The 115,343-nt window shown below is 59.3% G+C and carries 83 protein-coding genes, 5 tRNA genes and 1 other RNA gene (1 of these 89 running past the window's edge); 54 read left to right on the top strand and 35 right to left on the bottom strand.

The window, feature by feature from the left end:
• Positions 1-50, bottom strand: partial view of an NCS2 family permease gene (locus QZ822_RS03320; RefSeq protein WP_294642583.1) — the start only. 1,417 nt of this gene lie to the left of the window's left edge; the window shows 50 of its 1,467 coding nt (coding positions 1-50); it begins with the start codon at positions 48-50; its stop codon lies beyond the left edge, outside the window.
• Positions 51-397: 347 nt separating this feature from the next.
• On the opposite strand from QZ822_RS03320, the gene QZ822_RS03315 reads away from it, so the two are divergent.
• From QZ822_RS03315 to QZ822_RS03295, 5 genes are all read left to right on the top strand, one after another.
• Positions 398-2,368: a hypothetical protein gene (locus QZ822_RS03315; RefSeq protein WP_294642581.1), complete on the top strand. Its 1,971-nt coding sequence runs from the start codon at positions 398-400 to the stop codon at positions 2,366-2,368.
• A 6-nt stretch (positions 2,369-2,374) separates the two neighbouring features.
• A complete protein-coding gene (locus QZ822_RS03310; RefSeq protein ID WP_294642579.1) occupies positions 2,375-3,124 on the top strand; it encodes an ABC transporter ATP-binding protein in 750 nt (249 codons plus the stop codon).
• Positions 3,121-3,570: a hypothetical protein gene (locus QZ822_RS03305; RefSeq protein ID WP_278860145.1), complete on the top strand. Its 450-nt coding sequence runs from the start codon at positions 3,121-3,123 to the stop codon at positions 3,568-3,570. The genes QZ822_RS03310 and QZ822_RS03305 overlap by 4 nt, the downstream gene beginning before the upstream one ends.
• Before the next feature lie 164 nt (positions 3,571-3,734).
• Positions 3,735-4,109 (top strand): DUF2218 domain-containing protein, encoded by a 375-nt coding sequence (locus tag QZ822_RS03300; protein ID WP_294642573.1) that lies wholly within the window; start codon positions 3,735-3,737, stop codon positions 4,107-4,109.
• Positions 4,110-4,539: 430 nt separating this feature from the next.
• A complete protein-coding gene (locus tag QZ822_RS03295) occupies positions 4,540-5,943 on the top strand; it encodes an FAD-dependent oxidoreductase (protein WP_294639649.1) in 1,404 nt (467 codons plus the stop codon).
• Between the two features lie 356 nt (positions 5,944-6,299).
• On the opposite strand, the gene QZ822_RS03290 is transcribed toward QZ822_RS03295, so the two are convergent.
• Positions 6,300-6,881, bottom strand: a complete 582-nt coding sequence (locus tag QZ822_RS03290) for a hypothetical protein (RefSeq protein WP_294642571.1) — start codon at positions 6,879-6,881, stop codon at positions 6,300-6,302.
• A 1,011-nt stretch (positions 6,882-7,892) separates the two neighbouring features.
• On the opposite strand from QZ822_RS03290, the gene QZ822_RS03285 reads away from it, so the two are divergent.
• From QZ822_RS03285 to QZ822_RS03255, 7 genes are all read left to right on the top strand, one after another.
• A tRNA-Glu gene (locus QZ822_RS03285) sits at positions 7,893-7,965 on the top strand.
• Between the two features lie 68 nt (positions 7,966-8,033).
• Positions 8,034-8,107, top strand: a tRNA-Asp gene (locus QZ822_RS03280).
• 73 nt (positions 8,108-8,180) lie between these two features.
• Positions 8,181-8,253 (top strand) — tRNA-Phe (locus QZ822_RS03275).
• Between the two features lie 189 nt (positions 8,254-8,442).
• Positions 8,443-9,405 (top strand): ABC transporter ATP-binding protein, encoded by a 963-nt coding sequence (locus QZ822_RS03270; RefSeq protein WP_294642569.1) that lies wholly within the window; start codon positions 8,443-8,445, stop codon positions 9,403-9,405.
• The gene (locus QZ822_RS03265; protein ID WP_314988545.1) at positions 9,402-10,166 is read left to right on the top strand and encodes an ABC transporter permease; all 765 of its coding nucleotides are present in this window, start codon (positions 9,402-9,404) and stop codon (positions 10,164-10,166) included. The genes QZ822_RS03270 and QZ822_RS03265 overlap by 4 nt, the downstream gene beginning before the upstream one ends.
• A gap of 3 nt (positions 10,167-10,169) precedes the next feature.
• Entirely contained in the window at positions 10,170-10,868 is a 699-nt protein-coding gene (locus tag QZ822_RS03260; RefSeq protein WP_294642565.1) for an ABC transporter permease, read from the top strand.
• Positions 10,869-10,873: 5 nt separating this feature from the next.
• Positions 10,874-11,839, top strand: a complete 966-nt coding sequence (locus QZ822_RS03255; RefSeq protein WP_294642662.1) for an ABC transporter substrate-binding protein — start codon at positions 10,874-10,876, stop codon at positions 11,837-11,839.
• Between the two features lie 144 nt (positions 11,840-11,983).
• On the opposite strand, the gene QZ822_RS03250 is transcribed toward QZ822_RS03255, so the two are convergent.
• On the bottom strand, positions 11,984-13,804 hold the full coding sequence (locus QZ822_RS03250) for an alpha,alpha-phosphotrehalase (RefSeq protein WP_294642564.1): 1,821 nt from the start codon (positions 13,802-13,804) through the stop codon (positions 11,984-11,986).
• A gap of 415 nt (positions 13,805-14,219) precedes the next feature.
• Between QZ822_RS03250 and ilvD the strand changes: the two genes are divergently transcribed.
• Positions 14,220-16,064, top strand: a complete 1,845-nt coding sequence (gene ilvD, locus QZ822_RS03245; RefSeq protein WP_294642562.1) for a dihydroxy-acid dehydratase — start codon at positions 14,220-14,222, stop codon at positions 16,062-16,064.
• A 251-nt stretch (positions 16,065-16,315) separates the two neighbouring features.
• Positions 16,316-17,350, top strand: coding sequence for a 2-oxoglutarate dehydrogenase (locus tag QZ822_RS03240; protein ID WP_294642560.1), 1,035 nt, complete (start codon positions 16,316-16,318; stop codon positions 17,348-17,350).
• Between the two features lie 142 nt (positions 17,351-17,492).
• Here QZ822_RS03240 and QZ822_RS03235 read toward each other — a convergent pair whose 3' ends face one another.
• Positions 17,493-17,771, bottom strand: a complete 279-nt coding sequence (locus tag QZ822_RS03235) for a putative quinol monooxygenase (protein WP_044150828.1) — start codon at positions 17,769-17,771, stop codon at positions 17,493-17,495.
• Positions 17,772-18,053: 282 nt separating this feature from the next.
• On the opposite strand from QZ822_RS03235, the gene QZ822_RS03230 reads away from it, so the two are divergent.
• Both QZ822_RS03230 and QZ822_RS03225 read left to right on the top strand, forming a co-directional pair.
• Complete coding sequence (locus QZ822_RS03230) at positions 18,054-19,250, top strand: RNase H family protein (protein ID WP_294642559.1); 1,197 nt, start codon at positions 18,054-18,056, stop codon at positions 19,248-19,250.
• 234 nt (positions 19,251-19,484) lie between these two features.
• The gene (locus QZ822_RS03225; RefSeq protein WP_294642557.1) at positions 19,485-20,585 is read left to right on the top strand and encodes a YdcF family protein; all 1,101 of its coding nucleotides are present in this window, start codon (positions 19,485-19,487) and stop codon (positions 20,583-20,585) included.
• A gap of 93 nt (positions 20,586-20,678) precedes the next feature.
• Here QZ822_RS03225 and cls read toward each other — a convergent pair whose 3' ends face one another.
• Positions 20,679-22,157, bottom strand: a complete 1,479-nt coding sequence (cls, locus tag QZ822_RS03220; RefSeq protein ID WP_294642555.1) for a cardiolipin synthase — start codon at positions 22,155-22,157, stop codon at positions 20,679-20,681.
• 164 nt (positions 22,158-22,321) lie between these two features.
• Between cls and QZ822_RS03215 the strand changes: the two genes are divergently transcribed.
• The 11 genes from QZ822_RS03215 to QZ822_RS03165 all read left to right on the top strand — a co-directional run bounded on the left by QZ822_RS03215 (position 22,322) and on the right by QZ822_RS03165 (position 41,935).
• The gene (locus QZ822_RS03215) at positions 22,322-22,993 is read left to right on the top strand and encodes a TetR/AcrR family transcriptional regulator (RefSeq protein WP_294642553.1); all 672 of its coding nucleotides are present in this window, start codon (positions 22,322-22,324) and stop codon (positions 22,991-22,993) included.
• Positions 22,994-23,122: 129 nt separating this feature from the next.
• Complete coding sequence (locus QZ822_RS03210; RefSeq protein WP_294642551.1) at positions 23,123-24,850, top strand: MDR family MFS transporter; 1,728 nt, start codon at positions 23,123-23,125, stop codon at positions 24,848-24,850.
• 517 nt (positions 24,851-25,367) lie between these two features.
• Positions 25,368-26,363, top strand: coding sequence for an ABC transporter permease (locus QZ822_RS03205; protein WP_070629231.1), 996 nt, complete (start codon positions 25,368-25,370; stop codon positions 26,361-26,363).
• On the top strand, positions 26,360-27,361 hold the full coding sequence (locus QZ822_RS03200) for an ABC transporter permease (protein ID WP_294642550.1): 1,002 nt from the start codon (positions 26,360-26,362) through the stop codon (positions 27,359-27,361). The genes QZ822_RS03205 and QZ822_RS03200 overlap by 4 nt, the downstream gene beginning before the upstream one ends.
• Complete coding sequence (locus tag QZ822_RS03195) at positions 27,361-29,454, top strand: ABC transporter ATP-binding protein (RefSeq protein ID WP_294642547.1); 2,094 nt, start codon at positions 27,361-27,363, stop codon at positions 29,452-29,454. Before QZ822_RS03200 ends, QZ822_RS03195 begins: the two co-directional genes overlap by 1 nt.
• A 431-nt stretch (positions 29,455-29,885) precedes the next feature.
• Positions 29,886-31,586 (top strand): ABC transporter family substrate-binding protein, encoded by a 1,701-nt coding sequence (locus QZ822_RS03190; protein ID WP_070833343.1) that lies wholly within the window; start codon positions 29,886-29,888, stop codon positions 31,584-31,586.
• Between the two features lie 368 nt (positions 31,587-31,954).
• Complete coding sequence (locus tag QZ822_RS03185; RefSeq protein ID WP_294642545.1) at positions 31,955-33,688, top strand: ABC transporter family substrate-binding protein; 1,734 nt, start codon at positions 31,955-31,957, stop codon at positions 33,686-33,688.
• A gap of 404 nt (positions 33,689-34,092) precedes the next feature.
• Positions 34,093-35,793, top strand: coding sequence for an ABC transporter family substrate-binding protein (locus QZ822_RS03180; protein ID WP_294642543.1), 1,701 nt, complete (start codon positions 34,093-34,095; stop codon positions 35,791-35,793).
• A 442-nt stretch (positions 35,794-36,235) separates the two neighbouring features.
• Positions 36,236-37,945: an ABC transporter family substrate-binding protein gene (locus QZ822_RS03175; protein ID WP_294642541.1), complete on the top strand. Its 1,710-nt coding sequence runs from the start codon at positions 36,236-36,238 to the stop codon at positions 37,943-37,945.
• A 331-nt stretch (positions 37,946-38,276) separates the two neighbouring features.
• A complete protein-coding gene (locus QZ822_RS03170; RefSeq protein WP_294642539.1) occupies positions 38,277-39,977 on the top strand; it encodes an ABC transporter family substrate-binding protein in 1,701 nt (566 codons plus the stop codon).
• Between the two features lie 254 nt (positions 39,978-40,231).
• Positions 40,232-41,935, top strand: coding sequence for an ABC transporter family substrate-binding protein (locus QZ822_RS03165; protein WP_294642537.1), 1,704 nt, complete (start codon positions 40,232-40,234; stop codon positions 41,933-41,935).
• 188 nt (positions 41,936-42,123) lie between these two features.
• Here QZ822_RS03165 and QZ822_RS03160 read toward each other — a convergent pair whose 3' ends face one another.
• The 7 genes from QZ822_RS03160 to QZ822_RS03130 form a co-directional block, all read right to left on the bottom strand.
• A complete protein-coding gene (locus QZ822_RS03160) occupies positions 42,124-43,152 on the bottom strand; it encodes a dihydrodipicolinate synthase (protein ID WP_294642535.1) in 1,029 nt (342 codons plus the stop codon).
• Between the two features lie 225 nt (positions 43,153-43,377).
• Complete coding sequence (locus QZ822_RS03155; protein ID WP_294642533.1) at positions 43,378-45,456, bottom strand: glucose PTS transporter subunit IIA; 2,079 nt, start codon at positions 45,454-45,456, stop codon at positions 43,378-43,380.
• Positions 45,457-46,063: 607 nt separating this feature from the next.
• Positions 46,064-48,622 (bottom strand): HAD-IC family P-type ATPase, encoded by a 2,559-nt coding sequence (locus tag QZ822_RS03150; protein WP_294642531.1) that lies wholly within the window; start codon positions 48,620-48,622, stop codon positions 46,064-46,066.
• A gap of 258 nt (positions 48,623-48,880) precedes the next feature.
• Complete coding sequence (locus QZ822_RS03145; RefSeq protein ID WP_294642529.1) at positions 48,881-49,651, bottom strand: heme ABC transporter ATP-binding protein; 771 nt, start codon at positions 49,649-49,651, stop codon at positions 48,881-48,883.
• A complete protein-coding gene (locus QZ822_RS03140) occupies positions 49,648-50,727 on the bottom strand; it encodes an iron ABC transporter permease (protein WP_294642527.1) in 1,080 nt (359 codons plus the stop codon). The genes QZ822_RS03145 and QZ822_RS03140 overlap by 4 nt, the downstream gene beginning before the upstream one ends.
• Positions 50,727-51,890, bottom strand: a complete 1,164-nt coding sequence (locus QZ822_RS03135; protein WP_294642525.1) for a hemin ABC transporter substrate-binding protein — start codon at positions 51,888-51,890, stop codon at positions 50,727-50,729. Before QZ822_RS03135 ends, QZ822_RS03140 begins: the two co-directional genes overlap by 1 nt.
• A gap of 183 nt (positions 51,891-52,073) precedes the next feature.
• The gene (locus QZ822_RS03130) at positions 52,074-54,419 is read right to left on the bottom strand and encodes an HtaA domain-containing protein (protein ID WP_294642523.1); all 2,346 of its coding nucleotides are present in this window, start codon (positions 54,417-54,419) and stop codon (positions 52,074-52,076) included.
• Between the two features lie 236 nt (positions 54,420-54,655).
• Between QZ822_RS03130 and QZ822_RS03125 the strand changes: the two genes are divergently transcribed.
• Complete coding sequence (locus tag QZ822_RS03125) at positions 54,656-55,318, top strand: heme oxygenase (biliverdin-producing) (protein ID WP_294642521.1); 663 nt, start codon at positions 54,656-54,658, stop codon at positions 55,316-55,318.
• A 124-nt stretch (positions 55,319-55,442) separates the two neighbouring features.
• Here the strand turns inward: QZ822_RS03125 and purL are convergent, their stop codons facing one another.
• The 7 genes from purL to QZ822_RS03090 form a co-directional block, all read right to left on the bottom strand.
• On the bottom strand, positions 55,443-57,761 hold the full coding sequence (gene purL / locus QZ822_RS03120) for a phosphoribosylformylglycinamidine synthase subunit PurL (RefSeq protein WP_294642519.1): 2,319 nt from the start codon (positions 57,759-57,761) through the stop codon (positions 55,443-55,445).
• Positions 57,762-57,786: 25 nt separating this feature from the next.
• Complete coding sequence (gene purQ, locus QZ822_RS03115; protein ID WP_294642517.1) at positions 57,787-58,599, bottom strand: phosphoribosylformylglycinamidine synthase subunit PurQ; 813 nt, start codon at positions 58,597-58,599, stop codon at positions 57,787-57,789.
• A 5-nt stretch (positions 58,600-58,604) separates the two neighbouring features.
• Positions 58,605-58,856: a phosphoribosylformylglycinamidine synthase subunit PurS gene (gene purS / locus QZ822_RS03110; protein WP_005507194.1), complete on the bottom strand. Its 252-nt coding sequence runs from the start codon at positions 58,854-58,856 to the stop codon at positions 58,605-58,607.
• Positions 58,857-58,978: 122 nt separating this feature from the next.
• Positions 58,979-59,929 (bottom strand): 3-methyladenine DNA glycosylase, encoded by a 951-nt coding sequence (locus tag QZ822_RS03105; RefSeq protein WP_294642516.1) that lies wholly within the window; start codon positions 59,927-59,929, stop codon positions 58,979-58,981.
• Positions 59,930-60,048: 119 nt separating this feature from the next.
• Complete coding sequence (locus tag QZ822_RS03100) at positions 60,049-61,344, bottom strand: aspartate kinase (protein ID WP_294642514.1); 1,296 nt, start codon at positions 61,342-61,344, stop codon at positions 60,049-60,051.
• A gap of 192 nt (positions 61,345-61,536) precedes the next feature.
• A complete protein-coding gene (recR, locus tag QZ822_RS03095) occupies positions 61,537-62,679 on the bottom strand; it encodes a recombination mediator RecR (protein WP_294642512.1) in 1,143 nt (380 codons plus the stop codon).
• Positions 62,680-62,857: 178 nt separating this feature from the next.
• Positions 62,858-65,635 carry a DNA polymerase III subunit gamma and tau gene (locus QZ822_RS03090; RefSeq protein WP_294642510.1) on the bottom strand — a complete coding sequence of 926 codons (2,778 nt, stop codon included), beginning with the start codon at positions 65,633-65,635 and terminating at the stop codon, positions 62,858-62,860.
• Positions 65,636-65,851: 216 nt separating this feature from the next.
• Between QZ822_RS03090 and ffs the strand changes: the two genes are divergently transcribed.
• From ffs to QZ822_RS03075, 3 genes are all read left to right on the top strand, one after another.
• Positions 65,852-65,948: signal recognition particle sRNA small type (ffs, locus tag QZ822_RS03085), an RNA gene on the top strand.
• A 333-nt stretch (positions 65,949-66,281) separates the two neighbouring features.
• Positions 66,282-66,370: transfer RNA gene (locus tag QZ822_RS03080), tRNA-Ser, on the top strand.
• Between the two features lie 119 nt (positions 66,371-66,489).
• Complete coding sequence (locus QZ822_RS03075) at positions 66,490-66,813, top strand: type II toxin-antitoxin system VapB family antitoxin (protein ID WP_005507186.1); 324 nt, start codon at positions 66,490-66,492, stop codon at positions 66,811-66,813.
• A 102-nt stretch (positions 66,814-66,915) separates the two neighbouring features.
• Here the strand turns inward: QZ822_RS03075 and QZ822_RS03070 are convergent, their stop codons facing one another.
• Complete coding sequence (locus tag QZ822_RS03070) at positions 66,916-67,611, bottom strand: TetR/AcrR family transcriptional regulator (protein ID WP_070629194.1); 696 nt, start codon at positions 67,609-67,611, stop codon at positions 66,916-66,918.
• A gap of 123 nt (positions 67,612-67,734) precedes the next feature.
• Positions 67,735-68,817, bottom strand: a complete 1,083-nt coding sequence (locus tag QZ822_RS03065) for a hypothetical protein (protein WP_294642508.1) — start codon at positions 68,815-68,817, stop codon at positions 67,735-67,737.
• A 272-nt stretch (positions 68,818-69,089) separates the two neighbouring features.
• Here QZ822_RS03065 and QZ822_RS03060 point away from each other — a divergent pair, with 272 nt between their 5' ends.
• The 6 genes from QZ822_RS03060 to QZ822_RS03035 all read left to right on the top strand — a co-directional run bounded on the left by QZ822_RS03060 (position 69,090) and on the right by QZ822_RS03035 (position 76,127).
• On the top strand, positions 69,090-69,818 hold the full coding sequence (locus tag QZ822_RS03060; protein WP_070629189.1) for a queuosine precursor transporter: 729 nt from the start codon (positions 69,090-69,092) through the stop codon (positions 69,816-69,818).
• Positions 69,819-69,925: 107 nt separating this feature from the next.
• On the top strand, positions 69,926-71,380 hold the full coding sequence (locus QZ822_RS03055) for an amino acid permease (protein ID WP_294642505.1): 1,455 nt from the start codon (positions 69,926-69,928) through the stop codon (positions 71,378-71,380).
• Positions 71,381-71,615: 235 nt separating this feature from the next.
• On the top strand, positions 71,616-73,106 hold the full coding sequence (locus QZ822_RS03050; protein ID WP_294642503.1) for an amino acid permease: 1,491 nt from the start codon (positions 71,616-71,618) through the stop codon (positions 73,104-73,106).
• Positions 73,107-73,466: 360 nt separating this feature from the next.
• A complete protein-coding gene (locus QZ822_RS03045) occupies positions 73,467-73,979 on the top strand; it encodes a thioesterase family protein (RefSeq protein ID WP_294642501.1) in 513 nt (170 codons plus the stop codon).
• Between the two features lie 105 nt (positions 73,980-74,084).
• Entirely contained in the window at positions 74,085-75,218 is a 1,134-nt protein-coding gene (locus tag QZ822_RS03040; RefSeq protein ID WP_294642498.1) for a phosphoglycerol transferase, read from the top strand.
• A 201-nt stretch (positions 75,219-75,419) separates the two neighbouring features.
• A complete protein-coding gene (locus tag QZ822_RS03035; protein WP_294642496.1) occupies positions 75,420-76,127 on the top strand; it encodes a hypothetical protein in 708 nt (235 codons plus the stop codon).
• A gap of 133 nt (positions 76,128-76,260) precedes the next feature.
• Here QZ822_RS03035 and QZ822_RS03030 read toward each other — a convergent pair whose 3' ends face one another.
• From QZ822_RS03030 to QZ822_RS03010, 5 genes are all read right to left on the bottom strand, one after another.
• A complete protein-coding gene (locus tag QZ822_RS03030) occupies positions 76,261-76,770 on the bottom strand; it encodes an SRPBCC domain-containing protein (protein ID WP_005507177.1) in 510 nt (169 codons plus the stop codon).
• A 32-nt stretch (positions 76,771-76,802) separates the two neighbouring features.
• Complete coding sequence (gene tgt / locus QZ822_RS03025) at positions 76,803-78,113, bottom strand: tRNA guanosine(34) transglycosylase Tgt (protein ID WP_294642494.1); 1,311 nt, start codon at positions 78,111-78,113, stop codon at positions 76,803-76,805.
• Between the two features lie 124 nt (positions 78,114-78,237).
• On the bottom strand, positions 78,238-79,176 hold the full coding sequence (locus QZ822_RS03020; protein ID WP_294642492.1) for a Dyp-type peroxidase: 939 nt from the start codon (positions 79,174-79,176) through the stop codon (positions 78,238-78,240).
• Between the two features lie 132 nt (positions 79,177-79,308).
• The gene (locus tag QZ822_RS03015; protein WP_294642490.1) at positions 79,309-80,571 is read right to left on the bottom strand and encodes a glycoside hydrolase family 76 protein; all 1,263 of its coding nucleotides are present in this window, start codon (positions 80,569-80,571) and stop codon (positions 79,309-79,311) included.
• A 162-nt stretch (positions 80,572-80,733) separates the two neighbouring features.
• Positions 80,734-81,900 carry a pseudouridine synthase gene (locus tag QZ822_RS03010; protein ID WP_294642489.1) on the bottom strand — a complete coding sequence of 389 codons (1,167 nt, stop codon included), beginning with the start codon at positions 81,898-81,900 and terminating at the stop codon, positions 80,734-80,736.
• A gap of 570 nt (positions 81,901-82,470) precedes the next feature.
• On the opposite strand from QZ822_RS03010, the gene QZ822_RS03005 reads away from it, so the two are divergent.
• Positions 82,471-83,055, top strand: coding sequence for a TetR/AcrR family transcriptional regulator (locus tag QZ822_RS03005; protein WP_005507171.1), 585 nt, complete (start codon positions 82,471-82,473; stop codon positions 83,053-83,055).
• Positions 83,056-83,330: 275 nt separating this feature from the next.
• Here the strand turns inward: QZ822_RS03005 and QZ822_RS03000 are convergent, their stop codons facing one another.
• Positions 83,331-88,916, bottom strand: coding sequence for a DEAD/DEAH box helicase (locus QZ822_RS03000; protein ID WP_294642487.1), 5,586 nt, complete (start codon positions 88,914-88,916; stop codon positions 83,331-83,333).
• 147 nt (positions 88,917-89,063) lie between these two features.
• Between QZ822_RS03000 and QZ822_RS02995 the strand changes: the two genes are divergently transcribed.
• Positions 89,064-89,651, top strand: a complete 588-nt coding sequence (locus tag QZ822_RS02995) for a malonic semialdehyde reductase (protein WP_294642485.1) — start codon at positions 89,064-89,066, stop codon at positions 89,649-89,651.
• 142 nt (positions 89,652-89,793) lie between these two features.
• On the opposite strand, the gene QZ822_RS02990 is transcribed toward QZ822_RS02995, so the two are convergent.
• The 5 genes from QZ822_RS02990 to QZ822_RS02970 all read right to left on the bottom strand — a co-directional run bounded on the left by QZ822_RS02990 (position 89,794) and on the right by QZ822_RS02970 (position 94,602).
• Positions 89,794-90,729, bottom strand: coding sequence for a DUF4232 domain-containing protein (locus QZ822_RS02990; RefSeq protein ID WP_294642483.1), 936 nt, complete (start codon positions 90,727-90,729; stop codon positions 89,794-89,796).
• Between the two features lie 2 nt (positions 90,730-90,731).
• Entirely contained in the window at positions 90,732-91,052 is a 321-nt protein-coding gene (locus QZ822_RS02985) for a 2Fe-2S iron-sulfur cluster-binding protein (protein WP_005509285.1), read from the bottom strand.
• A gap of 279 nt (positions 91,053-91,331) precedes the next feature.
• Positions 91,332-92,585 carry a cell wall biosynthesis glycosyltransferase gene (locus QZ822_RS02980; RefSeq protein WP_294642482.1) on the bottom strand — a complete coding sequence of 418 codons (1,254 nt, stop codon included), beginning with the start codon at positions 92,583-92,585 and terminating at the stop codon, positions 91,332-91,334.
• Positions 92,585-94,156 carry a DNA repair protein gene (locus QZ822_RS02975; protein WP_294642479.1) on the bottom strand — a complete coding sequence of 524 codons (1,572 nt, stop codon included), beginning with the start codon at positions 94,154-94,156 and terminating at the stop codon, positions 92,585-92,587. The genes QZ822_RS02980 and QZ822_RS02975 overlap by 1 nt, the downstream gene beginning before the upstream one ends.
• 370 nt (positions 94,157-94,526) lie before the next feature.
• A tRNA-Arg gene (locus QZ822_RS02970) sits at positions 94,527-94,602 on the bottom strand.
• 499 nt (positions 94,603-95,101) lie between these two features.
• Between QZ822_RS02970 and QZ822_RS02965 the strand changes: the two genes are divergently transcribed.
• From QZ822_RS02965 to QZ822_RS02955, 3 genes are all read left to right on the top strand, one after another.
• Positions 95,102-96,952 (top strand): phosphoenolpyruvate carboxykinase (GTP), encoded by a 1,851-nt coding sequence (locus tag QZ822_RS02965; RefSeq protein ID WP_294642478.1) that lies wholly within the window; start codon positions 95,102-95,104, stop codon positions 96,950-96,952.
• A gap of 376 nt (positions 96,953-97,328) precedes the next feature.
• Positions 97,329-97,799, top strand: coding sequence for an Rrf2 family transcriptional regulator (locus QZ822_RS02960; RefSeq protein WP_294642476.1), 471 nt, complete (start codon positions 97,329-97,331; stop codon positions 97,797-97,799).
• Between the two features lie 614 nt (positions 97,800-98,413).
• The gene (locus QZ822_RS02955; protein WP_294642474.1) at positions 98,414-99,595 is read left to right on the top strand and encodes an FAD-binding oxidoreductase; all 1,182 of its coding nucleotides are present in this window, start codon (positions 98,414-98,416) and stop codon (positions 99,593-99,595) included.
• 155 nt (positions 99,596-99,750) lie between these two features.
• Here the strand turns inward: QZ822_RS02955 and QZ822_RS02950 are convergent, their stop codons facing one another.
• A complete protein-coding gene (locus tag QZ822_RS02950) occupies positions 99,751-101,157 on the bottom strand; it encodes a phosphomannomutase/phosphoglucomutase (RefSeq protein WP_294642472.1) in 1,407 nt (468 codons plus the stop codon).
• 137 nt (positions 101,158-101,294) lie between these two features.
• Here QZ822_RS02950 and manA point away from each other — a divergent pair, with 137 nt between their 5' ends.
• The 3 genes from manA (at position 101,295) to QZ822_RS02935 (ending at position 104,401) form a co-directional block, all read left to right on the top strand.
• Positions 101,295-102,482, top strand: coding sequence for a mannose-6-phosphate isomerase, class I (manA, locus tag QZ822_RS02945; RefSeq protein WP_294642470.1), 1,188 nt, complete (start codon positions 101,295-101,297; stop codon positions 102,480-102,482).
• A 284-nt stretch (positions 102,483-102,766) separates the two neighbouring features.
• Positions 102,767-103,036 carry an ACT domain-containing protein gene (locus QZ822_RS02940; protein ID WP_294641240.1) on the top strand — a complete coding sequence of 90 codons (270 nt, stop codon included), beginning with the start codon at positions 102,767-102,769 and terminating at the stop codon, positions 103,034-103,036.
• Between the two features lie 9 nt (positions 103,037-103,045).
• The gene (locus tag QZ822_RS02935) at positions 103,046-104,401 is read left to right on the top strand and encodes a PFL family protein (protein WP_294642468.1); all 1,356 of its coding nucleotides are present in this window, start codon (positions 103,046-103,048) and stop codon (positions 104,399-104,401) included.
• Between the two features lie 130 nt (positions 104,402-104,531).
• Here the strand turns inward: QZ822_RS02935 and QZ822_RS02930 are convergent, their stop codons facing one another.
• Together QZ822_RS02930 and tmk are read right to left on the bottom strand one after the other, a co-directional pair.
• The gene (locus QZ822_RS02930; protein WP_294642466.1) at positions 104,532-105,671 is read right to left on the bottom strand and encodes a DNA polymerase III subunit delta'; all 1,140 of its coding nucleotides are present in this window, start codon (positions 105,669-105,671) and stop codon (positions 104,532-104,534) included.
• A complete protein-coding gene (gene tmk / locus QZ822_RS02925) occupies positions 105,668-106,384 on the bottom strand; it encodes a dTMP kinase (RefSeq protein ID WP_294642464.1) in 717 nt (238 codons plus the stop codon). The genes QZ822_RS02930 and tmk overlap by 4 nt, the downstream gene beginning before the upstream one ends.
• Before the next feature lie 160 nt (positions 106,385-106,544).
• Between tmk and QZ822_RS02920 the strand changes: the two genes are divergently transcribed.
• From QZ822_RS02920 to rlmB, 9 genes are all read left to right on the top strand, one after another.
• A complete protein-coding gene (locus QZ822_RS02920) occupies positions 106,545-107,747 on the top strand; it encodes a PLP-dependent aspartate aminotransferase family protein (protein ID WP_294642462.1) in 1,203 nt (400 codons plus the stop codon).
• Positions 107,748-107,795: 48 nt separating this feature from the next.
• Positions 107,796-108,113 carry a DUF2516 family protein gene (locus QZ822_RS02915; RefSeq protein ID WP_049338204.1) on the top strand — a complete coding sequence of 106 codons (318 nt, stop codon included), beginning with the start codon at positions 107,796-107,798 and terminating at the stop codon, positions 108,111-108,113.
• Between the two features lie 219 nt (positions 108,114-108,332).
• Complete coding sequence (locus QZ822_RS02910) at positions 108,333-109,070, top strand: phosphoglyceromutase (RefSeq protein WP_294642459.1); 738 nt, start codon at positions 108,333-108,335, stop codon at positions 109,068-109,070.
• Positions 109,071-109,248: 178 nt separating this feature from the next.
• A complete protein-coding gene (locus QZ822_RS02905) occupies positions 109,249-110,391 on the top strand; it encodes a cell wall metabolism sensor histidine kinase WalK (protein ID WP_294642457.1) in 1,143 nt (380 codons plus the stop codon).
• Between the two features lie 41 nt (positions 110,392-110,432).
• Positions 110,433-111,116, top strand: coding sequence for a response regulator transcription factor (locus QZ822_RS02900; protein WP_005507150.1), 684 nt, complete (start codon positions 110,433-110,435; stop codon positions 111,114-111,116).
• A gap of 15 nt (positions 111,117-111,131) precedes the next feature.
• On the top strand, positions 111,132-111,875 hold the full coding sequence (ispD, locus tag QZ822_RS02895; RefSeq protein WP_294642455.1) for a 2-C-methyl-D-erythritol 4-phosphate cytidylyltransferase: 744 nt from the start codon (positions 111,132-111,134) through the stop codon (positions 111,873-111,875).
• Positions 111,876-111,963: 88 nt separating this feature from the next.
• The gene (gene ispF / locus QZ822_RS02890; RefSeq protein WP_294642453.1) at positions 111,964-112,446 is read left to right on the top strand and encodes a 2-C-methyl-D-erythritol 2,4-cyclodiphosphate synthase; all 483 of its coding nucleotides are present in this window, start codon (positions 111,964-111,966) and stop codon (positions 112,444-112,446) included.
• A gap of 82 nt (positions 112,447-112,528) precedes the next feature.
• Positions 112,529-113,947, top strand: coding sequence for a cysteine--tRNA ligase (gene cysS / locus QZ822_RS02885; RefSeq protein ID WP_294642451.1), 1,419 nt, complete (start codon positions 112,529-112,531; stop codon positions 113,945-113,947).
• Between the two features lie 94 nt (positions 113,948-114,041).
• Positions 114,042-115,028 carry a 23S rRNA (guanosine(2251)-2'-O)-methyltransferase RlmB gene (gene rlmB / locus QZ822_RS02880; protein ID WP_049340354.1) on the top strand — a complete coding sequence of 329 codons (987 nt, stop codon included), beginning with the start codon at positions 114,042-114,044 and terminating at the stop codon, positions 115,026-115,028.
• Positions 115,029-115,343 lie beyond the last annotated feature (315 nt).

Genomic DNA, 115,343 nt, shown 5'->3' with positions numbered 1-115,343 from the left:
TTGGCTTCTGCCTTGGGGTTCTGGGGAGCCGCGGTGTTCTCAGAAGACATTCGTGAAAATCCGTAGATACTCATAGTCGGGGCGGGCACCGGGGTTCCGAGCCCGCATAAAAAAGTGCCACTTCCCGGTGTGTTGGGGAGGTGACACTGTTGTTACCGAAATATTCTACGGTTAAAGTTTCTCTAAGCGTTAATCCAGGAAATTCCCAGCTTTCGTTCAGAAAGCCTGAAAAGGCACTGTAGAAACTATAAAATCCGCTGACTAGCAAAAAAATATATGTTTTGAATCTAAATAATTCGAAAATCTATACCATTTAGGTTGTGAAGGTGGTAGTCTTCTAGCACCAGGCCTGCGGTGGTGAAGTTTAGACCCACCCGCTACAGACGGGGATTCAACGATGAAAAATGCTCTGAGAGTGTGCGCAGTATTGTGTACGGTTCTGACCTTTCTGCTGGGTAGCGCCCTCATCTCTGTCCTGGAGACGCAGACCCCTCTGGGTACCAATGTGCAGGCACAGCTTTCTCTCCGTGCTTCGCAACAGTCTAAGTCTGAGCTGATTCAGAACTTTGATGCTCTGGTGGATCGCTACGCTGCCGATGGTGCCCAGCTACTTAAGGTGGTTGCTGACCCCGAAGATTTCTGGCACGGAAAATCCGTCTACGTGTTTGGGGCGAATTCACTGAGCTCTGACGGTGAAACTATCGATTGGTTCGACCCTGATAAGCACGGGAAAAAATATCCGTCACGAGCACTGGGGGATTCCTCGCTTGACGGCCAATATGCGTTAGCGGGTAGCCAAGAATTTGTGCGTGCTTTTGAAAACCTTGCCCGTGAACAAGGCATGGATGTTAAAGTTACCTCCGTTAACCCGGCGCGTGTTGTCTACGGGGCGGTTACTTCTTCGGGCTCTCTGACGAGCCTTATTTGCCTGGCTGTGCTCTTCTGTACCGCAATCATGGGGTGGTTGTCGGTCCGTTCGCGAACTCAGAATATTCTGCTTCTGAACGGATACTCCCCGCATCGTCTGCAGCGAAGGGATGCACAAGACCTCCTGCTCCTGGCGCTACCTCCTGCAGCGGTAACAGCATTGTGCATGGGATGCGTAGAGGGGTTCGTGTACGGCGTGGCGCATCTTCCTCAACTGATGGGGGTTACAGCGCTGATTTTTGCCGTGTTTACCGTTCTCATGCTGGTTGCTCTCCTGCTTATCAACCTCATGACTTGGCCGAGCATCAATGCTGTGGGACGCAGGGAACCGGCGTATCGACGTTTTACAGTTCCGAGTGCAATCGCTAAGTATGCTGTGGTGGTTTTAGTGGCGTGCACTATTCCGGGTCTGGTCTCAAGCGCTCAAGTGAGTTTGGGTAGGAGTGATTCGGCGGCTGGCTGGTCTCTTCTTTCTGACCAGTACACCTTACGGGTGAACGTGCCTGAAGCGACGATACGGGATGAACAGGCGCTCGCCTCCTACGACCAGGCCACAGTGCGTGCTTTAGGTTCTCTTGAATCACGGAACGGCGTCCTCCTGTCCTATGCGTTGGAAAACGTTAAGGGTTTGGAGGGTAGCGGATACGATGGCGCCCTTATGGTGAACCGCGCCTATGTGGACCTTCTTCAGCAGCGTCTTGGCTTGTCGTTCAAGAACGTTGAGGATAGTAGCTTCCCTGGATCTCAGTCTTTGCGTGCAGAGTATTCTTTCCACCAGAAAGACCGGGAAGATCGCGGATTTACTCTGCTCACTGTGGAGGATAAAACCAACTCGTCGGGGGTAAAGGTGCCTGCTTTGAGCTCTCAGGATTCACGGCTTCTGAACTATAAAAAGCCTGTTCTTGTGGTAACCGAATCGGCGACGCAGAATCTACAACCTTCCTTTATTTCTGCGGCCTTGACTACCGGTAACATCATGGTCTCTCAGCCTGCGTCTGTACGGGCTGCCTACAACGCTGAGGAAATTGGGCAGACCCTACTTTCTGTGGACCGCGCGGGAGAAGAACACCTTTACATCGCGCAGCTGGAACGTAACCAGTATGTTGCGCATATAGTGGGCCTAGCAATTCTCTGTGCGGCACTCGTTATTGGTACAGCAATTAATACGTACATTACCCTTGCGGCTCGTGCTCGTAATGATTTTGTTTTACGTACTGCTGGTCTGCCTCTTAGAACAATTTTTAGTGGGTACCTTCTGAAGGAAACCTGCATTGTGTGCCTTTGCTCTGCTGCGGCGTTGGTACTTCTTCTGGTGCAGGGAGCAGAGTACGCTTTTTCAGCGTTGGCGGCACCACTGTTGTACGGCACTATTCTGGCGCTGGTGCTGAGACTGAGTTTTAGCCGTATCTTCACCGCGACGGTTCACCGTCGTCACGTATAGGAGTGAATGATGAGGAATACTGTTTATCCCTCTAGTAATGGGGAACATCCTGAGGTAACTATCGCCTCCCGCAATATTGTGGTGTATGCGCAAGGGCAGCCCATTCTCCAGAGTCCCCACTTTGAGGCATATGCGGGGGAAGTGACTGGCATTGTAGGTCCGAGCGGATGCGGTAAAACGACGCTTCTGAATGTGTTGGGTCTGCTGATACCGCCTCATGAGGGTGAGGTGGTTATCGGGGGTCGCCATATGGAGCGCGCTCGTGAAAAGGAGCGTCTTGCGTTCTGGGCTGATGAAGCTTCCTTCGTTTTTCAGGATTACGGAATTATTGAGGAATGGAGCGTTATCGAGAATATTCTGCTTGACCGTAAGACCTTTGGCCGTGCTCGAATTACGGATGAGAGCCGCGAGCTTCTGAGCATCATTGGTCTTGAAGGGAAGGAGCGTACTTCGGCTGCCCTGCTGAGTGGTGGTGAGAAGCAGAGAGTGGGCATTGCTCGGGCAATCCACAAGGGTGTGCGCTACATTTTTGCGGATGAGCCGACGGCAAGTCTCGATGCTGAGAACCGGGCATTGGTTATTGAGCTTTTGAGCTCTGCTGCTCGTCGTGGAGCCACAGTTATCGTGGCGACTCATGACGCGGATATGATGGCCGCCTGCGATAGGCTATGCCGTCTTGAAAGCCCTACCAGAATTCCCGATTCGGGATTAGCGGATGTAAACGTAAATTCTCATCGGAAGGAGAACGAATCATGACGACCAGGAGTCCTCTAGCTCGTGATGAGTATGATCGTGTACCGGAAAATTCAGGAGGTGACACCCCTCGAAAAAACGGATTGCGGCATCTGCCGCGAAAAGTGGTGGGCGTTCTAGTATCTTGCGTGGTGTTCGTTGGTGCTCTTCTGGGCCTGTACTGGGGCGGAGCTTTTGAGCCATGGCTGAATGAGTATTCGACCACTACACCAGCTTGTGCAACAGCTTCTTCACCGGAGGATGTGCAGCAAGCTCTTGCGCGGACCGAAGAGCTTAATGCTATTCGTTCGGCTGCGAAGAATGTTGAATTCTCCCAGACGCTTCTGTGCGATGGGCAGAAGGCTGTTTTGACGATTACGTATACTGACCGGTCGGATTTTAAACATTTGGACGATGCGGTGACTTCGGCACAGTTGGGTGCTGCTGCTGAGATTAAGCTCAAGAGGTAGGCGTGTAAAGAACGGTGGTTGTTTATCGCCCCTGCGCGAACAACGATGACATATCAGGTTAGTGAACCCTAAGTTCCTGCTATATTCGAGGTGAAATAATGTGTCGCCGAATGCATGGTTCCGTGTGGTGAGCCTTTTTCGGCACCTATAAGAAGGAGTCCACCGTGGCTGAAACCCCGCAGGAAAACACCGCCATTCCCACCGAGAACTACCCTGCCGCAGAATCCCTGCCGGTACGCCGGCGCGCCATCGTAGCAACCGACCGCCCCGCCCGATACATCAAACAGCTCGGCTCCCACATGGGCCGCAAGCTCGGCACCGCAGAACTGCCCGACGGCCTGCGCCTCACCTTCAACCGCGACGGCATCTTCCGCGGCTACGGTGACCTGCGCGAAACTGAAGGCGCCCTCGTCATGGAGGTGCGCGCCGAAAGCGACGAGCAGGCAGCCCACTTGGCGGATGTGCTGAACCGTCACCTGGCCCGCTTCGGTGAGCGCGACGAACTGGTCGTGACCTTCGAGGCGGTACCCGCCTCCTAGCCCGCGCAGCTCGGTGCGGGTCGTATGTTCAGGCCTTATATACGTAGCCCCCGGTGCGGTGAGTTTTTCTCACCGCACCGGGGGCTTTTAGTCTGCGGTTGAGGTACCCAAGATCCACGCGGATGCGTGTTCTACACCCTGCCCCGCCCTCCTGCACCTTGGAGGGTGGGACAGTTTTATGCCCGTTTTTATGCCTGCTGCGTGCGGAGGCCCCGGGGCTGGATGCACCACCCCGCCCGAATCAGGTGACCTCGCCCGGATTACCGCCCGGATTAGGTGACAGAAAATTGTCCTATTTAGTGGGCGAAGACATATAAGCCCCCGAACACCCGTCAATCCCCGGTAAAATAGGCAGGAAGTGAACACTAAGCTCACCGCCTGTTCGCGCCGCACCGGGCGCCGGACGGTGAACTTCGAAAGGAAGATTTTCGTGTCTGAAGCAGCACGCCCCCTGCGCGTCGCCGTTATTGGTGCAGGTCCCGCCGGTATTTACACCGCCGACATCCTCACCAAGTCTGAAGAGGTCCGCACCGGCGCCGTCGAGGTCGCCATCGACATCTTCGACCGCTACCCCGCCCCCTTCGGCCTGATCCGCTACGGTGTGGCACCGGATCACCCCCGCATCAAGGGCATTATTACCGCACTGCACAAGGTCCTGGACCGCGGCGACATCCGTTTCTTCGGCAACGTCGAATACGGCAAGGACCTGACCCTCGCCGACCTGCGCGAACACTACGACGCCATCATCTTCGCAACCGGCGCGATTTTTGATGCACCCCTGAACATTAAGGGCATCGACCTGGACGGCTCCTACGGCGCAGCAGACTTCGTCTCCTGGTACGACGGCCACCCCGACTACCCCCGCACCTGGCCGCTCGAAGCTGAGCAGGTTGCAGTGCTCGGTAACGGCAACGTCGCTCTGGACGTCTCCCGCATCCTCTCCAAGCACGCTGACGACCTGCTCGTCACCGAAATCCCCGACAACGTCTACGAGGGTCTGAAGGCTTCCCCCGTGACCGACGTGCACGTCTTCGGTCGCCGCGGCCCCGCACAGATGAAGTTCACCCCGCTCGAGCTGCGCGAACTCGCACACTCCCGCGACGTGGACATCGTCCTGTACGAAGAGGACTTCCAGTTCGACGCTGCTTCCGAAGAAGCAATGGAGAAGAACGCACAGACCAAGGTCATGATGAAGACCCTGCGCGGCTGGCTGGAAGACCAGAAGACCAACGAGCAGACCGCATCCCGCCGCCTGCACCTACACTTCCTGCAGTCCCCGCACGAGATTCTCGGCGAAGACGGCAAGGTCGTGGGCCTGCGCATGGAACGCAACAAGCTCGACGGCAACGGCGGCATCATCGGCACCGGCGAGTACGTGGACTACCCCGTACAGGCTGTCTACCGCGCAATCGGCTACTTCGGTTCCGAACTGCCCGAAATCGGTTACGACGACAAGCGCGGCGTCATCACCAACGTTGAGGGTCGCGTCGTGGACGAGAACGGCGAGGTCGTTCCCGGCCTGTACGCATCCGGTTGGATCAAGCGCGGCCCCGTCGGCCTGATCGGCTCCACCAAGTCTGACGCGCTCGAAACCATCACCCACCTGCTCGAGGACCGCGAGAACCTCTACACCGCACCCGAGCCGGAGGCAGAGGCATTCAGTGCCTACCTGGACTCCAAGGGCATCAAGTACACCACCTGGGAAGGCTGGCACCGCCTGGACGACCACGAGAAGGCACTGGGCGCAGCATCCAAGGATGCTGCCGGTGAGCCTCGCGCCCGCGTGAAGGTTGTGGACCGCGACGAGATGATTAACATCTCCCGCGGCGAGTAATCTTCTAGCACGTAGAACATAGAAATCGACCCCGTACCGTGAGCCGGTGCGGGGTCGATTTTTGTCTATACATAAGGAGGCGGGGGCGGCAGGAAACAGGGGAGCCACGGGGAGGAAGCTCGAGAAGCGCTCGCCCGAAAGAGAGGTTAAAGAAAACCCACCCCGCACCATGAGGTCATGCGGGGTGGGTTGGGTAGGTGCCGAAGACACTCGAGGACATACCCTCCGGCTACCCGGACGCGCAGCGAGCCCATGCAGTGACTCCACGTGCGGCGCATCCCTTAACGGGGTCTAGAAAGCTAAAGAAACACCAAGATTAGCTCTCTAAACACGCGCATAGCCGTACGGTGTGTAGACTATGCACACTTTTTGAGGACGTCTTCAATGCCCAGAATGGCCTTGAGTACGGTTTCAGTTTCGGTACCCAGCTTCTTGCGGGCTTCACCAGAAATGACAGCCTTCACGATGTTCTTGAAGGTCTTCCACTGCTTGAAGGCGTTAACGAGTGCCTTAATAAGCTTGTAAATGGCGATGCCCAGCTGAATGACAAACTTTGCAATACTGATAACGCAAGCGATAACACCAACGGGGGAGAGTGCTGCGTGGGCACGTCCATCAGACTTGCGGACAGCGGCCTTAGCGCTTGCAATCTGACGGCCTGCGTCAGTGCCCTGGACGGTGGTCAGGTTGCCCAGTGCGCTCTCAATGCCGCTATTAACGCGGTTGGAGGATCCAGGCTTCGCATACTTCAAACGGGCAGGTACCTGCTCCAGACGGCGCAGAATCAGCTTGAGCTGCTGGTCGGCAGTCATTGCCTTCTGCGGGTGTGCCATCTGCTGTGCCTGCGCTGCGGGTGCAACTGCACAGCCGAGAGCGATGGTTGCGGTGCCTACGCCAAGCGCACGGAACGCCGTGCGACGGTTCATCGTTGCGGACACTGGATCCCCCTTCGGATCTCTATGCGGTTTATCGGTGCTGTAATGTGCGGTGACTTTACGTCTGGGGCTCCGGAAGTGGCCCCGTGCAAGGTCCGGAAGTGACCTCACGCCCTCTATAGTACGGTGCTCAAAGAGGGGGCTTCAAGCCATTTCAGGGGGTATTTTCAGCTGGCTTTCATCTGTCCTTGTCAATCGCTAGAGGTTTATCAAATCTTTATATTTCTGTGTCGTCATAATTCCATATTTACTTGCACGGAGAGAAAAATACGCATCTGACAAGCCGGTTTATTGTATTCCCTGGAGTGAATATTTTCATTTAGGTGCACTCTGTGGGGTATTTGCTGTATGGGGAAGATTTTTATGGGCCACATGGGGGCCGAGGCGGGTATCAGAGGCGAGTATCAGGCGAGCCCCACTGGAGGTCTAAGCTGTGCACCCTCTTGCAGTTTTTGCACTCCGGGTTGCGCTTGGGGTTGTGCCTGGCGTTGCGCTTGGGGTTGGGTTACGCCTGCTCGTGCACCTTATATAAGTGCCCCAGAAATTACTAAAAATTTTTTGGAGATATTTTGGAGACTTTTTGGGCTGCCGCGAGGTGGGCGAGGGGTGGAAGGCACCCCCCGGAACTTTTGTGAAGGGTTGTTTACGTGTCTTCGGACTCTCTTCCGGGCATCTTTGGAACAAAATTTTGGAAGATTCTGAAGAAAATTTGTAGAAATCAGAGTAGAAAATAGGGCTCCCTCGAAGCCTCTAGGGGCACCCAAAAGCCGCTAAAACCCCTCCAAAAGCCCCTGATTTGGGTTGTTGTGAAGAAATTTTAAAATTTTTTGAAGTTTTTCTGAATCCTTATTGACAAGCTTAAACACATATGTGCCAGGCTATAAATGGTCGAAAATGGGGGTCAAAATCGGGCAAAATCGAACAAAACGGTTTGCGCACCTCCTCAGACCTGTCATAGACTAGTGGAGGTTCGAACGACGGGATGAAGAAAACGGAACCTGTTCGATCGACTAGGCCCCCATCGTCTAGCGGCCTAGGACGCCGCCCTTTCACGGCGGTAGCACGGGTTCAAATCCCGTTGGGGGTACTTGCAAATCTCACGATTTGCAAAGCCAAGTTTGATGAGATAGAATCTATTTCTGTTGATTCCAACAAGGCCCCGTAGCGCAGTTGGTTAGCGCGCCGCCCTGTCACGGCGGAGGTCGCGGGTTCAAGTCCCGTCGGGGTCGCTCTGGCCGCGTAAGTTCAGATGATTGTTCATCCGAAGACGCGGTCATTGCGTATCTAAAAGTAAATACGCAAGGCTCTGTAGCTCAGTTGGTAGAGCGTACGACTGAAAATCGTAAGGTCACCGGATCGACGCCGGTCGGAGCCACGAAATCCGCCTCCAGGCTTCTACAGTGGGGCGGGTTTTGTTTTTAAAAAAACTTTGCGGTTGGCAGAGACTGCGACCCGTCAAAAAGGCGGCACCTTGGGAATAAAACCCCGAGGTGCCGCCTTTTTGTATACAGATTGTATACAGAGGCACCTGCCCTATAGTCACTGCAGAAAGCACCACCGACCCATGACCACCCAAAATTCAGCCGCGCAAAATTCAACTCACCCGCACCAAGAGGACTCGCCTCAGATTCCCTGGGCAAAAAATGCTGCCACCGGCGGTGCTCAGGTAGCAAGCAACCCCGCAGGCGGAATCCGATTCGAGAACATCACCAAGAGCTATTCGAGCCGAACCGGCGAACCCACCACGGTGCTGCAGAACCTGAACCTGCACATCCCCGCCGGGCAGATTACCGTGTTCGTCGGCCCCTCCGGATGCGGTAAAACCACTAGTCTGCGCATGATTAACCGCATGGTCGAGCCCAATAGCGGCACCATCACCATTGACGGCGTGAACGTGCACGAGAAGAACCCCTACGAGTTGCGCCGCGGCATCGGCTACGTCATGCAGCAGGGCGGGCTCATGCCGCACCGCACCGTCGCGCAGAATATTGCCACCGTGCCGCGCCTGCTCGGTGCCTCCCGCAAGGAGGCGCAGGCTCGCGCGCTCGAACTGCTTGAAGTGGTCGGCCTGGATTCTTCGTATGCTAAGCGCTACCCCGCCCAGCTCTCGGGTGGCCAGGTGCAGCGCGTTGGTGTGGCACGTGCTCTCGCCGCCGATGCACCCGTCCTGCTGATGGACGAGCCGTTCTCCGCGGTGGATCCGATGGTGCGTACCGACCTGCAGCGCGAGCTGCTGCGCCTGCAGGCTCGACTCGCCAAGACGATCGTGTTCGTCACCCACGACATTGATGAGGCGCTCCTGCTGGGAGATCGTATCGCCGTCTTCGCGGAGGGCGGTCGCCTCGCCCAGTTCGGCACTCCCGAAGAGATTCTGTACAGCCCTGCCGATGATTTTGTGCGCTCCTTCGTGAGCCGCTCCGTTGCCGGTCTGCTGGATGAACAGACGGTGCGCCAGGCACGTGCGCGTCGACTTTCCGCATCCCGAGAAGCACAGAATAGTGCGGTAGAAGGTGAGAAAAGCGAATGAGCCTTCTAGAAAATACTGTGCTCGCGGCACCACCTATCGTCATATCACCGCTCGCGGTAAGTGACATGCACTGGGAGTGGGTCGCCACCAATAGTCAGCGCATCCTCGAGCTGACCCTCAGCCACCTCTACCAGGGTGTCGTGCCCGTCGCGGTTGGTACCCTCGTCGCGCTGCCGGTCGCCTACTACGCGAGCCGCCGCCGTGACCGCGGTTCCGAACGCCGCGTCGGTGCGCGAACCCTCATGCACCTCTCCTCGCTGCTGTACACCATCCCCTCCATTGCGCTCTTCGTGCTGATGCCGCTCATCCTGGGAACCTCGATTATTTCCCCGCTGAACGTGCTTGTCGCCCTGAGCGTCTACTCCTTCTCTCTGATGGTGCGCTCCGGCGTGGATGCCTTCGACTCCGTACCCGATAGCGTGCACGAATCTGCACGCGCCCTCGGATATACGCCCCGACAAGCGCTGATGGAGCTCTACCTGCCCCTCGCTACGCCCGTCATTATGGCGGGAATCCGCGTGGCAACCGTGGCAAATATTGCGATGGTATCCGTGGGTGCCCTCATCGGCGTGCCCTCGCTCGGCACGCTCTTCACCGACGGACTCGCGCGCAATATCCCTTCGGAAATCCTGGCTGGCGTAATCCTTAGCCTGCTGCTCGCGTTGGTCCTCGACCTGCTCCTTATCCTTCTGACGAGGGCACTTACACCCTGGCAGGCGGCTACGGTTGCGAACCGCCACAGCCCCGAAAGGAAGGCATAACCCGTGAACGTCATAGAGCGAACCTTCGCCTACCTCATGGACGGCGCCAACTGGCAGGGAAACGGCGGAATCCTCGTGCGCCTGCTCGAACACCTGAGCGTCACCGCCCTCGCCACCGCCTGCGCGGCACTCATCGTCGTGCCCCTCGGCCTCTGGGCTGGACACCACCGACCCTCCGACGGCGCTAACCGCCGCCGCAGCAACCTGCTCATGAGCGCCGTAGCCGCCACCCGCGCGCTACCTGCGCTCGGTCTGCTCACCATCCTGGCGCTCTGGCTGGGCGTCTCAACCCTGCCCGCCCTCATCGTGCTCATTATTATTGCGGCGGCACCCCTGCTCGCCGGAGTTCTTGAAGGCCTCGCCGCCGTACCGGAAGACCTCGTGGACGCAGCCCGCGCCCAAGGCCTGACCGAATGGCAGATCCTGACCCGCCTCGAAATCCCACTCGCCGCCAATATGATGCTCGGCGGGCTCCGCTCCGCACTTGTGCAGGTCATCGCGACCGCGACCATCGTCGCCTACCTGAGCGGCGGAACCCTCGGCAGGTACCTCTTCGACGGGCTCGCCGTGCGCGACTACCCGCGCATGCTTGTCGCAACCCTGCTCGTAGCGCTTCTCGCCTTCGCCGTGGATGCGCTCATGGGCCTTGCGCAGCGTGTGCTCACCCCCGCGGGGCTCACCATCAACCGGAAGAAGGCATGAGCCCGATGAATCAGACACATCAAACCTTCACGCGCCGTACCGTCTCTCGTCGCACTGCCCTAACCGCCGCCGGAGCGCTCGGCATGGCGGGTGTTCTTAGCGCCTGCGGGCTCAGCGGCGATAAAGTCTTCAGCGGCGAACACGAAGGAATCATCGTTGGCTCAGCCGCCTTCGCCGAATCCCAAATCCTTGCCGAAATCTACGCTGGAGCCCTCGCCCGGGCGGGATTCAACGCCCGTACCCAGCTGAGCATCGGCGCCCGCGAGGCGTACCTGGGGGCACTCGCCTCCGGTGCGGTGGACGTTATCCCGGACTACTCCGGCAACCTGCTGCTCTACCTGGACCCGAAGGCAACCGCCTCGACCGCCGAGCAGATTCTGCGGGCGCTACCCGCCGCCCTCGGCACCCTCACCACGGGTGGCTCCGGGGCTGAAATCCGCGCCCTGAACGCCTCCGAGGCGGAGGATAAGGACTCGCTCGTCGTCACCGCGCAGACCGCCCAGAAATACGGTCTGCGAAGCCTTGAAGACCTCGCCTCCCGCTGCACGAATCTGAAGCTCGGCGCCGCCCCGGAGTTTGCCGAGCGCGCCTACGGCATCCCGGGTCTGAAAGAGAAGTACGGATGCGTTCCCGCCGAGTTCGTGCCCCTCTCGGATGGTGGCGGCGCGCTGACCGTCAAGGCACTGTTGGATGACACCGTGCAGGTGGTTGACCTCTACTCGACCACCCCCGCGATTGAGCAGAATCAGCTGGTGGTGCTGGAGGATCCGAAGAACATGATTCTGGCTCAGCAGGTGCTGCCCATTATCAATACGTCGCGAGTTCCCGACTCTGCGGCGGAGGTTTTGAATCGTGTCTCGGCGAAGCTCACTACCGCCGATTTGCGCACTCTCAATGACCGTGTTTCGGGTACCTCCAAGCAGGAGCCCGCGCAGGCGGCGGCTACCTGGCTGAACGAGCACGGCTTCTAAGATTCCGCCTGATATTCCATATAAATTCCGCTACAGGAATGTATATAAACAAAACTGACCTGGTAATATTCTAGAAATAGAATATTCCCAGGTCAGTTTATATCATCCCGCTCCACAGGCGAGGGGAGAGGCGCGGAACCGCTTTTAGCCCTCAATCAGCAGCGCAAGCGCCTCGTAGGGACGCAGGCTCAGCGTCACCGTCTCAGCCGAATCAGATTCAGCCGAACCCGCCGAGGCGGACTCCGCTGCAGAATTCTTGTAATTACACACCAGCACGCGACCGGAACGAACGAATTCCGCCGGCACCTCGACCTCGGTCGGCTCACCGTAGAAGTTCGTCAGCACCAGCATGCGCTGCGCCGGGTGGCTATCCTCGGCAGGAAGCTCGCGCAGGTACGCGAACACCCGCTCGTGCTCCAGCGCGTAGGGGGTGTAGGAGCCGTACGCAATCACCGGGTACTGCTTACGCAGCGCAATCAGGTTGCGGTAGTACGGCAGAATCACGCCGTCGCGTTCTTCATCCTCCACCGAAATGCCCGCGCCGGTTGCCGCATCGCGCACCGGGGCGGGAGCCAGCCACGGCGACTCCGAACCGAAACCGGCGGTCGCAGAATCCGCGGTCCACTGCATCGGCACACGCGAATTATCGCGAGCCTTCGACGCTACAATCTCCAGTGCCTGCTGCTCGCTCAGTCCGCGTTCACGCAGCATCGCGTAGGCGTTGTGCGCCTCCACATCCACGTACTGCTCAATCGAGGAGTAGACCGGGTCAATCATGCCGATTTCCTCGCCCTGGTACACGTACGGGGTGCCGCGCAGCAGGTGAATCACGGTCGCCAGCATGGTTGCCGACTCGGCGCGGTAACGCTCAACGTCGCCAAAACGGTTCAGTGCGCGCGGCTGATCGTGGTTATTCCAGAACAGTGCGTTCCAGCCGCCGCCAGCCTGCATGCCCAGCGCCCAGTCGTTCAGAATCTGCTTCAACTCGGCAAAGCGGAACGGGACCTTCGACCACTTCTCACCGTTCTCGTAGTCCACCTTCAGGTGGTGGAAGCTGAACACCATATCCAGCTCGTGGTTCGCAGGGTTGGAGTAGCCCACGCAGTTCTCGATGCTGGTCGAGGACATTTCGCCCACGGTCACGGTGTCATCATACTGACCGAAGGAGGCGCGGTTCAGCTGCTGAACGCGGGTGTGCACAATCGGGGTGTCGGTGTATTGCGCCTTGTCCACGGTGCCTTCGGGGGCGTCGAGTAGTTCCTCGCCCTTACCGATGACGTTAATGACGTCGAAACGGAAGCCGCGCACGCCCTTCTCGTACCAGAAGTTCACGACCTTAAACAGCTCGTCGCGCACAGTCGGGTTGTACCAGTTCACGTCAGCCTGGGTGCGGTCGTACAGGTGCATATAGAACAGGGGAGTGCCGTGCTCATCCGTGTACTCGCCAAAGCGGGACCAGCAGGAGCCGCCGAACTTCGACTCCCAGTTGGTCGGTTCGCGCAGCTGACCGTCCTCGGTGTATTTGCCGGGGCGAATGTAGAAGTAATCCCAGTACTCGTGCTCACCGGCGAGCGCACGCTGGAACCACTCGTGCTCGGTCGAAACATGATTGAGCACCATGTCGAACATGACGCCCACACCGTGCTTGGCAAGGGCGGCAATCATCTCTTCGACGTCCTTCATGGTGCCCAGGTCGGGGTTGATGGCGTAGTAGTCGGAGATGTCGTAGCCATTGTCGTTCTGCGGGGAGGCGAAGAACGGGTTGAACCACACCATGTCCACGCCCAGAGAAGCAATGTAGGGAACCTTCTCGATGACGCCGCGCAGATCGCCGTAGGCGCCACCCGCCGCGGAGTAGAAGGACTTGGGGTACACCTGGTAGATGACGGAGGACGCGAAATCCTTACCGCCTGCCGGGGTGGTTGCCGGCGTGAGGGTGAGCGATGCGGTGGGTGCCTGTGTCATAGAAACCTTCTGAAATGTAAGCAGGGTTCAGCGTGTATAAAAGCGTGTATAAATCAGTGTGTTGGAAATGAACCGCACCGGTGCTACGTGTGGTGCTACGTATGCGCAGCGAGGCCCGTACGCGGCAGGCACGGCGGCCCACCGCCTCCCGGTGCGTTCGCCGACTGAATATCGCCGCCCGCAACCTGGGCTCATTCCAGATTAGGGGGCATAATGGGGTGATGTCCCCCATCTACCCCAAAGGGGGCAATTCTGCCGCAGATCCGGCACAACCCCCGTGGCCTCAACCCTCCCACCGATAGGCGGTTGCAGGCTCGTGCGCGTTTCGATGCATGAAACCAAAGTGACCCTGAGCTGAAGAGCGTTGGACGCCGCGCGTAAAATCAGTACTTGCATCACTACGGAAGGTAAAACAATGCCAGAACTGCGTTCACGTACTTCAACTCACGGCCGTAACATGGCTGGTGCCCGCGCCCTGTGGCGTGCCACCGGCATGGGCGATGACGACTTCGGCAAGCCCATTATTGCTATCGCGAACTCCTTCACCCAGTTCGTGCCCGGCCACGTGCACCTGAAGGACATGGGTGAGCTGGTCGCCGGCGCGATTCGTGAGGCTGGCGGCGTCGCCAAGGAATTTAACACCATCGCTGTTGATGACGGTATCGCGATGGGTCACGACGGTATGCTCTACTCGCTGCCTTCCCGCGATCTGATTGCTGACTCGGTCGAGTACATGGTCAACGCGCACCGTGCCGACGCGCTGGTCTGCATCTCTAACTGTGACAAGATCACCCCCGGTATGCTTCTGGCCGCTATGCGCCTGAACATTCCCACGATTTTTGTGTCCGGCGGCCCGATGGAGTCCGGCGAGGGCATTGAGGGCGTTGTTGAGCACCGCCTCGACCTGATTGACGCCATGGTGATGGCTGTTAACGACAGTGTCAGCGATGAGGCTCTTGCCCAGGTCGAGAAGAACGCCTGCCCGACCTGTGGCTCGTGTGCGGGTATGTTCACTGCGAACTCCATGAACTGCCTGAACGAGGCCATCGGCCTGGCACTGCCGGGTAACGGCACCACCTTGGCTACCCAGGTGGCTCGTAAGGAGCTGTTCCTGGATGCTGGCCGCCGCATCGTGGAGCTGGCTAAGCGCTACTACGAGCAGGATGATGAGTCGGTTCTGCCTCGCTCCATTGCGACCAAGGAGGCGTTCGAGAACGCTATGGCGCTGGATGTGGCGATGGGCGGTTCGACCAACACCGTGCTGCACACCCTGGCGATTGCTCACGAGGCGGGCGCTGACTTTACCCTGAAGGATATTGACCGCATTTCGCGTCAGGTTCCCTGCCTGGCGAAGGTCGCCCCGAACTCCACCAAGTACCACATTGAGCACGTGCACCGTGCCGGTGGTATTCCTGCCCTGCTGGGTGAGCTGAACCGTGCCGGCCTGCTGCACAAGAACGTTCATTCTGTTCACGCTGACTCGCTGGACGAGTGGCTGGACGAGTGGGATATCCGCAGCGGCAAGGCTAGCGAGAAAGCGAAGGACCTGTTCCTCGCGGCTCCCGGCGGTGTGCGCACCACCCAGGCGTTCTCCACCGCGAACAAGTACGAGTCCCACGAGACTGACGCTGAGAACGGCTGCATCCGTGCCGTGGAGCACGCGTACACCAAGGATGGCGGTCTGGCGGTCCTGTACGGCAACATCGCCCAGAACGGCGCAATCATCAAGTCCGCCGGTATTGATGAGGAGCTGTTCCACTTCAAGGGTCGCGCTTTCGTGGTTGAGTCTCAGGACGAGGCTGTGTACGAGATCCTGTCGAAGAACGTGAAGGAAGGCGACGTTGTCGTCATCCAGTACGAGGGTCCGAAGGGCGGCCCGGGTATGCAGGAGATGCTGTACCCGACCTCCTACCTGAAGGGTCTGGGCCTCGGTAAGAAGTGTGCACTGATTACTGACGGTCGTTTCTCCGGCGGTACCTCTGGTATTTCGATTGGTCACGTCTCCCCGGAGGCGGCTGCTGGCGGCGCTATCGGTCTGGTGCAGACCGGTGACGAGATTGAGATTGACGTGAACAACCGCATCCTGCGTGTGAACGTTTCGGATGAGGAGCTGGCTGCTCGCCGCGAGGCGAAGGGTGCTGCACCGTGGCGTCCGTCGAAGCCGCGTGAGCGTCAGGTATCGAACGCCCTGAAGGTGTACGGCATGCTGGCTGCTTCGGCTGATAAGGGCGGCGTGCGCATCCTGCCCGAGGACGTATAAGCCCCTTACGTATCGTGTGAGAATTTAATATCTTGCCCTATGGGCTGGCGCCCCGTTCCGCGGTTTTTCTGCGGGCGGGGCGCTGTTCTTTGTCCGCGTCTTTGTCTACCGTCGTGGGATACTCGGTGCGGCGTATTGCCTTGTCAGTTGCGGTGCAGTAGGGTGTAAGAAGGTATTTAGGTACCCGATTCACCGACTCAGCACAACCACTCAAACACAACGCAATTCGCAACCCTCACGAGGACGCATTCATGGTTACCCTGCCCGCACGCGCACAGCGTGCTTTTACTCGTCGTGCCCTGACGGCTCTTGCCTGCATCGGTGCGCTCGCTTTGAGCTCTTGCTCTGCCCAGCCGCAGGCTGATGATTCTGAAACCGCCCCGATGAAGGTGGCGACTTCTTCCGCGGCTGTTGACGCGAAGACCCTGTTCCACGCGGCGGACGGCTCCTGGAAGCCGAATACTGTGCAGATCTCTGCCGGTCTGGATTCCCCTGCGACCTACGATTCGGTGGCGACTCCCACGGATGAGCCGAGCACCGACGCCGAATACGAGGCGGCATACGCCACGGCGAGCGGCTCCACGAACACCATTGATGCGGGTACCCGCTGCGGCTTGACCAGCCAGCTGGGTGGTTCCGCCGGTATCTACGTGTACGACGGTTCGGATTGCGCGAAGGCTCAGGAGGCGGTGCGCCTCTTCAACAGCCGCAAGAACCAGGACGGTTCGGCAAGCGTGGAGTGGTACCAGTGCGCTACGAAGGTGCAGGGCCGCGACTACATTACGGGTGCCTGCTTCACTCAGGGTGGTAGCGCTGAGAAGCCTCGCCTGGCGTTGATTCCGGCGCAGACCCGCATGCTCTCGGGTGTGCTGACTTTCGCTGAAGCGTACGGCGGTGGCACGTTCGGTCAGGGCGATTCGGCAAAGACCGTTGAGGCGCTGCGTTTCACCAGCCCGGACTCTAAGGTCGCGTGCTCGGTGACCCTGTCAGGTGTGGATTGCCAGGCGCTGGTGGGCGTGACCCTGGAGGGCTGGGATGCCGCATCCGGTAAGGCGCAGCAGCGTGTGCACATGGTGCAGGGCCAGGCACCCGAGGTGAGCCTGGTCGGTCAGACCTCCACCCCGGAGCCGGTGAATACCGAGGGCATTACTGCGCTGCCTGCCGGTCAGGTGGTGACCGCGTACGGTTACACCTGTAAGTCGGTGAATACCGGTAAGGTGCATTGCGTGAGCGCGACGAATGGTTTCACGCTTGATTCGGTGGAGGTTGGCGTCGAGCGCCGATAAGCTGAGAGCGCCGCTCAACCGCAAATGAAGGCGAGGCACGCCGCTAGTAGCCGCGCTCGCCTCCAAGGCTGATATACGAATATACGAAGGTGCCCGGCACCCCTCAAGCAGGGGTGCCGGGCACCTCGGTCTTTAACGTCGCTTAGCGGAAGTTGACGATGCGAACGTCCAGTTCGGAGGAGAGCAGCGGCTCCCATGCGGCGACTGCCTTCTGGAAGTGCTCGGTGCCCATGTGCTTTTCGAGCAGTTCCTGGGATTCCCAGCGCTCGATGAATGCGAAGTCGGTGTCGGAGACGGCGCCGAAATCGTAGCTGACGTTGCCTTCGTCCTGACGGCTTGCGGTCACGAGCGGTTCGATGGTCTTGAGGAATTCTTCGACGTGCTCGGGCTTGACGGATACTCCGGCGTAAACACCAATCATGGGGCTCTCCTTATCGGATGGTGCGGCGGGCTGCCGCGTCGTATATGACTCTTTTACGGTACACCTTCACCTTCGCCTCGGTGGGGTATGTGCGAGGTTTTCTCGAGCTGTGTTCCCTGCCTTGGCGGTGCGTGCGAGGAGTTGCGGTTATTCCATTCGCTGACTGTAAAAAAGGTGTTTTATATTTGCGTGCCCCTTTCTTTTCGACCTATAAAAGAATGAGGACGATACACCGCACGAATGGAAGGAGAAGCGGTATGGCACGCATGGGGGGTGACACTCATGGGATTTTCACCGGCGCACATCAAACGATGTACCCTGACCTGGGAGGCACCCGACTATAGCGCCTCGTACCCTGCCGGTTACACGGATCAGGGCGTTGCTGTGATTGCGGTGGCTCAGGAGCATCGTAAGGCGCAGGGTTTTTGTTATTCCGCCTTGTCAACGGTGGTTTTTATTTCAAAGCAGGACGGCACCCGCACCGTGGTGAATGAGGAGCAGATGCTCTCTACCCACGTCCATTCCCTCATGGAGTGCTGTGATGAGGTGCATCCGCGTCTGCTGGGTCGTGCCGTGCTTTCTGCGTGGGATGTGGTTCCTGAGCAGTACCGCCAGAACCTGGTGACGATTGCTGCTGACCGTAAGAATTTGAAGCATCTTTTCCGTGACTGTGACCAGTTGAAGGCGATCATGGAGTACCGCGCCTTTGAGAAGGTGCTGGACCCGTACGATAACCATTCTTTGGGGGAAGTGCATGTGAAGCTTGCCGGCACGCCCGCGTATGAGCGGGTGCAGGCTGAGGTGTGCGCTGCACGTACCGCTGTGGATGAGATGGTGGAGGAGGCGCTGACCCCTCGACCGCTGGATCAGCTGCAGGACTATAGCGTTTTCACGGATTGTTCGTTCCGTTCGACTCACAATAAGAAGTATCAGCGTGGCGGCCGTATGGGCATCGCCGGCGTAAGTGAGGACGGCTTCTATTTTCATGCCCACTATGATGGCGTGAATATTATGACCGGTGAGCTGTCTGCAATGTTGGCGGCTTATACGGTGTTCCATAGTGGGTCGCGTCGCCTGATTATTCATACGGATTCTTTGGGTGCGTTGACGTTTGTGTTGCGTTTGGCGCATAGCCGTTGGGCTTTTGAGGCGTGGGTTTCTGAGGGTATTCAGGATGAGCGCGTGGTGGCTCAGATGCGTGCTTTGACGGAGGCTATCCGCGAGAAGCGTGTGCTGGTGAAGCATGTTCCGGGTCATACGGGCCACGGTTTGCAGGAGAGTAGCGACTCTGTGTCGAAGATGCATCGCCATTTTCCGGGGCAGATTGTGGATAAGCGTCATCAGAGCGAGTTTAATCAGCGTTGCGAGTCGATTATTACTGCTTTGTCGGGTTGTGCGAAGGCTGTTCGTTTGCTTGCGCCGGAGTGGTTGCAGATTAAACCTTCTTCAATCCACACGGGAAACCGTTTATGGCGCTAAACTAGTCCAGGGTAGAAATGAACGCGCGATGCATTCGCCGCATACGAAGGTATGCGATGTCGGAGGTGTCGCGTGTTTCTTTTTGCCCTTTTCTGTGTGTGTGCTTGTTCTGTGTGTGCTTGTGTGCGGTGGGTCTGCAGCGATAGATGCACAGTGGCGGGGATAGAATTGTGTGAAGAATTTTTGATTCTCCCGATTTGTTTAGCCGGCACATACTATTTTTGGGACCCTTTTATGTCTTTTCTTCCTCCTCCCGACTCGTCTCCCTTTAATCCGCTGGTGGTGCTGTATGCGCTGACGGCTCTGTGCCTTCTCAGTTTTATTGGCCTCTACCTGCGGGAACGCCGTAGCGTGTTCGTGGGCTGGCTTCTGATTGCGACCGTGGGGCTGCTGGGTACGAGCCTGGCCGTGACGGCTATTGTGTCGGAGAACCAGATTTTGCTGGTGCTGGCGTTCCTTATTGTTATTATTCCGGCGTTTCTTTCGATTTTTACGCCTCTGGGCTTGACCGGTCTTTTCCTCTATAGCGGTATTCGCCTCATTGTTCGTGAGGGTTTTTCGCTTACTAATTCTTTGGCGTTGGCGGCCGGGGCGGCACTGATTGTGGGTCCGTTCTTTGCTCCCGGTCCCGCTGAGAATACGCCGCTGGGCGGTGTGTGGGGCACTATTTATTTCTATCTTTCGCTGGTGCTGACCTATTTCACGATTTACGCGGTGGGCTTTACCGTGGCGGCTGCGTTGAACCTGGTTAATTTCCGCAAGCAGGCTGACTATGTGGTGGTTCTCGGTTCGGGTCTGATGGGCGATCAGGTGACTCCTTTGTTGGCGGCGCGTATTAATCGCGGTATTGAAATCTACCGTAAGAACCCCGGCTCGAAGCTGATCATGTCTGGCGGTCAGGGCGCGGATGAAGAGGTGCCCGAGGGCGTGGCGATGACCCGTTACGCTATTGCCCGCGGTATTCCTGAGGCGGACATTATTGTGGAGGACCGTGCGGTGAACACCCGCGAGAACCTGCTCTTCTCTTACGCCCTGATGCCCGAGGTTGCCGAGGGAATGACCCCGAAGGTTGCTGTGGCAACAACCAGCTACCACCTGTTCCGTGCGTTGCTGCTGGCGCGTTCGCTGGGTCTGAAGTGCTGGGGTGCAGGCGCACCGACGAAGGTGTACTTTGCGGTGAACGCGTTTATTCGCGAGTTCATCGGCTACCTGAGCATGACTCGCCGCCGCCACATCATCACCCTGAGTGTGTGCACGGTTCTCTACATTGCGCTGGCTCTCTTTGTCTGGTGGATGTACTCCTTCGGCCTGGTGGGCCCGGGCGAACCGGTCTAGCCTGCGGCTCTTACTGGTAACCCCGCGCATCCTGCGATAGCGCCTCATACAATAAAACTGCCCACCCTGGGTTATCCGGGTGGGCAGTTTTATTTAGAGGAGCGATGACCACAGTCGGCAGAGGTTCTCCGCCATCTTGATGCGGCGCGGACGCTCCGCCCACTGGGTGTACAGCAGCTCGGTGCAGACCTGCTCGTACTCGGCGGACACTTCATCCAGCATCGCCACCATTTCACGGTCGATGACGAACGTTGACACTTCCATATTCAACGAGAAGGAACGCGGATCCATATTGGAGGAACCAATGAATGCGATCTCATCGTCCACCATCATGAACTTGGAGTGCAGAACGGTCGGGCTGGGGTACTGCAGAATACGCACGCCCGCCTGCAGCAGCTGCTCGTAGTAGGAGCGCTGCGCCATGTTCGGCAGGAACTGGTCGCCCTTCTCGCACACGATCACAGTAGTTTCAATGCCGGAGTACGCGGCGTTCGTGAGCGCCTGCAACAGGGTCTCTTCGGGTACGAAGTAGGGCGAGCAGATGGTGATGCGCCGCTCCGCATTGTAGATCAAGTAGTTGATGAGACGCAGGTTGTTTTCGGTTTCAAAACCGGGGCCGGAGGGAACAACCTGGGCGCGCATCCCATCCTCACGGTAGGGGATCGAGGTGTTAATTTCAGCCAGGATCAGCTGGTTCGTTTCGGAGTACCAGTCGGAGACGAAAACGGCGTTGAGCTCTTCAACAATGGGGCCGGTGCAGGAGAAAGTCAGGTCCTTCCACTCCAGGCCCTTCTTAATGTTTTCAGGTAGATCGTAGGAGCGGTGAATAGCGTTCTGCGAGCCGGAGAACGCAACGCGACCGTCCACGACGAGAACCTTACGGTGGTTACGCAGGTCGGGGCGCTGCCATTTGAGCTTCCACGGTTTGAGCGGCAGCATCAGGCGCCACTGCATACCCGAGTCGTTGAGCATCTTGACGAGCTTCTTATAGGACGGGTACTTGCGGGAACCGATGTGGTCGATGAGCACGCGCACCTGCACGCCGCGTTTGTGGGCGGCGAAGAGGGCGTCCCAGAGGACTGCGCTCGCCTCGTCGTAGGCGGTGATGTAGAACTCGAAGTGCACGTATTTGGTGGCGCGGTCGACTTCTTCGGCCATGGCGACCATTGCCTGGTGGTTGTCGGTGTGGAGGGTGAATTGGTTGCCGCCGACCAGGGGGAGCGAGCCGAGGGTGTAGTTGAGCTGGCTGGCTACCTTGGAGGGGTCGGAGAGATCGTCGGTGCGGGCGAGGAAAGGCCTGTTTTCGGTGACTTCGCGAATCATGTCGTTCATGGCGTGTTGGCGTGCGCGGCGGTAGGCGGGCAGGCGCGAGGAGCCGAAGACGAGGAATGCGATGAACCCGACGAAGGGGATGAAGAAGATTGCCATAAGCCAACCGAGAGCGACGACCGGCTTGCGGTTGTAGGGGAGCCAGAAGAGGGCTGTGAGTCGGATGAGGATATCGGCGATTCCGAGTGCGAGGCGCAGCCAGTCAGGCAGGAAGTCGAGATAGGTGGGGGCAAACGTATTCACTCCTCTATTATGCCGATGTTTCGTGTGCGGCTTGGGGGAGTAGGTTTGCGGCGCCGGATGCTGGTGTTCCGCTGGGTTGCTCTGCCGTTTAGCTGGTTTTGCTGTGAGCCTTAACGCTAAAAATGCACTTGAGCATTGTGTGCAGTGATGAAATAATTGCAGTTATGCAGAAAAAGGAACAGAGCCTTCGAGAACGCCGCCGCGAACAAACCTGGACGGCAATCCACGAAGCAGCCCTCAAACGCGTCCGCGAACACGGGATGCGCGGAACCACCGTTGAAGAAATCGCCCAGGAGGCAGGCGTCTCCCCGCGCACCTTCTTCAATTACTTCCCCTCCAAAGAGGACGCCGTCCTGGGTCTGCGCGAACCGGTGGTCAGTGAGGAAATCCTCGAAACGGACCGCGCCCACGAGGATGACAACACGATCATCCGTGTGACCCACCTTCTGTGGCAGGTCATTTTCCAGAGCTTCCACTACGCCAAGGGCAAGGATCCCCGAGCTCCCTATCAGGAGTTCCCCGAGTCCGCGAAACGAATGAAAATGCACTACATGAAGTGCGAGCAGGTACTGACCGAGTACCTCAACACCATCGACTGGGTGGCTTTCGACGCTGCCGGTCGCCGCGGCCCCTTCCCGCGCCGCACTCCGGCTGACCCGCTGACCGATCACTTCCGGGAGCGTTCCCGCGCGAAGGTGCAGCTGGCATCGGCGGTACTTCGCCAACTGGAATTCGCCCGCAACTTGGAAAACGAAGAGGAAGTCGCCCGCTCTATCCGCCAGACGGTGAAGACCTTCCAGTTCCTGCTTTTTGAGCAGAACCGACCCGCTATCTAGCGGCGATTCACAGTCGTGGGATATACCCGGCTATACACGGGGCTACAGAAACCCGTCTGCTGGAACCAGAACGTGGATCCCCGCGGGCACTCGCAACAGACACATATTGAACGTAACTAAGGATTATCGATGAGTACAGAGGAAAAGAACCTACCTCAGCCGCCAGCCGGCGAGGCTAAGCAGGAAAGTAAAAACCGCATCCGCGCCATGTTCCTAGGCCTGGTCATTGTGATGCTCATGTCCTCGCTGAACCAGACGATTCTGGCGCCGTCGCTGCCCACGATTGTGGGTGAGCTTCACGGCGTGGAGCACATGAGCTGGGTGATTACTATTTTCATCCTGCTTTCGACGATTACGATGCCAGTCTACGGCAAGCTATCGGACCAGTTCGGACGCAAGCCCTTCCTGATTTTTGCGATTGTCTCCTTCATGGCGGGTTCGATTGTTGGCGCGCTCGCGCAGAACATGAACTGGCTGATTTTCGCTCGTGCCCTGCAGGGTCTGGGCGGTGGCGGTCTGATGATTCTGTCGCAGGCTGTAATTGCTGATGTTATTCCTCCCCGCGACCGTGGCCGCTACATGGGTATTATCGGTGGCGTTTTTGCGTTCTCGTCGGTGGCTGGCCCGCTGATTGGTGGCTGGATTACTGAGGGCCCGGGTTGGCGTTGGGCGTTCTGGCTGAACCTGCCGCTGGCTATCCTATCGATTCTTGCGGTGATTTTCTTGCTGCCGCACCGCCCGTTCCGTGAGCGTGAGAAGCACAGCATCGACTACCTTGGCTCGCTGATTCTGATGGCGGGCACGAGTGCGCTGGTGCTTGCTACGATTTGGGGCGGTAACCAGTACGAGTGGACGTCGCCGCAGATTATTGGTCTGCTGGTCTTCTCTGTGGTTGCTGCGCTGGTGTTTATTCCGGTGGAGAACCGTGCGGCGGAGCCGGTTATGCCCATGTACCTGTTCAAGAACCGTAACTTCCTGCTGACCCTGGGTGCTTCGCTGGCGCTGGGTGTGGCGATGTTCGGTGCTGTGGAGTACATCCCGACCTATCTGCAGATGGCACTGGGTGTGAGCGCTACGGTGGCTGGTCTGCTGATGATTCCGATGATGGGCGTCATGCTAGTGGTGTCGATTGTGACGGGCCGCGTGGTCTCGAAGAGCGGTCGCTATAAGCGTTACGTGACGAGCGGTACCGCGATTGTGGCGCTGGGCCTGTTCCTGCTGTCGACCGTGAACGTTGATACCCCGACCTGGCTGTTCTGTACTTACCTTGCGGTGATGGGTGCCGGCCTGGGCATGTCCATGCAGTTCTTGACTCTGATTGTTCAGAATGCGTTCCCGGTGAGCGTGGTTGGTACCGCGACGGCGTCGAATAACTTCTTCCGTCAGGTGGGTGCTACCGTGGGTGCCTCGCTGGTGGGTGGCCTGTTCACCTCGCGTCTGACCTCGCTGATTTCTGAACGTATGCCGCAGCAGGCGCTGCAGTCTTCGGGTAGCCATGCGTCGTCGTCTCTGACTCCTGAGCTGGTGGCGTCTTTGCCGGAGCCGGTGCACGGCATCATCGTGAATGCGTATAACGATGCGCTGATTCCGCTGTTCCTGTACCTGGTTCCGCTGGGTCTGGTGTCTACGCTGCTTCTGTTCTTCATTCGTGAGGATGCGCTGGCGACGACCCTGGAGACTGAGCCGGCTGTTGATATTGCCCGCGCGGCGACCGGTGCGATTCCGGTGATTACTCCGGAGATGGCGGCTAAGGATGCGCAGGCTCTGAAGGGTATGCAGGGTTCTGCCCGCACTCGTATTGATGAGTCGTTGAACTCGGAGGGTTCAGCTGAATCGGAACCTAACACTAAAAGCTAAGGTCTTAGCACTAGATGCGGAGGCGTTGCCTTCCTATATAAGCGGCGCCCCGGTGCGAGTCGTGTGCTCGTGCCGGGGTGCCGTTTTTGGCTGTGTTGCCTTAAATAGCGCGTTTAAGAGGTGTGCCTTAGTCTCTGCTTTAGGGTCTTGAACTGTTGGCTTAGTCTTCTAAGTGGTGGGTTTACGTGGTGTTTTACCCTGTTAAAGCGCTTATCGAAAAGGTTATTACGTCCCTATCTGGGATTAATTGTTTCGGATGTAAAATTTTCGTAAAAATTGTTAATCCGCCCCTTTTCCCCGGTATTCCGGGGCATTTTTTTATTCAGCACTCTTTTAGCTTGCGTACAGGCTGTTCTAAGGGGTGAAAGTACCCAATGTGGGTTTGGTGGAAGTGTTACGGGCTATATAAGATAAAGTAACTATGCTCCTAGTGACAGCCATCACGAAGCAGTGCGCTAGGACAGCATGACACACATGCCTATGACACCGACATCTACACAAGGAGGGGAACCGTCCCATGTTTAGGTACATCCTCCAGCGATCGCTGACGTACCTCGTCATGGTCTTTATTACGACCACGATGGGTTACTTTGCAGCGGTTACTGCCCTGAAGCCTGCCCTCTTGGAGCAGGAAAAGGTTCCGAAGCCTAGCCCTGAGCAGGTGAACCGTAACTTCGCGTCCCTGGGTCTCGATCCCGAAATGAACCCCTGGGACCGCTACGTTCAGTGGCTGACCAATGTGGTCACCAAGTTCGATTGGGGCCGTAGCCCCAACGGCGCGTACATTAACCAGGAATTTGGCCAGCGCGTGTGGGTCTCTACCCGCCTGCTGCTGGTGGCTACCATTCTCTCGATTGTGATTGGTATTGCCCTGGGTGTGTACTCGGCAGCTCGCCAGTACAAGTTCTCTGACCGTGTTATCACCGGTTACTCCTACCTGGTCTACATCATCCCCGCTCCCGTTGCATACTTCGTGGTGCAGCAGGGCGCGACCACTATCAACAACATCGCCGTTGCTAATGGTGGAGAGAAGATTTTCTTCGTGACCGGTATTTCGACTCCGGGTCTGACCGGATTCTGGGAAATCACCATCGATATGGCGGCGCACTACATCGTGCCGACTTTCTGTATGACCATCTTCGGCTGGGCTGGTTACCAGATCGCACAGCGTCAGTACCTGCTCGATAACGTGAACGCTGACTTCGTGCGTACTGCTCGTGCTAAGGGTCTGACCCGCAACCAGGCGATTACTCGCCACGCACTGCGCGTCTCCTTCATCCCCGTGGCACAGTCCATTGCGTACCAGATTCCGCTGATTTTTGCGGGTGCATTCTTCGCTGAGACCGTCTTTGCATGGCCCGGTATCGGTAAGTGGTCGATTGACTCCATTTCCTCGCAGGACGTGAACGCTGCGACCGTGACCCTCGCGTACGGTTCTGCACTGTTCGCTGTCGGTGCGATCATCGCTGATATCGCTACCACCATCGTCGACCCCCGAGTGAGGATCTCATGAGCCAGGTAACTGCAACTTCCTCCGTACCGGTGGTACAGGAGAACGGTGACTTCAAGGTCATCAACAAGAGCGTTATTATTCTGCGCCGCTTCCTGCGTAACAAGGCTGCAGTCTTCGGCCTGTCCGTGTTCATCGGCATGGGTCTGTTCGGCCTGTTCGGTAAGTACCTGACCAAGTACAAGCCCAACGACATTGACTACATGGCGCTGGGTGAAGGTCCCTCGGCTGACCACTGGTTCGGTACCACCATTGCGGGTAACGACGTGTTTGCCATGATGGTTGAGGCCGTTTGGACCTCCCTCGAAATTGGTGTGGTCGTTGGTTTCATCACCGTGTTCATCTCCGCAGTCTACGGCTGTGTGATGGCGTACTTCGGCGGCTGGATCGACAAGATCATGCTGTTCATCCTCGAGACCCTGATCATGGTTCCCTCGCTGCTGATTCTGGCAATTCTGATCAACGGTCAGGTTGGTAAGCAGATTCAGAAGAGCGTTCCCACCTGGATTCTGCTCTCTGCAGTGCTGATTGCCTTCGGCTGGATGGGTAGCGCCCGTGTTATTCGTGCAATGGCGCAGTCCCTCATCAACCGCGACTTTGTGAAGGCTGCACGCTACATGGGTGTGCACCCCTTCAAGATTGTGATGCGCCACCTGGTCCCGAACATCGGCTCCCTGCTGGTTCTGAACTTCACCAGCGGCATCATGGGTGCTGTGCTCTCTGAGGTTGCCTACTCCTTCATCGGCATCGGTATTAAGTACCCCAACTACTCGCTGGGTTCGCTGATTTCGGATGCTTCGCAGCAGATTAACACCCTGCCGCACATGTTCTGGTTCCCGGTTCTGTTCTTCTTCCTGCTGGTTGGTCCGCTGGCCCTCATGAACGACGGTCTGCGTGACGCATTCGACCCGACCTCCATGTCCGTCGGTAAGATCAAGAAGTCCAAGAAGAGCGAGAAGGCAGAGGCACCTGCTGCCGCTGCAAAGGAGGCGAAGAACTAATGAGTACCTCTCCCGTTCTGAGCGTTAAGGACCTCAACGTCCGCTTCAACACTGAGAATGGCATCGTGCATGCTGTTCGCGGTGTGAACTTTGACCTGTACCCCGGTAAGACCCTGGGTATTGTGGGTGAGTCCGGTTCCGGTAAGTCCGTTGCCTCCATGGCAATCATGGGCCTGCACCCGACTACCGCCGACATCACCGGTTCGGTCAAGTACAACGGCACCGAGCTGCTGGGCTTGAGCGATAAGGAAATGTGCGCATACCGCGGCAAGGAGATCTCTATGATCTTCCAGGATCCGCTGTCCTCGCTGACCCCCGTGTACACCATTGGTGATCAGATTGCTGAGGTGCTCAAGGTCCACAACAAGGGCATGAGCAAGCAGGCTATCAAGGACCGTTCCATCGAACTGATGCGTATGGTGGGTATTCCCTCGCCGGCTGACCGCCTGCGTTCCTTCCCGCACGAGTTCTCCGGTGGTATGCGTCAGCGCATCATGATCGCTATGGCGATTGCGAATGACCCCCGCGTGCTCATCGCTGATGAGCCCACCACCGCACTGGATGTGACCATCCAGGCGCAGGTGCTGGAGGTTATGCAGAAGGCTCAGGATGAGACCGGCGCAGCGACCATCATGATTACCCACGACCTTGGTGTTGTGGCTGGTATGGCTGACGACATTCTGGTGATGTACGCCGGTAAGCCGGTGGAGATTGCGAAGGCAGAAGATCTGTACAAGCATCCCTCCCACCCGTACACCATCGGTCTGCTGGGTGCGGTCCCGCGTGTGGACCGTTCCGAGAAGATCTCCCTGGTTCCGATTGAGGGTACCCCTCCGAACCTGATCAACCCGGTGACCGCGTGCTCCTTCCGCCCGCGTTGCCCCATCGCTAAGAGCGGTGGCCAGTGCTGCCAGGACTCCAACGGCGAGCCCGAGCTGCAGCTGCTGGAAGGCGTTGGCGAGGGTCACTACTCCTCCTGCACCATCTCTCAGGAGCTGGTCGGCAAGACCGCTGACGAGCTGTACCCGGTTCCGGAACCCCCGGTATCGAAGTACGACGGTATTCCGCGTGAGGAGCGTGCCCCCGTTCTGGAGGTCCGCAACGTCAAGAAGCACTTCCCGCTCATGAAGGGTGCGCTGATTAAGCGCCGCGTGGGCACTGTGAAGGCTGTGAACGGCCTGTCCTTCGACATTCGCGAAGGCGAGTGCTTCTCTATCGTGGGCGAGTCCGGTTGTGGTAAGACCACCACCCTGCTGGAAATCATGGAGTTCAACAAGAACACCGACGGTGAGATTCTGATCAACGGAACCTCCACCAAGGACGGCAAGTCCGCAGGTGAGATTCTTGAGCTGCGTAAGAACCAGCAGATGGTGTTCCAGGACCCCACCGGTGCTCTGGATCCGCGCTTCACCGTTTACGAGGTGCTTGCGGAGCCCCTGGAAAACCAGGGCATGAACAAGGCAGACATCAAGAAGCGCGTCATCGAACTGATGCACATTGTGGGTCTGCAGCCTGACCACGTGAACCGCTTCCCGAACCAGTTCTCTGGCGGTCAGCGTCAGCGTATCGGTATTGCTCGTGCGCTGGCTGTGAACCCCAAGCTCGTGGTTCTGGATGAGCCGGTGTCCGCACTGGACGTGTCCGTGCAGGCTGGCGTGATTAACCTGCTGGAGGAGCTGCGTGCGAACCTGGGTCTGAGCTACCTGATGGTTGCTCACGACCTCGCGGTGATTCGCCACGCATCCGACCGCGTTGCAGTGATGTACCTGGGTCGTATCGTTGAGATTGGTGACGTCGACCAGGTGTTCGACAACCCGATTCACCCGTACACCCGTGCACTGCTCTCGGCGATTCCGGTTCCGGATCCCGAGGTTGAGGCAAAGCGCCACCGCATTATGCTTGAGGGCGACCTGCCCACTCCGGTGAACGCGCCTAAGGGCTGTGGCTTCTCGAGCCGCTGCCCGGTCTTCAAGCTCCTGCCTGAGGACAAGAAGCGTCGTTGCCTGGAGGAGATGCCGGAACTGACCCACGTTGAGGGTGAGGATCACGGTTATGCTTGCTACTTCCCGGAGGCTGAGGCCGCTACGGTGTAGCTCTAGAGTCGGCTGAATAAGTCGCATGTGTGCCGAGGGGCGAATATTCGTTGAATATTCGCCCCTCGGGTTTTTTTATGCCCGGTATCGGCGGGCTTGTACGTTGTTCGAGATTGTCACCTAGTGAGACGCTGGGAGCCGCAGAATGTGGCGCTAGGCACTGAAATGCTCCAGGAAACAGGCAAAACCGCCCTGACTAGGTATAACCTTTCTCACCATTCAAGATATGAATATTTATGGGCGGGCTTTCCTGCGGGCTGTAAGCCATAATTAAGCCATGGGCGCGCCGCTAGGGGCGTACCCGAAGGAACACATTCATAGACCGGCACTAATTCATCGCTCACCGCACCCTTTGGGCGGCGCATGAGCAGGGAATCCTTGACGCTTTCCTGCGGGATTATTGAGGGTCAAACGTATAAGAGGACACTCTCATGGAGAAGAATTTCATCCTGAACCGTCGTACCGTTCTCGGTGGCGCTGCAGCACTGGGTACCGTGGGCGTACTGGCTGCGTGCGGCTCGTCCAAGGACTCCAAGGCAACCACCCAGGGTGCAACCGTGGGCACCGATGCCAAGGAGCTTTATGACCTTGGTGAGGCAGCTGTATCTGAGCTGAAGGATGGCGGCACTCTGCGCCTGGCTATTCCCGGTATTGGTCCGGACTTCAACCTTTTCAGCGCGGACGGCAACTCCCTGTACACCCAGACTGCTATGAGCCCCGTGGCTTACGCAGGCCTGTGGCAGGGTGACCCCATGGGTAAGCGCACTCTGGCTCCCGATTTTGCGAAGAGCTTCGATGTCGCCGAGGAAAACGGTCTGCCCGTTGTCTCCATTGAGCTGAACCCCCAGGCTAAGTTCAACGACGGTACCCCCATCGACTACAAGGCTCTGCAGGCTACCTGGGAGGTCCTCAAGAGCACCGATGGCGGCTACAAGATTGGTACCAGCGGCATCTACAGCAGCATTGCTTCCGTGGAGCGCGACGGTGATGACTTCAAGGTGAAGGTAACTTTCTCCGCACCTTACTACCCGCTGGAGACCCTCTTCGCTGGCATTATGCACCCGGCTCTGCTGGACAAGGAACTCTTCAACACTGGTTTCGTGGACAAGCCGCACCCCGAGTACTGGGTTGGTCCCTTCACCATTGCCGAGGGTGGCTGGAACTCTACCGAAAAGACCCTGACCCTGACCCGCAATGAGAAGTGGTGGGGTGAGAAGCCCGTTCTGGAGCGTATCGTCTTCCGTCAGATGGATTCCGCTGCTGAGCGCGCAGCATTCAAGAACGATGAGCTTGATGCGATTGGTGCTACTACTGTTTCTGCATACAATGAGCTCAAGGAAGTTGCTAACACCGAGATTCGCCGAGGCGCTCGCCTGTTCTCCGGTGGCGTGACCATGAACCCCGCCCGCATGCAGGATGTTGCTCTGCGTCGTGCTGTGGTTGCTGGTCTGAACCGTGAGGCTCTCGCCAAGATTCGTTTCCAGGGCCTGGATTACAAAGAGAAGCTTCCCGGCTCGATGATTCACATGCCCTTCAACGAGTACTACCAGGACGTTTACCCGACTCCGAACAACGATGCTGCTGCAGCTGCCAAGATTCTGGAAGAGGCAGGTTACACCAAGAACGGCGAGTTCTACGAGAAGGACGGCAAGCAGGCTGCCTTCAAGTTCTCCATCTTCGGTGAGGACCCCACCTCCAAGGCTGTCGGTCAGACCCTGGTTCAGCAGCTGAAGTCTGCAGGCATTAATGCTGAGCTTGACTCCCGTGCTGTTAGCGAGTTTAACAAGACCATGGCATCCAAGGATTACGACGCAACCTCTTCCGGTTTCGCTCCGAGCTCCCCGGATGCTACCGAGGCTACCGAGCAGTTCTACATGCGCCGTAAGCCCGAGGAAGCCGGTTCCGATGAGATCAATGAGATGATTGCAAAGATGAAGCTCATTGCTGACAACAAGGAACGCAACCTGGCTTGCAACGAGATTGAGAAGAAGCACCTGGCTGAGTTCGCAGTGCTGATTCCGCTCATCAACGGCCCCGAGTACAAGTTCGTGAAGAAGGGTCTGCACAACTACGGTGTGTCCCTCTTCCAGGGCACCGGCATTCACTGGGAGAAGGTTGGTTGGGCTAAGTAAGTCCTCTTCCCTTCACCTACTAGGTGATTAGCCTAGAGCTATTGAAAGTGTCCACCCGGATGATCCGGGTGGACACTTTTTGCATTTCTGGAGGGGGTGCTTTGGGTGCTTTTATGTACCGATGCGGGGGAGCGGAAGTATAGCTATCCGATAAAATCCGAAAAATTCGCACAAAAACAGCGTATGCATAGTATTAATATTCAAAAAGCACGATAAATATTAAGAAATATTGTGAAAATGCTTGGTTTTTGTCTCGGGTAGGCGTTACAGTGGAGTTATACAAAGTTATGCAGTGTCATGCATAAATAATCATCACTTCGGGAATACGGGGAATACCCGCCCGCTCACAACAGAAGGAAACAACTCCCATGACCGCCAACACCGCATACGCCGCGAGTAGCTACGAAGCGACCAAGAACAGCTTCAGCCGCCGCGCCCTTATTGGCGGCACCGCGGCTCTGGGAGCTGTCGGTCTGCTTAGCGCCTGCGGCAGCGGCAGCGCAAGCTCCGAAAAGACCAAGGGTGCAGGCGCCGGTGCCAACATTGAAGACCTGTACAACATCAACGCTCAGGACGTAAGCAGCCTCAAGAAGGGCGGCACCCTGCGCCTGCCCGCCGGTGCCATCGGCCCGAACTTCAACTTCCACACCCAGAGCGGTAACACCACCGATAACGTCAACGTTATGAGCACCATTAGCCAGGCTGGCATGTGGAACCTCGACTTTGACGGTACCTACAAGCTGAACACCGACTTCGCTGTCTCCTTCGAGCACACCAAGAAGGACGACAAGATTCAGGTTGCCGTCAAGCTCAACCCCAAGGCTGTCTTCAACGATGGCACCCCCATCACCTACAAGGCGCTTCAGGCCACCTGGAACATCTTCAAGAGCCTGGATAATGGCTACAACATTGTCTCCAGCGGCATCTACGAATTCGTTGAATCCGTCGAAAAGGGCGAAGACGACTACAGTGCAACCGTCACCTTCTCCAAGCCCTTCTATCCGCTGCGGAGCCTCTTCTCTGAGATTCTGCACCCCGCCCTGGAAGACGTTGAGCTCTTCAATAATGGCTTCGTCGATGCGCCCCACCCCGAGTACTGGGCTGGCCCCTTCACTCTGGCGGATAAGGGTTGGGACTCCACCGCGAAGACCTTCAGTGTTGTACCCAATGAGAAGTGGTGGGGCACCAAGCCCCTGCTGGACAAGATTGTCTTTACCCAGATGGAGTCCAGTGCTGCGCGTGCCGCATTCAAGAACGACGAAATCGATGCGATTGGTGCAAGCACCTCCTCCACCTACACCGAGGTGAAGAACGTGGCAGGTACCGAACTGCGTAAGGGTACCCGCCTCTACGCCGGTGGTCTGGATATCAACCCCCGCCGCGTGAAGGATGCTGCCCTGCGTAAGGCAATCTTCGCCGGCACCAACCGTGAAGCACTCGCGAAGATTCAGTACCAGGGCCTGCCCTACGAGGAAACCATCCCCGGTTCGATGATTCACATGCCCTTCTCGCCTTACTACCAGGACTCCTACCCGACCCCGAATAATAGTGTTTCGGAGGCGCAGAAGATTCTGGAAGCCGCCGGCTACACCAAGAACGGCGACTACTACGAGAAGGACGGCGTAAAGGCTGGCTGCGCCGTTGTGGTCTTCGGTGACGACCCCACCACCAAGGGTAAGGCTCAGACCTTCACCCAGCAGATGAAGGATGTCGGTATCGAGATCCGGATTGATCAGCACGCCGATAGTGAGTTCGCGACCATTCTGGGCAACTGGGACTACGATATTTCCTTCAGTGGCTACTCGGTCTCTAGCCCGGATGCCACCGAGGGTACCAAGCAGTTCTACTACTCCGAGAACAGCGAGGGTATCGGCAGCAAGGAAATCGACGACCTGATCGACGCCATGACTCTCATTGAGGACGACAAGGAACGTAACCTTGCCTGCAACGAGATTGAGAAGAAGCACATGGCGGAGTTTGCTTTCCTGGGTACCATTACGAACGGTCCTGACTTCGTGATGGTCAAGAAGACCCTGGCTAACTACGGTCCGAGCCTCTACAAGACTACGGACTGGACTGCAGTGGGTTGGATGAATTCCTAAACGGTTCTGCCCTATGAGCGGGTCGAATGTGTGTGCGCACATTCGGCCCGCTTTGTTGTGCACGTTGGTTATTTTGGAGGCGGGGGAGGGGCTGCTGCGTGGAGGTGTAGGGCTCAGGTAGTGTGCTCTGGCGGTGTGGATATATGCTCGGGCGTAATAATTTAGAAATATTTATCGTGTTGCGCACTTGTAGCGATGCGTGTGGTGTACACTACTAAAAATATTAAATGTGGCTTAGAACATAGCTTTAGGTCACATTATTTTGCATGGCTTGACCTGCCCGCCCATCACCGCAGATGGCAGGTGCTCCTGTAGACAGAAACCCCGCCTCCAGAGCACGCGAGCCACCCACTCTACACTGCAAACACTGCATCAACGCAGTCCACACCCACAAGGAGCCCATCATGAGCCCCCACCCCATCCCCTCCCTCTCCGGATTCAACCCGATCATGAGCCGCCGCGTACTGTTCGGCGGCGCAACCGCCGTCGCTGCTGCCGGCGTACTGAGCGCTTGTGGCTCCTCATCCTCCAAGACCGAGCACAAGGCAAGCGAAACCCCGTTCTATGAAATCAACGAGCAGGACCCCTCGAAGCTCAAGCAGGGCGGTACCCTGAACCTGAGCACCTACTCCCTTGGCCCGGACTTCAACCGTTTCTCCCAGAACGGCTCCAGCACCTCCGTCTCTGAAACTATGGGCATTATCGCCGGTGCCGGCATCTGGCGCAGCACCTTCAAGGGCGAAGATGAGCTCGACCCCAACTACTGCCTCGGCTTCGAAGCTAAGGAAGTAGACGGCAAGATCACCGCCGAGGTTCGCCTGAACCCCAAGGCAGTCTTCAATGACGGCACCCCCATCGACATCGACGCTCTCAAGGCAACCTGGCAGATTCAGCGTGACCCCGAGGGTGCGTACAAGATTGGCGCTGCAGGTATCTACGAGTTCATCGAAAGCGTTGAAGCTATCGACGGCGACCGCTACCACGCACGCGTTGTCTTCAAGACCGCGCACAACCCCGTCAAGGGTCTGCTCTTCGGCGGAATCCTGCACCCGGCAATGCTTGACATAAACCTCTTCAATGAAGGTTTCGTGGACAACCCCCACCCCGAGCTCGGTTGCGGCCCCTTCACCCTGGCACCCAACGGCTGGAACTCCTCCGAGAAGACCTTCACTGCTGTGCCCAACGACAAGTGGTGGGGTGACAAGCCCAAGCTGGACCGCATCGTCGTGCGTGAAATGGCAGACGCTGCAGCTCGCGCGGCCTATAAGAACGGCGAACTGGACGCCGTGGAAGCACGTACCCTCAGCGCCTACAACGAGATGAAGGACGTCGCGAACTCCGAAATCCGTCGCGGTCGCCGCCTCTTCGCCGGCGGCATGAACCTGAACGCACAGCACATCACTGATACTGCCGTGCGTAAGGCAATCTTCCTGGGTATCGACCGTGGTGCTCTGGCAAAGATTCGCTTCCAGGGTCTGCCCTACGAAGAAGAAGTTCCCGGCTCGATGCTTCTGCTGAGTTCCTCCCAGTACTACCGTGACAACTACCCGGCACGTAGCCCGGAGGAAGCACGCAAGGTCCTGGAGAACGCAGGCTACACCAAGTCTGGCGACTTCTACGCGAAGGACGGCAAGACCATCACCCTGAAGCTGACTACCTTTGGTGATGACGCCACCACCAAGGGCCAGGCTCAGACCTTCATTCAGAGCATGAAGGAAATCGGCATTAACTTTGAGCTCGATTCGCGTGCACAGTCCGAATTCTCGAAGGTTGTTGGTAACCGCGAGTACGACGTGAGCATTTCGGGCTTCGGCGTGAGCTCCGAACCGACCAGTGCTGCCGAGTACTTCTACCACTCCAAGAACTGGGACGGCGTCGGCACCCCCGAAATTGACGCTATGGTCGACGAGATGGTTACCATCCTCGACGACGCTAAGCGCGCCGAGAAGTGCGACGAAATTGAGAAGAAGCACATGCGCGAGGTTTGCCTCTTCATTCCCTTCCTCAATGGTCCGGACTTCAAGGCATGCCGCCCGAAGCTCGCTAACTACGGTGCGTTCCTCTTCAAGAGCACCGACTGGTCTTCGGTTGGCTGGATGGCATAAGCCGCAGTTTTAAGCTCCCCGCCCCTATACGTTTTCGCAGTGTCGTATAGGGACGGGGAGCTTTTTCTTTTGGAAGGTGCAGGACGCTTTGGCTACCCATTGATGTGCTTTTAACCTGTAACGATTCTCAAAGCACCGGATGTGACGCGCTCGCCCGCCAATGCGACATAATATTTCATTTTTTAGTTTTCACACGCAGCTTCCGCGTGATGATGCGGGTTTAGGTGCTGAACCTGCGATTTTTAGACAGTGTATAGTTCTTCCAGGGTCTGGACTGTGGTCTGCACCGCTTCTTTTGGGGGTATACTGTGTTTCAATCACAAATAATGTGGGGGCTCTCACAGAGGCTGTTGGCAGGGGCTTTGTCGCCACTGTACAAATGGGTGCACAATATCGTGCACCGCACGATGCACGCCTAAGCCCTCCGGCACGAGGAGAACACATGACTCATCTACGTATTAACCGCCGTACCCTCCTGACTGGCACCGTTGCCCTGGGTACCGTCGGCCTGCTCGCTGCCTGCGGCGGCGGCTCTGACAAGAAGATTAGCGGCAAGGCCGCCTCGAGCACCGAGGAAATCGTCAAGAACCTCCAAATCAATAAGCAAGACCGCTCCTCCCTCAAACAGGGTGGCGATTTCCGTGCTAGCCTCTCCGCAGTCGGCCCGAACTTCAACATTCTGACCCAGAGCGGCTACACCACCGAAAACCTCACCGCATTTGGTGGCGCCTGCAACATCCCCTCCGCTATCGGCTTCACCTCCCTGAGCCCCGCCGGCGAATACAGCCTCAATGGCGACTATGTCTCCGATTACAAGGCTGAGACCGTTGATGGCGTTCAGACCATTACCTTCAAGCTCAACTCTAAGGCCGTCTTCAACGACGGCACCCCGGTTGACATTGAGGCAATCCGCGCCGCATGGACCGTCTACCGCAATCCTGAGGATGGCTACAACGTTATCGCCGCTCCCTTCTGGCAACAGGTAGCATCCATCGACCCCGTGGATGGCGACAAGACTCGCGTCAAGATTGTCATGTCCAAGCCCCTGTACCCTGCCGAAACCCTCGGCCTGCTCGGTGTGCACCCCGCACTGACCGACAAGGAGCTCTTCAACAACGGCTTCGTGAACAAGCCCATGGATCAGTACTGGTCCGGTCCCTTCAAGATTGGCGAGTGGAACTCTTCTGCTAAGACCCTCACCCTGGTTCCGAATGATAAGTGGTGGGGTGAGAAGCCCCTGCTGGATCGCATTATCTGGCGCGAAATGGGCGATGAGGCAGCTCGCGCGGCGTTCAAGAACGGTGAGATTGACAGCATCGGCTTTGCCGACCTGGCTACCTACAACGCTGTCAAGGGCCAGGCAGGCACCCAGATCCGCACCGGTCAGAGCGTCGGCGTGATTAACCTACAGTTCAACCCGACCCGCGTGACCGACACCGCCCTGCGCCGTGCAGTCTTCGCGGCGGTTAACCGCTCCCAGCTGGCTAAGGTCAAGTTCGGCCAGATCAACTGGGAAGAGCCCCTGACCGGCTCCCTGATCGCCATGCCCTTCCAGAAGGGCTACCAGGACGCTATGCCTACCAACCCCGGCCCCGAGGCTGCGGCAAAGATCCTGGAGGCAGCGGGCTACTCCAAGAACGGTGACTACTACGCCAAGGACGGCAAGACCGCAGGCTTCTCCATCACCTACTTCGGCTCGGATGCAACCTCCCTGGCTCAGTTCCAGAACCTCGAGCAGCAGCTCAAGGCGGCAGGTATTAAGCTTGAGCAGGACAATCAGCCGCAGTCCCAGTTCAACTCCGTGATGGGCTCTAAGCAGTACGACTGCGCCTTCTCCGGTTGGGGTATTGGTGCTGACCCCGCAGACAGTGTTCAGTACTTCTACACCAGCGAAATCAACGAGGGTGTGGGTGATCCTGAACTGGATAAGTTCATCGCGTCCATCTACGAGAAGGAATCTCACGATGAGCAGCTGAAGATGGCTGCTGAGGCTGAGAAGCAGCACATGGAGAAGGTTGCTATTTACTTCCCCTACGGTAACGGCCCCAGCTATGTAGCTGTGAAGGAGAAGCTGGCTAACTACGGTCCTTCCCTCTTCGCAACCAGCTACTCCGACCCCAAGCGCTGGGTCAATGTGGGTTGGCAGAACTAAAGCCACAGGTTAATTTTCTGGATTCCCATTCGGTAGTTTCTGAATTTTCGGAGGCGCTGGCATAAGACTCCGGAGGGCAAAGTCCCGCGGTATTCCGCCTCAGAGGTGGGGTGCTGCGGGACTTTTCTGTGTTTTTGACGGGTGATTTTGTAACGGGGTGGTTTCGAGAATTGGCTGAAATATTTTCCCTGAAACGGTGAACTGGGTCATAGTGGGTGGGAAATGTGTGTATACTATTGCCAATGCAAAATGTGCGTGCTGTCACAAAGGTGTGCGGGTTGTGTTCCCCCGCGTACAGCAAAGCAGCATCCCACCTAACTGAGGAAAACTAATGACCACTTTCACTCTCAACCGTCGTACCCTGCTCACCGGCACCGTCGCCCTGGGTACCGTCGGCCTGCTCGCAGCCTGCGGCGGTAACTCCGCCAAGAACGAGAACAGCGCTCTCTCCGCTGGCGACGACCTGTCCAAGGCAGTCTCCTACAACGAGAAGGACCGCTCCACCCTCAAGGACGGCGGCGAGCTGCGACTGAGCGCAGACGGCATCGGCCCGAACTTCAACATCCTCAACACTAACGGCTACACCGCAGGTAACCTGAACATTCAGGCGGCAATTAACTCCGCATTCACCGGCGGCTACTACGCTGACTTCCGCGGCGAAGGCCACATGAACGAGGACTACGTCACCGAATACAAGGCGCAGACTGTTGACGGCGTGCAGACCGTCACTTTCAAGATCAACCCGAAGGCAGTCTTCAACGATGGCACCCCCATCGACATCGCTGCTGTCCGTAGCTACCTGACCATCTACCGCGGCCTAGCAGAGGGTAAGGACTACCAGATCACCCCCGCGCCGCTGTGGGAACAGGTCGCAAGCGTCGAAGAGGTCGACGGCGACTCCCGCCACGTCAAGGTCACCATGTCCAAGCCCTGGTACCCCATCGAAGGTAGCTTCACCTCCTTCCTGCACCCGGCATTCGTCGACGTCGCATTCTTCAACGACGGCATGAACGGCAAGCCCCTGGACAAGTACTGGGCAGGCCCCTTCAAGGTCAGCGAATGGGATTCCTCCGGTAAGGTCCTCACCGTGGTCCGCAACGAGAAGTGGTGGGGCACCAAGCCTCTGCTCGAGCGCATCACCTGGCGTGAAATGAGCTCTCAGGCAGAGCAGGCAGCATTCAAGAACAACGAAATCGACTACGCTGACGCAAGCACCCTCAGCTCCTACAACGAGCTCTCCAGCCTCAGCAACATCGACATCCGCAAGGGTAGCGCACTGGCTGTCGGTAACTACGAAATCAACCCCGAAAAGATGCCCCTGCCCGTACGCCGCGCGTTCGTCGCAGCCCTGAACCGCGAGCAGCTGCTCAAGCTGCGCTACGAGAAGCTCGGCTGGAAGGAACCCCTGCCCGGATCCATGTGCATGCTTCCCATGCAGGAAGGCTACCAGGACAACTACCCGACCAAGCTCGGCAAGGACGTTGCCACCAAGATTCTCGAGGATGCAGGCTACACCAAGAATGGCGACTACTACGAGAAGGACGGCGTTAAGGCTTCCTACTCGGTGACCACCTTCGGTACCGACCCGGTCGTCAGCTCCACCGCACAGTTCCTCACCCAGCAGATGAAGGAAATCGGTATTGAGCTGAGCATCGACAATCACGGTGCATCCGAAATGGCAAGCATCATCTCCGCGAAGAACTTCACCATCAAGAGCGGCGGCTACGGCATCACCACCTCCCCGGTGGATGCAGCGAACTACTTCTACATCTCCGCGACCAACAACGGTCACGGTAAGGACCTGGACTCGCTGGCTGCAACCATGATGTCCACCGAGGATCCGAAGGAACAGCTCAAGATTATGAACGAGCTGGAGAAGCGCCACCTGGACGAAGTCGCAATCTACGTCCCGACCAACAACGGCCCGAACTTCAAGGCATGCCGTAAGGGTCTGGCGAACTACGGTCCCATGCTCTTCGGCCTGCCCTACTACAACCCGAACGTATGGATCAACGTCGGTTGGGAAAAGTAAAAATCTAAGCGCTGAGCACAGCTCACACGCCCCATAAGGGCAAAAGCGCTACCGCGGCGTGTTACAAAAGGATTAAAACCTTCTGTAGCACGCCGCTTTTCCATGCCCTAGAGAGCAGCAAGGATATACTTAAAAACAAATGTGGGCATTCTGCCCACCCCGGCAGAGACTGTCCTCCCGCCGGGTTGGAGTGCTGGCTACGCACCGTTCGCGTACCGACTTCACAACACTGCGAATACTCTAGGAGAAATTCCATGAAGAGCATGTCTGTCTCTCGCCGTACCCTCCTGACCGGCACCGTTGCCCTCGGCACCGTCGGTCTGCTGGCTGCCTGCGGTAGCTCGAAGGAAAAGGTTGGCGGTAGCGCCGCTAACAACGCTGAAGATATTCTGAAGAACCTTCAGGTCAACAAGCAGGACCGTTCCTCCCTCAAGCAGGGCGGTACCCTGACCCTCGCAGCTACTGCGCTGGGCCCCAACTTCAACCTGCAGACCCAGAGCGGCTACACTTCCAGCAACCTGGATGCGCTGGCACCCTGCAACATCCCCGCTGTCATGGGCTTCTACACCATGAGCCCCGACGGTGAAGGCACCCTCAACCCCGAGTTCTGCCTCGAGCACAAGACCGAAACCGTCAACGGCGTGCAGACCGCGACCTTCAAGATCAACCCCAAGGCTGCCTTCAACGACGGCACCCCCATGGACGTGAAGGCTGTGCAGGCTTGCTGGAAGGTCTACCGCGCAACCACCGACAACCCCTACCACATCACCGACAACACCATGTGGCAGCAGGTTGAAAGCATCGAGGCTGTTGACGGCGACAACTTCCACGTCAAGGTCACCATGAAGACCCCGTACTACCCCTCCGAGGGTCTGTGCGCCTTCGCAATCCACCCCGCCCTGGAAGACGTCAACCTCTTCAACGACGGCTTCGTTGACAAGCCCCTCGACCAGTACTGGGCTGGCCCCTTCAAGATTGGCGAGTGGAACTCCTCCCAGAAGGTGCTCACTCTGGTCAAGAACGACAAGTGGTGGGGCGAGAAGCCGATTCTGGACCGCATCATCTGGCGTCAGATGGACTCCGAAGCAATCCGTGCAAGCTTCAAGAACGGCGAACTGGACGCCTTCACCTTCGTTGGCGCAACCAGCTACAACGCTGTGAAGGGACAGGCAGGCACCGAGATTCGCCAGAGCCAGAACACCAACGTCAACATCATTCAGCTGAACCCCAAGCGCATCGAAGATCTGGCACTGCGCCGCGCAATCCTCGCAGCCGTGGACCGCGAGCAGATTGCTAAGGCATACTTCTCGCAGCTCGGCTGGACCGAGCCGCTGCCCGGCTCCATCATCGCAATGCCGTTCCAGAAGGGCTACCAGAACAACTACGCTGGTGACACCGGTGCACAGGCAGCTGGCAAGATTCTGGAGGCCGCAGGCTACTCTAAGTCCGGCGACTACTACGCTAAGGACGGCAAGGTTGCAGGCTTCGCCCTGACCTCCTTCGGTTCCGAGGCTGTCTACCAGGCGGTCTACCAGATTCTGGAGCAGCAGCTGAAGTCCGCAGGTATTCGCCTGAGCGCTGACAACCAGCCGCAGTCGAACTCCAACTCCGTGCTTGGCCAGAAGAGCTACGAAGCAATCTTCACCGGTTGGGGCGTTCTGCCCGACCTGGCTTCCTCGGCACCCTACTTCTTCACCACCGAGGTGTTCGGAGTCGGTGACCCCGAGGTCGATAAGCTCATCGAGAAGCTGCAGAACACCGAGAAGGAAGACGAGCGCATCAAGATCGCTAACGAGGCGGAGAAGCTCTACTACGAGAAGGTCGCAGTGTACCTGCCCTACGCAAACGGCCCGATGTACGCCGCTGCTAAGGCTAAGATCGCGAACTACGGTCCGTCCCTGTTCAAGCAGAGCTACACCAGCGCTGACTACTGGGTCAACGTTGGCTGGCAGGAGTAAAACAGGCGCGAGTAATACCGTTTTCGGTAATGCTCTAGTCGTCCTGTAGGACTCGAAATCCCGGGTACTCTCACGAGAGAGTGCCCGGGATTTTTCTGTTCCCCTTGTTCTGTGCCCTTTAGCGGGACACGTTAGCGGGATATGTAATTACAAAAACTGGGGGAGGGGAGTGCTCCTACGTTAGGTTGCTACCACTCGCCCAGGTACAGGGCGCGCTCCTGCAGGTACCTCAGCATCTTCGGGTTCTGCTGCAGATAGAAGATACGGTAAATGCCGCCTCCAGCAACGATGAAAGCCAGCGGGAAACCCAAAATCACGAGCACACGGCTCATATTGGCGGACAGGTCAAAAGGATCACCGCTGGTTGCCACCAGCACAATCCAGAGAGAATATCCCACGCAGGCGAGCAGAGTGCCCCACATGCCGCGCACGAGCCAACTCACCAGCGTCACCGCAATGACCCACGCCAGCGCCAACGTGAACTGGTGCCGCTCCGCCTGAGCCCATGGGAGCGCCCCCACGTAAATAATTGCGGGGATGCCCAGGTACCCGGGGATATTCAGCGAGGCAAGAATGTTCACACAAAAATAGCCCAAGAAAATAGCGCTCAACGATGAGGACAGGAACAGGTGCAGGGGAATCATGCCGTCGCTGCTATAGACGGCGGTCGGGCCCGCGTACACGGTTTCAAACATGAGGGTCAGTGGAGTCATCATGTACTCAATCCAGACGACCAGCGCAAAAGCACCGAAAATGCCCAGAGCCTGCATCAGCGCAATCAACCGTGAACGCGCATCGTGAGGAATGGTGAAGCTCTGACCTTTCGCCTTGACGCCGCAGACATGAACGACAGCCACCATCGCCGCGATGCACAGCACCCAGCGCACGAGGACCCCCGGCAACTCAGGAAGACCTCCATAAGCCCCCGTAGCGGGGTCACCCCAGGCTCCGGGGAGCAGCGTAATAGCGTGAGTACCCTCGGGGAGACTGGTGGAGGAAGCAAGCCGGTGCGGCTCGTAGATAACCCACCACAGAAGGCACGCTGGAATCAGCGCGGAGAGCTTACGCAACAGAACCGGAAACGGCGCGGACTCGTAGACGAGCGCCTCAAGATTGAGCCGGCGCATCAGCCGCCGAACAGGAGAAAGAGCGCGTAGCTCTTTTTGCTGCTCTTCCCACACCTCGGTATCCCATGTCCTAGTATCAGAAGACATCATCGTATTCCCTATCACTTGAGAACTTCCTTGTTGAGCGTATTCTTACACTAGCAGAAATACCCCCCCCGGCTAGTGCCTAAACCCCAGCAAACCCTGCCTAACAAACCCTGCCTAACAAACCCTGCCCAGCAAACCCTGCCCAAAGAATCAACACATCAGGAAGCAGGGTATAAAGGAAAGGGGCCCCACCGTAATGGTGGGGTCCCTTAGAGCCTATAAAGCGAACTACTTAGTGGTCACCTTCAGGACAGTGCTCAGGTTCTGGTGAGCAACGCCCGGCAGACCCTTCACCTCAGCGAACTTGCGGGTGTTGGTCACAATAACCGGGGTAATCAGCGGGTAACCCGCCTCCTTGATAACCTCAGGATCGAACTCAATCAGAGCGTCGCCAGCAGCAACAACATCGCCCTTAGCAACCTTCACGCTGAAGCCCTTACCGTCCAGGTTCACGGTATCCAGACCAACGTGAATCAGCAGCTCAATGCCGTTCTCCAGCTTCAGACCCACAGCGTGGCCCGAGGGGTAGGTTGCAGCAACCTTACCGGCTGCGGGAGCAACAACAGTGGTACCGGTCGGCTCAATAGCCACACCCTCGCCCAGCTTGCCAGCAGCGAAAATCGGGTCCGGAACATCAGACAGAGCAACAGCAGTACCCTCAAGAGGAGCGTGCAGCTCAATGACCTCACCGGAGGAAGCAGCGGGTGCAGCAGCAGCGGTCGCAGTAGCGGCAGCAGCCGGAGCCGCCTTAGCAGCAACAGCCTCAGCCTTGGCCTTGGGTGCAGCCTCAGCATCCTCAGCCTTACGCTCCGCAGCGTGCCTTACAGCGTCAGCCTTCGACTCGTAACCGAACAGCAGAACACCGGTCATAGCGCCGAAGAACGCAATAGCCAGACCAATCACGTACAGGTAGGAAGGCTGCATAGCCGGAATCGACAGCAGCGAAGTGAACGCGAACGCGTAGGACTTAACGCCCAGGAAGGAAATGGTAGCACCACCAATAACAGCGGGAACCAGAATAATCGGGATCACGCGCTTGTAACGCAGTACCACACCGTACATCGACGGCTCAGAAATACCACCGAGCAGACCGGACATCGACGCACCGATAGCGGTCTGACGCAGCTCACGGTCATGCTTCGCACGGATAGCCACACCGGTGACCAGACCGAACACAGCGAAGTTGTACGCACCCATCGGGGACTGAATGAAGTCAGTACCCATGGTCTGCAGGTTGTTAATCATGACAGCGTTCAGCGGCCAGTGCAGACCCAGCGGAACCATGAACAGGTACAGGCCAGCAATCAGAGCACCAACCAGAGCCGGAGCAACATCGTTAATCATCTTCAGGAAGTCAGAGATGCCCATAGCCACACCGATACCGATGGGGCCCACCAGGAACGCGGTCACCGGAACCAGAATCATGACCGAAATCATCGGCACGAACACCATCTGCAGCATCGAAGGAATAACCTTCTTCAGGAAGCGCTCAAGCGGAGCCAGCAAAGCAACAGCCAGCAGCGGGGGGAAGACCTGACCGGTGTAGCTGAATGCGTACAGCGGCAGATCCAGACCGAAGAACGGAACGTTCAGAATCTTAGTGGTCTTGTCAGCCAGAGCAGTCAGATCGGTGAAAGTACCGGTCATCAGTGCAGCGGGGATAGCCGCACCAACCCACATGTTCGCGCCCAGACGCTTAGCAGCGGTAGCACCCAGCATAATGGGCATGAAGTTCAGAACCGACAGCGAAGCAGCCTTCAGGATGTACCAGAAAGCGAACTGCTGCATCCACTGGTTGTTCAGAGCCTTAGCAGCCTCCGGGTCAGCCACACGAGCACCGTTAATGATGTCGATGTTCACGCTCTGACCGGTCAAGTCAGTGTACTGGCCGAAGAAACCCAACTGCTGCAGGAACACGATCAGGGTCAGAATCATCGAGGTGCCCAGCAGTGCCCACAGCAGAGGACGGAAGGAGTCAGACAGGACGTCGAAGACGTTGGTGATCCAGCCAGCCTTCTTGCCTCCAGCCTCAACCTTGGTGTCACCCTCAGCGTGGCCGGACATAGAAGGCAGAGCGTTGATCTCGTTGTACACAGCCTCAACGCGATCGCCCAGAACAACCTGAGTCTGGCCGGACTGCTCAATCACAGAGAGAACGCCGGGCAGGCCCTCAATCTTCTTGTTCTGCACTGCATCGTTAGACACAGGAGTGACACGAAGGCGGGTTGCACAGTGAGTAATGTGCGCGATGTTCTCGGGGCCACCCAGGCCGTCAAGAATCTTCTCGCCAAGTTCGCGGTTATTCACGATACTTCCTTAGATATGCGGTCAATGTCTATGCGGTTGTTGCCGGAGGCTGTGCCTACCTGACGTTGCGGTAGCCGAAAAAGCCCCGGAAAACACGTCCAGAAAACACAAAAGACCCGAGTCTCTCGACCACCGGAAGCACTACACTCGTGCCCACTATGGAGCTTCGGTACAGCAAATAGAGGGGATTCTCGGCAGATATATGCTACCGTCCCATACGGTGTTGAGTAACTCAGGTCTTGCCTGCCAAACCAGTAACAACCCTGAAGAAGGTTTCCCTTCTCAAATAGTTCCCTGTAACTCTAAGGGTTTTCCCAGGTTAAGAGCAAGGTGAGAGGCAAAAGCTATCAGAAGCTGTTAAATGTTTCACCCAGGTGATAGCTGAGAATAGCTGAGACACGCTCTCGGCGCTGACTGCGGGGAGCCTCCCGGCTGGAATCCAGCAGGGCTCAGGCAAAGCCTAGGCAGGGTCCCAGAGCCCTCCGGTACGCTCAGATACGCCCCGGACCGGGTGCTTTCGAAGACGGCGCTCTTGAAGACGCGGAAGGGCCCCGCATCCACAGGATACGGGGCCCACACGCTACCGAAGCAGCTACCTTCCGACTAACTACTTAGCCGGGAAGAAATTCAGCGGAGCAACCTCCAGCTCAGGGTAATTACGCTTCTGCCAACGGCGGTTACGATGCGCATTCACCTCAATCAGCGCGGCACCCAGAGCGCCGGCACCCAGAGCCGTCCACAGCAGATGCGGGAGCACAGTAACGAACTGGTGGTACTCCACCAGAATCGGCACGAACAGCGCCGCGAAGAACACCGCAAGCAACGCGCCAAACAGCAGAACACGAGCACGGTTGAACGGACGAGCCACCGCAGCCAGGTTCCACAGACCCATCATTACCAGAGTGATGAACGAAGCCGTCTGAATCTGGCGGATATCCTCAACACCCATGCCACGAGCCGTGAACGTCACCGCCAGCAGCATCGCAACCACAATAATCGAGTTCGGGACCGTGTAATTCAGCACGCGGCGCAAGAAGCCCGGCACGTAACGGCGCGAATTCGGCAGCAGAGTCAACGCGAAGGACGACGCACCCACAATCAAGAAGTCAGCGGTCGAGTACTGACGCGGCAAGAACGGGAAGGTCAAACCGAAGAGGCTGAACAGAACACCCAGCAGAATCGCGAAACCGGTCTTCGTCAAGAACAGGTTCGCCACCATCTCAATGTTCGTAATGACCTGACGGCCCTGCTCCAGCGCAGCCGGCAGAGACGAGAACTTACCGTCCAGCAGAACCAGGCGAGAAACAGCCTTCGTCGCAGGAGCCGCGTTGCCCATCGCAATACCCAAGCTTGCATGCTTGAGCGCCAGAGCGTCGTTAATGCCGTCACCGGTCATCGCCACCACATGGCCGCGCTCCTTCAGCGCAATCACCATGTTCTTCTTCTGCTCGGGCGACACACGACCGAAAATATTGTGGGTAGCCGCAGCCTCAGCAAGCTCCGGACCATCCTCGGGCAGAGTCGACGCATCAACCGCACCAGCGGAAGTATCCATGCCCGCAGTCTTCGCAGCCGCAGCCACAGTGAACGGATTATCGCCCGAGAAGACCTTCAACGTCACGCCCTGACGGTGGAAATACTCCACAATCTCAGGCGCATCCGCACGCACATTCTCACGGAAAATCACGAACAGAACCGGGGCAGCATCCGACGGAATCTTCTGAACCGGCTCATCCTTCTCATTACGGACCACCGCAGAAGCATGCGCCAAAACCATCGTGCGCAGACCCAGCGCCGCCAATTCAGCCGCACGCTCGCGCTCAGCGGTACCCTTGGCGAGAAGCGCCTCCGGAGCACCCAGAAGCCAGGCGCCCGAATCCTTAAACTCAATCGCGCTAAAACGCAGAGCCGAGGAGAACGGCACAATACCGCTCACCGACGCCGAGGAAGCATCCGGGAAACCGCCGGTCAGAGCCGCCGCAGTCGGGTTCGCGTTCTCATCGTGACCGAACCACGCCAGCGCCTCATTCCAGCCGGCAGGCAGAGAAGCACGCCAAGAAGTGTGCTCCGCCGAGTCAGCATCCGGGCCCTCAGCCTCAGCAACGGTGTCCAGCGGGCGCACCGAATCAAAAATCACGCCACCCTCAGTCAGGGTGCCGGTCTTATCGAAGCAGACCACATCCACACGAGCCAGAACCTCAACCGCAGGCTGCTCCTGCACCAGGATGTTGTGCTTACGACCCAGCGCCACAGCCGCCGCCGCAAACGCCAGAGTAGTCATCAGCGCCAGACCCTGCGGAATCATCGAAGCAACCGAGGACACCACAGCAATAGAAACCTGCTCCCACAGATGGTTCTGCTGCACGGTCTCCAGTCCACCAGCCGCCTGAATCTGACCCCACGACACCACAGGGATAATGACCGCAAGACCCACCGTAATCCAGCGGACCACACGGTTCAGCGCATCACGCAGCTCAGACTGAATACGCGAGAACTGACGCGCCTCATCAGAAATCTTGCTTGCACGAGAATTCGCACCCACGTGAGAGAGCAGGACGCGGCCGGTACCACCCAGCACACTCGACGCCGACAGCACCATATCGCCGGGGCGCTTAGCAATCGGGTCGTTCTCACCGGTCAGCAGGGACTCGTCCAGCTCCAAAGAATCGGAGGTGAGCACAATAGCGTCCGCGGGAACCTGATCGCCGCGCTTAAGGATGACAACGTCACCCTCAACCAGCTGCTCCATCGGAACCTCGATGGTCTTGCCGTCGCGCACAGCAGTAGCGGGGGAGCGGTCCAGCAGGGAGATGCGGTCCAGCTCCAGCTTTGCCTTGTACTCCTGCACAAAACCAATCACCACGTTAGCGATCACAGCCGCCAGGAAGAGCAAATCAGCCCAACGCTGGTACATGATCACTACAGCACCACAAGCACCCAACACAAAGTTAAAGACCGTGAAAAGGTGCGCACGCATAATGCTCCACAGCGTGCGGGAAGACTTATTGTTCTGGGTATTGACCCTACCTTCAGCAGTCAGGCGAGCAACATCATCGCTACTCAAACCGTGCTGGGCAATATCGAAAGATCCGCTATGCGGTGTTTCAGAATATTCGGGAATGTAGCCGGCAACGGCAGCCGTTGCCGTTTTCTGCTGAGGATCCATGCAGGGGTCTCTTTCTCGAATGGATGGAATGCTGAACTGAATAGAGTTCAGCATTGCGGACACTACCTTTCAGTGTATCTGTGCAAGCGGGGATAAAGATAATCTCCGCCCTGTAATGAACTGATATTTACAGCCATTCCAGAACGGAGATTTAATATATGCGAATATTGGCATATTTTGAGATGGAAAGTGTTTGCTGAATGGCTTGCTAACGCGCTGACAGAATCAGCGCGACAGCAGGATTAGCGTGCTAGCAGGTCAGCGCTTTGGCAGAATCAACAAACGATTCGTCACCGGATGCCTCAACACCTCAATCGGATGCTGATACACCTCAGACAACAACTCCGCCGAACACACCTGCTCAGGGGTGCCCGAAGCTACCACCTCGCCACTACGCAACAACACCATACGGTCAGAATACGCAGCCGCCACATCCAGGTCATGAAGCACCGTCAACACCGCCGCACCCTCAGCAGCCAACTCACGGCTCACCCGCAACGTCTGCTCCTGATGCGTAATGTCCAACGCCGCAGTCGGCTCATCCAAAAGAATCAGCGGAGTCTGCTGAGCAAACACACGCGCCAAATGCGCGCGGCCACTCTCACCACCGGACAGAGTCGTAATATCGCGATCCGACAAATGAGTCACCGAGGTACGCTCCATCATCGAAGCGACCACGGCATCATCCTCTTCCGCGCGCTCCGTGCCCTTCCACGGGGTGCGGCCCATCTGAACCACCTCATGCACCGTGTACGAAAACGCCACATTCAACTTCTGCAGCAGCATCGCACGCTGACGCGCCATCTGGCGGGCAGGAATCGAACCCAGAGGGGTGCCATCCAGCAGAATCTCACCGCTACTCGGGGCAATATCACCAGCAATCACACCCAATAGAGTCGACTTACCGGCACCATTGGGACCAATTAGCGACACAACCTCGCCCGCAGAAACCGACAGAGACACATCATTCAGAATCTGACGCCCACCAGCGTTAAAAGACACGCCAGAAAGGCTCAACAACTCACTCACGAAGCACCTCCGCCCTGGCCCAGGGAACGACGCAACAACACAAAGAACGTCGGGCCGCCCACCAAAGCCGTAAAAATACCAATCGGCAAATCAGCAAAAGGCACCAGCGTACGCGCACCCAAATCAGACAGCGCAATCAACAAGGCACCACCCAACGCCGAAGCCGGCAACAACACACGATTCGACGGACCCAAAATCATGCGCAACAGGTGCGGAATAATCAGGCCAATAAATGCAATAATGCCCGCATACGCCACCGCAGCACCGGTCAACAGAGCCGTCGCCGCAATAGACACCGCACGTAGGCGCTCCACGTTCACACCCGAATGCTGCGCCGCGCGCTCACCCAACGCCAGAACATCCAGCGAAGAAGCCATCACGAAACACGCCACCAAGCCGATGAGAATAACCGGCCACACGCTCGCCACGGCCTTCCACGTGGCGCCGTTCAGCGAACCCATCTGCCAGAACACAATCTGATCGCGGCTCGTCGTATCAGCGATAAACATGAGGAACGCGATAATCGCATTCGCCACTGCGGTCACCGCAATACCCGTCAAAATCATCGACAGGACCTTCGCACGCCCCGAAGAACGCGACAGGAAATACACCAGCGCAGTAGCCGCCAACGCGCCCACAAACGCGAACGCAGGAGTCGTGAAAATGCCGAAGAACTGCAGGTTCAACACAATCGACAAACACGCGCCAACCGCCGCACCCGAGGAAACGCCAATCACGCCCGGCTCAGCCAGCGGGTTGCCGAACACTGACTGCATCACCGCACCGGAAGTGCCCAACGCGGCACCCACCAGCACGCCCAACAGCACACGCGGGAAACGGATATTCCACAGGGTGCTATCTGCCAGCTGCATCGCAGGGTTCTCCGGGGCAAGACCCAGATGGCGGCCCACAGAAGCAACCACCTGATCAATCGGGATGTTGTACTGACCCAAACCTGCAGACAGCACCATCACGGCGCACAGCGCCACCGCCAAAAACGTAAAGGTCAGACCGGCACGACGCCGACGCGACGCACGGTAATCCTTCGCGCCCGCCGCACTCTTCACGGCTGCCACTACTGGGCTCCCGCAGGAGTCGAGTACGCAGCCTTAGCCAGCGACAAAAGCACCGCCGGAGTATTCGGGCCGTAGGACAGAATCTGACCGTCACCCATATCAATAATGCGCTTATTCTTACCGGCAGTCGTCTCACCCACACCCGGGCGAGCCAAGAAACCATCCAAACCGCCGGTGGACTTAATGCCGCCGCTCATGGTCAGAATGACGTCCGGGTTCAGCTTTACCAGCGCCTCGCTGGTCGCCGGAATAATGTTCGTCGCGTTCTGCTCAGACGCCACATCCTTGCCGCCAATAGCCTGAATCAAATCATCAGCGCCAGAGCCCTTACCGAGCACGAAGAACACGCCAGCGGTACCGCGCACGTACAGGAACGCGAACGACACCTGCTGTGCACCCTTCGGGGCAACGTCCTTGAGTACCTGCAGGGCATAATCCAGGTCCTTCTGCACGCGGGCTGCAACCTGCTCGCCCGCCTCCGGAACGCCCAGCGCCTGCGCCACAGCCTTGAGCTGCGGAATGATCTTATCCATACGACGTTCATGATCGAAGACCACAACGGTCACGCCCGCTGCGCGCAACTGGTCCACAATCTCAATCGGGCCGTTGCTCTTATCCCACAACACCAGATCAGGGGAGGTCGCCAGAATCGCCTCAGCGTTCAGATCGTGACCGTTCTGAGTCACCAGCGGAAGATGAGCCAGCGACTGCTCCGTCGAGGAGGTGACACGACCCACCAGTCGGCTACCCAGGCCCAGCGCAATCATCTGCTGAGCCAGGGTGCCGTACAGATCCAGTGCCAACACACGGTCGGCGGACTTAACGGTCACCTCAGTGCCGTTGAAATCCTTGAACGTCACCGGGAAAGCCGGAGTGGGGGTATCGACCATCGGCTGAATTTCGGGGGTATCCGCCGCGCTATTGGGGCCGCGCAGAGCCTTCTGATCAGGGGCAATAGAAGAACGCAACTGATCGGCAAGGTTCTCCAAAACGGTGCGGGTGCTCTGCTCATCCACCGCAGCCTGCGAAGTACTTGAAGAAGTAGCCGGGTTCTGAGTACCCACACCGCAAGAGCTCAGCAGAAAAGCGGAAGTGATAGAGAACGCCGCATACTTCATTGCATCGCGGCGGTTCAGAGCAGAAGAAGAAAGGGAAGAAAACATCGTAGTCTCGCAGAAAAAGGGGAGCTAGAAAAACTGGGGTAGGCGCCGAGGCAAAACCTGGCACCTGAAGCGGGGGTGCAGTGAAAATCTGCACCCCCGCACGGGCCGTGTCGGCTCACCGGTGAACCTCATGGTTGAGTCTCACGGGCGAGCCCACAGTGTGGGCATCCTCGTGAGGTGCCGTTATGCCTTCTTGCGGCGGCGAGTGTACACGACGGTACCCGCACCGGCTGCAACAGCGATGAAGCCTGCAACCAGGGTGCCCTCAACACCGGAGGCACCGGTGGAAGCCAGAGGCTTGCCGGTGACCGGGTCGCAACCCTCACCCTCGTAGACGGTTTCGGACACGGTCTTGGTGGTGGTCTTCGCGCCGTTAATCGCCGCGGAGAAGCTCAGCGGAGCCATGTCCTTACCGGCGTCGTAGAAGCCAGCGAACGCCTTCGCGCCTTCAGCGGTCAGGGTGGTTGCCGCGCCGTTGACGCTCACAGCGTCAGCGGAGCTCTGCAGACCGGAAAGATCCACCTTCAGCAGTGCCACCTCACCGTAGTTAGTTGCCTTGCCGGAGGGGTCATTGCTGTTCATGGTCGCGTAGAGAGTGCCGGAATTGCCGTTAATCTCAAGGCGCGGGTTCGCAATGGTGGTGTCCAGAATGCCGTGGTGACCGGTGAAACGAACCGAACCGCTGAAGGAGATAGAACCCTTACCACCCTTGAAGGTGCCGGTGCCGTTAGACCAGTTGAACGCATCCGAAGAGTAGGAGGTGCCGTTCAGCTCCCAGCTGCCGTTTGCGATGCCGCCGCGCACGTAGTTGCGGAAGGAATCACGCACGCCCCAGCCGAGGTTAGCGCTCTTGATGGTGCCGTCGGATGCGCCCTGCTCCTGCACCTCGCGGGTGCGGGTGACGGGTACGCAGACCGGCTGTGCCGGGTTGTTGCTGACCGAGCCGTTCGAGGAGGAGCCGCCGTTAGAAACGCTGCCGGAGGTGCCTGCCGAACCGTTAGAGCCGGAGTTGCCGGTGGAGTTCGAGGAACCGTTGTCGGAAGCGCCGTTCTCAGAACCCTTGTTATCGGAGGACTTGTTCTCGGAGACGCGAGGAACCTCAACGGTGTTCTCTGCGGTCTGCTCGCTGAGCTTTACGGAGAAGCTCAGCGGTGCCATGGCGTTGTCGGCACCGCGGTACTGGCCCGCGAAGAGCACGTCAGAACCTTCAGCGGTGAGCGCGACTGCTGCGTTCTGCGCCGAGAAGACGCCGTCCTTCACGCTCGCGCCGGAGAGGTCCACCTCGGCGATAGCCAGGCCGGTCTTAGAAACGGACTTGCCGTCGCGGGTCAGCGCGTCAACGTCAGCGACCAGGGTGCCCTTGCCGTTGACGACGACCAGGCGCATGTTCTTGATGGTGCTCTTGAGCTGACCGTTGTGGCCGGTGAACTCTGCGGTGCCCGCAAAGTTGATTTGACCGGTCTTGGTCTCGGGGTTGTACACGCCGGATGCCTGAGTGTACTTCAGGCCGCCTGCCGCGGTCTTCTCCATGCCCTCAACGTTCACGGAGCCGTGCGCGAAGCCGGTCAGGTACTTCAGGAAGGACTCGCGGATATCCCAGCTGAGGGTGCCGGACTCGACGACGTTGCCAGTGACCTTTTCTTCACGCTTGGGCTCGGTGGTTGCAGCGGGGGAGGAAGGCGCCGCGGAGGTGGGGGCTGCGCTCGGTGCGGCAGAAGTGGGCTCGGCGGGCTTGGGTGCCTCGGTGGTCGGTGCGGAGGAAGGCTCGGCAGGCTTGGGTGCCTCGGTGGTCGGCGCTGCAGTCGGCTCTGCGCTGGGCTCAGTGGAAGGTACGGGCGCGGGTGCTTCCTTGGTCACGATGGTTGCGGAGAAACCGAGCGCATCCAGCTCCTGACCAGCCTTGTAGAAGCCGGCGAAGGCGCCGGTTGCCTCTTCGGAGAGCTTGACGCGGGTGCCGTTTTCCTCGTCAACGCTGGGCAGGGTGATGGTGTTACCTTCAACCTTCAGACCGGAGGCGTTGAAGGTGCCGATGGTCATGTTCTTGGTTTCGACCAGGTCGTTCGGGGTGGTATTGCCGTTGTAGGGGCGCGACTGAACGTTGGCGCGCACGGTGCCCACGCCGTCCTTAATGGTGACGGAGAGGTCGGAGATGATGACTTCCAGCAGACCGTGGTGAGCGGTGTAGTGAATTGAGGAGCCGGTGAAGGTGACCGAGTATTCGCCGTTGGCTACGGTGCCTTCGGCGGAGGTGAAGCGGTAGGAGCCGTCTTCGTTGGTGGTGACGCCGGTCAGTTCCTGGGAGCCCTGGGAGAAGGCACCGTTGATGTAGGAGCGGAAGGACTTCTTCAGGCCCCAGTTGACGGTGACGTCCTGCAGGCTCTGCTCTGAGGCTGCGGCTACCTCACCGGCGCTGACGTGGGAGTTGGTTTCAGCCGCGAAAGCCGCGGGTACGCCAGCGATGCCGCTGAGGCCGATGGTTGCCGAAGCCAAGAACGCCCAAGTGCGCTTGGTGAGAGAGGGGGTAGACATTCGGTGTCTCCTTGGATTCTGTGATTGTGGTGTTCGTATCAAGTCTAGCCCTATTAGCCTATGTTTGTGTAACTTAATGCCTAGGGTGACTTGTGTATGAGGTTTACCTTAGCAAATTTTTTGTGAGAGCTATTGCCAAAACCGGTTTTTGGTGACAATATGTCATTAACAGTTTGGTGACACAGTGTCATCAAAACCTTTATTGTTCACCCACAAGCCGCTATAGGAGCTCACCAATGACTATTACCGCCCCCGCAACCACCCAGGAACGCTTCTCCGCACGCCTGAAGGAAAGCACCAAGCACGTCCACGACAACGCCGAACACTCCACCTTCATGGAAGACCTCATGGGCGGTTCCCTCAACACCGAGGCATACCTGCGCCTCATCAACCAGTACGTGCACATCTACGAAGCACTCGAAGCAGTCTCCGAACACTACCGCGCAGAACCCAACCCCATCACCGAGCCCTTCACCCACCCCGGCCTCGACCGCGCAGAATACATCCGCGCCGACATCCGCGCGCTCGGCCAGGACGGCGACATCGACGCGCCCCTGCCCGCAACCGCAGAATATGTAGAGCGCATCCGCGCCACCGTCAACTCCCCCGAACGCTACCTCGCACACCACTACCTGCGCTACCTAGGCGACCTCTCTGGCGGCCAGGCAGTCGCAGCACTCGTCAACCGCCACTACGGCATCCCCGCCGAAGCACTGAGCATGTACCGCTTCACCGAACTGCCCAAGCCCAAGGTCTTTAAGGACGGCTACCGCGAACTGCTCGACAATGCACCCCTGACCGACGAACAGCGCGAAGCCCTCATCGAAGAATGCATCGAAGGCTTCCGCATTAACGCCTCCCTGTTCGCGCAGCTGGGACGCAAGGTCGCCGAGGCATAAACACCGAACACCTCAACGCACAACGCCTAAACGCTCAACGCACAAGCCAGCGGGCATAACAAAAGGGGCGGATGCTTTCACAAGCATCCGCCCCTTTCGGCGTTAGTCTCAAACTAGTCGAAAACTAGCCCTTCGCAACCTCACCGAAGTAAGAAGCGAGAGTACCCTCGTGAGCTGCACGCAGCTCATCCAGGTTAATGGAAACCTCATCCTGGAAGTCCAGAGCGTTCGACGCAGCATCCACCACACCAATACGTGCGAAGGGGAACTGGCGAGCGGTGCACATATCCTTGAAGCGCACCTCCTCAGAACGCGGAACCGAAACCACAACGCGGCCCAGGGACTCCGAGAACAGCAGGGTGAACAGGTCCACGCCGTCACGCTCAGCAACCTCACCCAGACCAATGCGGGCACCGGTGTTGAAACGCAGGCAAGCCTCCGACAGAGCCGCAGCCAGACCACCAGCAGACACGTCGTGCGCGGCATCAATCATGCCGTCACGAGACATGTTCACCAGCATGTCACCCAGCTGACGCTCCAGAGCCAGATCAACCTTCGGCGGCTGACCGCCCAGGTGGCCCTTGAAACGAGCCCACTCGGAGCCGTCCAGCTCATCGCGAGTGGTACCCAGCAGGTAGATAGCCTGACCGTCATGCTCAGGAGCCCAACCCGAAGGGGTGCGGCGGGTGACGTCATCCATCACGCCCATCATCGCCACCACGGGGGTCGGGTTAATAGCCTTACCACCGGTCTGGTTGTACAGGGACACGTTACCGCCGGTCACCGGAACACCCAGCTCCATGCAGCCATCAGCCAGGCCGCGAACAGCCTCAGCGAACTGCCACATGACGTCCGGATCCTCGGGAGAACCGAAGTTCAGGCAGTCAGACACAGCCACGGGGCGTGCACCAACGGTCGCAACGTTACGGTACGCCTCAGCCAAGGACGCGCGAGCACCCTCGTACGGATCCAGGTAGGTGAAACGCGGGGAGGCGTCGGTCGCCAGAGCAACACCGAGGTTAGTGTTCTCGTCCACGCGCACCACGCCGCCGTCGTCCGGCATGGACAGGGCGGTGTTGCCCTGAACGTAGCGGTCGTACTGGTTAGTGATCCAGGACTTGGAGCACATGTTCGGGGACGCCATGAACGCCTTGATTGCCTCGCCCAGCTCCTTACCGCGCGGGCGGGAATCGTCAGCAGCCGAACCGGTGAAGTGGTTAGCCTGGACGTCATCCTGCCACTCGGGGCGTGCGTAAGGACGCTCGTAGGTCGGGCCGTCGTGCGCAACGGTGCGGGGGTCAACATCCACGATGACCTCGCCGTCCCACTCGATGACCAGGCGGCCAGAATTGGTGACCTCACCGAGGAAGGAGTACTCCACGCCCCACTTGGTCATGATCGCTTCGAAGCGCTCCACGTTCTCGGGGGAGACAACAGCCATCATGCGTTCCTGAGACTCAGACATCAGAATCTCGCCCGGGGTCAGGGTGGGGTCACGCAGCAGAACCTTGGTCAGGTCGACGTGCATGCCGCCCTCACCGTTAGAAGCCAGCTCGCTGGTTGCGCAGGAAATACCCGCAGCACCCAGGTCCTGAATACCCTCAACCACGGAGCCCTTGAACAGCTCCAGGCAGCACTCAATCAGAACCTTCTCAGCGAAGGGGTCGCCCACCTGAACGGCAGGACGCTTCGAGGGCTTGGTGTCATCGAAAGACTCGGACGCCAGCACCGACGCACCGCCGATGCCGTCGCCACCGGTGCGTGCACCGAAGAGGACAACCTTGTTGCCCACGCCCGATGCGTTCGCCAGGCGGATGTCCTCGTGGCGCATAATGCCCACAGCCAGTGCGTTGACCAGCGGGTTTGCCTGGTAGCAGGAATCGAACTCAACCTCGCCGCCGATGTTCGGCAGGCCCAGGGAGTTACCGTAACCACCAATACCGGCAACCACGCCGCCAATAACGCGGGCGGTGTCCGGGTGATCAATCGCGCCGAAACGCAGCGGATCCATCACAGCAATCGGGCGTGCACCCATGGAAATAATGTCACGCACAATACCGCCCACACCGGTCGCAGCACCCTGGTAGGGCTCCACGTACGAGGGGTGGTTGTGGGACTCAATCTTGAAGGTAACAGCCCAGCCGTCACCAATATCGGTCACACCGGCGTTCTCACCGATACCGACCATCAGGTCCTTCTTCATCTCATCGGTGACCTTTGCACCGAACTGCTTCAGATGAACCTTAGAAGACTTGTAGGAGCAGTGCTCGGACCACATGACCGAGTACATTGCCAGCTCAGCCGCGGTAGGACGGCGACCAAGAATCTCCTTAATGTCCTCGAACTCGTTCTCCTTCAGACCCAGTTCAGCCCAGGGGAGTTCGGTGTCCGGGGTTGCCGCCGCGTGCTCGACGGTGTCGAGGTTAAACTGCTTTTCGCTCATAACTTCTTAGAATCCTTGTCGTGCGTTAGCGGGCGTTAATCAGGTTGGCAAGAACCGAGGTGAACACGCCGAGACCATCGGCGCCACCGCGCAGAGAAACCTCACCAAAACCGGAAGAGGAAGGACCGAAGCCGGGCTCCACAGCGTGCTCCGGGTGCGGCATCAGGCCGACCACGTTACCGCGCTCATTGCTGATGCCAGCAATGTCGTTACGGGAACCATTCGGGTTGAAACCAACGTAGCGGAACACCACGCGGCCCTCAGCCTCCAGCGCCTCCAGGGTCTTCGCGTCAGCAACATACTGACCGTCCTGGTTCTTCAGAGGAACAACAATCTCCTGGCCTGCAGCGTAATTGCTCGTCCAGGAGGTGGAGTTATTCTCAATGCGCAGAGTCTGGTCACGGCAAATGAACTTGCGGTGATCGTTCTTAATCATCGAACCGGGCAGCAGGTGCGACTCAGTCAGAATCTGGAAACCATTGCAAATACCCAGAACAGGCAGGGGCGAAGAACCGGAGGTACCGGCAGCGTTAGCGGCATCAATCACCGAACGCATCACGGGAGCCTTCGCAGCAATAGCGCCGGCACGCAGGTAGTCACCGTAGGAGAAACCGCCGGGAATGATGACGGCATCAACGTTCTTCAGATCAGCGTCGTCGTGCCACAGCTCAACGACGGTACCGCCAGCCAGACGGACGGCACGCGCAGCGTCACGGTCATCCAGGGTGCCGGGGAAAGTCACCACGCCAACGCGTGCATCAGCGAAGGCGGGATTCGGGGAGTAAGTAGAAAAGTCGCCAACCAGGGGGACTTCAGTAGGTGCGAGGGACTCTGCCATAGGTCTTAGTCCTCCAGAACCGAAACGTTCACAACGTCTTCGATGACGGGGTTCGACAGCAGCTCTTCAGCAGCCTTGCGGGCAGCTGCGAGGTGCTCCTCAGTAGCCTCACCCTCGACGGTCAGCTCGAAGCGCTTACCCTGGCGAACATCAACGAAAGAATCAACGCCAATACGGGGCAGCTCGTGAGAAATAGCCTTACCCTGCGGGTCAAGAATTTCGGGCTTGAGCATAACATCAACAACAATACGGGCCATGTGTGGGCACTCCTTGGGTGCGTGGGTTCTGTATGAGCCGTATCTCATCTTACCGTACTAACGACCGTAACGGGGGTATGCGTTCGGTTGGTGGATACCCTAAGAGGCTCGAATCACGTCTTTTACGCCTCGAGGGGCGGAAGATAGCGCTCGCACACCTGCAGCAGGCGCTCACGTAGCTCAATGGAACGCTCCGACAGTTCACGCTGAATGCGCACATACTCAGCCTTACCCTCGGTCGTCTCCACCGGAATCGGCTCGTACCCCCAATCGCGAATATCGTAGGGGGCGGCGCGCATATCCAGTTCACGCGCATCCCACGCCAGGTCAAAACAATCCATGACCAGGGTCGAATCAACCAGCGGCAGCAACTTATACGCCCACTTGTACACGTCCATATTCGCGTGCAGGCACGCCGGCTGCTCCAGCACGCGCTGCGTCTCACGGGTCGGCTGCAGCTCGTTCAACGGCGCCGCCTGCGGCATGAAGAAACGGAACGCGTCAAAGTGCGAGCAACGGATGCGGTGCTCCTCCACCACACGGTCCGTACCGTCCGCGCCCAGGCGCAGTTCCAGGTAGTCGTGGCGGATATTGTTCTCCACCGACTTGTACGCCATCGCCCACTCGTGCATGCCGAAGCAACCGAACTGGCCCTTCTTTGCGGCGGTGTTGCGCAGAATCTCGTGGGTGAAGGCGAGGGCGGTAGCGCGGCGCTCCACAAAATCGGTGACGTCCACCGTGACGGCGGAGGCGGCCTCCGCCTGGGCGCGCGCCTGCTCGGGGGTGCAACCCGCCTCGAGGAGCTCCTGCTCGGTTGCGAGGCGATAAAAACGCCAGGAGGCGCGCTCGGGCGCATCCAGCAGAATGACGCCGGCGCCGGGGTGCCAGCGCTTGAACTGGCCGGGCTTGAGAGTGTAGTAGGTGAAGAGGAAGTCCTCCACGGGGTGCACTTCGTGGCGGGCGCGACGCTGCGCAAACGGGTCGGCGTAACGGCCCGCACGCGCCTCATGCGCCGCCTGAGCGGCACGCCATTCGCGGGCATCCATCACCTGGGAAAATACAACACTACTCATGCTTCTAGAGTAGAACACCCGCACGCCCACAAACACACTGACAAAAAAGGGGAGGGGCGGCGCCGGACCAAACCAGCACCGCCCCTCCCGAAGCGTACAGCCCACAAACGAGCTAAACCCTAGCGGCCAGTACCACCGTAAACAGTAGCCTCGCCCTCAGCGTCCAGACCGAACGCAGTGTGCACCGCGCGAACAGCCTCATCCAGCTTGCTCAGCTCAGTAATCACCGAAATACGGATCTCAGAAGTCGAAATCATGTCAATGTTCACGCCAGCGTTAGACAGGGCCTCAAAGAAAGTGAACGAAACACCCGTGTTAGTCTTCATGCCCGCGCCAACCAGCGACAGCTTACCAACCGACTCGTTGTAAATAACCTCCTGGAAACCCAGCTCATCCTTAGCGGCCTCCAGCGCCTCCAGCGCGGTCGGGCCCTGCGCCTGATCCAGAGTGAAGGAAATATCGGTCACGCCCGGGCGGTCAGTGGGAACGTTCTGGACAATCATGTCCAGGTTTACCTTCGCCTCGTTCAGCAGGCCGAACACCTTCGCTGCCGAACCGGGAACATCCGGAACACCAACAACGGTAATCTTTGCGCGGGTGCGATCGTGCGCAACACCAGAAATCAGGGGCTGTTCCAAGGGAATCTCCTTCAGATGGGTGGGGGTCAGTTCCGCGGACTCCTCCGGGATCACAATGGTGCCTTCAAGGTCCGAGAACGAAGAACGCACGTGAAGCTTCAAGTTAAAGCGACGAGCATACTCGACGCTACGCAGGTGCAGAATCTTTGCACCGTTCGCCGCCATCTCCAGCATCTCCTCGCTGGTGATGGTATCCAGCTTGTGCGCGGTCGGCACGATGCGCGGGTCGGCGGTGAACACGCCGTCCACGTCCGAGTAAATCTCGCACACATCGGCGTTCAGCGCGGCGGCCAGCGCAACGGCGGTCGTATCGGAGCCGCCGCGGCCCAGGGTCGTAATGTCGCCGCTCTGACGGTTCATGCCCTGGAAACCGGCCACAATCGCGATGTTGCCGGCCTCAATCGACTCACGGATGCGATCGGGGCGAACCTCCACGAGGCGCGCCGAACCGTGCACGCCGTCGGTAATCATGCCAGCCTGCGAACCGGTGAAGGACTGCGCCTTAGCGCCCAGGTCGTTAATGGCCATCGACAGGACGGCGGTCGAAATGCGTTCACCGGCGGTCAGCAGCATGTCCAGCTCACGCGAGGGAACGACATTGCTGGTGACCTCTGCGGCAAGGTCGAGCAGCTCATCGGTGGTGTCACCCATAGCGGACACCACGACGACCACATCGTTACCTGCCTTCTGAGTGTCCACGACGCGGCGGGCAACGCGCTTGACGCCCTCCGCATCCGCTACGGAGGAACCGCCGAACTTTTGGACGATCAGGCTCATAGATATCTCCAGGTCAGTTACTTTGTGTGCTACCGGCAGACGCCGGCTCCTCATTTATAGTAGACGGCGTTCAGTGCAAGCGGCGAACTGCACCCCCGTATGTATTGACTCGTGGAATATTACCGAATGTTACGCGGGTCGTGGCGGGCCCGGGAGCGCGAACCCTACCGCGCACGTACTAGTGGTGGAAGGCTAGGTCCACGGGTTCACGTAAGTCACGCCCGGCAACGGCGGAACGTCCGGCTTCGGGGTGCGTAACGGGGCGTTCTGAATAGTGCGGATCTTCTCCTCGTAGTCGGGGGCGCGGAATACCTCCGGCGCATCTTCTGCCTGCTCGGTTACGGGTGCTTCAGTCGGTTCGGAGGTAGCGCTCGCCGGAGCCTCCTCACCGGAGTCTTCGCCCAGGTCAGGGGTGGATTCTGCTTCTGTGGCTTCAGGCGTAGAGCCCGCACCAGAATCGGTGGGGGAGGCTTCCTCGCCTGATTTCTCAGCCTCCTGCAGAACCCGCTCGATCAGCTGCTCATCCACCGTGCCCTGCACACCCTCAGCGGCGGGCGCCGCCGGGGCGGAAACGGCAGAATCCTCAGAATCCAGGTCATCAAACATGCTCGAATTCCAGCGGCGGCGGCTCTGCTTCGCCTCCTCGGCACGCACCGCGGCGGCCTGCTCGCGCTCCTGTTCTTCCTCGCGGTTAGCCCGCTCAAAATCCTCGGCGGCGGTGTGAACCGCGGCGGTGCCCTCGCTAATGACGCGGCGGCCCTCCAACGCGCGGCCCAGGGTAATCTCGTCCGCGTACTCTAGATCGCCACCGACCGGAAGACCCGACGCGAGACGCGACAGACGCACACCCAGCGGCACGAGCATACGCGAGAGGTAGGTTGCGGTAGCCTCGCCCTCAAGGTTCGGGTCCATCGCCAGAATAATCTCCTGGATACGCTCATCCGCCAGGCGGGACACCAACTCACGAATACGCAGCTGCTCCGGACCCACACCCGCCAGCGGGTTAATGGCACCGCCAAGCACGTGGTAGCGGCCGGTGAAAGAACGGGTACGCTCAATCGCCACCACGTCCTTCGATTCTTCGACCACACACAGCACGGACGGGTCGCGGCGCTCATCACGGCAGATCGTGCACAGCTTCGTCTCGGAGACGTTACCGCACTCCTCACAGAAACTGACACTGGTCTTCACCGTGGAAATGGCGTTGGCTAGGCGCGCCATATCGGCAGCATCCGCATTCAGAATGTGAAAAGCGATGCGCTGAGCCGACTTGGGGCCCACACCCGGCAGGCGGCCGAGCTCGTCAATGAGGTTTTGAACTGCTCCCTCGTACATGGCTTCTCCTTCAGATGCGGTGCGTTGTGCTGGTGCGTTGGTGCGCTGTTCTTGGGCGACGTTATGAGTATGCACCCAAACCCTGACAGTTTAGGGGCGTTTCGCGTAGCGAGTATGCGGCTGGAATGAGTGCGCCCGCCATCGGTGCGATGGCGGGCGCGGCACCTACAACCCCGGATTAGGGCTGGTGCAGGGGGCGTTCGTCAATGACGGTGCCACCAATAATTTTTTCGATAGCGCGCAGACCGATGAAGGTGCTGTTTTCGACCTTCTCATCATCCTCAGAGACGTAGTCCTCATCGGACGCGGCACGTGCCGGGTGAGCCGGTGCCGCCGGCGCGCTAGGAGCCGGCGCTGCGGTTGCGTTAGAAGCCTGCGATGCGGGCTTCCCATCACTTGCCGGAGCGTTATCAGCCGGTGCCGCCTGCGGTGCCTCTGCCAACGGACCCGCCGCCGCAACCGGAGTAACGCGGGAACCAGCAGGCTCAACCGGAGCAGCGAGCGGGCCAGCCGGTGCTACAGGCTCAGCGGGGATTGCGGCCGCAGCGGGTGCCTCAACCGGTTCAGCGTAGGCGGGCTCATCCTCAAAAGGGGGCTCCTCCTCATACGGAGGTTCCTCCGCGTGAGGGGGCTCCTGTGGGAACGGGGGCTCCTGTGCATGCTGGGGTTCAGGAGCGCTCTCCTGTTGCGGAACTCCACTACCGGAGGCAGCAAAGGAATCACGCTCACCAAAACCACCCGCCGGAGCAACCAGAACCTGCTGAGCTGCCGGAACCTGCGGAGCAACCGGGGGCTCAGGGGCAAGCGGACCAGCCGGTGCCTGCGGCGCAGCCGGTGCGGCCGGGGCAACCTGCTGAGGTGCCTCCTCGGGGGCGCTCTGCGGAATCGGGGCAACCTCCCACGCGCCCAGGGGCGCATCCACGCTCGTAGACTCGGGGGTGTTTGCGCCGGTCAGCGGCTGACCGTGGCGACGCCACGCATCCTCACCGCCGCGCGGACCATCAGCCAGAGGCGCCGGCTGAGTGGGCTGCGGGGGAGTCTGCTGAACGGGCTGCTGAGGCGCCTGCGGGGCAACAGCCGCCGGAACTGCAGGCTGAGCTGCGGGAGCACTGGGCGCAGCAGGCTGAGCTGCGGGCTTGACCTGCTCACCGGGCTTCGCCACCTGAGCGTGAATGGTCACCTGACGGCGCAGGAACTCACTCACGCGGGCGGTCAGCTCGGGCACAAAACCCTTGACCGCGCGCAAAGTAGCAATGTCGGCGCTCACGTACAGGGTTGCGCCGTCCATGCGGGCGGGGCGAACCTTCATCAGCTGCTCCGCCGCACCGGGAACGCTCATTCGGTTAAGAATGGCGCGCCAATTACCCTGAACCGCCGCCAGCGGATCGTTCGGGTCAAGCTTCAGCGGCGCGGAGGGGGTACCCGCCGCAGCTGCTGCAGCAGAAGCCGGGGCATTCGGCGCCTCCGGGGTATTACCCGCTAGGGGAGCACCAGCCGCAGGTGCAGGCGCCTGCGCGGTCGGTGCCAGAGGTGCGGCACTAAGGGGCGCGCCCGCCAGCGGGGGAGCACCCGCGCTGGCATGCTGAGAGCTGCTCTGCTGAGGGGCTACCTGCTGCGCGGGCTGAGCTGCCTCCTGAACCGGGGCGCTAGGAGTCTGCGCATTAGGTGCCTGGGTCTTAGGAGTCAGGCCAGCCGCCGCCATACCCGCCGCACGAGCAGCAGACATGCCACCCTGCGCCGGAACCGAACCAGCGGAACCCGAGGAACCAGCAGTACCAGAAGCCACGCGACGCTCCAAAACCTGCAGGCGAGAAGCCAACGCCGCAACCTCAGCGCCACCGGCAGAACCCTCCACCGCAGGCAGAAGCAGACGAGCACACAGCAACTCCAGCTGAAGCTGCGGATTCGCCGCACCCGTCATACCATTCAGAGTCTCATTCGCCGTACCCGCAGCAACCGTCAGCTCACGCTCACCCAAAGCCTGAGCCTGCTGAGCCAGACGCTCCAACTGATCCTGCGGAACACCCTGCAAAATCTGGCCGGCAGCCTGCGGAACAGCCTTCACCACGATCAAATCACGCAGACGCTCCAGCAAATCCTCCACAAAACGGCGAGGATCCTGACCGGTCGCCACCACACGCGACACCGCACCAAAGAGAGTCGGCGCATCCTTCGCGCCCAATGCCTCAATAACCTCATCCAGAAGCTGCGCGTGGGTATAACCCAGTAGCGCCACCGCACGGTCATACTCAATACCGTTCTGCGACGACGCACCAGCCATCAGCTGATCAAGAATCGACAGCGAATCACGCACCGAACCGCCGCCAGCACGAATCACCAGCTGCAGCACGCCAGGCTCAACGGCCACCTGCTCCTGATCGCACAGGCCCTGCAGGAACGGCAGAAGAACCTCCGGCGGAACCAGACGGAACGGGTAATGGTGAGTACGCGAACGAATCGTACCCAGCACCTTATTCGGCTCAGTCGTCGCGAAGATAAACTTCACGTGCTCCGGCGGCTCCTCCACAATCTTCAGCAGCGCATTGAAACCCTCACGGGTCACCATATGCGCCTCATCAATAATGAAGATCTTGTAACGGTCACGCACCGGCGCCAAAGTTGCGCGTTCACGCAGGTCACGGGCATGATCCACACCGCCGTGGCTCGCCGCATCCATCTCAATCACGTCAAGAGAACCGCCACCATCACGTGACAGCTCACGGCACGAATCGCACACACCACACGGAGTAGGAGTCGGACCCTGCGCACAGTTCAAGCAGCGCGCCAAAATACGCGCCGACGTGGTCTTACCGCAACCACGCGGACCCGAAAACAGGTACGCGTGATTCACACGGTTCTTCTCCAAGGCGACCATAAGAGGTTCGGTCACGTGCTCCTGCCCGATAACCTCAGCAAAGGTCTCGGGGCGATAACGACGATAAAGGGCAGTGCTCACGGCAACCTCTTCAACTCGGGGGTGCGGATAGGACAATCCCTACCATTTTAGACGCTCCACCCCCGGCACGAGTGGTCACCAGTCACCGGCGAACACGCCCCACCACGACACCCACCCCAACACCCTCTACGGATGCCCACCCAGGTAGCCTGTACGCCCACAGAAATACCGCGGACGCACCGAATTCCCAAGAACCCAAAAATCCGGTACACTGGTTCTTGCCTCTTACGTGGCGTTATCTTGGAAAACTCCCCCAGGACCGGAAGGTAGCAAGGGTATTCGAGCTATGACGGGTGCGTAGGAGGTCTTTTTTACCCAAAATTAGGTACATGGGTAGTTCGCACCCGTCATGTCCGTCTCACTATCGTTCGACGGCTTCAACCCAGGATTCCGCCTCTCTAGAGCTCGGCGGCTTCGACGCAGGATTTATTGCCTCGCGCGCTCGGAATCCTGCGCCTCAGTTCGCTCGCTCGGAATCCTGGGTTTCAGCGGTTGCGTAGGAGGTTTTTTCGTGTCTGCCCAAAAACAGGGGCACAAGCATCCATAAATGTGCTTTCTGTTACTTTTCCCGTCCAGGGCTTGCATGCTTAGCGAAAGCGTAGTAAAGTTTTATTCGTTGCCTACGCAATGCGTAGAAAACATAGCTGGAGGATTCGCCTAGCGGCCTATGGCGCACGCCTGGAACGCGTGTTGGGTTAACAGCCCTCGGGGGTTCAAATCCCCCATCCTCCGCCACCGATCCCCGGTCTTAGATTCTAAGACCGGGGATTTTTTATACCCTTGGTACTATTTCTTCAGAACCCCCACGGTTCCACGCGCCGCCGAGGCGCCCCATACCTGCAGAAAGCACCACCATGATTTTCAAAAAAGTAGGCGACAGCCGCCCCTACCCGCAGCACGGCATGACCCACGCCGACTGGGGAGGAATCCCGCCGCAGCAGGTGCGCCTCGACACCCTCATCACCACCCAGAAGACCCTCAACCTCGAGACCCTGCTCGCGGAAGACTCCACCTTCTACGGCGACCTCTTCCCGCACGTCGTCAAATGGGGTGGCGAACTCTACCTCGAAGACGGCGTGCACCGCGCGCTCCGAAACGCCCTGCACCGCCGCGCCGTCATGTACGCCCGCGTGCTGGACCTGGACTCCATCTCCCCGGCGCTACTGCCCGGCGCATAAACGCCTACTCGAATACAAAAATGCCGCAGACCGACGCACTGAAGCATCGGGTCTGCGGCATTTTACGTATAACTGCTCAGTCCGCCGTGACGAGGGGGCGGATTAGGAAGCTGCCTTCAAGGTCGCATCCTGCACCGGGGACTGCTCCGGCAGAGATTCCTGCGAATCTAGGCGCACCGGGTTACCCTCGGCATCAAAACGCGCACCCAAGCCCATCTGAATAAAACGGATGGTATTCAGGATCTGGCGCTCGCGGGTCTCCTCGTCCGGCGCGTCCTCGGCGCGGCCAGCGCTCGAAGAGAGCGAACCGTGCACGAGCATCGCCAGTTCGCGAATGTCGTTCTTGGGAATGTAGTTCTCAGCAATCGCGGCAGAGAGAATATGCGCCAGCACCATCTGCAGCTCGTGCACGTGCTTGCCGAGCTTTGCGTAGGACTCGGGGGAGAGCATGGAGCGCATTGCCGGGCCCGGGGGCAGGTGGCGGCGCGCCAGGTCGTTGATCTGCAGGCGAATGTAGACCGCGAGCTGGTCAATCGGGTTTTCGATGCCCTCCAGGCCGACGCGCAGCTCGTTGAGGAAACGTTCGGTCTCGTCTAGGGCGTAGGCGACCAGCAGTTCACCCATGTCGGCAAAGTAGTTGTAGACCGCGGTGCGGCCGATGCCGGCGTTCTTGGCGACGTCGGTCATGGTCAGGCCGGAGAGGCCGCGGTTGTAGAGGATTTCGCCGAAGGAGTTGAGGATGGCGCGCTTGGTGTTTTCGCGCTGGGCGGCGTTGGTTGCTGCAGAAATACGAGGCATAGTGACACTCTACCCTAAATCGTCAGCAAATGACGAATTTATCGAATGTGTCACCAAGAAATTTGCGTAATCCATGCGAATTTTCACGTTTATGACAAAACGACCTGTGACAAAACGCAGCTCCTACAGGAACCCCAAACGCGTTGCCGCCGCCAAATCAGCACCCACCAACGACGCAATCGGATACCCCGTATGGCCACGCCCCGGAGTCACCTGCAGCAGAGTTCGCGCCCCCAACCCCTCGTAGAACGCACTACCCTCCTGCACCGCAATACGCGCCGACCAGCTCCCCTCAGAACTCGTCGCCATGCGACGACGACCCGACGGCGAACGCCCATCCAGCACACCCACATGCCAGCTCATCAGCAGACGCTCATGCGAAGAAGGATTCAGCGCAGCCTGCTCACGCACCCGCACGGGCACGCCGTCAGCGCCGCCGCCACCGATGAAGGTGGCGCCGCCTCCACGGATCCACTCAATATCGTGCGAAAGCAACTCGTAGCTGAGGAACTCGGCACCACCCGAATAGCCCGCAAGCCAGATACGGCTCGTATCCACCCCGTACGCCAGGGCAATCTCCTCAATGAGGGCGCGGACCATCCTGCCGTTCGAACGGGCGCGAACCCACCAGTTATAGGTCAGCGGAGGGGCATAGGCGCCGGTATCGGCAAGGCGCGGCTCCCGCAGGCTACCCGGTGAAAGCACCGGCACGGATAGCATGTTGAACTCAGCCGCCACCTGCGCCAACTCGGCACGCAACGGGGAGGTGCGGCGCAGCAGACGACTACCGGCACGCGAGAGATGATCACCATCAAAATAGAACAGCACACCGGGCGCGGACTCAGACTCGGTCAGAAGGTGCAGGTTATCGACCCGGTAGTAGATATTGCGGCCGCGATGCGTAAACGATCGGTAACCGAGTAGCTCAGACGAAGCCAAAAGCATCGGCTCCAGAAGAGAAATACCGGTTCGTACCGCATGTGCCGCATAGGTCAGCAGCGGATGCAACCGCGGGATATGTGCGCTGAGCCTACGCTGATTGCGGTGCCGCCGCCTCCGCGCTCGCCGTATAGAGCCACGAACCGAGCGGCGCACCGAGGCACGCAGCGCACGCCCCGCCTCCAGCAGGGATGCCACCTGCCCGGTATGGTGAGCGCCGCTGCGGTAAACTCCGCTGCGGTGAACTCTGCGGCTCAGTCTCTTCATATTTCCATTGTAGGTGCGGGGGTTCTGCCCCTGCCGGGATGAGATGGTGCCGCAGGCATCCCACACCGGGTAACCGGGCGCATGCCGCGTCCATACTCTTGAAAGAGGCGCAGAAACCTGCCGCCGTCACGGCATATAGGTACTATTAGATAGGCTCGGGTGGCAGACGAGCCGGTGAGTAGCGCCCTGCATAGCGCGCTCACCCACCATGCGTGAGGGCTCGTACCTCGCGTGAAGAAACACATCGCATGAAGAAAGACTTGGGGAAAGTAATGGCTAAACCCGTTAGCGAATCTAAGGCTCAGACGAGCACCGTTAAGGTGCCCTGGGCTGGTCGCCGCGGCTACTTTGATCTGCTGCTGGGCGCGTCCTGCGTCATCCTGATCATTTCGAATATTGGTGCAACCAAGGGTGTGGAGTTCGGTCCGCTGCCCTTCGAACTGCCCCTTATCGGTAACACCATCGTCACCGATGGTGGTTTCTTCCTTTTCCCTCTCGCCTACGTTATTGGTGACCTTCTCTCTGAGGTGTACGGCTTCAAGCGTGCCCGCCGCGCGATTGTAGCCTCCTTCGCCTCGGCTGCTTTTGCCGCCCTGTGCTTCCTGCTGATTGTGCACCTGCCGCCGGCAAGCTTCTACACCGGCCAGGATTCGTTCGCACAGGTTCTCGGCCCGGTCTGGCAGATTTTTGCGGGCTCCCTGCTCGGCTACCTCTTCGGTCAGACCCTGAACGCCTGGGTCATGGTGGCGATGAAGAAGGCAAGCAAGGGCCGTTTCCTGTGGCTGCGCATGATTGTCTCCACCCTGGTTGGCGAGCTGCTCGACACCCTCATCTTCTGCTCAATCGCCGCACCGGTGCTCGGTATCGACACCCCGGAAGCGTTCATCAACTACGTACTGATTGGCTATATCTACAAGTGCCTGGTCGAGGTGCTCCTCATGCCGATCAGCTACCCGATTATTGGTTGGTTCAAGCGTCACGAACTGGAGTACGTGGCATAAGCTAACCTCCTTACAGCTGATGTGCAGAGCCGCCCGGCCTAATGCCTGGGCGGCATTGCCTTTTCAGATTTGTTCAATACACAGCATGTCTAAGAAAGAGATACGTTATGTCTAAACTGCAGGGGAACACCCCCGAGCAGTCGGAGAAGAACGACTCGTTGAATCGTTCCCTCTCCCACGGCCAGTTGACCATGATTGCAATGGGCTTGGCGCTGGGTACGGGCCTGTTCCTGGGCTCCTCCTCCGCCATTAAAATCGCGGGCCCCGGCGCAATTCTCTCTTACGCTATTGGTTCGATGATTGCGGCAACCATTGCTGCGTGCGCGGGCGAAATGTCCGTGCGTCACCCCGTCCAGGGCGGTTTCGGCACCATTGCCAGCCGATACCTGAACCCCTTTAGCGGCTACCTGACTCGCTGGGCGTATTGGGCGTGCACCGTGCCGCTGGCCGGTGCTGAGCTGGTGGCGGTTGGCCACTACATGGCGTACTGGTTCCCGGACGTTCCCCTGGCTGTGTTCGTTGCCCTCTTCGGTGCGATTATTCTGGTGCTGAACCTGGTGAGCGTGAAGTCCTTCGGCGCCCTGGAGTTCCTGCTCTCGTCGATTAAGGTTTCTGCCGTCATCGTGTTCATGGTGATTGGTGTGCTACTGGTGTTCGTGGGTCTGCCCGGCCACGCTGCGGCGGGTACCGCAAACCTCGTGAACGACGGCGGCTTCCTGCCGAACGGCCCGGCATCTATCTGGATTTCGATGGCTGTTGTCATGTTCTCCTTCGGCGGTGTGGAAATGATTTCTCTCTCCGCAGCGGAGGCGAAGGACCCGGCACGCTCGGTGGCAACCAGCGTGAAGGCAATGATTTGGCGCCTGTCCACCTTCTACGTGGTGTCCATGGCGATTATTCTGTGCCTGGTGCCCTGGCAGACCGCCGCACAGAACTCGGAGCTGACCGAGTCGCCGTTCGTGCTCGTCTTCTCTGAGCTGGGCATCCCCTTCGCCGCGGACATCATGAACTTCGTGGTGCTGGTGGCTGCGCTCTCGGGTGCGAACGCCTCCCTGTACGCTGCGACCCGCCTGCTGCACGCGCTGGGCTCTGACCGTATGGCTCCCGCAGTGGCTGCCCGCACCTCCTCGCGCGGTGTGCCGGTCGTGGCTCTGCTGATCTCCTTCACCGGCGTTGTCGTGGCGACCGTGATGGCTGTTGCAAAGATCGGCGACATCTTCGCCCTGCTCATGGCGCTGGTGACCCTGTGCATCCTGGTCGTGTGGATCATGATTCTGCTGACCTACCAGGCGTACAAGAAGAACCAGAAGAACGCATCCTCCTTCACCGTGCTGGGTGGCCGCGTCACCGCAGGCCTTGCCCTGGCGGGTGTTCTGGCGACCCTGGCGGCAATGTTCATGCTGCCCGGCTCGGGTGTTCAGGAATCCATCATGGTCGGCATCGTCTTCTTCGTGCTGATTTCTATTGGCTACGCCATCTCCTCGAAGGTTAAGGGCGGTTATGAGCGCCCCGATTTGGACGCTATGCACGCCGACGAGGACACCAACGCGGCACAGCACTAAATAGCGTGAAAGCCTCGCGAGGCTAAAACAAGTAAAGGCACCGGATGGGGGAGTGACCCTGCCCGGTGCCTTTCGCTTTCTGCAGGTTCCGGCGGCGCCGTTCTGAACGGCTCGGACGTGCCCGTAGAATAGTTAACTATTCGCACCTGTCACCGAGGATATGAGGCCGCGGGAGCCGGGTGCGAGCACACATTGCACATCACGCCCCTAAGGCGTACTGACGGAAGGCACCTTCGTGTCCCACAACGACGATACCCGCAGCCAGGCTGCAGCGGGGACCGCCGGGCAGCGCACCCTGAAGCGTTCTCTGTCTCACGGACAGATGACCATGATCGTGATGGGTTCCGCGCTCGGTACGGGCCTCTTCTTGGGCTCGGGCACCGCTATTGCGATGGCTGGTCCTGCGGTCATTCTCACTTACGCTATTGGTTCTGCGCTCGCTTCGGTGATTGGCGCGGCAACCGGTGAAATGGCGGTTCGCTACCCTGTCCGCGGCGGTTTCGGCACTATTGCTACCCGCTACCTGGGCCCGTTCGCGGGCTTTTTGACTCGCATCGCCTACTGGACGGCGACTGTGCTGATTGCCGGCGTTGAGCTGGTGTCGGTGGCGACCTACCTGAATTATTGGTGGCCGCAGCTTCCGCTGTGGACGGGTATCGCCGCGTTTGGTGTGGCGCTGATTGTGCTGAACCTGACGAGCGTGAAGTCCTTCGGCATGCTGGAGTTCTTCCTCTCCTCCATTAAGGTCATTTCGATTGTTGCCTTCCTGCTGGTGGGCCTGTGCCTGATTTTCTTCGGTCTGCCCGGCCACGCTGCGGTGGGTACCGCGAACCTCTTCAACGATGGCGGTTTCATGCCGAACGGCCCGCAGTCGGTGTGGCTGTCGCTGGCTGTTGTGATGTTCTCCTTCGGCGGTATTGAGATGATTTCGATTTCTGCCGCGGAGGCGAAGGACCCCTCCCGCTCGGTGCGTTCCTCGGCTAAGGCGATGATGGTTCGTTTGGCGACCTTCTACGTGCTGGCGGTCCTGATTGTTGTGGCTATTATTCCGTGGCGTTCGGCGTCGGGTCTGGGCGACGCGGTGGATGCTTCCCCGTTCGTTCTGGTCTTTGAGCAGTTGGGCGTGCACGGCGTGGCGCACTTCGTGAACTTTGTGGTGCTGATTGCGGCGCTGTCGAGTGCGAACGCGAACCTGTACGCGGGTGCGCGTCTGATGCACTCGCTGGCGGTTGACGGTATGGCGCCTATCCAGTTGGCTCAGGTGAACCGCGCTGGCGTTCCGGCTCGTGCGGTATGGCTGTCGACGAGCGGCATGGTGATTGCTATTCTGCTGGCGCTGTACAGCCCGAAGGAAGCGTTCCTCTCCATGATTTTCGTGATTATGGTGTGCGCGCTGACCGTGTGGGTTCTGATTCTGTTCGCCTACATTGTGTACAAGCGTGTTGAGCCTGCGACCGATGGTTTCCGCCTGTGGGGTGGCCAGTTCACTGCCGCGGTCGGTGTTCTGCTGCTTTTCGCGGTGTGGGTTGCGCTCTTCATGGTGCGTGGTTCCATGATTCCGGCTGTGGTGGGTGTGGGCTACTTTGTGGTCCTGAGCCTGCTGTACTTTGCTCGTATCCGCCACACTCACGTGATTGATGAGCAGACCTTTGTGGAGGCTCAGCAGGCAACCGGCGAGTACGACGCCGATCACGCTCTGGAGACCGCGGCGAAGCTGGGTCGTTAGGAACTGCGGTTCTGTGTTCGGGGGTTTTACCCCTGAAATCCTGAGTAGTGTAGTTCGCGGCTAGTGCGGGTAATAAACGAAAAATACGGAAAATTTCTGGAATTCCTCGTAATAAAACCGTAAAAATGCCGTGGGCTCTCAGGGCAGGTCTATCATAGACAGTGAACCGTATGATCTTGTATGCGTTCAAATGTCTGTGTGTTGGATGAGGCTCGAAAGCATCGTAGCTTTCGAGCCTCATCGCTTTAACTATCAAATATATTTCTAGCCCCCGAATCATTATCAGCTGATTCATTTGCTGTACCTTGCGGATTCGTACGAATAGCCGCCTCACAGCGGTGGGGGAGTAGAGTTAAAACCATGCAAAGCCACGAAAAGAACCGCGAAAACACCCCCGCCTCCGAGGCTGGTACCACCGACGAACTGCTGGTGCACGTTCCCGCCCGCTGGGGCGACATGGACGCCTACGGCCACGTCAACAACGTTGCCATCCTCTCCCTCATGGAAGAAGCCCGCGTGGCGCTCTTCGGCCCGCCTCCCTCCTCCGGTCAGAAGCCTACCGTGGCACCGCAGCCTCCGATTCCGCTGTTCGAGCTGGTCGCCGAGGGCGTGCAGGCACTCATCGCCGAGCACGGCATCCGCTACCTGGCTCAGCTGCCCTACACCGGCGAGCCCGTACCCGTGCGTGCGCGCGTGGAGAAGGTCAGCGCGGCATCCGTGCGGATTGGCTACTCGATTCTCTCCCCGGTGGACGGCCGCGAATGCGTGCGTGCCTTCACCGTGCTGGCGTTCTGGGATTCCGTGGCGGGGCGGCTGACCCGACTCAGCCCCGAGCAGCGTGACCTGCTGAGCTCCTACCTGCCGCAGAAGTAGGGGCTGGCGCTCTGCTGTAATAAACCGGTCTTGAACGGGGTTAAGCGTATGCTTTAAATACCTTCTGCAAAGGGTGCAAAAGGTTCATTCCCGGGAGAGATAACAATGTCGTTTCACCACACTCAGGCAGGCCCTGCCGGTTGGGGTCGCCGCACGATGCGCGCCACCGGATGCGCCGCCGCCCTGCTCCTTGCCCTGACTGGCTGCTTTGGCGGTTCTCAGAGCGAAAACTCCTCGTCGAACCCCAGCGCCTCCGGCACGGCTAACCACTCGAAGTACCCGCTACCGTCCTCGACGGCATCGCCGACGAAGAGCGCTGAGCCGGCAAAGAGTACCGAGCCGACGGTCACCGAAACCCAGGTGCCCGCCCCCGCAGAGAGCACCGAGGCGAAGGCGTCCGAATCCTCCGCACCCGCTGAGGCGAAGGAAACCCCCACCGCGGCAGCGACTCCTACCGGTGACACTCCTCGCGCGCCCGAAAAGGTGGAGGCTGAACGCGCCTCCGCCGGCGAGCGCTGCGGACACATCGGGCGCAAGGGCTACCTGAAGGGTGGCGCGGAAATCATCGTGTTGCGCGGTACCGTGGACTGCGCCCACGCACTGGATGTGCTGACCGAGTACGTCACCACCCCGCGTGCCGACGACAACCTGACCCAGCACCAGATCGCGAAGGTTCAGGACGCCACCTGCTACTGGAACCCGCAGTACGAGATGGCTGAGAACCGTCGCGAGGATCGCGGCGCCCCCGAATGCACCATCGGCGAGGATGTCGCCTTCGTGGCTCGCCTGCAGAACCCGGACGCTCCCGAGATCCCGTTCCTCATGGAGCCCTCCTACTACGATTCCGGCGCCGGCTACTACCGTTTCAAGAGCGATGACGAGCGCACCCTCTGCGAGTTGAACCCTGCGGACGGAACCCTGGTGTGCGAGCGCCGCACCGGTGAGCAGACCGGCAACGGTAACGGTGCGGTCGGTCGTACTTTTGCCGGTCCGGTGGAGGTGACTCGCATGAACTTCAAGACCGGCGCCAGCGAGGTGAATACCGTGAACGAGTCTTCGGCTCTGCACGCGGAAACCACCACAGCAAACACGAAGATGATGCACACCTGGGATGTGGTGACTGTGCCCGCTGCCGACGGTAATCAGCTGACCTGTTTCGGTGAGATTGAGACTGGCTCGATTAGCTGTCATGACGGAAACGGTCACACTATTCTGGTGCGTGGCAGGCACGAAGACTAAGCGTTGGTGCTTGTCGCTATAGCTTGTGAATAACTCAGGAGGGGCTCCCCGCCATGCCGGGGAGCCCCTCCTGTTGTGCTCTCTCGCCGTGTCTCATAGGTAAGCACCCTGCGGGCTCCTCAGATGCCATATAGCTAGCTCACAGGTAGCGTCTTTAGAATACTGGGTAGGAACCCGAACCGATGACGCAGAAAGGTCACTATGCATCCGGCACAGAAGCACTCTACCCAGGCTTCTTCTACTACTCTCCGCACCGCTAAGCGCTATTCCCCCGTGGCGCTCGGCGCCACGCTCCTGCTTGCCCTGTCGGCATGCTCCGGAGGCGCTACCACCGCCTCTCCGAGCGCTACCGTAGTCCCTAGCCCCAGCGCTACGAGCGCGAAGGCAACCGCCAGCCCCACCCGCACCGCAACGGTCACTGAAAGCACCCCGACTGCCGGTACCGTGCACACCCCCACCGCGGCGGCTACCGTGAGCCCCGGAACCATCACCACCGCAAGCCCCACGGCGACCGCGCAGGCGAGCGCGGCGTCGAGCCCTTCCGCATCGGCTAAGGCGAATACTTCAGCGAGTGCAGTGGCGAAGGCGTCGAGCACCGCGAGCCTGTCCAGCTCGGATGTTCAGTCTGCGGGCGGTAGCTGCGGCAGCATGGACGCTACCGGCTACCTGAAGCACAACGCTACGGTTCAGGTGGCTTCCGGTGCGGTGGATTGCCTGTTTGCGCGTGAGCTGATCCGCCAGTTTGTGGTGCAGAACCCCGCCGAAGTGACCGATAAGGCGAATGGTGAGCGTACCGTCATGTCGGCGCGCTGCTACTGGAAGCCGGGCGACGGTGCGGATCGTGCGACCCCTGAGTGCGTGTCCCTGGATGGTGGCAGCACCGTCATTACCGTGAAGCTGACCAACTAGTTTACGACTCACACCCGGCAGGGCACACCCCGCAAGGCACGGGTGTTAAAAACAAGCGCCGCGTTGACGAATGATTCGTCAACGCGGCGCTTGCGTGTCTCGAAGCTAGCTCAGGCAGCTGGCGCGGCGGGTTTTAGAGCTCTCCGCGCGCGCGGGCGGCGAGCACGTCATCCAGGCGGGCGAAGGTCGAACGCCAGGTGGTGCGCACCTCCTCGTGGACCGAGGCGGGCATGGGACCAATCTCAATGACGATGCGGGTACCGGAACCCACGCCGTCGGCGGTAATCACGGTTTCGGGGAAGAAACGGTGACGCTGGTACACCAGCACGCTACCGGGGTTGCCCAGGTGGTCGGGCAGCTGCTCGGCGTATTCGAGCTCCTTGAACGGTTCAATGCTCAAAAAGCGGCTCTGCAGAATGCAGGACACCGAGGGGTCAACCTCGTTAATCATGGACAGGCGCTGCATGCCGCCGACGACGGGCTCCACGACAACGTCGGTGGGGCGCACGTGCCAGCCGGCGGGGCCGTACCAGCGGACCAGCAGTTCGGGGTCCAGGTAGGCGCCGAAGACGTCCTCGACCGGGGCTGCGATCTCGTGGTCGAAGACGAGAAGCTCCTCATCGGGAACATGAGTGATGCTCATAGGGTTCTCCTTAAACGGGTTGAAGAGCGGGTTTAGGGCTTCTTGCCGGAGTAGTAGTTGCCGAGGAACTCGTCACGGTACTCGAAGTAGGTGCCGTCCTTGATGGCTTCGCGTGCGTCGTCCACCATGCGCACGATGAAGCGCTCATTGTGGATGGAGGCGAGGGTCGCCGCCAGACGCTCGTCCGCCTTGAAGAGGTGACGCAGGTAGGCGCGGGTGTAGTGGGTGCAGGTGTAGCAGTCGCAGCCCTCGTAGATGGGCGAGAAGTCCGCCTTGAAGCGCGCGTTGGTGATGTTGTAGCGGCCGGTGGGGGAGTAGACGGCGGCGTTGCGTGCCACGCGGGTGGGGGAGACGCAGTCGAAGGTGTCTACACCGTTTTCGATGCCGACGAAGATGTCGTCGGGCTCGGAGATGCCGAGCAGGTGGCGGGGCTTGGATTCGGGCAGCTCTTCGGCGCACCAGCGCACGATGGTGCCGAGGTTTTCCTTCTCGAGCGCACCACCGATGCCGAAGCCGTCGAAGGGCATAGAACCGAGGTCCTGGCATGCCTTGCGGCGCAGGTCCTCGTACTGTGCACCCTGAATGACGCCGAACAGCGCCTGGTAGGGCTTGCCCACGCGCTCAGCGGTCAGGCGCTGGTGCTCAGCGATGCAGCGCAGCGCCCACAGGCGGGTGCGTTCGAGCGCCTCCTCCTGGTAGCCGCGGGAGTTGTAGAGGGTGGTCAGCTCGTCGAAGGCGAACATGACGTCGGCACCGATCTGGTGCTGAACCTGCATGGACACCTCGGGGGTGAAGCGGTGAATCGAGCCGTCAATATGCGACTTGAAGTTCACGCCGTCGTCGTCAATGTGGGCGAGGCGTTCCTTGCCCTTCGCCACGTCGTCGTCGCCGAGGGGGCGGCCGTCGGCGCCCTTAGCGTCCGCGACGGTACCCATGTCGATCACCTTTTTGAAGCCGGAGCCCAGGCTCATGACCTGGAAGCCGCCGGAGTCGGTGAAGGTGGGGCCGTCCCAGTTCATGAACGCACCCAGGCCGCCTGCCGCGTCCAGAATTTCGGGGCCGGGCTGCAGGTACAGGTGGTAGGCGTTGGAGAGCAGAGCCTGAGCGCCGAGCTCCTTCATGGATTCGGGCAGGACCGCCTTGACGGTTGCCTTGGTGCCCACGGGGGTGAAGGCGGGGGTCTCGATCTGTCCGTGCGGGGTGGTGATGACACCGGTGCGTCCGCGGAACTGTCCGCCGTTGGCTTCTACACGTTCAGCGCTGGGGGAGGCGGTGTCCGCCAGGCGGCTGGTGATGGTGAAGCCAAAGTCCTCGGTGGGGAAAGAATTATCTAGAACGCTCATTCTTCTCTCGATTGTTTGCTTTCCGTCTGAATGTCTACACCCTAGCCTACCGGAAAACCCCGCCTCTCTTGCCAGAGGCGGGGTTCACGAGAATTTAGCTGAGGGCAGCTGGGTTTAGCTCGCCTTAGCCGGCGAAGTCGCCGAGCATATCCACGGTCGGCACGAAGAAGAGGGTACCGGTCACCGCGGTGCTGAAATCCAGCAGACGGTCGTAGCTGGCGCCGTCCACGCCGGTGAACATATTCATGAGCATCTTCTGAACGGTCGAGAAGGTGCTGGCGTAGCAGATGAAGTAGGTGCCCAGCTCGTTGTTACCCACGGTGCCGAAGGGCATGTTGTCGCGAATAACCTTGAAGTCATCGCCGATATTGGCGATAGCGGAGTGCGAGTTGGCGGGCTTCTCGTCCTCGCCCATCTCGATGTCGTCGTGCTTGGAACGGCCAATGACCTTCTCCTGCTCGGAGACGGGCAGGGCGTTCCACGCGGTCATGTCGTGGATGTACTTCTGCACAAACTGGTAGCTGCCGCCCCTGTACATGGGGTCGCTGTCACCGATGACGCCAAAGTATTCGCGTGCCGCGGGGGTCTGCGGGTTCTCGGTGCCGTCCACAAAACCGATGATGGAGCGGCCGTCCCAGTAGCGGAAGCCGTGCACCTCATCCAGTACCTCGGCAACATCGCGCAGAGCCGCGGTAATAGCGGACGCCATATCGTAGGCGACGGACGGCTGGGTCGCGCGGATGTGGAAGTGCAAATCGCCGGGAGTGGACACCGCGGTGTGCTTATGGCCCCTAATCTCCTCGAACTCCACGAGCTCCTGAGGCAGCGGCTTGGGTAAATCCAGGGTCAGCCACGCGCTGTGGCTGATACCCAGCACAATGCTGGCGTTCTCGGGCGAGTAGCGGTTCGCGGCGGTGTGGTTGAGGTTAATGACGAGCCCGCAGAGGTTCTGGAACCCCTCGATGAGTGCATCGTGAGCAATGTCTTCCTTGAACTTCCACACCATGAAAATGGTGTTAGCGTTCGGGCTGGCAGTGACCTGTTGTGATTCTGAAGCAAGCATAAAATTCACCGTACGCCCGTGTGCACGCCCCCGCAATGAATCCAGCCCTAACCTTCTGCGCTGCTGGGAGAAGATTAGGGCTGAGGGCAAAGAACAGCAGGGTTTTAGAAACCGTACTTTAGAAACTGTGCTTTAGAAGCCGTGGGAGGCGAGGTCACGGGCATGCGCCAGACGCGCCGCCGTCTCAAAAATAGTCCACGCCTGCACCTGAGCGGACAGCTCCACCGGCGCGCCGGGCTTCACAACCTTGCTCATCGGCTCGGTGAACCGCGGGGAGAACTGCACGAGCGCCTTACCGCGAATCTCATTCGGGTCAATGCCGTACTCATTCATCGGCAGGTCGGGGTCAAACTCGCGGCGACCCTCCCACAGGGCGCGTGCGGTCGAGTACACCAGGGTCGAGGCGAGCGCTCGCGCCTCATCACTGAGCAGCGGCGAGGATGCCGCCATGCCCAGGTAGCGCACGAGAATGCCGGTGAACAGGCCGCCGTCGCCGTCACCGTGAGAGATGAGGATGCGGCGGCGAGCACCGGAGAGGAACTCCACCTCTTCGGTCATGTGCTTGACGATACCGACGATGAGGCGCTCGGCGCGCTCGGCGGGATCCACCTCGCAGGGCACACCGGATGCGGCGAGGCTCAGCAGGGCGCCCAGGGCGGTTCCCTGGTTGTAGGTGAATTCGCCGCGCTCGTACTCGTACTCGTCGCCGCGCACGTTCACACCGTCAATATAGAGCGAACGTTCTGCATCCCAGAGGGTTTCGTTCATCCAATCCATGAGCGCGGCGGCAGTCTTCGGGTCGCCCGCCCGCACATACGCCAGAGCAGTCGGCGCGGTCGCCGCAGCATTCACAAAATCACGCTTGGACTTGCGCCAACTCATGCCACCCACCGGGGAGAAACCCTTCGCCAACTGCTCAAAGAGAGCCGCGCCAGCATCCTGGGCGGCAACATCATTCGCGCCGGTCAGCTCAATGCAGAAGGAGTTCATGCGGCCCACCGCGAGGGTCAGCCACGCCATATCGTCAAAGTAGTCGTTCGCGAAGCGGCCGTAATTACGCACGTTAATGCCGCGCAATAGTGCGCGGGCGCGGTGTAGCTGTTCCTGGGCGGCAGTAATATCGCCCTCGCGCAGGTGACGCTGACCGGCATCAATCACACAGTCCAGCAGGTGCGCCTGCCACCAGTAGTGCCAAGCGTTCAGGCGCTGGCTCAGCGGGCGCGGGTCGGGCACTTGCACCGAACCAATGAGGGCGCCGGGAACGCCAAGAATACGGTGCACGAAGGTGTCGGTGACGCTGGCGGCTGCGGCAGCGGCATGTGAGGAGGTGCGCTCGGCGTACTCGCTAATCGACTCCAGAGACTGCGCGTTGTGGGAAGACGGCTGGGAATTCATGGACCCTCTGTAGTTGCGGTGAAGTATTACGTCTGAATTATCCCACTTTTTGCCCTCTGAGCGCCCGGATGCTGTGGGCGGGCTCTCGGGTGTGATTCCTTTTCGAGAGACCGCCGAGAAGATGCACCGCAGGGAACGGGGTGAACGCCATTCAAAAACCAGTTAGGAGGCGGCAGTCAGCGAACGCCCGCTGTACAAATCCACTCGCTCGCCGGTGATGGGATGCTCAAAATGCAGACTGTACGCCAGCAACTGCAGCGGGTACTCCGGGCGGTCTGGCGCGTCGGGTAGCACCTGCGGGTAGAGCACATCGCCCAGAATGGGGGAGCTGAGCATATTCAGATGCGCCCGCAGCTGGTGCGTTTTGCCGGTGTGAGGCGCCAAATCATAGAGCGCCCATTCTCTATTCGGTTCCGCGCGCCACCCCTCAACCGCCTGCGCACTCGGAGTGAAAGTCCGCAGAATCTTCACGGTCGTCAGCGTATTCGGCTCCACACCCTGCGCCGCGCACTCTTGCTCAGAAAGCTGCTGAACCTGCAGCTGATCACGAATCTTCTGAATATGCGAACGCACCTGCAACCCTTGCGCACTCAACGCCTGCTCGGCGGCGGCAGCATCGGCGGGAACCGGCGCCACGGCACGGTAGGTCTTTGACACCTGACGGTGCTGAAACATCATCTGGAAGGGGCGGCGTGCCTCAACGGTCTTGGCAAAAAGCAGCACACCCGCGGTCGGGCGGTCCAGGCGGTGAATCGGAATCAGCAGCGGGTTCTGCTCACGCACCCGCAGCTTGGTCAGCGCGGTCTGCGCAATATAGGAACCGCGCGGGGTGGTCGGCAGAAAATGCGGCTTATCAATCGCCAGCACGTGCTCATCCTCGTAGAGCACCGGCATGTCGGAGGGTAGCTGCGGCTCATCCGCAAGCTCACGGAAATACCAGATGCGCTCACCCGGCATATAGGGGCTATCGCCGGTCAGGATCGTGCCGTCGTCCAGACGCACCTCACCGGTATTAAAGCGGGCGTGAATAATCTGCGGGTCGTTCGGGTAGAAGCGCGCAATCAGGTAATCCGCAATGGTTGCCGGAGCCGTATTGTTCGGTGCGGTGTTGTTCGGTGCAGTGTTGCTCGGGGCGAGCTCGGCGGGGAGCTCCTCCACGCGCGGCAGGATCAGCTGAATTGGGTCGATACCGTTCTTCTGAGCCAGCGGAGGGGCCAGCAGACGGCGATGCGTGCGGCGTGCAGGCTTTGCCTGATAGGCGGGCTGTATTCCCTGCTGTGTATCGGGGCGTGCGATAGGCTGCGGGCGTGCGGTGTTCTGTGCGGGCATGGCTCTACTCTACCGCCTGGGCGGGGTAGGTTCGGAGGCAAGCTGGAGGCGTACTGAGTGAGTTGGGCTGAGCTACGTGCCGGTGGAAATATTACCGTGGGCTTGGGTGTGGGGTTGCGGAAGACAGTTTTGTCTGACACTCATGAATGTTTGTGTGAATATGTGGAACAGAAAACGAAAACTTCACAAATTTTTGAAATTATTGGACATTTAATTTAAAAAAACTACATTAATTTTACAAAAAACAGCGTTTAAGTGCGGTATTTTCGAAAATGCTGTCAAATCATAAATCAATAACCCTCAATTTAGCCCCTTTGGTTTTTCTAAGTATAAAAGATGTAAAGCAATTAAAGACATGCTAACCTGGGCACCCTACGTCATAAACGCCTTAATAAAGGCTGAAAGTAGCCTTAAAGCGGTACGATTAAGACACAGAAGTTCGATATTTCGAACGAAGGGGTCGAAATGGGACAGAAACAGCGCAAGGATGCAGAGGTTAAAGGAACACCCCCAAATACAGCGGTGCAATCGGACAATTCCAAAGCACCGGAAAATGCGATAGGAGAGGTTATGGAACATTCACAAAAGAATGCGGAGCCTCGCACCGGTGCCCTGCGTATGGAGCCGCACGAACGCGAAGAGCAAATTCTGAAAATCGCTGCAGAACATTTCGCTCGCCGCGGCGTGCTCGGTGCCTCCATGAGCGCTATCGCCCGCGATGCAGGCATTACCCGCGCCCTGCTCTACCACTACTTCCCCGGCAAGGACTCCCTGGCGGCCGCTGTCACCCGACGCGAAGCCAACGCAGTCCTTGAGGCCCTGGGCGAGCATCACGAAAACCCCGAAGAGGCGTTGCGCAATGCGCTACGCACGTACTTCCTCGTTGTAGCCGGCGTTCCCACCCCCGGTGGGGAGGACTTCCCGAACAACCCTACCGACTACCTCGAATGGATGCTTGAACGCACCGGCATGCCGATTAATGACCGCACTCGCGTCATCCTCGGAGGCTGGTTGCAGCTCGTCGACTACTTCGCCATGCACGTCGTGCAGCTCAACCCCCGCGATCAGCGCACCGTTCGCTCCCGCGGGCTCGGGCTCGAAGAAGCTATCGACCTGTGCCTGGGTGCCGTGGACACCCTCACCGGCGGCTACTAGCCGCCTCAAGAGGTGACAGGTCAACGTAGGACTTCCCGCTCCGATGTTTGGTTATGTGCTCCACGGCAAAGATGACGTGGACATCCGGGCGGTTATTCCTCCGCCACGCCGCCTGCGACGTGGTGGACTCCGGGAACACCACCCGGTTCGTGAGTAGGGAAACATAATGCCCCGCACCCCCCTTCCGTGAGGGTGCGGGGTATTATGATGCTCAAGTTGAGGTTAAAGGAATTGATTTAATCTGAGGTTGAGCTTGAGGCTCTTTCTGGAGAGGGCTAAATGGAACGGCGCAGCGACAGTCCGCGAACCGTCGCGTAGAACCCCTGCGCCTGCAGTGCCGCACGCAGAGCCTCCACCGGATGCTCCACAACCTCGCCGCCGGAGGCGCTCAAAGTATGGGTGCCCAAAAGCTCCACATCGTTGACCTTCTCCACCGAAATCTTCTCCGCACCACCGGCGGACACTAGGCGCGCCAGGGCGGGGGCCGCCGCCTCCAGAAGTACCGGGTCGGTTGTGAACGCCAGCAGGGTCTTCGCGCCGCGCTCCACGTACAGCACCGGGGCGCCATCCACCAGTACCACGCAGGCGCCCGCCTTGCGTGCCGGACGGTGCTTCACAGTCCCCTCGCCTTCGTGTGCAAAGGAGGGAATCGCGGGCCAGCTCAGCGCCGCACCGTACGGGTTCGCCGGGTCGGTCGCCGCCAACAGGGTCACCGTGAACGTACCGTACACCCGCTCCGTATCGGTACGCTGCGGGGCGTAGGCGCTCGCACCAAAACCCTGCGGACCTGCGGGAACACTGAGGCTATCGGCGGTAGAACGCAGCAGGTCCACCGTCGCCGGGGCGGCAAACTGCGCCGCACCCAAACCCTCAATAAAGTAGCCGCGACGCACCAGCGCACGATCCTCAGCCGCCGAATAAATCCGGTACAGCTGCGAGAACCCGCCGGCAGAATCCTCCACCTGCAGGCACCCGCGAGTTAGCACACCGTAGCGGTCCAGCAGCAGGTCGGCGCGTGCGAGTGCCGCAACCGTCGCCTCCACGGGCTCCTGCAGGAGCGTGTCCACGCGCGAGAAGCGGCCGCTGTCCTGCGGGGCAACGGTGGGAGCGGCGGCATGGAGCCCGCCGCGGAGGGAACTGTTGCGCAGGGAACGCAGACCGCGCCCGGCGGCAGGCGCAGAGTAGCCGCTGGAACTATAGCTATCAGTGCCGTAACCGCCCGCCATGCCGTTACCCACGGAGGCGCGCGCCGCCGCAATACGACCCGCACCGCGGCGACCCACCCGCGACGGACGCGCAGGGGCCGCCGGAGTCGGATGCGCACTGCGGACGCCCGCCAGCATCGCCCGAACCGGCGCGAAACTATCGTTCGTCACCGCACCAGCCCACACCAAGCGCCACAGCGCCGCCGAAACCTCCGCCGTATCCGGGAAAGTCACCACCTGACCGGCAGGTGCCGCAGCGCTCATCAGCTGCGCCACCCGCTCACGCAGCGCCGGCACGAACAGGCCGCCGTGAGCCAGCGCCTCATGGATGGCGTGCTCCAGCGTGCCCGGAGCCTGCAGCGCCTCCCAAAGCTCGGGGTTCTCCGCGCGCAACAGCTGCTCCGGGTAGTCCTCACCCAGAGTCAGCGAGGAACTCTCGCTCAAATGCAGGCGAATCCAGCCGTCAGACTTCTGCGCGCTACCGCCGCCGAGCTGACCGGCGCCGGTGAAGAACACCCTGCCGCTCGCCATAAGCTCGTCCAGCATGTGCGGCTGGTAGCCGGGCACGCGCGCCGGAAGCATCAGCGTCTCCAGCGCGGAAGCCGGTACGCGCACACCTGCCAGCTGGTCGATGGCGGTGAGCAGATCCTCCGTGGCGGAGGCGGAATCTTGTCCCGTATGTTCTGCGCCGTGCTCAGCTAACGGGTTGGGTGCCGCTGTGCTGAGGGGTGCCACCCTCTCGCCCATCACCGTGGCGGCGCGGCGGGAGGGCATGAACGCACCGTAGGCGCTCGCCTCCGGCAGGGTCTGTGCAACCCGCACAGATAAAGAACGAACGTTCTGCCACGAGGGTAGGAATACACCATAGACCTGCGCCGATACCGGCTCAATCTCCTCACGCAACGCCGCCAGAGAACGGGCACGAATCGTACGCAAAACCTGCGCATCCACCCACTCAACACCGGCAGGCCCCAAGGCACGTAGCACCTCGGGCAAGAACTCGCCGGAGCTCAGGCGGCGCTGCTGCTGAAGACGCTGCAACACCGGAGTCAGTACGCCCACACCCACCGGGGTCAGACGCGAAAAATGCTCCGCCGCCTGCTGCGCCGTGAAGGGAATATGGGTGCGCGCATAGCGAGAAACCAGATCCTCTAAAGGCTCCGCGACCGGCTCCAAAAGGGCGGTAGGAAGCGCCACGGAGGGCATAATGCCCAGCCCATCGCGCAGGCGCGCGGCATCCTCAACCACCGCATAGTACAGCTGCGGCTCGGCGGAACCGTCGGCAGCTCCCATGAACGAGAACGCGCGGCGCGAGCGCACCAGCTCTTCCGCCAGCTCACGCGCCTCAGTCGTGCTGGCGTGCGCGCCGTACTCCTCGCTGGACTCTTCGCCGTAGTTTTCAGAATCCTCGGACTCGCCGAAATCTTGAGAACCGTGTGCCGCAGATTCAGTCCGCGGGTTGTCAGCCCGCAAGCGCAGGCTCAACTCCCGCGCGCTCAACGGGCCCAACTGGCGCAAAAGATCCGCCACGCCCTCCACGCCGCAGGCGCGGTAACGCTCACCCGTGCGCTGCAGACGCTGCTGAGTCTGCACCAGCACCGCCGGGTCCAGCAGGTCGCGCAGACCGCTCGAACCCAGCAACTCAGCCAGCAGAGCCGGGTCCAGCGACAGTGCGGCGGCGCGACGTTCGGCGGCGGGCGCATCGCCGTCGTAGAGGTGCTCGGCAACGTACTCAAAGAGCAGAGTGCGCGCAAAAGGCGAAGGGTTGTTCGTCTCAACCTCCAGCATGGACACCGCCCGAGACTGCAACGAACGGTGCACCTGAACCAGCGCTGGAACATCGTACACATCCTGCAGACACTCGCGTGCCGTCTCCAAAAGCACCGGAAAATCAGGGTACTTACGCGCCACATCCAGCAGCTGCGCCGCACGCTGACGCTGCTGCCACAGCGGGGTGCGCTTACCCGGATTACGGCGCGGCAACAGCAGGGCACGCGCCGCATTCTCACGGAACCGAGACGCAAAAAGCGCCGAATCGCCCACGCGTTCGGTGACAATCGCCTCCAGCTCGTCCGGGTCGAAAAGGAAAAGATCAGCGCCGGGTGGCACATCCTCCATGGCGGGCAGACGCAGAATCAAGCCGTCATCACTCGCCATGACGGAGGCATCCACCCCGTACCGCTCCTCAATGCGGGCGCGCACCGCCAGCGCCCAGGGTGCGTGCACCCCGTAGCCGAGCGGCGAGTGCAGGACCACGCGCCAATCGCCCAGTTCGTCGCGGTGCCGCTCCACAATCATGCGAGTGTCGGAGGGGACCGCCCCGGTGGATTCGCGCTGCTCACGCAGGTAGGCGAGCAGGTTATCGACCGCCCAGGTGTCCAGGCCTAGCTGTTCGAGTTGCTGGCGGGCGGCGGCGCTATCGGTGGCGTCCAGGCTGGAGAGGGCGCGCGTGAACGCACCCGTCTGCACGCCCAGGGCGTAGGGGCGGCCCATGCGGTCGCCGTGCCAGAAGGGCAGGCGCGCGGGCTGACCGGGTGCGGGGGAGACCCGCACCGCGTCGTGCGTAATTTCTTCGATGCGCCAACTGCTCGCGCCGAGGGTGATGACCTCGCCGGCGCGGGATTCGTACACCATTTCCTCGTCGAGCTCACCCACCCGCTTGGGTCCGCGCTCTTCATCGCCGCTGACCAGGTAGACGGGGAAGAGCCCGCGGTCGGGAATCGTGCCGCCACTGGTGACGGCGAGGCGTTGCGCACCCGGGCGGCCCTCAATACTGCCGGAGGGGGCTTCCTCGGTGGGGGTGCGATCCCAGATGATGCGCGGGCGCAATTCAGCGAATTCATCGGAGGGGTAGCGTCCGGCGAGCATTTCGAGTACGGAGTCGAAGAGGGCGCGCGGCAGTTCGGCGTAGGGTGCACTGCGGCGTAGCGCCTCGTACCAGGAGTCCACGCTGATGGGGCCCAACGCGCAGGCGGCGACGGTCTGCTGCGCGAGTACGTCCAGGGGGTTGGTGGGGATGGCAAGAGGCTCGAGGGTTCCGCTGCGCATACCGGCGAGGGTGACGGTTGCGCCGAGCAGGTCGCCGCGGTGCTTGGGGTAGAAAAATCCGCGCGAAATTTCGCCCACGCGGTGTCCGGCGCGGCCCACGCGCTGCAGTGCGGAGGCGACCGAGGGAGGCGCCGCCACCTGGATTACGAGGTCCACGTGACCCATGTCGATGCCCAACTCCAGGGAGCTGGTGGCGACCACGCAGCGCAGGGTTCCGCCCTTGAGTGCCTCCTCGATGAGGGTGCGCTGTTCCTTGGACACGGAGCCGTGGTGCGCGCGGGCGAGCGGTGGCACCTCGGCGATGTCGCAGATGCCTGCCGCGTAGTCTTCGGGGTCGATTCCCTGCTTTGCGAGGACGCGGCGCAGGTGAATATCGTTGAGCGCCGCGGTGAGCTTTTCTGCTAGTCCGCGCGAGTTAACGAAAACAATCGTAGAACGGTTGTTCTCAATATGGTCGACGATGCGCTCCTGCACGCGCGGCCAGATGGAGGTCTCGGGGCGCTCGCTATCGGGGGTGTCTCGCAGCGCCTTTTCGTGCAGTGCCCCTTCTCGCAATGCCTCTTCCTGGATGGTGAGCGTATTTTTGGGCGCGGCGGTATCGCCCTGTCGCGCCGGGTTTGCCTGCCTAATTTCTAACCCAGGTTCTTGCCCGGCTTCTTGTCGGGTTTCTAGTTCGGTTTCCTGTCCGGGGAATACGCCAATGGCATCTTCGAGGGTATAGGGCGTGTTCGCCGGGATATTTGCGGCACTAGAGATAGGCTGCGCCGCGCCCCACTGCGAGCCGGCAGAAACCGAGCCCCCGCTGCCCGGCACCTCCGAGGGTGCGTATTCTGAGGGCGCGTAGAGCCCCTGCCCGTAGTCGTTGGCGCCTCCGAGCGCCGCCATGTCGGGCACCGGCACGCTCAGGCGCAGGTCCCATTCTTTGGCGACCAGACGGCTCATGATGGTTACCGGCTGAATGCCGCCGAGGAACCGGGCGACCGCCTCCGGGTTTTCGACGGTTGCGGAGAGTCCAATGCGCTGCGCGGGCTTCTCGAGGAGTGCGTCGAGGCGTTCGAGGGAGACTGCCAGGTGTGCGCCGCGTTTGGTGGCGGCGAGGTTGTGAATCTCGTCCACAATCACGGTGGTGACGCCGGCGAGGGTGTTGCGGGCGGCGCTGGTGAGCATGAGGTAGAGGGATTCGGGGGTGGTGATGAGAATGTCGGGTGGGTTGCTGATGAGTTGGCGGCGTTCGCGGGCGGGGGTGTCGCCGCTGCGCACGCCGACGGTGATGCTCGGCTCGCCCGTCTCGTTTCCACTTAGGCGGGTGATTCCGGCGAGGGGCGCGCGCAGGTTGCGTTCGACGTCCGCACCGAGCGCTTTGAGGGGGGAAATATAAAGGATGCGCGTGCCGCCCGCGGTGCCGGCTTCGTGTTCGCGGTGCAGGGCGTCGAGTGCCCAGAGGAAGGCGGCGAGGGTTTTGCCGGAGCCGGTGGGGGCGATGATGAGGGTGTTGTTGCCGTTGCGGATGCTCTCCCAGGCGCCTTCTTGGGCGGAGGTGGGTGCGCTGAAGGTGGCGCGGAACCAGTCGCGTACGGGGGCGGAGAAGTGGGAGAGTGCGTCGGTCATGTATCTATTATGGCGGGGTTTATGGTGTGCGCCTCTTGAATTGTTGGGGGTTGGGGGAGGAAGATGTGCTTGACAGTGTCTCTACAGAGTATGTAATATTTTACCTGTAAAGTAATCGACTGAGAAACAACCCAAAGGAGCCTCACCATGACCCGCCTGAACGACGAACAGCTCATCAACCTCTTCCATGAGCCGCGCACCGTCTCCTCCTTCACCGAGGAGCCCGTCACCGACGAGCAGCTGCGCCGCATCCAGGAGCTGACCTTCTATGGCCCCACCGCCTTCAACAACCAGCCCCTGCGCATCACCTGGGTCAAGAGCCCCGAGGCACGCGAGCGCCTCGTCGCACACCTGGTAGACGGCAACAAGGCTAAGACCCAGGCGGCACCGGTGACCGCAATCCTCTCCGCAGACGCGAACTGGGTGGAGCACGCCGACACCTTCAATCCCAACGCTGCCGGCTTCATCAAGGGCTTCTACACCACCGAGGAGCTTGCTACCCCCGCCGCTGAGCTGAGCGCTCACCTGCAGGCAGGTTACTTCATTACCGCAATCCGCGCCCTCGGCCTGGACGCTGGCCCCATGACCGGCGCAGACTTCGCCGGCATCAAGAAGGAATTCTTCGCGGACAACGCAGAGATCCCCTTCCTGATCGTCAACCTCGGCCACGGCGAGGCTCCCGCATACCCGCGCGGTGCACGCTTCAGCCACGATGAGGTTGCTCGCTCCCTCTAAGAGCGCGCAGCTATGGTATGACTAAAGCTAAACCCTAGATTCAGACTTATAGACAGCTCAAGGGCGGTTCCCCATCACGGGGAACCGCCCTTGAACTATATGTGCGTTATACGCGCCGGTTTCTTAACCCTGAAATGCCGCGTTAGCGGGCACCAAACTGACCCACCGACAGCTGCGGAACAGACGAGGAACACGCGGTCGTATCCAGCGGAACAATCACGCCACCGGAACCGGAGGGAAGACCCACCAGGAAGCCCTGAACCGGGCGGCTACCACATGCGTCACCGAAGCGTGCCGGGTACACCGAACGCAGTACCGCGGTGGTGCTATCGCCGGGGTTGAGGGTCACGCCCGCAGAGTTCATGTACTCATCAGAGGTGGAAGCCTCACGACCGACCCAGGTGCCCGAAGGACCCGCATGCACCACGCGTGGGTAGCCGCGCAGGGTGCAGGAAGAATCCGAAGAATTCTGGAAGTACAGGGTGTAGTTTCGGGCGCCGGGGGAGCCATCTCCAATGGACACCGAAATGTTCAGGTCGTCCAGATCGCACTGGCCGGGGCCTTCAGCAGTGTTGTTGGAGGAGTTCGAAGAACGATCCGAGGAATTCGACGAGCTCGACGAACGTGAAGACTCCGAAGAATGGGAGGATCCGTTCGACGAATGAGAACCCGACTGTGAAGACGAGTTTGAGCTCTTCTGGGAATCCTGCTGAGAATCTGCAGAGTCGTCTGACTTGTTCTGCTCGGAACCCTCGTGGGAGGACCCAGAAGAGTGAGAGTCCGAGTTCTGCTTCGACTCGCGAGTCTCGGTGTGGGAAGAAGACTCGGAGTGCTCAGAGGAAGAGCCGTGGTTCTCCGCATCGGGAGAGTTCACCACGGTAATAGAGCCCGGGGTCACCGAAGAGGTAGCCCCGTCAGAAGCTACTCGAATCGTGCCGGGCTTGACCGAAGCCGAAGCACTCGGCTGCGCCGAGGTGCCTTCAGCTTCCTGACCGGCCTGGGACGCGCCGCATCCGCTGAGCGCTAGCACGCCGCAGAGGAGGGTGGTTGATGCGAGTACCTGAGCCGATTTAAACATGATTACATCGCCGCCTGCATTTGGATTTCTGCTCCGTCCATACCGGGGGCGTACTCGACCTGGCAGCACAGGCGGGAGTACTCGTTGGCGACATCGTCGACCATGTCGAGCAGGTCCTGCTCAGCTTCGGTGCGTTCACCGGAAGCTTCGAAGTGCTCGGGGTCGATGAAGCCGTGGCAGGTAGCGCAGGATGCGTTACCGCCACAGGTTGCGAGGACCGGCACACCGTTAGCCTGGAGGGTTTCCAGGAGGGTGTGGTGGTCTTCCCACTGAATGTCGTAGTTTACGCCTGCTTCGTCAGTGACCTTAATCGTTACGCCCATGCGTTCTCCTTCTTCTGTAGTGATGCGTTTCTATTGTAGAGGTAGGGGCTGTTATTCACCGTACTTTGTGGTGTATCCCCAACCCTACCGTCACGCATATCACGGGAACGCATATTAATTTTTATGCTGAATAGCATGTCTGTATTGCCCCCAGTCTACCTCTTAAATCCCTGACAATGCGGGATATAGTCGTATATGAATACTGCCCCCAGATGCAAAGACATGCTGGGGGCAGTATAAAGAACCGGCACGCAGACGCGCTTTAACGGTGACGAAGACCTACTCTGATTCCTTCTCCGCAGCCTTCTCGGCGTCCTGCTTTTCTGCGCTGTGGTTATCGGAATTCTGGACTCTTCCTCCGGGGCCTCGCACAATACCGCGCACGCTATCGCGCGGATCGGCGTAGCGCAGGTCGATACCAAAGGTATTGCGGATCTGACGTGCCGAGTTCAGATGCCAGCGCTGCGAATCTGAGGGGGTCACGGAGGTGACCGCCTTCTGACCCGGAGCCAGCTTCTCGTGGCGAATATCGTAGTGCTTACCGCCCATGGTGATGGTGAAGCCGTGCTCCTGCAGCAGCTGCACGAACGCATCCACATCGTGCGGGATCTTGCGGCCGCGCTGCCTCTTCGTGCCGCTCATCCTCGGCTGCGATTCGAAGGGGTTGCGGCTGGGCGCGGTGCCGCGACTAATACGAATGACCTGCTGGTCGGAGTGCGAGAACTCCACCTGGTAGCCGTTGAGTGAGTACACGGTGCGGCTACTGCCGGGAATCGGGCGGCGGTCCTCAGCCTCATCAAGGATGCGGGCAATGTACTCGCCGGTCAGTCCGAGCGATTTGAGCTGAGCCTGAGCCTCGGGGGAGAGCTGGTAGCCTCCGGCGAGAGCCTGCAGCGGGCGTAGCGCGAGCACTTCGGCGGTCAGGGGGTTGAGCACCACCTGGTAGCCTTCCTCTTCATGCGTGTAGAGGGTGACTTCGCGGCCGTAGCGGTTCTCTTGCGCGCTTTCTTGAACCACGGTGCTTGCGGGGGATTCGATGATGTCCAGCAGCAGCTCGTAGGTGAGCCCGTGGCGCATCATGTAATCCATCACGCCGGGGAGCACACCGTAGATGCGGCGGCGCGGCGGCACGTCACCGTAGAATTCCTTCTCGATGCGCGCGGCAATACGCTGGTTCTCCAGCGGCACCTCGGTCAGCGGAATGAGGCGCTGGTTGGAGGGGCGAATCTTGGCGCGTGCGGCGGCGGGCTTGGGTGCCTGACGGTATGCATCCACGAGCGCCTGCTGCTGCTCCACGAATTCCTGGGCAATGAGCGGCAGGAGGGTGAAGTAGAGCTCTGCCGCTTCGGGCTTGAGCGCCCCGTTCTCATCGAGTAGGGAGGCGCCGTCCTTGGAGAGCAGATCCCAGGGCTTATCGTATGCAGTGCTCTCTTCGGAGCCCTGCTCATCGCGGTAACTATAGGCGGCGAGGGAGGCAAGCTCCTGCAGGCGAACGTACACCTCAAGAGGAACGGTAATCTGCTTAGCGGACATTATTTCTCCTCCTCGGTGGTGTTTTCTGCCTGGGCTACTTGATGTTCTGCCTGCTTCGCCAGGGTATTACTGAGCTCTTCCAGCTGTGCCTTGCGCAGGTTCTCCGCGTGCAGAACATGGAAATCCGGGGTCTTCGCCAGAGCCAGAACGGTCCGCTCATCGGGTGAAATCGCAATTTCCAGACCCTGCGCCGCGTAGATGCGGGTCCAGCCTTCAGCCATGCGCACGCTTTCGGGGCTGCTCAGCGCCTGAAGCATCAGATCGAAAACGAACGGCGGGTTCTTCTTCAAGAAGGTGCGGGCGCGCTCGCTGAATTCGAGTTCCAGGGCGTTGAGCGAGTTATATTTGCCCTGAGCCAGGGAGGTTTGTGCCGCCTCGTTGTAGTCGGCATCGTATTCGTCGATGACGGTGATGACTTCTGCGGAGGCGGTGTTCACGTCAACGCGGTAGTCGTCGTGCGTGAAGCGAATCGTCCAGTCGTTGATGCGTTCGGCTTCACCTTCGCGCAGGATGGTGCGCACGAGTTCTTCGCTGATGTTTTCGCGTTCGAGGCGGGCGCGCAGGCTCGGGCGCAGTCGGTAGCTGCGTTCGCGGTCCTCGGCGGTAATGGCGCGAGGTGCGGCGGCTACCGGTTCTGCTGCGGGCGCGCTCGGGGTGGACGCGGCAGGCATCGGTGCACCGGGTTTCGGCGCGGCAGGCTTTGGAGCGGTCGGCTCGGCTACGGGCGCGCTCGGCAACGACTGGCTGAGCACGGGCAACTCGTCAACAGGTGCCTGCTCGGTAGCTGCTGCCGACTGCGCGGCTTCTTCGGCTACCTGCTGCCGGACACGCAGACCCTCCAGGTACTCTTCGATGCGCGGCGGGCGGTAGGTCAGCGTGGACTTGCGGAACATGCCGGGGGAGGGAGCACCGGGAGTAGGCGCTACCGGTTTCGGCGCAGCGGGCTTGGGTACTGCAGGTTTCGGTGCAGCGGGAGCAACCGTGGCGGGCGTCGGAACCGTCTCTCCTGTAGTCGCCTCTGCGGGTGCCTCCACGGGCGCTTCTTCCGGCACGCTGGGAGCCGGAGTAGGAGCCGGGGCGGGTGCCTGCGCCGCGCGGGCGGCAAAGAGCGCGGGGGAAGGCGCAGGCTTCGGGGCTGCAGGCTTGGGCGCAACAGAAGCGCTAACTTCAGCATCCTCAATTACTGCAGATTCTGTGGGGTTAGGTTCAACCTCAACATCAGCCGTAGAGTCTGCGGTAACTTTGGTTGTCTGCTCCTCATCGCTGAGCTCATCGTCGCCACGACGCAGAGCGGCAACGAGTTCCTGCCGGGAGGTATAGGGAATGATTTCCTCGGGAGAGTCGATATATCGGGGGAAGTTCTCGTAGAGAATCTTCGCCGCGGCTTCAAAGAGCTTCTCCGTGGTGGCGTTGGCGGCGGGTGCGCAGGGGCAGAGTAGTTCCTGGTGTTGCGCGTCATAGAGGGACCAGTGGGCGCATCGTTCGGTGGGCGGGAAGTAATCGAGTGTTCCCAGATCGGCTATATCGATGAGTGCACCTATCAGGGACTGCGGAATGGATAGCTGTGCCATAGTGCTCCTTCGCGTTGTCTGCTCTCCAGCCTATGTGTGGAGGGTTCTCTTTCCATCCTAGGCGTTTTTTGGCGGGTGTGCCCCGGAGCACGTCATCTGGGAGCGTAAATCTGTGGATTCACAGGTTGAGGCGCACTTTTAGCTCAGTTTTTGGGTGCGGATGCGGCGGCGGCTGGTGGAGCGTCCTTGCTGCACCTCTATATAGGTATCTCTGCATGCCGCGCAGCTTCTACACGTCTGTAGTTTCTGTATGCTGTGTTTCTGCATGCGGCGTTTCTGCATACCGCGCCGTCTGCCGAGTGAGTGGCGCCTTCTGCACACAACTTCTGGGTACACAAAAAATCCCCGGTTCCGAAGAACCGGGGATCGTTGGTGCGCCCGAAGGGATTCGAACCCCCAACCTTCTGATCCGTAGTCAGATGCTCTATCCGTTGAGCTACAGGCGCATGTTCCTCGCTTCGGATTTCTTCAACCCGTCGCGGCAACAGGTACTACTATACGGATGTCCCCAGGGGCACGCAAGCCGAAAAACTCGAAATTTGCCTAAAATCCCCTCCGAAAGACTCGATAATGCCCTGATTTGCCGCATGATTTCGGGGTTTTTGGTGTCGAAAAATTTTTTCAAAATATTTTCTCAGCACCCTAAAATCGGCGCCGCAGATCCCTGAAATCCACGGAGAATCCCGCCATAAGTCCTAAAAATTCTTTGCAGAAATCTTCTCGCGCTCTAGGAATGTGATGCGCAGAACTTAAGAAATGGTGTCATAGAAAGCTCTGCAGACCATTAATGCGTTATTCTGTAAGCATCACGAGGAAGTGGAGACTGTCCAAGCGTGCATATTCACGATTATTTGCACGCTTGTAGTGTTTAACTGCTTCTTTGTTACCTCAGACCTATCCGGATCAACGTAGTATCCGGGCCACCGATTGAAGGGGAAAACGTCAATGGCTGACACCTCAACTCGTACTCTCTCTGCTGAGCTCGAAAAGGAGCTGCAGAGTGCACCCACTACCCACCAGGGCCTTCTGGATTGGGTTCGCGAAGTTGCGGCCCTGACCCAGCCCGCACACATCTACTGGGTCGATGGCTCCCAGGAAGAATACGACCGCCTGGCACAGGAACTGGTTGACGCCGGTACCTTTGTTCGCCTCAGCGATCACGAATTCCCGAACTCTTACGCAGCTTTCTCCGATCCCGATGACGTTGCACGTGTCGAGGAGCGCACCTTCATCTGCTCCGAGACTGAAGAAGGCGCAGGCCCGACTAACAACTGGCGCGACCCCGTCGAAATGAAGCAGACCCTGACCGGCCTGTTCGAGGGCTCCATGCGCGGCCGCACCATGTACGTTATTCCCTTCGTCATGGGCTCCCTGAAGGCTAAGAACCCCAAGATTGCTGTTGAGCTCAGCGACTCCGCATACGTTGTCTGCTCCATGCGCATCATGGCAACCATTGGTAAGGACGTTCTTGCCAAGCTGAACGAGACCAACGGCTTCTTCGTTAAGGCCCTGCACTCTGTCGGCGCACCCCTGGAGCCCGGTCAGGAAGACGTTCCCTGGCCTTGCAACCCCGAGAAGTACATCGTCCAGTTCCCCGAGACCCGCGAAATCTGGTCCTTCGGCTCCGGCTACGGCGGTAACGCACTGCTCGGTAAGAAGTGCTACGCACTGCGTATCGCATCCGTTATCGGTCGCGATGAGGGCTGGATGGCAGAGCACATGCTCATCCTGAAGGTCACCAACCCCGAGGGCAAGGTTCGCTACATCTCCGCAGCGTTCCCCTCCGCATGTGGCAAGACCAACTTCGCAATGATGGAACCCACCATTGACGGCTGGAAGGCTGAGATGGTCGGCGACGACATCGCATGGATCGAGTTCGACGAGAACCACCAGGCACGCGTGGTCAACCCGGAGGCTGGCCTGTTCGGCGTGGCACCGGGCACCGGTTACTCCACCAACCCGAACGCTATGAAGGCTATCGCCAAGGGCAACACCATCTTCACCAACGTTGCACTGACCGACGACGGCTCCGTCTGGTGGGAGGGCAAGACCGACGAGGCTCCCGCGCACCTGATTGACTGGACCGGTAAGGACTGGACCCCCGAGTCCGGCCGCCCGGCAGCTCACCCGAACTCCCGCTTCTGCACCCCCGCATCCCAGGTCGACATGCTCGCTCCCGAGTACTACGACCCCGAGGGCGTGCCGCTGAGCGCTATCGTTCTGGGCGGTCGCCGCAAGACCACCATCCCCCTGGTTTCTGAGTCCGAGAGCTGGGAGCAGGGCGTGTTCCGCGCAGTTACCCTCTCCTCTGAGACCACTGCGGCCGCTAAGGGCGCTGTTGGCGTGATTCGCCGCGACCCGATGGCTATGCTGCCCTTCATCGGTTACAACGCTGGTGACTACTTCAAGCACTGGCTGGACCTGGGTAAGAAGCACGGCGCAGAGAACATGCCGAAGGTCTACTACGTCAACTGGTTCCGCCGCACCCCCGACGGCGGCTTCGCATGGCCCGGCTTCGGCGAGAACTCTCGCGTTGTGAAGTGGATCTTCGACCGCCTTGACGGCAAGGCTGGCGGCCAGGAGACCTTCCTGGGCACCGTTCCCACCAAGGAAGACCTGGACCTGACCGGTCTGGAAATCTCCGAGGAAGAGCTGAAGGCTGCTCTGGCTGTCTCGAAGGAAGAATGGGCTGCTGAGCTGCCCGGCATCGACGAGTGGCTGGAGAAGTTCGGCGACAAGCTGCCTGCTGAGGTTCGCGAACAGCGCGACGCTCTGGCAAAGGCCCTGGAGGACTAAAAGACGCTGGAGGACTAAGACACTCCAGCTAATACCTACGGTATAGCGCTTTGAAGGAGCGGAATCTCCCGGTGAGATTCCGCTCCTTCCTTCCGTTGAGGGGAAATTTAAATCTCTATCAGTTGGGGGAACGATAGGTTTTCGCGCAAAGGCGTGAGTGTAAGGCTATGCAGTCCACTTGCTTTTGAGAAATACTTTAAGCTCCCCGCCGGGGTGGTTTGGGTACAGAAGCGGCTAGTTATAATTTCTTGCCCCCTCGCCGCCCCTATACAATGCCAATGTAAGATTTTTGAACGCGCACGGCTTTCACGAGCTGCGCATATCCACTGCTGCATGTATTGATATGTGGCGGCACGAGAGATTAGAAGGAGTATCCATGCGTTTGACAGCATTCTCGGATGTCTCGCTCCGCGTTCTGATGCTCCTGTCTGCTCTGGAGCCCGGTCAGAAGCTTTCCACCCAGAAGATCTCTGAAGGTGTGGACACCCCCTACAACCACGTGGCGAAGGCTGTAGCTTTCCTCGTGAACATGGGTTATCTGGACTCGACTCGTGGGCGTGCCGGTGGCGTCATGCTTTCCGATGCGGGTCGTTCTGCGACCGTCGGCACTATTCTTCGCGCTACTGAGGGCGATATCCCCATGATTGAGTGCGAGGATGAGAATGGCCACTGCCCCCTCGATAAGTTCTGTCGCCTGCGCAATGTGCTGGCGAGGGCTCGCGAGGCGTTCTATGCATCGGTTGATTCGGTGATCATTAGCGAGCTGACTGCCGGTGCACGCCCCGTTGGTCCGGTGTTTGTTGAGCTCGGCTTTGCGCCTCCGGAGAATGCGTTGCCTGCGCTCTAGGCTGGCACGCTGCAAGAAATATGTGATACCTGTGGAGCTTTCCGATGGGAGGCTCCACGGAGTTTTTAAGGCGTTCTTGCGGCTAACGTAGGGCTGTCGGGGTCTTTTCGGTGGCTTTCTACAGAGGCTTTTGAGGAGATATCGGGGGTGTCTTTGCCTCTGCCTGCGGGGGTGCTGGAACCTGTATGATTCCTGAATTTGTGCAGGAAATGCAGAAAATTGCAAACTTGCTTTTCAAATGCAGAAAATGTGACCATATTCATTTTTGCACCACACTGCATACTTTCCCTAGTAAATATATTTTCGGTCCAGAATTTTTATGCATACTTCGGGGCTAGTCACCCGGCGAACTCAAAAACAGTGCTGAAAATATATAGTGTGACGCTCGGCTCTCTCTTTGAGTCAGGGTGAACCATAAGTAGCATCTGCAGCGCCAAATAACCCTCGGGGCATGACCTGCACTCAGCGCAAACACCCCGCAAAATGCTACGGTAAGGGTGCTTTGTAAACACTCTGTCACCAACTGAGCTGTCCGAGTGAACGCCCCGTATCACCCACATTAAGGGCGTCACCACAACGACCGAGGTGACCACACAGGAAGAAGGCACGCACCGATGCTCTCCGAAAAGTCCCGCCCCATTATTGAGGCAACGCTGCCCATTATTGCTGAGCGCATTAACGACATCACCCCCGACTTCTACCGTCGAATGTTCGCCGCTCGCCCCGACCTGATGGACGGCATGTTCTCCCGCTCCTCCCAGCTCGAAGGTACCCAGCCCAAGGCGCTGGCAGGCTCCATCGCCGTGTTCGCCTCCTACATCGTTCAGAACCCGAACTCCTACCCCGACGAGGTCCTCTCCCGCGTTGCACACAAGCACGCATCCCTGGGCCTGAAGGAAGAAGAATACCCCACCGTCTACAAGTACCTCTTCGAGGCAATCGCCGCTAACCTGGGCGACCTGGCTACCCCCGAAATCGTTGAGGCATGGACCGAGGTCTACTGGCTCATGGGCAACGCCCTCATCAAGCTGGAGAAGGGCCTGTACGCTTCCCAAGCAAACGACGTCATGTTCGCACCCTTCAAGCTCGTTGAGCGCAAGGAGACCGGCGAGAACGTTGTCGTGCTGACCTTCGAGCCCGCCGACGAGACCCCCATGACCGAGTCCAAGGGCGGCCAGTACATCTCCATCATCGTTCCCGCACGCGACGGTCTGCGCCAGGCACGCCAGTACACCCTGCTGCCCAGCGAAAAGAACCAGCGCCGCATCGGTGTGAAGCTCGACCCCAACGGCGAGATGACCTCCATCCTGCACGAGCTGGAAGTCGGCGCAGTCGTCGAGATCTCCAATCCCTACGGTGACCTGACCCTGGAAGGCTTCGGCGACCCCGAGGCGCCCCTGTACCTCTTCTCCGCAGGTATCGGCACCACCCCCATGCTCAGCTTCCTCTCCGAGCTGGTTGAGAAGGGCTCCGAGCGCCCCGTGACCGTGGTCCACGCAGACCGCCGCCTGGACACCTGGCCCCTGCGCGAAGAGCTCGTTGAGCTCGTCGGCAAGCTGCCCAACGCACGTCTCGTCTCCTTCATCGAGGGCGAGGGCGGCGACTACACCGGCCGTGTCGACGTCTCCAAGTTGGACGTTCCCTCCAACGCTAACGTCTACCTCTGCGGCCCGCTGCCCTTCATGCAGGGCGTACGCTCCGCACTGGTTGAGGCAGGCGTTCCCGGCAAGAACATCAACTACGAGATCTTCGGCCCCGACCAGTGGATGCTCCACGACCAGGCACGCGAGGCGTAAAAACCCCGTAAGCCGGCCCGTCCGCTAGGTTTCTTAAACCCGGCTAGGTTCTTCCTCTTAGACAGAAGAACCTAGCCGGGTTTTTAGAACTCAAAATAAAAATCCCGCCCCGCAGACGAATCTGCGAGGCGGGATTTTTAGTAGCTAGCTAGTGCTTAGCCCTGGCGGACCAGAGCCAGAACCTCGTCGCGGACGCGCTCCATAGTCGCAACATCCGGAGCCTCAAGGTTCAGGCGCAGGAACGGCTCAGTGTTCGAAGGACGCAGGTTGACCCACCAGCCCTCTTCAGTGTTGGTGAAGGTGGTACCGTCGGAGTCTTCAACAACCACGGGAGCGTTAGCGTAGTGTGCACGAACGCGGTCCACAGCGGCAGCCTTGTCTTCGATCTCGGAGTTGATCTCGCCGGAGGCAACGTACGGGGAGTACTTCGCGCTGATCTCGGAGAGGGGCTCCTCGCCGCCACCCAGAGCTGCCAGCACGTGCATTGCAGCGAGCATGCCGGTGTCTGCGTTGAAGAAGTCCTTGAAGTAGTAGTGAGCGGAGTGCTCGCCACCGAAAACGCCGTTCTCCTCAGCCATAACAGCCTTGATGAAGGAGTGGCCCACGCGGGTCTTCACTGCACGGCCGCCCAGCTTCTCAACCAGCTCGGGAACAGCCTTCGAGGTGATCAGGTTGTAGATGATGACGGGCTCTTCGTTACCCTCAGCCTTTGCACGAGCAATCTCGCGCTCAGCAACCAGAGCGGTCACAGCCGAAGGAGTGACGGGCTCACCCTTCTCGTCGATGACGAAGCAACGGTCAGCGTCGCCGTCGAATGCCAGACCAATGTCAGCACCGTGCTCAACAACAGCCTTCTGCAGGTCAACCAGGTTAGCCGGCTCCAGCGGGTTAGCCGGGTGGTTCGGGAAGGTACCGTCCAGCTCGAAGTACAGGGGAACGATTTCCAGGGGCAGGCCCGGCAGGATGGTGTCGCCCAGAACAGCGGGAGTGGTCATACCACCCATGCCGTTACCAGCGTCAACAACAACCTTCAGGGGGCGGATGGAAGACAGATCAACCAGCTTGCGCAGGTATTCTGCGTAAGGCTTGAGGATGTCCTTCTCAGAAACGGTGCCGACCTTCTCCACAGAAGGAATCTCGCCCGCATCCAGGTACTTCTGAGCCAGGTCGCGGATATCGAACAGACCGGACTCGGAAGACAGAGGAACAGCGCCAGCCTTAGCCATCTTCATGCCGTTGTACTCTGCGGGGTTGTGGCTAGCGGTGAAGGTAACACCGGCAGCGTTCTCGACGCCACATGCGAAGTACAGAACGTCAGTGGAGATCAGACCGATCTTCTCAACATTTGCACCGCGAGCGGTTGCACCCTGGGCGAATGCATCCATGAATTCGGGGGAGGAGGGGCGCATGTCGCCACCGACCAGAATGGTCTGGCCCTCCAGGCCCAGAACGTCTACGAAAGCCGCACCAGTAGCGCGAACAGTCTCTGCGGTAATGGTCTCGCCGACGATGCCACGCACGTCGTACGCTTTGAATGAGTCATGTAGATTAATAGTAGTCACGCCTTTTATTTTAGCGGTAAAGAAGTGCAACTAGCCTCTATAATGGGCAGGTAAAACCTTATAAATTCCGCTGAATGTATGGGTTTTTTATCACTTCACTTACTTCAAACAACTCACGTCGAGAGGTATTTTCCCCCATGGGTGAGATTTTTTCCCTAAAAAACCAGATTCAGAATTATGCGTGGGGTTCCCGCGAAATTCTCGGACGCATGCGCGGCGTGCCCGTCCCCACCGAACAGCCCGAGGCTGAGGTGTGGGTTGGCGCGCATCCGGCTGCGCCCTCGCGCGCTACCGTGGACGGTACCGAATCCCCGCTCAACGAACTGATTGTGGAGAACCCTTCCCGCTTCCTGCGCCCGGACCGTACCTCCGACTGGTTCCCCTTCCTCTTTAAGATCCTTGCGATTGATGCACCCCTGTCCATTCAGGTGCACCCCACCCCCGAGCAGGCTATCGCCGGCTTCGAGGACGAGCAGGCACGCGGCATCGCGATTGACGCGCCGCACCGCAACTACAAGGACCGCTACTCCAAGCCCGAAACCGTCATCGCGCTGACCCAGATGCGCGTGCTCACCGGTGTGCGCACCTCCGAGCAGCTGTCAGAACTGGCGAAGGCGTTCAAGGCTGACTGGCTGGCAGAGCGTGTGGAGCTTACCCCCAAGCAACTGCTGACCGAGATTATTCGCATGCCCGAAGACGCTGCCGCAGCCGCTGTTGAGCAGCTCGTCGAGGCGGCAGCAGAGCTGACCGGCTCCGAGAACGCGCTTATCGCCGATGCAGCTGAGCTCGTGCAGATTGTTGCCGGCAAGTACCCCGGCGACCGCGGCCTGCTCGTCGCCTTCGTCATGAACCTGGTACACCTGGCACCCGGCGAATCCGCATTCACCCCCGACGGTCAGGTGCACGCCTACGTCTCCGGCACCGCCATTGAGCTGATGAACCCCTCTGATAACGTGATGCGCGCGGGTCTGACCGCAAAGCACATCGACACCGAGGAGCTCATCAAGGTTCTCGGCGAAAGCCAGGATGCACCCGTAATCCAGCGCCCCACCCCCGAGAACGCGCCCGTGGGCACCTACGCCATGTGGGATGAGCGCATGAGCGTGACCCGTATCCGAGTTGAAGAGGGCAAGCCGCAGGAATACACCTTCGAGGGTATTAGTGCCGCACTGAGCGTATCCGGCGAAATCGCCATTCACGCGGCTGACGGCAACGGCACCGAAGAGTTCGTGCTGGGTGCCACCGAGTCGGTACTGCACGTGGGTGAGCCCTCCGTTGCAACTCTGAGCGGTAGCGGCGAGCTGTACATCGCTTCGTACGTTTAGGAAATACTTCTAGACAGTTATAACTAGACAGTTATAAAGGGCATCAAAAATAGGTCGCTCCGCTAGCGAAGCTAATAAAGAATCCACGTTCTTCCCTGTATTTATTCAGACCGGGGAGGCGTGGATTTTTTATGCCCCGAATGTGGGATGCAAGGGGTATTTTTGTGTCTACCCTGCACAGTGTGTTCTGGGTAACCTATAATTGCTCTTATAAATATGCGTATGTCTGTGCCTTTATGCACGTATTCTTTCGGTACGCAGCCCCAAACCATTAGGAGAACACCGTGAAGATCATCCTCACCGTCACAGGTATCGACCACGAAGGCATCATCGCTGCCGTGACCGCAACCCTCGCCGAGCGCAAGGTCAACGTCCTCGACGTCTCCCAGACCATCATGGGCGAATACTTCACCATGATCATGCACTGCTCCTTCGACGAAACCCAGCAGAACCTCATCGACCTGCAGGAAGCCATGGCCGGTGTCGAGCACGAACAGAAGGTCCAGATTCGCATTCAGGCTGAATCCATCTTCAAGGCAATGCACACCATCTAGGCGACCACCATGATGAACGACAATATTCTTGAAACTATCCGAATGATCGAGGAGCAGAAGCTCGACATTCGCACCGTCACCATGGGCATCTCCCTGCTCGACTGCGCCGACTCCGACGGCGAAGTAGCCCGCCGCAAGATCTACGACAAGATCACCAGCCGCGCAGCGAACCTCGTCAGCGTCTGCGAAGGCATCGAGGCCGAGCTCGGTATCCCGATTGTCAACAAGCGCATCGCGGTCACCCCCATCGCGCTGGTGGCAGGCGCCTCCGGCGATGAGGACTACGTAGAATTCGCCCGCACCCTCGACGCGGCAGCCAAGGCAGTCGGCGTGAACTTTGTCGGCGGCTTCAGTGCCCTCGTCGACAAGGGCATGACCCCCGCCGATGAGAAGCTGATTCGCTCCATCCCGCGAGCGCTCGCAGAAACCGACGTGGTCTGCTCCTCCGTAGACATTGGTTCTTCCCGCGCCGGCATCAACATGAGCGCCGTCAAGCTCATGGGCGAGACTATTCGCGCCACCGCAGACTTGACCGCGGACTCCCACGGCTTCGGCTGCGCCAAGCTCGTGGTCTTCGCAAACGCCGTCAGTGACAACCCATTCATGGCGGGCGCATTCCACGGTGTACAGGAGGCAGACACCACCATCTCCGTGGGCGTCTCCGGCCCCGGTGTGGTGCACCGCGCCCTGCAGAAGGTCCGCGGCGAATCCTTCGACACCTGCGCAGAAGAAATCAAGAAGGCAGCCTTCAAGATTACCCGCGTTGGCCAGCTGGTCGGTACCCTCGCCGCTGAACGCCTTGGCGTGCAGTTCAACATTATCGACCTCTCCCTGGCACCCACCGCAGAGATTGGTGACTCGGTCGCACACATCCTCGAGGAAATGGGTCTGGAAACCGTCGGTACCCACGGTACCGTCGCAGCCCTCGCACTGCTCAACGATGCGGTGAAGAAGGGCGGCCTCATGGCATGCTCAAACGTTGGCGGCCTTTCCGGCTCCTTCATCCCGATTTCTGAGGACATCGGCATGATTGAATCCGCAGCCGCCGGACACATCTCCCTCGACAAGCTCGAAGCGATGACCGCCATCTGCTCCGTCGGCCTGGACATGGTCGCGGTTCCCGGTGACACCCCTGCCGCCACCCTCGCCGCAATGATTGCCGACGAGGCAGCCATCGGCGTGATGAACCACAAGACCACCGCGGTCCGCGTGATTCCGGCCGTCGGCCTGGGCGTAGGCGACATGGTCGAATTCGGTGGCCTGCTCGGTCGAGCACCCGTCATGCCCACCCATACCCCGAGCGCGGATGCGTTCATCGCCCGCTGCGGTCGTATTCCGTCGCCGGTTCACGGTTTCCGCAACTAAGCTCGATTCCGCAACTAACCTCTAGGCACTTTTAGAGTCTATAGAAAAGGGGAGGCACCGAAGAATATCTCTTCGGTGCCTCCCCATTTTGTGTTGTATTGAAGATTCATAGACGCTTGTTCGAGCGTTTCTAGTACACGAAACGGCTCATTAACGCCTCAAGCGCCAGACGCGCATTCGCATTTGTCTTCAGGCGACGCAGAGTCAAATCGACCGCCTGCACATCCTCCAGTAGCTGCTGGGCGGAGCGGCGGGTGCAGAACGCCTCCAGAGGCTCGCGCAAATGCTCATTAATCAGCGGAGCCTGCGCAGACAGAGCCACCGTCAACGCATCACGCAGAACCGTCTGAACCTGAGCCACAGAACGTAACAGCGTATCCGAGGAAACGCGCTTAGCGCGGCGCTTCTGCTGCTCCTCTAGGCGGCGAACCTGCGCGCGCAAGGACGGAGAAACGCGCTCACCCTCACGAATACCCAACAGAGCCAGCAGCTCCTGGCGTTCCTGCTCATCCTTGAGAGCGGAGACAGCCTGCGCGTCCTGATCGGCAAGGTCGGTGAGCTTTTCTGCGGCGTTGAAAGCCGAAGAAATAGAACGAACATTCAGAATCAGGGAGGTAATCAACTCCCGACGAGCCATCGCCTGCTCATCGGTCGCCAAACGGTACCCCTCCTGCGCATCGCCCAGAGACAGGCGCGCCGCACGCTGCGCCAGCAGGTCAGCCACGCCGTGCGCCAGCAGATACTCGTGCACCTGCGCATCGGTCGGAACCGGCAACTGTACCGGACGGCAACGCGAACGAATCGTCACCAGCACGTCAGTGGGGGAGGGCGCCGTCAGCAACCAAATCGTATGCGGCGGCGGTTCCTCAATCGCCTTCAACAATACATTGGAGGTACGCTCCGGCATGCGCTCAGTGTCCTCGACCAGAATCACACGCCAACGACCCACGGTCGGGCGGTCCTGAGCCTTCATGACCAGCTCGCGTGCCTCATCAATGCTGATGTGCGTCGCCTCGGTACTAAAGTGCGTGAAATCTGCGTGCGAACCGTTCATGACGGTCACGCAGCCCTTGCACTGGCCGCATCCGCGGTTCTGTGGGTCGGGCTGCTCGCACAGCAGAGCCGCCGCGAAGACCTTTGCCGCCTCACGGTGAGGCGCGCCGGTCGCCCCGGTAAACAGCCAAGCGTGCGTGGGACGGTCAGCGGCGGCGTCTGCGCATAGCTGCTGGAGCTTATCGGCGGGAATCAGCAGGGTATCCCAGAGGCTCATGAGTCCTCCTTGCCGGTGCGGACCAGCTCGCGGGCGGCGAGCAACGGTTCAATCACCTCGAGCACGCGCGCGTGCACCTCATTAATCGTGCCCACACCGTCAATGATGCGGTGCGAGCCGTTAGCGTCCTCGCGGGCAATTTGCTCGAAGGCACCGTGAATACGTGCTTTGAACGCCGCGCCTTCAGCCTCAATACGGTCGACGGTGCCGCGCTGGTCCATGCGTTCCTGCTCGGCGCTTAGCGGTACGCTCAACAGCAGGGTTGCGTCGGGTACCAGATCGGCGGTGGCCCAGCGGCTCAAATCGACGATGGTTTCAACGCCCAGATCACGGCCTACGCCCTGGTAGGCAGCAGAAGAGTCAATATAGCGGTCGCTGAGTACGATGGCGCCCTTAGCGAGCGCGGGACGAATCAGCTGGGAGGCGTGCGCCGCGCGGGACGCCGCGAAAATCAGCGCCTCGGTGCGGTCGTCAATAGTGCCCTGACCTGCCTCAAGGACGAGCGCTCGCAGCTTTTCGCCAATCTCGGTGCCGCCGGGTTCGCGGGTGGTGATGACACGGTATCCGCGGTCGCGTAGCGCTTCATCCAGCAGTGCGAGCTGGGTGGTTTTGCCGGCGCCGTCGCCTCCTTCAACCACGATAAAAAGCCCGCGGCGACCGGTCGGGTCGGCGGGAAGATTCTGGGCATCGGGGGTGTAGCTGAGAGTATCCATCACTTCTTAAGGGTACCGGGTCTGCCCAAATCCTCAGTGTGGCTTCGGCGACGGGTCCGAACAGAGTTGAGTGCGCTTACAGGTAAAAAACATGTAAATCCTGTGTACCGTCACCGGCGTGGGCGTGCGTTCTGGGCGTGGGTGTGCCAGGCTTAAAGGCATGACTGCAGATAACCACGACATGAATTACTCCGCCGAGACCTTCGTCGTCTCCGGCGGCCGCCCGGCACACGAGCATGACGCGCCGGTGAACCCCCCGATTGTTCTTTCTTCCACCTACCGCGGTGTGGACGCCGTCAATATTGAGCAGGACCGCGTGTACGCCCGCTTCTCGAACCCCACCTGGGAGGGAATGGAAGAGGTTGTGGCGAAGCTGGAGAACGCATCCCAGCCGGGTCTGCTGTTCCCCTCCGGCATGGCTGCTGTCGCTGCCGTGATTGACCTGGTTCCGGTTGGCTCCATTGTGCTGATTCCGAAGCACGCGTACATGGCGTCGGTGACCCTGTGCAAGGATTTGGAACGCCGCGGCATCATCGAACTGGTTCGCGTGGACATTGAAGACACCGAGAGCGTTATCGCCGCTATGGAGGATGCCGCATCCCGCGCTGGCGTGACCCCCGAGAACGTGAACTACTCGGCACCGAAGGTCCTGGCGTGGCTGGAGAGCCCCACCAACCCGATGCTTGAGGTCGCTGACCTGCCTGCCCTGCTGACTGCTGCCCGCCGCCTGGGTATTGTGACCGCGGTGGATAACACCTTCGCGACCCCGATTCTGCAGCGTCCCCTGGATTTGGGTGCTGACGTCGTGGTTCACTCCGCAACGAAGTTCCTGGCGGGCCACTCGGATGTGTTGCTGGGCATGACCCTCACCTCGAATGAAGAGCTGTACAAGGCGATGCTGCACCACCGCATCACCAACGGTGCGATCCCCGGCCCCGTGGAGGCGTGGCTTGGTCTGCGCGGCCTGCGCACCCTGGCGTTGCGCGTGGAGCGTGCGGTGCAGAACGCGCAGGTACTGGCTGAGCGTCTGAGCGAGCACCCCTTCGTGACCGAAGTACGCTACCCGGGTCTGGTGAGCGACCGTGGCCATGAGGTTGCGAAGAAGCAGATGGACGGTTTCGGCGCGATTCTCTGCGTCACCCTGGATACGGACGCTCAGGGTGCCCGTAATGTCGTGGAGGCGCTGAAGCTGTGGACCCCGGCAACCTCCCTGGGTGGCGTGGAGTCCCTCGTGGAGCGTCGTCGTCGCCACGGTAACGAGCCGGATTCGATTCCGGAGTCGCTGCTGCGCCTGTCGGTGGGTATTGAGAACGTTGATGACCTTTACAATGACTTGGTTGAGGCCTTTAAGGTTGTCCGCTAGGCACTTTGCTAGGGTTGTCTAGAGAAGCTGCTGATTCTAAGGAATACTATGTCTCCTATTCTGTTGGTCTGGTACGTGACCACTTTTGTTGATACGCTGCTGGCTATTGCAGCTGCTGTGGTTGGTGTGCTGGCGTTTGTGCGTGCGTGGATGTCTCCGGCTAATGCTTACGATTTTGCCGGTAAGCGTCCGAAGAACACGTGGCTGGCTTTGACCGGTGGTTCTGCTGCGGTGTCGCTGTTTAGCGTTTTTGCTGCGGTGACTGGCGGCGGTAATACTGTGCTGATTCTTCAGCTGGTTGCTGCTGTGATTAGCTGCGTGTTCCTGGCTGGTGTGTGGCCTTCGGTGGGTCGCCGCCGTTTCTAGTGCAGCTTGTGCGCTCGCTTTGAGCGATAGAGTGTGAGGCCTCGCGTGCCTTCTGGCGGGTTTGTCCCGGTCGGATGGTGTGCGGGGCTTTGCCGCGTCTTGGCGCGGTTTTTACCCTTCCTCTTCTGGTAGAAAAGACCCTTATAAATTTTTGGGAGAATGCATATTTTCTAGGCTCTAAGGCATGACAAACCGGCGGGTAAATGAAAAAATAGAGGTATGACTTACAAACTAGTACTCCTGCGCCACGGCCAGTCCGAGTGGAACGAGAAGAACCTGTTCACCGGCTGGGTGGACGTTAACCTGACCGATAAGGGCCGCGCTGAGGCTAAGCGTGGCGGCGAGCTGCTGGCAGAGCGCAACATCCTCCCCGATGTTGTTCACACCTCCCTGCAGCGTCGCGCAATCAACACCGCAAACCTTGCACTGGATGCAGCAGATCGTCTGTGGATTCCCGTCAAGCGCACCTGGCGCCTGAATGAGCGTCACTACGGTGCTCTGCAGGGTAAGAACAAGTCCGAGATCCGCGAGGAATACGGCGACGAGAAGTTCATGACTTGGCGTCGTTCCTACGACGTTCCGCCGCCCCCGCTGGATGACAACGACCCCTACTCGCAGGCACACGACCCCCGCTACGCGAATGTTGAGAACGCTCCCCGCACCGAGTGCCTGAAGGACGTTCTGGGCCGTATGCTTCCCTACTGGGAGTCGGACATCAAGCCCGACCTCGCAGCAGGCAAGACCGTTCTGGTTGCTGCACACGGTAACTCCCTGCGTTCGCTGGTCAAGCACCTCGAGGGTATTTCCGATGAGGACATTGCTGGTCTGAACATCCCCACCGGTATTCCGCTGTACTACGAGCTGGATGAGAACTTCAAGCCCGTCAAGGCTGGCGAGTACCTGGACCCCGAGGCTGCTAAGGACGCTATTGCTGCCGTAGCAAACCAGGGTAAGTAATACCTTCGGCAGGGTTTTTCCCCTGTTATTGTGATGAGCCGTCCACCGGTATGGTGGGCGGCTCATTGCGTTCTCTGCAAGGTTTCTGCACGGAGAGTTGGTCTGAAGTCGGTCTGAGAAGACGGGTGCTCGTCTGAATGCTGGGTATCTGCCACATTTATACTTATGGGGTACCCGAATGGAAGGGAAGTACATGGATGCCGGTCTGATCGCCTTTATTGCGGGCATGATAGGTCTGCTGGTGGGCGTCCTGAGCATGAACGCGGTGGCGCGTAGTGAGCGTGAGCAGGAGCGTAGCTTGGTGTCGGCGCCGGCGCTGCGTGATGGTGCCGCCCAGGTGCTTGCTGTGATTGGTCGCGCCTACCTGGTGATTGATGAGGTGGGCGGCGTGGTTCAGGCTTCTCCGGGTGCTTATGCGATGGGTCTGGTGCGTGGCCATACGGTGGCGTCTGATGAGCTGGCGGATATGATTCGCACGGTGCGTCATCGCGGTATTTTTGTGGAGCGTAGCTTTGAGATTGACCGCGGTGAGGGTGAGGCGCTGGTCCTGGATGTGCGTGTTGCGTCGCTGGGGGACGAGTACATTCTGGTGCTCGCTGATGACCGTACTGAGATTTCTCGTGTTCAGCGTATGCGTAATGACTTTGTGGCGAATGTGTCGCATGAGTTGAAGACTCCGGTGGGTGCGGTGAGTCTGTTGGCTGAGGCTATTGAGCAGGCGAGTGATGACCCGGAGGCTATTGAGTATTTTGTGGGTCGTCTGCATAAGGAGACTCGCCGCCTCTCTGCGCTGGTGCGTGACATTATTGAGCTTTCGCGTCTGCAGTCTACCGATGTGATTGCGCGTGGTGGTCCGGTGTCGGTGCCTTCTTTGGTGTCTGATGCGGTGGACCGTTCGCATATTGTGGCGGAGGAGAAGGACATCCAGATTTCTACCCGCATCGAGGAGGTCCCTGAGGTGTATGGTGATGCCGAGCTGCTCGGTATTGCTGTGCAGAATGTGGTGGAGAATGCGGTGCGGTATTCGCCGGAGCATACGAAGGTGGATATTTGGGTGCATCGTGTGGCTGATCAGTTGCTGGTTGAGGTTGCTGATCAGGGCGTGGGTATTCCCGAGGATGAGCAGAAGCGTATTTTTGAGCGTTTTTACCGGGTTGATCCGGCTCGTTCGCGTCAGACGGGCGGTACCGGTTTGGGCTTGAGCATTGTGAAGCATGTGATGACTCAGCACGGCGGTAGCGTGACGGTTCGTTCGATGCCGCAGGAGGGCTCGACGTTTACGTTGGCGTTGCCGCTGAATGAGGCTCCGGTCGCAGTGTAGTGTTAGCGGTATAGGTTTTATGGAATCGAAGGAAGTTGTTGATGTCTAAAATTCTGATTGTTGAGGACGAAGAGGCCCTCTCGGATCCTCTGGCGTTTTTGCTGGGTCGTGAGGGTTTCCAGACGATTGTTGTGGATAACGGTCTGGATGCTCTGCCGGTGTTTGACCGCGAGGGCGCGGATTTGGTGCTGCTGGATGTGATGCTTCCGGGCATGTCCGGTATGGAGGTGTGCCGTAAGCTGCGTGAGGTGTCTTCGGTCCCGATTATCATGCTGACCGCTAAGGATTCTGAGCTGGATAAGGTTCTGGGTCTGGAGCTGGGCGCTGATGATTATGTGACGAAGCCGTATTCTGCGCGTGAGTTGATTGCTCGTATTCGTGCGGTGTTGCGCCGTCGTTCGGCGGAGACTGATTCTGCTACTGAGTCGGTGCTGCAGGGTGGTCCGGTGCGTATGGATATTGACCGCCATGTGGTGACGGTGAATGGTGAAGAGATTTCTATGCCTCTGAAGGAGTTTGAGCTCCTTGAGATTCTGCTGCGCAATGTGGGTCGCGTAATGACGCGCGGACAGCTGATTGAGCGTGTGTGGGGTGCGGACTACGTGGGTGATACGAAGACCCTGGATGTGCATATTAAGCGTCTGCGTTCGAAGATTGAGCCGGATTCTTCTGCTCCGCAGTATGTGGTGACGGTTCGCGGCTTGGGTTATAAGTTCGAGGCGTAGGCGGGCTTGAGACTGATGACTTCTGCTTCTGCGGCGAATACTGCTGTGATTGTTTTGGCGGCTGGTTCGGGTACTCGCCTGGGTGAGCCGATTCCGAAGGCTGCTGTGCGTGTGCACGGTCGTACTTTGCTGGATTATGCGTTGGAGGGTGCGCTCGCTTCGGGTGTTGCTGAGCATGTGGTGGTGACTGTTCCTGCTGATTGTCCGGTGAGTTGCCCGGAGCTTTTGGAGGATGCCCGCCGTGCCGGTGCATTGATTACAGCCGGTGGTGATACGCGTACTGCTTCGGTGGTTGCGGCGTTGGATGCTTTGAAGGATGCACAGGTTCCGGTGGATTATGTGCTGATTCATGATTGCGCTCGTGCTTTTACTCCGCCGCAGGTGTATCACCGTGTGCTTGAGGGGCTGGGTTCTCAGAGCCCGCAGGGTGTTGTGCGTGCGGTGATTCCTGTGTTGCCGGTGGTGGATACGGTGAAGACCGTTGATTCTGCCGGCCTGGTGACGGGTACTCCTTCGCGTGCGCAGATGCGTGCGGTGCAGACTCCTCAGGGTTTTGAGGTCTCTGCCCTGTTGGCGGCGCATGAGCGTAGCCGCTCCCTGCCGCCCGAGGAAGCGGAGCTGCTGACTGATGATGCGATGGCGATGGAGGCGGCGGGTGAGCCGGTGTTGACGGTTGCCGGTGATGCGGATGCGTTTAAGGTGACGACTCCGTTGGATTTGCGGGTTGCTCGCGCGCTGTTTGGCGATTCTGCTTCCTAATCCTGCCGCCTAACGCCTCCTATACCTGCCTCTGTAGTGGGGCGGGCACTGCCGCTCAGAAGATTTCGATTGTTTGAAGGGTCCTGTGATGACTGTTATTCCTCGTGTTGGTACCGGTGTTGATGTTCACGCTTTTGGTGAGGAGAGCACTCCTCTGTATATTGCTGGCCTGCATTGGCCGGGTGAGCGTGGTTTGAGCGGCCATTCTGATGGTGATGTGGTGGCTCATGCTGCCGCTGATGCGCTGTTCGCTGCCTCGGGTACGGGGGATTTGGGCTCGAACTTTGGTGTGGACCGCCCGGATATGAAGGGTGCTTCGGGTGTTCGTATTCTTTCTGAGGCTGCGGCGATTGTGCGTGCGGCTGGTTTTGAGATTGGTAATGTGAGCGTTCAGCTGGTGGGTAATCGCCCGAAGTTCTCTCCGCGCCGTGAGGAGGCGAACCGCGTGCTGAGCGAGGCGGCGGGTGCCCCGGTGACGGTGATTGCGACGACTACTGATGGTTTGGGTTTGACGGGCCGCGGTGAGGGCGTGGCTGCTATTGCGACGGCGCTGGTGTATCCGCGTTCGTAGGTGTTTGGTTGCTTTGAGCCATTCTGTAACCTATCGCTGATTTACCGACCCGGTGTCTGAACCGACCCCGTAGAATGAGAGTGTGACTATGCGTTTTTATGATTCTGCTTCCGCGACTATTCGCGAGTTTGAGCCCGTCGTGCCCGGTGAGGCGCGTATCTACTATTGCGGTGCTACGGTGCAGGGTGAACCGCACCTGGGCCATATCCGTTCGGCACTGGTGTTCGACCAGCTGAGCCGCTGGATGCGTTACCGCGGTTTGAAGGTGACGACGGTCCGCAATGTCACTGATATTGATGACAAGATTTTGGCGAAGTCTGCTGATTCTATGGAGCCCGGTTTTGAGGGTGAGTTCCCGAATGAGCAGTGGTGGGCGCTCGCGTACCGTTTTGAGAAGGTTTTTGCTCAGGCGTATGCGGCGTTGGGTATTGATCCGCCGACGTATGAGCCGCGTGCGACCGGTCATATTCCGGAGATGTTTGCTCTGATTCAGCGTCTGATTGATCGCGGCCACGCGTACCCGGCGTTGGATGATTCTGGTGATGTGTATTTTGATGTGCGTTCGTGGGATAAGTACGGTGCGCTGACGAATCAGAGCGTTGAGGATATGCAGGATTCTGCGGATGCTGATCCGCGCGGTAAGCGTGACCCTCGCGATTTTGCCCTGTGGAAGGGTTATAAGGAGGGCGAGCCGCTGACTGCTTCGTGGGAGTCCCCGTGGGGTCGCGGCCGTCCGGGTTGGCACCTGGAATGCTCGGCGATGGCTGGTAAGTACTTGGGTTCGCGTTTCGATATTCACGGTGGCGGCCTGGATTTGCGTTTCCCGCACCATGAGAATGAGCTGGCGCAGTCGACTGCTGCCGGTGATGATTTCGCGAATTTCTGGATGCACAACGGCATGGTCACCTATGAGGGTGAGAAGATGTCGAAGTCTATCGGTAATACGATTTCGCCGGCGCAGATGCTTGAGATGGCTCGTCCGCTGGTGGTTCGCTACTACTTGGGTAGCGCGCATTATCGTTCGGTGCTGGATTACCGCCCGTCCTCTCTGCAGGAGGCAGCGACCGCGATTGAGCGTGTTGAGGCGTTCCTTGCTGCTACTCAGGATGTGCTGAAGCCGGGCCGTGAGGTTCCGGAGGCTTTTGCTGAGGCTATGGATGATGACGTGAACATTCCTCGTGCCCTGGCTGTTCTGCATGAGCAGACCCGTGCGGGTAATGCTGCGCTTGCTGCTGGTGAGGATGCTTCGGAGGCGGCTAATGCCGTGATGGCTATGGCTGAGGTTCTGGGTCTGGCGCAGCTGATGAGCTTTAATGCTGAGGGCACGTCGGGTGCTGAGCATGAGGCTTTGGATGCGCTGATTCAGGCTGTGTTGGCGGAGCGTGCGGATGCTCGTGCTCAGAAGGACTGGGCGAAGGCTGATGCGATGCGTGACCTGTTGGCGTCTGCTGGTGTGCAGGTGAAGGACGGCGCGAATGGTTCGACTTGGAGTGTCGGCTAGAGGGTGATGTGCCCCGCGTTTGTGCGCAAGGCTTAGGTCGCGCGGGTTCTCTCGCGTAGACTCGTATTCAAAACTTTGACGAAGGAAGAGAAGAATGGCTAAGGCAGGTTCGCGCCCGGGCGCTACCAGCAAGAAGAAGGGTGCTACTAAGGGCACTGGCGGTCATGGTCGTAAGGCGCTTGAGGGTAAGGGTCCTACTCCGAAGGCTGAGGACCGCGTTTATCACAAGGCGTATAAGATGAAGCGTGCGGCTGAGCGTCGCGCTGCTACCGGTACGAACCGTAAGTTCCAGACTCGTCTGGGTGGTAAGCGTGCTAGTGATGAGCTGGTGACTGGTCGTAATGCGGTGCTTGAGGCTCTGCGTACTGAGATTCCCTCGAAGCACTTGTACATCATGAGCCGTGTTGAGGTTGATGACCGCGTCCGCGAGATCATGACTATTGCGAATAAGCGCAATATTCCGATGCTGGAGATTCCGCGTAGCGAGCTGGACCGCCTGACTGATGGTTCTGTGCACCAGGGCGTTGCGATGCAGATCCCTCCGTACAAGTACCCGGATGCTACCGACCTGGTGCTGGATACTATGGAGCGTTGGCACTCGGGTAAGCTGTCGACTCCGCCGCTGTTTGTTGCGCTGGACGGTATTACTGATCCGCGTAACCTGGGTGCGATTATTCGTAGCGTGTCCGCGTTCAGCGGTGATGGCGTGATTATTCCTGAGCGTCGTTCGGCTGCTGTGACTGCTGGTGCGTGGAAGACTAGTGCTGGTGCGGCTGCTCGTATTCCTGTTGCGATGGCGACTAATCTGACTCGCGTGATTCAGCAGGCTAAGGAGCAGGGTATTTTCGTGATTGGTCTGGATGGCGGTGGCGATATTGAGCTGCCGGCTCTGGAGCTTGCGAATGAGCCGCTGTGCGTGGTGGTTGGTTCTGAGGGTAAGGGCCTGTCCCGCCTGGTGACTGAGAACTGCGATCAGATTGTGTCGATTCCGATTGACTCGGCAATGGAGTCTTTGAACGCGGCGATGGCTGTGGGCATTACTCTGTACGATGTTTCTCGTCGTCGCGCTACCGCAAACTAGAGTTTTGAAGCAGTGGGCTACGGCATGTAGCTCTGTAGCTTGAAAAAGGAGGGCGCCCCCGTGAGGGGGTGCCCTCCTTTTCTATCTCTTCTCCCCTCCTTTATTCGGTTCTTCCATACGGGGTGGGGGGAGTTTTAGGGGATTTTAGGGCTCTTTTGAGGCTTTTTAAACTTTTTTTGAAGAAATTTTGAAGGGGTTACCCTGCGTTGACTAGGGGTTTTAGTACTCTGTTCAGGTCAGAATGAACCTAAACACCCGTATTTGTGTGCTACTTCACCCTTTTTCGGGTTGCAGGGCTGTTTGGGCATCTGTATA

It is taken from the genome of uncultured Rothia sp. (genome assembly GCF_916715725.1).
Taxonomy (GTDB): Bacteria; Actinomycetota; Actinomycetes; order Actinomycetales; family Micrococcaceae; genus Rothia.
This window is presented reverse-complemented; position numbering and strand designations above follow the sequence as displayed.

What these genes read in the sequence shown, in the direction of transcription:
- QZ822_RS03240 (WP_294642560.1), top strand. Translation starts at nt 16,316, where the DNA reads ATGGTTACCCTGCCCGCACGCGCACAGCGTGCTTTTACTCGTCGTGCC.
- QZ822_RS03010 (WP_294642489.1), bottom strand. Translation starts at nt 81,900, where the DNA reads ATGCCCGCACAGAACACCGCACGCCCGCAGCCTATCGCACGCCCCGAT.
- purL (WP_294642519.1), bottom strand. Translation starts at nt 57,761, where the DNA reads ATGAGCGAAAAGCAGTTTAACCTCGACACCGTCGAGCACGCGGCGGCA.
- QZ822_RS03100 (WP_294642514.1), bottom strand. Translation starts at nt 61,344, where the DNA reads ATGAGCCTGATCGTCCAAAAGTTCGGCGGTTCCTCCGTAGCGGATGCG.
- QZ822_RS03270 (WP_294642569.1), top strand. Translation starts at nt 8,443, where the DNA reads ATGACCACCCAAAATTCAGCCGCGCAAAATTCAACTCACCCGCACCAA.
- QZ822_RS03035 (WP_294642496.1), top strand. Translation starts at nt 75,420, where the DNA reads ATGCATCCGGCACAGAAGCACTCTACCCAGGCTTCTTCTACTACTCTC.
- rlmB (WP_049340354.1), top strand. Translation starts at nt 114,042, where the DNA reads ATGGCTAAGGCAGGTTCGCGCCCGGGCGCTACCAGCAAGAAGAAGGGT.
- QZ822_RS03070 (WP_070629194.1), bottom strand. Translation starts at nt 67,611, where the DNA reads ATGCCTCGTATTTCTGCAGCAACCAACGCCGCCCAGCGCGAAAACACC.
- QZ822_RS03190 (WP_070833343.1), top strand. Translation starts at nt 29,886, where the DNA reads ATGGAGAAGAATTTCATCCTGAACCGTCGTACCGTTCTCGGTGGCGCT.
- QZ822_RS02920 (WP_294642462.1), top strand. Translation starts at nt 106,545, where the DNA reads ATGACTGCAGATAACCACGACATGAATTACTCCGCCGAGACCTTCGTC.
- QZ822_RS03235 (WP_044150828.1), bottom strand. Translation starts at nt 17,771, where the DNA reads ATGATTGGTGTTTACGCCGGAGTATCCGTCAAGCCCGAGCACGTCGAA.
- tgt (WP_294642494.1), bottom strand. Translation starts at nt 78,113, where the DNA reads ATGAGCGTTCTAGATAATTCTTTCCCCACCGAGGACTTTGGCTTCACC.
- QZ822_RS02900 (WP_005507150.1), top strand. Translation starts at nt 110,433, where the DNA reads ATGTCTAAAATTCTGATTGTTGAGGACGAAGAGGCCCTCTCGGATCCT.
- QZ822_RS03265 (WP_314988545.1), top strand. Translation starts at nt 9,402, where the DNA reads ATGAGCCTTCTAGAAAATACTGTGCTCGCGGCACCACCTATCGTCATA.
- QZ822_RS02955 (WP_294642474.1), top strand. Translation starts at nt 98,414, where the DNA reads ATGCTCTCCGAAAAGTCCCGCCCCATTATTGAGGCAACGCTGCCCATT.
- ilvD (WP_294642562.1), top strand. Translation starts at nt 14,220, where the DNA reads ATGCCAGAACTGCGTTCACGTACTTCAACTCACGGCCGTAACATGGCT.
- QZ822_RS03230 (WP_294642559.1), top strand. Translation starts at nt 18,054, where the DNA reads ATGGGATTTTCACCGGCGCACATCAAACGATGTACCCTGACCTGGGAG.
- QZ822_RS03015 (WP_294642490.1), bottom strand. Translation starts at nt 80,571, where the DNA reads ATGAATTCCCAGCCGTCTTCCCACAACGCGCAGTCTCTGGAGTCGATT.
- QZ822_RS02990 (WP_294642483.1), bottom strand. Translation starts at nt 90,729, where the DNA reads ATGTTTAAATCGGCTCAGGTACTCGCATCAACCACCCTCCTCTGCGGC.
- QZ822_RS02985 (WP_005509285.1), bottom strand. Translation starts at nt 91,052, where the DNA reads ATGGGCGTAACGATTAAGGTCACTGACGAAGCAGGCGTAAACTACGAC.
- QZ822_RS03315 (WP_294642581.1), top strand. Translation starts at nt 398, where the DNA reads ATGAAAAATGCTCTGAGAGTGTGCGCAGTATTGTGTACGGTTCTGACC.
- QZ822_RS03045 (WP_294642501.1), top strand. Translation starts at nt 73,467, where the DNA reads ATGCAAAGCCACGAAAAGAACCGCGAAAACACCCCCGCCTCCGAGGCT.
- QZ822_RS03065 (WP_294642508.1), bottom strand. Translation starts at nt 68,817, where the DNA reads ATGAAGAGACTGAGCCGCAGAGTTCACCGCAGCGGAGTTTACCGCAGC.
- QZ822_RS02930 (WP_294642466.1), bottom strand. Translation starts at nt 105,671, where the DNA reads ATGAGCCTCTGGGATACCCTGCTGATTCCCGCCGATAAGCTCCAGCAG.
- QZ822_RS03030 (WP_005507177.1), bottom strand. Translation starts at nt 76,770, where the DNA reads ATGAGCATCACTCATGTTCCCGATGAGGAGCTTCTCGTCTTCGACCAC.
- QZ822_RS03215 (WP_294642553.1), top strand. Translation starts at nt 22,322, where the DNA reads ATGCAGAAAAAGGAACAGAGCCTTCGAGAACGCCGCCGCGAACAAACC.
- recR (WP_294642512.1), bottom strand. Translation starts at nt 62,679, where the DNA reads ATGTACGAGGGAGCAGTTCAAAACCTCATTGACGAGCTCGGCCGCCTG.
- QZ822_RS03185 (WP_294642545.1), top strand. Translation starts at nt 31,955, where the DNA reads ATGACCGCCAACACCGCATACGCCGCGAGTAGCTACGAAGCGACCAAG.
- ispD (WP_294642455.1), top strand. Translation starts at nt 111,132, where the DNA reads ATGACTTCTGCTTCTGCGGCGAATACTGCTGTGATTGTTTTGGCGGCT.
- QZ822_RS03250 (WP_294642564.1), bottom strand. Translation starts at nt 13,804, where the DNA reads ATGACACAGGCACCCACCGCATCGCTCACCCTCACGCCGGCAACCACC.
- QZ822_RS03055 (WP_294642505.1), top strand. Translation starts at nt 69,926, where the DNA reads ATGTCTAAACTGCAGGGGAACACCCCCGAGCAGTCGGAGAAGAACGAC.
- QZ822_RS03310 (WP_294642579.1), top strand. Translation starts at nt 2,375, where the DNA reads ATGATGAGGAATACTGTTTATCCCTCTAGTAATGGGGAACATCCTGAG.
- manA (WP_294642470.1), top strand. Translation starts at nt 101,295, where the DNA reads ATGGGTGAGATTTTTTCCCTAAAAAACCAGATTCAGAATTATGCGTGG.
- QZ822_RS02995 (WP_294642485.1), top strand. Translation starts at nt 89,064, where the DNA reads ATGACCCGCCTGAACGACGAACAGCTCATCAACCTCTTCCATGAGCCG.
- QZ822_RS03020 (WP_294642492.1), bottom strand. Translation starts at nt 79,176, where the DNA reads ATGCTTGCTTCAGAATCACAACAGGTCACTGCCAGCCCGAACGCTAAC.
- QZ822_RS03225 (WP_294642557.1), top strand. Translation starts at nt 19,485, where the DNA reads ATGTCTTTTCTTCCTCCTCCCGACTCGTCTCCCTTTAATCCGCTGGTG.
- QZ822_RS03060 (WP_070629189.1), top strand. Translation starts at nt 69,090, where the DNA reads ATGGCTAAACCCGTTAGCGAATCTAAGGCTCAGACGAGCACCGTTAAG.
- ispF (WP_294642453.1), top strand. Translation starts at nt 111,964, where the DNA reads ATGACTGTTATTCCTCGTGTTGGTACCGGTGTTGATGTTCACGCTTTT.
- QZ822_RS03005 (WP_005507171.1), top strand. Translation starts at nt 82,471, where the DNA reads ATGGAACATTCACAAAAGAATGCGGAGCCTCGCACCGGTGCCCTGCGT.
- QZ822_RS03075 (WP_005507186.1), top strand. Translation starts at nt 66,490, where the DNA reads ATGATTTTCAAAAAAGTAGGCGACAGCCGCCCCTACCCGCAGCACGGC.
- QZ822_RS03160 (WP_294642535.1), bottom strand. Translation starts at nt 43,152, where the DNA reads ATGATGTCTTCTGATACTAGGACATGGGATACCGAGGTGTGGGAAGAG.
- QZ822_RS03105 (WP_294642516.1), bottom strand. Translation starts at nt 59,929, where the DNA reads ATGAGTAGTGTTGTATTTTCCCAGGTGATGGATGCCCGCGAATGGCGT.
- QZ822_RS03210 (WP_294642551.1), top strand. Translation starts at nt 23,123, where the DNA reads ATGAGTACAGAGGAAAAGAACCTACCTCAGCCGCCAGCCGGCGAGGCT.
- QZ822_RS02915 (WP_049338204.1), top strand. Translation starts at nt 107,796, where the DNA reads ATGTCTCCTATTCTGTTGGTCTGGTACGTGACCACTTTTGTTGATACG.
- tmk (WP_294642464.1), bottom strand. Translation starts at nt 106,384, where the DNA reads ATGGATACTCTCAGCTACACCCCCGATGCCCAGAATCTTCCCGCCGAC.
- QZ822_RS03130 (WP_294642523.1), bottom strand. Translation starts at nt 54,419, where the DNA reads ATGTCTACCCCCTCTCTCACCAAGCGCACTTGGGCGTTCTTGGCTTCG.
- QZ822_RS02960 (WP_294642476.1), top strand. Translation starts at nt 97,329, where the DNA reads ATGCGTTTGACAGCATTCTCGGATGTCTCGCTCCGCGTTCTGATGCTC.
- QZ822_RS02975 (WP_294642479.1), bottom strand. Translation starts at nt 94,156, where the DNA reads ATGGCACAGCTATCCATTCCGCAGTCCCTGATAGGTGCACTCATCGAT.
- QZ822_RS02910 (WP_294642459.1), top strand. Translation starts at nt 108,333, where the DNA reads ATGACTTACAAACTAGTACTCCTGCGCCACGGCCAGTCCGAGTGGAAC.
- QZ822_RS03200 (WP_294642550.1), top strand. Translation starts at nt 26,360, where the DNA reads ATGAGCCAGGTAACTGCAACTTCCTCCGTACCGGTGGTACAGGAGAAC.
- purS (WP_005507194.1), bottom strand. Translation starts at nt 58,856, where the DNA reads ATGGCCCGTATTGTTGTTGATGTTATGCTCAAGCCCGAAATTCTTGAC.
- QZ822_RS02980 (WP_294642482.1), bottom strand. Translation starts at nt 92,585, where the DNA reads ATGTCCGCTAAGCAGATTACCGTTCCTCTTGAGGTGTACGTTCGCCTG.
- QZ822_RS03150 (WP_294642531.1), bottom strand. Translation starts at nt 48,622, where the DNA reads ATGGATCCTCAGCAGAAAACGGCAACGGCTGCCGTTGCCGGCTACATT.
- QZ822_RS03195 (WP_294642547.1), top strand. Translation starts at nt 27,361, where the DNA reads ATGAGTACCTCTCCCGTTCTGAGCGTTAAGGACCTCAACGTCCGCTTC.
- QZ822_RS03170 (WP_294642539.1), top strand. Translation starts at nt 38,277, where the DNA reads ATGACCACTTTCACTCTCAACCGTCGTACCCTGCTCACCGGCACCGTC.
- QZ822_RS02935 (WP_294642468.1), top strand. Translation starts at nt 103,046, where the DNA reads ATGATGAACGACAATATTCTTGAAACTATCCGAATGATCGAGGAGCAG.
- QZ822_RS03175 (WP_294642541.1), top strand. Translation starts at nt 36,236, where the DNA reads ATGACTCATCTACGTATTAACCGCCGTACCCTCCTGACTGGCACCGTT.
- QZ822_RS03165 (WP_294642537.1), top strand. Translation starts at nt 40,232, where the DNA reads ATGAAGAGCATGTCTGTCTCTCGCCGTACCCTCCTGACCGGCACCGTT.
- QZ822_RS03040 (WP_294642498.1), top strand. Translation starts at nt 74,085, where the DNA reads ATGTCGTTTCACCACACTCAGGCAGGCCCTGCCGGTTGGGGTCGCCGC.
- QZ822_RS03255 (WP_294642662.1), top strand. Translation starts at nt 10,874, where the DNA reads ATGAATCAGACACATCAAACCTTCACGCGCCGTACCGTCTCTCGTCGC.
- QZ822_RS03135 (WP_294642525.1), bottom strand. Translation starts at nt 51,890, where the DNA reads ATGTTTTCTTCCCTTTCTTCTTCTGCTCTGAACCGCCGCGATGCAATG.
- QZ822_RS03205 (WP_070629231.1), top strand. Translation starts at nt 25,368, where the DNA reads ATGTTTAGGTACATCCTCCAGCGATCGCTGACGTACCTCGTCATGGTC.
- QZ822_RS02905 (WP_294642457.1), top strand. Translation starts at nt 109,249, where the DNA reads ATGGAAGGGAAGTACATGGATGCCGGTCTGATCGCCTTTATTGCGGGC.
- QZ822_RS03000 (WP_294642487.1), bottom strand. Translation starts at nt 88,916, where the DNA reads ATGACCGACGCACTCTCCCACTTCTCCGCCCCCGTACGCGACTGGTTC.
- QZ822_RS03305 (WP_278860145.1), top strand. Translation starts at nt 3,121, where the DNA reads ATGACGACCAGGAGTCCTCTAGCTCGTGATGAGTATGATCGTGTACCG.
- QZ822_RS02965 (WP_294642478.1), top strand. Translation starts at nt 95,102, where the DNA reads ATGGCTGACACCTCAACTCGTACTCTCTCTGCTGAGCTCGAAAAGGAG.
- purQ (WP_294642517.1), bottom strand. Translation starts at nt 58,599, where the DNA reads ATGGCAGAGTCCCTCGCACCTACTGAAGTCCCCCTGGTTGGCGACTTT.
- QZ822_RS03180 (WP_294642543.1), top strand. Translation starts at nt 34,093, where the DNA reads ATGAGCCCCCACCCCATCCCCTCCCTCTCCGGATTCAACCCGATCATG.
- QZ822_RS03125 (WP_294642521.1), top strand. Translation starts at nt 54,656, where the DNA reads ATGACTATTACCGCCCCCGCAACCACCCAGGAACGCTTCTCCGCACGC.